This is a genomic window from Streptomyces catenulae (assembly GCF_000718015.1).
Lineage (GTDB): Bacteria > Actinomycetota > Actinomycetes > Streptomycetales > Streptomycetaceae > Streptomyces > Streptomyces catenulae.
This window is the reverse complement of sequence record NZ_JODY01000006.1, coordinates 1-111,281: the sequence shown is the minus strand read 5'-3', so window position 1 is coordinate 111,281 and position 111,281 is coordinate 1. Positions and strand designations below refer to the sequence as shown.

Below are 111,281 nucleotides of genomic sequence, written 5' to 3'. Positions count from 1 at the left end.
TCAGCCGCGCCTGCAGCCCCTCGGCGAGCCGCACCACCGGCACCAGCCCGAGCAGGACGAGCGGCGGCACCGACAGCAGCGCGGCGCGGACCAGCTCCAGTGGCCCGTGCCCGCCCGGCTCCGGCCGGATGAAGAGGGCGACCACGGCGACCATGCCGCCGGTCACCAGGTGCAGCCAGCGGCTGCAGACGTTGGCGGGGGTCGGCGGACGGAACGGCCTGCGCATGGCCGCCATCCTGGCACCGCCGTACGCCGCCGGGCCTCCCCCGCGCGAGGGAGGCGGCGGCCCCGGGCGGGGGAAGCCCGGCCGGTCGGCGGGGCGCCAACATGGGACACGGCGCCGACCGGTCGCGGGCGGGCCGCGGCCCCGGTCCGGAACCACCACGGGGGTGTGGCTCCGGCCGGAGCCGCGTGTCCTCCGGGTCTCACACCGTCAGCTCCGCCCCGTCCTCCGGCACCTCCACCCCCGCGTCCCGTACCTCGGCCGCGGCGGCGGACGACGGGTCCAGCAGCGGATTGGTGTTGTTGAAGTGGGTGTAGAGGCGGCGCAGGTCCGGATGGCGGGCGAGGCGGGCGAGGGTGCCGCCGGGGCCGCTCACCGGCAGATGGCCCATCAGGGACTGCCCCGCGTCCGGCGACCGGACCGCCCGCCCCAACTCCTCGGCGCCGAAGAACGTCCCGTCGACGACGGCGCAGCTCACCGACGCGAGGAGGTCGTCGAACCCGTCAGGCCAGGTGGCCAGGCAGGGCGCGTAGAGCAGCGCCCCGCCGGTCGCCGGATCCTCGATCCGTACCGCGCTCACCCAGGGCACCCCGGCGGCGGGCTCCGTGACGTACTTCGGTGCCTTGGTGCCGACCGGGTGCAGGGTGGCGGTGAGCCCGCCGGTCAGGGCGAACGGGGCGGAGGCGGCCGTACGGTCGGCGGATCCGGACTCCTGCCACCGCCAGGGCGCGTAGCGGTCCAGCAGGCCCCGCAGCGGGAGCGCGGTGGAGAGCGCCTGGTGGACGGGGTGCGCGGCGTACACCGTCAGGTCCGCCCCGCCGCGCAGCACCGCCAGACCGAGGCTGTGGTCGACCTCCGCGTCGGTCAGCAGGACGCCGCGCACCGGGGTGTCGCGCGGCCCCGGGCCCGCTGCCAGGGCGGGTGCCGCCTCCACCTGGACGCGGATGTCCGGCGAGGCGTTCAGCAGCCACCAGTCCCGGCCGTTGCCGCTGACGGCGACGGAGTCCTGGAAGCGGGGCGGCAGCTCCCCGCGGCGGCACCGGGCGCAGAGCGCACACCCGCAGTTCCACTGCGGGAACCCGCCCCCCGCGGCGGTACCGAGCAACGTCACCCTCATCGCAAGCCTCCTCGACGCACGGACCGTGCAGGGTTCCGGGCGACGGTCGCGCGCCCGGAACGCCGGAGACCGCCGCGGGCGCGGCGGGCTCCTGTGATCGTCGGGGAATCTCCCCCGGAACGGCGGGGGCGAACACACCTGCCGAGGCGGGCAGTTGGCGGCACGGGCCGGGTCCCGGCCCGCCCTACCGGGTCGCCCGGCACGTCGCGGGCCACGGCGTGGCGACCGCGACCGTACGGGAGCTGTGCGGTCAGGCGGCGGAGCGGTACGGGCTGCACACCCTGCGGGCGGCCGTCTCCCACGGGAATGTCGCGTCCCGGAAGGTGCTGGTCAAGGCCGGTTTCCTGCCGGTCGACCCGGCGGACCCGGACGACCTCGGCGGCAGGCCGGGGCACCTGGTACCGGCGCGACCTCACCCGCCCGCGGCAGACCGGCCCGCCCGGCCTACCCGCCCACGCCCCGGTGGCGTACCGCCGATCCGGCCCGGTCCTTCACGACCTCCAGCTGGGCCGGGATGCGGCCCTTGAGGTCCGCGACATGGCTGACGATGCCGACGCTGCGGTCGCGTTCCCGCAGTCCGTCCAGGACGTCCAGCACCTCGTCCAGGCTCTGTTCGTCGAGGCTGCCGAAGCCCTCGTCGATGAAGAGGGTGTCGAGCCGGGTGCCGCCCGCCTCGTCGGTGACCACGTCGGCGAGGCCCAGCGCGAGGGCGAGCGAGGCGTAGAACGTCTCGCCGCCCGACAGGCTGGAGGTGTCCCGCTCGCGGCCCGTCCAGGCGTCGATCACCCGCAGCCCCAGTCCGGAGCGGCGCGCCCCGGCGCTGCGCGCGTCCGTGTGCACCAGGGTGTAGCGGCCACCGGACATCCGCTGCAGCCGCTCCCCCGCCACCACCGCGACCTGTTCCAGCCGGGCGGCCAGGACGTACGACTCCAGCCGCATCCGGCGCACGTTCTCGCCGGAGGTACCGGCGACGAGTGAGGCGACGCCGCCGACCACGCCGAACTCCGCGTAGCGCGGGGCGAGTTGGCGGGCCTCGGCGGTCGCCCGCTGCGAGAGGCGGTCCAGTGCGGCGCAGCGGTCCCGGGCCCCCGTGCGGGCCGCGACCGCCGCGCGCAGCCGCCGTCCGGCGTCCTCCAGGGCGCGGCGTGCGGCGGCCGGATCGGTCTCCGCGTCCGTCGCGACGGTGGCGGCCGCCGCCTCGGCGTCGGCCAGTTCGCGGGTGGCCGCGGCGGCTTCCGCCTCCCGGTGGGCGACCCGTTCGGCCAGCTCCCGCCGGGCCGCCTCGGGCAGCTGCGCGGCCACCGCCCCGGCGACGTCGGCGAATCCGGCCGCGGCAACGGCGTCGGCGCGCGCCGCCCCGGCCTCCGCCAGCCGCCGGTCCGCGGTACGGGCGGCGCCCGCCGCCTCCACGGCGGCGGCCAGCATCGCGGCCCGCCGCTCACCGCGCCGGGCCCGCTCCGCGACGCTCGCGCACTCCCCACGGGCCCGCGTCACCTCGTCGTGGAGCGCGGCCCGTTCGGCCTCCAGCGCCTCGCGGCGGGAGAGCCGGGCCGCGATCCGGCGCTCGGCGTCCTGCCGCTGCGTACGGCGCCGCTCGGCCTCCCGCTCCGCGACCGCCAGCGCCTCCCGTGCGGGCCGCACCCCGGCCGCCACCGCGCGCACCTCGGCGTATCCGGCGGCCAACTCCTCGGCGTGGGCGGCGCGTTCGGCGGCCGGGGCGTCCCCGGCCGTGGCGACGGCGGCGGACAGCTCACCGTGGACCTCGCGCACCCGGCCCTCCGCGGTGCGGTACGCCTCCTCGCGCTCGCGGTACGCGGTGAGCGCGGCCTCCTCCTCGGCGCGGCCGACGTGTCCCTCCCCCGGCTGCGCGGGCCCGGGGTGTTCCGTCGCGCCGCAGACCGCGCACGGGGCGCCGTCGCGGAGCGCGGCGGCCAGTTCGGCGGCGACGCCCCGCAGCCGCCGGTCCTTCAGCTCCAGCCACCGCTCGTGCGCCGCGGCGGACCGCTCCCGTGCGGCCAGGGCGGCGCCGCGCAGCCGCTCCAGGCGGTCCGTCAGCTCGTCCCGGCGCCGGGCCGCCGCGGCGTGCTCGCGCGCCGTGGCCACCGCCGCCTCCAGCGCCTGCGCGCGCCCCACGGCCTCCTGGGCGCGCTCCACCCGCTCCTGGAGGGCGCCGCGGCGCGCCTCCCAGCCGTCGAGCCACTCCGCGCACTCCGCCACCGCGTCCTCGTCGGCGGCGCCCTCCCGCTCCGACGCCTCGCGTTCGGCGGTCAGCGCGGCGACGCGCTCCTCGGCGCGGCGGGCCGCGGCCAGGGTGCCGAGTTGTTCCCGCTCCGCGTGCTCCCGCGCCGCGAGCCGGTCCGGCATCTCGTCCGCGAGGGAGGCGGGCAGTTCGGCGCGGCGGGCGCGCTCCGCGGCGCCCGCCGCCTCCGCCTCCCGCCGGGCCGTCGCGCACCACGCCAGCACCGGCGCCACCTCCGCGGCGCGGCCCGCCGCCGCCAGCCGCTCCCGGTCCCGGGCGTCCGCCGCGGCCGTCTCCGTCAGCCGCTCGGCGCGCGCCCGGGCCTCGGCGAGGCGGCGCCGCACCCGGTCGCGCTCCTGCGCCTCCTCCCACGCCCGGGCGGCGGCCCGCTCCGTCTCCTCGGCCGAGCGCTCCGCGCAGGCGGCCACGGTCAGCCGCTCCCGCGCCGCGGCCCGCGCCACCGCCAGCCGGACGAGGACGGACGCGGCGAACCCGGGCTCGCCCACACCCGGGGCGTCCGGGGCCGCCTGCGGTGCCGCCCGGCGGACCGCGCCGCCCGGCTTCCGCGCGGCCGGGACGGTGCCCGTCGCGGCGCCGGTCGGCAGTGCGGGCAGCGCCGCGAGGTCCGGGCAGCCCCCGGCGGCCTCGGCCGCGCGGTGGGCGAGCGCCAGCAGCCGTTCGTCGCCGCCGCGGACCTGCTCGGCGGCGGCCTTCCGCCGGGCGGCCAGCCGCTCCTCGACGGCGGCGAAGCGGCGGGTGTCGAAGAGGCGGCCCAGCAGCCGCGCCCGGGACTCCGCGTCGGCCCGCAGAAAGCGCGCGAAGTCGCCCTGCGGCAACAGCACGACCTGGCAGAACTGTTCCTTGTTCAGACCGAGCAGCCCGGCGATCTCCTCGCCGATCTCCTGGTGCGACCGGCTCAGCGCCTTCCACCGGCCGCCGTCGCCGGGCCCGGGCACGTACTCCCGCAACCGGCTCTGCGCCTTCTCCCGCGTGGTGCCCGTACCGCGCTTCTTCGGGCGGGTCTGCTCGGGCAGCCGGGTGATCTCCAACCGGCGTCCGGCGACGGTCAGTTCGAGGACCACCTCGGTCGGCGTCCACGGGTCGGCGAGATCGCTGCGCAGCGCCTGCCCGGCCTGCCGCACGCCGGGCACCGAGCCGTACAGCGCGAAGCACACCGCGTCCAGGACGGAGGTCTTGCCCGCGCCGGTGGGGCCGTGCAGCAGGAACAGACCGTCGCGGGAGAGCCGGTCGAAGTCGACGGTCTGGGCGCCGCCGAACGGTCCGAACGCCGTGACCGACAACCGGTGCAGCCTCACGGCGCCACCTCTTCCGCCGCCTCGTACACCCGGACCTCCTCGAACGCGGCGCGCAGCACCGCCCGCTCCCCGTCGTCCGCCGCCCGCCCCTCGCGCACATGCTCCACGAAGTCCTCGGCGACCTCCTGGTCCCCGCGCCCGCGCACCCGCTGGGCGTACGAGGCGAAGGTGGCGGCCGGGCCCTCGTCCGGGTCGAAGGCGAGGGCGAGGATGTGCGGGAAGCGCTCCGTCAGCCGCGCCATCGGCTCGGCCGGGCGCTCCGGGTCGGTGAGGGTCGCCTCCACCCAGTGCTCCGCGTGCCGCTCCGCTGCCGGGTCGGTCAGCAGCGTCTCCAGACGGCCGCGGAGCCGGGCCAGCGGGCGCGGGACGGGGGCGTCGACGCGCTCCGCCGTGACGGCGCCGTCCGCGCCGAGGTCGATCAGCCAGGACGATTTGCGGTGCGTCGCCTCGGAGAAGGAGTAGGCGAGCGGGGAGCCGGAGTAGCGGATCCGCTCCGTCAGCGTCTGGCAGCCGTGCAGATGGCCCAGCGCCACGTAGTCGACGCCGTCGAAGACCGCCGCGGGCACCGAGGCGACGCCGCCGACGGTCAGATCCCGCTCGCTGTCGCTCACCTCGCCGCCGGTGACGAAGGCGTGCGCCAGGACGACGGAGCGGGTACCGGCAGGCCGGGCGGCGAGGTCGGCGCGGACCCGGTCCATCGCGGCGCCCAGCACCTCGGTGTGGGCCGCGCGCCCGGCGCCGAGGCTGTCGCGGACCAGGGCCGGTTCGAGGTAGGGCAGGCCGTAGCAGGCGACCGGGCCGTCGGCGTCGTCGAGCAGGACCGGTTCGCCGCAGCGCTCCGGGTCGGTGCGCAGATGGACGCCGCCGCGCTCCATCAGCCCGGCGCCGACGCCGAGGCGGCGGGCCGAGTCGTGGTTGCCGGAGATCATGATGGTGGGGACGCCGAGCGCGGCGAGGCGGTGCAGCGCGGAGTCGAAGAGTTCGACGGCGGCGAGCGGCGGCACCGCCCGGTCGTAGACATCACCGGCGACGAGGACCGCGTCGACCTCCCGGGCGGTGACGGTCTCGACGAGATGGTCCAGGTAGGCGCGCTGCGCGGGGAGCAGGCTCACGCGGTGGAAGGAGCGCCCCAGGTGCCAGTCGGAGGTGTGCAGCAGCCTCACCACGCCGCTCCCGTCCGCATCGTCACTCCCTCACCGGCCGCCCCGAGGCGGCCACGCCGGTCCGCAGTCACCCGGACATCCTCCCAGGCTCCCGGGGTGCGCCCGGCCGCCCGGGTGGGTGCGGCCCCGCTCACGCCTCGCCGTACGCCTCGCCGCCCAGCTCCAGGACGGCGGTCCCGGCGGTGCTGTCCGCCAGCCAGGCGCCGAACGCCTCGACGTCCGCCTCGGGCAGCCCGACCTCGATCCGGACGTCGGCGCCGTAGGTGACCTCCCGTACGGTGCGCCCGGTGGCCCGCAGATCGTTCTCCAGCTTTCCGGCCCGCTGGTGGTCGACGGTGACGGTCACCAGGCGGTAGCGGCGGCGGACGACCGTGCCGAGGGTGTCCAGGGCCTCGCCGACGGCGCCGCCGTAGGCGCGGATCAGGCCCCCGGCGCCGAGCTTGATGCCGCCGAAGTAGCGGGTGACGACGGCGACGACGTAGCGCATCTCGCGGCGCAGCAGCATCTGGAGCATCGGAACACCGGCGGTGCCGCCCGGCTCCCCGTCGTCGCTGGCCTTCTGGACGCCGCCGTCGGCGCCGAGGACGTACGCGTAGCAGTGGTGGCGGGCGGTGGGGTGCTCCTTGCGGACGGCCGCGATGAAGTCCTGTGCCTCGGCCTCGGTCGCGACGGGCGCGAGGGCGCAGAGGAAGCGGGACTTGTTGATCTCGATCTCGTGCACCCCGGCGTGGGCGAGGGTCCGGTACTGCTCCTGCATCGCCCCAGCCTATGCGGCGGCACCGCGGGCCCGGTCACCGGCCGTCGTACGGAGGTGCGGGGCGGTTGTCCGCCGTCCGGGGGCCCACGGCACGTCCAGGCGGCGTATCCGGGCGGGTGTTGCGGTGCGTCGGACGGACGCGGGGGCCGCCCGTGGGCACTGTGGCCGGGGCGACGGCCTCGTGCGCGGGGCCCGCTCGTGCACCCAGAACCGTAGGGTCGGCGGAGGGCTTCATGGACGACAACACACACACGACGCTGGCGGCGGGCGTGCCCGTGACGGGCGAGGCGATGCCCGAACCGCCGCCGGAGGTGGTCGAGGCGGCCCGCGAGGCGCCGGACCACTGGCTGGCCATGGTCGACCTGACATGGACGGGCGAGGGCCCGCCGCCGCTCTGGTCGGTGATCGGGCAGTGGCGGTCGGGGCCGACCGGCGAGATCGAGGACTGGCGGGACAACCCGGAGTACCGGCCGTCCCCGCAGATGCTGGACTGGGCCGAGCCGACCGACCCGGTCGACCAGGCCGTACAGCTGGCGGCGACGGGGTACGGGCCGGTGCCCGAGGTGGCCCGGACGCTGGCGGACGCCGAGGTGTCGTACCTGGTGACCGCGGCGGGCGCACCGCTGCCCGCGGCGTCGCCGGAGGGCACACCGGTGGTGCCCGTCTACACCTCCGAGGACCATCTGGAGGCGGTCGGGCGGCTGCTGGTCGACCGGCGCCCGGTGGCGGAACTGCTGGAGCACCTGCCCGCCGGACACGCGCTGTACGTCAATCCGACGGGCGCGGTGAGCATGCTGGTGGAGCCGGACACGGTACGGGCGGCGGTCGCGGAGCGCGCGCCGGGCCGGATCGCGGTGGAGGCGGCGATCGGCCGTCCCGGTACGGGCGCGGGCGGCGCGGAGCCGGTGCGGGAGGGCGAGGCGGGTGAGCGCGGCGGCCTGCCGAAGCCGGCCCGGACCGCCGCCGTCCGGGCGGGCATGGCGAGCAGCGGGGCCCGCGGCGGCGCCGCCTGACGGCCCGCCCCACGAACCCGCCCCGCCCGTCTTCCCCTTCGGGCGGGGCGTTCGCCGTCCCGGTCCCGCGCGGACGGCGGACGCGGGCGGGAATCCCGGGCGGCCCCCGGCCGTTGTCGGTACGGACCCGGCCGTCCGCCCCGCCCCGGGGCGGCCACGGCACGACGGCACGGAATCGGGGAGGCGCACGTGTACGGCGATCCAGCGGTGATCCGCAGCCTGCTGACGGAGCGGGGCGACACCTGGGCGGTGGTCGGCCTGTCGAACAACACGTCCCGGGCGGCGTACGGCGTCGCCGCGGCGCTCCAGCGGTTCGGCAAGCGGATCGTGCCGGTGCATCCGCGGGCCGAGACGGTCCACGGCGAGCAGGGCTATCCGTCGCTGTCGGCGATCCCGTTCCCGGTCGATGTGGTGGACGTGTTCGTGGCCGCCGACCGGGCGGGCGCGGTGGCGGACGAGGCGGTGGCCATCGGCGCGAAGGGCGTGTGGTTCCAGCTCGGCGTGGTGGACGAGGAGGCGTGGCAGCGGGTGCGCGGCCAGGGGGTGGCGATGGTGATGGACCGCTGCCCGGCGATCGAGATCCCGCGCCTGGGCTGAGCCGCGCGGAGAGGTGGTGACGCCGCCCGGGGCGGGCGGTAGCGTCCGGGCATGATCACGCCACGTGTTGCCGTTCCCGAGGACGCCGCCGAGTTGGTCCGGCTGCGCCGTGCCATGTTCACCGCGATGACCGGCCGGGACGATCCCGGGCCCTGGGAGCACGACGCCGAGGTGGCGTCGCGGCGCCGTCTGGCGGAGCCCTCGGACTCGCTCGTGGCGTATGTGATCGACGGCCCGTCCGGGGCGCGGGCGCCGTATCTGGCGGCGTGCGCGATCGGCACGGTCGAGGAGCGGCTTCCGGCGCCCGGGCACCCCCTGGGCCGGTGCGGCTTCGTCTTCAGCGTCTGCACGGACGAGCGCCACCGGGGCCGCGGGTACGCGCGGGCGGTGATGGAGGCGCTGTTGGACCGGTTCGCGGAGCTGGGGGTGAGCCGGGTCGATCTGCACGCCACCGATGTCGCCGAACCGCTCTACCGCAGCCTGGGGTTCGGGCCGCACTCGACCGCGCTCTCGTTGGATCTGCGGTCGTGGCGGGCGGGCGGCTGAGCCGGGTCAGGCGGTCGCGAGGCCGTCGAGGACGGTGGCGTGCGGGAGTTCGGCCAGCGCCTTGCCGGGGACGATGAGCTTGCCGCGGCGGCTGCCGCTGCCGATCAGCGCGTAGGGCGTGTCGGCGACGGCGGCGTCGACGAGCAGCGGCCAGTGGGCGGGCAGCCCGATGGGGGTGATGCCGCCGTACTCCATCCCGCTGTCGCCGACGGCGGTGTCCATGGGCGCGAACGACGCCTTGCGGGCGCCGAGTTGGCGGCGGACGGCGCCGTTGACGTCGACGCGGGTGTGGGAGAGCACGAGGCAGGCGGCGAGGGTGGTCTCCCCGCCGCGCTTCCCGGCGACGACCACGCAGTTCGCCGACTGCTCCAGCAGCCACGCGCCGTGGTGGGCGACGAGGACGGCGGTGTCGGCGATGTCGGGGTCGGTGTCGACGTAGCGGATCTCCTCCACGGGCACCGAACCGCTCCAGGCGCGCAGGGCGGCGGCGACGGGGGCGGCGAGCAGGTCCAGGCGGTCGACGGCGGGCCGGACATCGGAGAAGGCATCCATGGGCACGGGCATGGCGCCAAGTTAACAGCCGGACACGGAGGTTCGGCCCCGCGTCTCACTGCGTGGGCGGGACGGGAGCCGGGGCGACGGGCGTTCCGCCGGAGACGGGCGCGGTGGGCGGTCCGGGTGCGGGAGCCCGTGCCGCCGGGTCCGCGGCGCGGCCCGCCGGAGAGCGGTTCCGGTCGGGAGCCGGGCGGGCGCGTCAATGCGTCGCGGGCGCCGTTCACCCGGTGGTCGGCGTGCCGCCCTCGGGCTCGGGCGGGGTCTCCAGGGCGGAGAGGGCCACGAGTTGTTCGGGGGTGACGCCCTCGGGCACGGGGACGGGCGCCGGGGTGCGCAGCGGCGGCTGCCAGCCGGAGGCCGCCTCCCAGCGGCGGACGACACGGGCCGGGGCCCCGGCGACGACGGCGTGGTCGGGGACCTCGCCGCGGACCACCGCGCCCGCCGCGACGACCGCGTTCCGGCCGAGCCGGGCGCCGGGCAGGATGACCGCGCCGGTGCCGATCCAGCTGCCCGGGCCGATGCTGACCGGTGCGCTGCGCGGCCACTGCTTGCCGACGGGCACCTCGGGGTCGTCGTAGCTGTGGTTGGTGGTGGTGAGGTAGACGCCCGGGCCGAAGAAGCAGTCGTCGCCGATGGTGAGCGGGACGTCGGCGATGACATGGCTGCCGCGCCCGAGGACGACGCCGTTGCCGAGGGTGAGGATCGGGTCGGGGCCCAGGTCGAGGTCGGGCATCATCCCGGCGGTGAGGGTGACGTCCTGGGCGATGATGCAGTGCTCGCCCATCGCTATCCAGGGATCGCCGAAGACCGTGCCCTGCGGGAAGGCGAGGCGGGTGCCGGGGCCGATGGCGCGGAAGCGGTACGGTCCGGGGCGCTCGGCGGTGACCGCGCCCGCCCGGCTCATCCACCGGGTCCCGCGGTGCACGGCGCGCGAAGCGGCCCGGCGCCGCCAGGCGGCGAGGGAGGAGAACACGTTCTTGTTCGACACCACTCGCACACCGTACTCAGCGCGCCGGGCGCCCGGTCGCGCCCGCCCCTGTGATCTTCACCCCAGACCGGCGGCGGTGCGGTCGGGGCCGTGGGTCAGTCGGTGAACGCGGCGGCGTGGGAATCCGCGAGGTCCTGGTAGACGGCGGCGTTCAGCCTGATGCCGTCGCGCTCCTCGTCGGTCAGCTCCCGCTTGACCTTGGCGGGGACCCCGGCGACCAGCGAACCGGGCGGGACGACCATGCCCTGGGGCACCAGCGCCTGCGCGGCGATCAGCGAACCGGCGCCGATGTGCGCGCCGTTGAGGACGGTGGCGCCCATGCCGATCAGGACGTCGTCCTCGACGGTGCAGCCGTGCAGTACGGCGTTGTGGCCGACGGAGACCCCGGCGCCGACGGTCACCGGGAAGCCGGGGTCGACGTGGACGGTGCAGTTGTCCTGGATGTTGCTGCCGGCGCCGACGGTGATCGGGCCGCAGTCGGCGCGCAGCACCGCCTGGTACCAGATGCTCGCCCGGGCGGCGAGGGCCACCTCCCCCAGCACGACCGAGGTCGGGGCGGTGAACGCCTCCGGGTCGACGACCGGTGCGGTGTTGCCCACGCCCGCGATGAGTGCGCCCTGCGCCATTACCGTTCTCCTTCGTCCGTGCGGATCGCGCCGGGTGCACAGTAGGCGACGGGACGGACGGCGCGTCAGGCGGCCTCGCCCGGCGGCGGACCCGGCGCGGCCACGGCGGGCGGATGTCCCGCGGGGCGGGTGGGCCCGCCGGGCGGCCGCCCCGGGTGCCGCCGCGGGGCTACCGGAAGCCCAGGCCCGGGTCGGTGCCGACCAGTTCGCTGCTGAGCGTCCAGAGGCGGTCGGCGGTGGCCGGGTCGGTCATGTGCGCGGGGACGGGCTCCCGCCGTGGGGCGCCCCGCAGCCCGAAGACCTTCGGGCCCCAGAGGTCCCCGCCCGCCACCTCCGGGTCGAGGACCGCGCGGACCACGGACCACGCCCCGGCCTCCTTGCCCTGCACCAGGAGTCCGGCGGGCAGGGCGCGCAGCCGTTCGCCAGGGGTGGTCACCCGGACCGCCGGGCGGGACGGGGTGAGTCCGTCCAGCGCGCCGCCGGGGTGGGCGACGACGCTGATCACCGTGCTGCCGACCGCGCGCAGCCGCCGGTCGAGGGCGAAGCCGAAGCACATCTGCGCCAGCTTCGACCGGCCGTAGGTGCGCTTGGGCCGGTAGTCCCGGTCCGACTGGAGATCGTCCAGGTCCAGCCGCTCGGACCGGGCGGCGAAGCTTCCGACGGTCACGACGCGGGCGGCCGGTGCCGCGGACAGCAGGGGCGCCAGCCACCGGGTGAGCGCGAAGTGGCCGAGGTGGTTGGTGGCGAACATCAGCTCCCGGCCGTCGGCGGTCTCCCGGCGCGGCGGGTCGTCGAGCGCGATCCCCGCGTTGTGGACCACCGCATCGAGACGGTCCAGCTCCAGCCTGTCCGCGGCGGTCTCCAGGGACTGCGGATCGGCGAGGTCCAGCGGAAGGTGGCGCAGCCGGGCGCCGGGGACCCGGGAGCGGATCGACGCGGTGGCGGCGTCGGCCTTGGCCCGGTCCCGGCTGCCGAGGACGACGACGGCGCCGGTGGCGGCGAGCTGTTCCGCGACGAAGTAGCCGATCCCGGCGTTGCCGCCGGTGACCAGGAAGGTGCTGTCCTCGGCCGACGGGAGCCGGTGCACGTCCCAGGGTCGGCTCCGGGATGCGGTGGACACGATGGCGGGCTCCTCGGCTCGGGACGGTGTGCTCGCGGGGAGCACCGGTCCCCTCAAGATCGCAGTCGGCACCGACACACTGCCGACAGCTCGCCCGCGCCGCCGACAGACGTCCGACCCCCGTCGGTGACGCCCCGGAGGGCGGGCGGGCCGTCCTCACGCACGGTCACCCGGCCCGTACCCCCGGCATGCGATCAAGAGGGGCGGCGGGCAGGCTGGGGCCATGCGACGCGCACCCGTCATCGTGCACCCGCCCTGCTCGGGCGGGCGGCGCGTCACGCTCCACGGGCAGGACGTCGGGCGGGCCCGGCGGCCGGGCGACATCGCCGCCATCCTGCGCCGCGCCGGGTTCCCGGCGGCCGATCTGATCTGGGACGACGCGGGGATCTGCGAGTGGCGCGAGGGCGGGCCGGAGATCTGGTTCACCCGCTGAACGCCACCGGCCCGGCGGCAGCAGCCACCGGGCCGGGAGAGACGAGGACGGGTCAGTCGGTCGAGGCGCCGACCGGCTTCTCCTCGGCCGCCTCGCGGGCGGCGGCGGCCTTCTTGGCGCGCTGCTTCATGAGGAGGAACGAGCCGACGCCGAAGAGCAGGGCGGCGACCAGGCCCAGCCAGGAGAAGCGCTGGAGCCATGCCTCGGCGACCACGCCGACGCTGTAGATGAGGGCGGTGGTGCCACCGGCCCAGACGATGCCGCCGAGGATATTGGCGATCAGAAACTTCCAGTACGGCATCTTCAGGACGCCCGACAGCGGACCGGCGAAGATCCGCAGCAGGGCGATGAAGCGGCCGATGAAGACCGCCCACATGCCCCACTTGTGGAACTTCTCCTCGGCCATCGCGACATGGTCGGGCCCGAAGTGCTTGGGGAACTTGCGGCCCGCCCAGTCCAGCAACGGCTGCCCGCCCTTGCGGCCGATGAGGTAGCCGATCGAGTCGCCGATGATCGCACCGGCCGACGCGCAGGCACCCAGTACGAAGGGGTCGATGTGGTCCTGGGTGGCGGCCAGGATCGCCGCGCTGACGAGGACGATCTCACCCGGCAGCGGAATGCCCAGGCTCTCCACCCCGATGACCACTCCGACCAGGAGGTACACGCTGATGGCCGGTACCGTCGCCAGCCACTCCTGGATGTGCAAAGCCGCTTCCTCCGCATGGTGTCGGGCCCCCGTGGGCCGCTGCCGGTGTCACCGAAGCCGGTGCATCCGATTCCCCCGGCGCGCCCGGATGGGCGCGCCTGGGAAGCGTACTCGACACCCCGGCGCGCGGGCGGGGTCGCGCACGCGCCGGGGAACGTCCGGAAGGAGAGGTGAAGGCGGGATCAGTTGTTCGGGCGGAGAGTCCAGACGATGGACATCTCACCGGTCACCGCGCCGTCCTCGCGGGTGAGTGTGACGTTCACGGGGAATTCGGGGCGCTGCCCGGCGTCGAGGTCGGCGATCACCTCGGCGACGGGGCGGCCCAGCTCCGCGGTGGCGGTGACGGGGCCCATCGCGAGCTTCTTGTAGCCGATCTCGGCGCCGACGGCGAGCGGGACGGCGCGGTGCAGCTCGGAGCCGAAGGCGCTCATCACGATGGCGCCGCTGGCGGACTCGGCGAGGGTGAACATCGCCCCGGCGTGCGGTCCGGCGACGTGGTTGTGGAAGGCGGGCTGATCGGGCAGCCGGACGACGGCGCGCTCGGGCGTGGTCTCGGTGAATTCGAGGTTGAGGGTGCGGACCATCGGCACGGAGGCCGCCATCATCGCGCCGATGGACGGCAGGGGCTCGGAAGACATGCGCGTCATGTTACCTACGAGTAGCTTGTCGGGGAAGGCCCCGCCCGGCGGCATCCGTGCGGCACTTATCGTTGACCCCCATGACGACCGCACCAGCGCCCGGGAGACCCGGCCCGCTCCCCCGCCCCGTACGCCCGGCCCTCGTGTCAGCGGTGCGGCGGTGAGGGCTCGGCCCACCTGGGCGGGGCGGAACTACACGATCCTCACGGCCGCCACGGTCGTCTCCGGGCTCGGCCACTCCGGCGCGCTGATCGCCGCCGCCTTCGCCGTCCTGGGGGCGGGCGGCTCCGCCACCGACGTCGGGCTGGTCGCCGCCGCCCGCACCGTGCCGCTGATCGCGCTGGTGCTGGTCGGCGGGGCGCTCGCCGACCGGCTGCCGCGGCACCGGGTGATGGTCGCGGCCAACGCCCTCAGCTGCGTCTCCCAGGGCGCCTTCGCGCTGCTGGTGCTGGCCGGGGAGCCGCGGCTGTGGCAGATGGCGGTGCTCGCGGCGCTGGGCGGCACCGGGCAGGCGTTCTTCGCGCCCGCCTCGGAGGGCATGGTCCTCGCCAGCGTCTCCGGGGAGCACTCGGCGCGGGCGTTCGCGGTGTTCCGGATGGGCATGAACGGCGCCAACATCGGCGGCGCCGCGCTCGGCGGCGCGCTGATCGCGGCCGTCGGACCGGGCTGGGTGCTCGCCGCCGACGCGGTGGCCTTCGCCTGCGCCGGGGCGCTGCGCGCCTTCCTCGATGTGAGCGGGGTGCCGCCGCGTACCGGCGACGTCGGCATGCTCCGGTCGCTGCGCGACGGCTGGCGCGAGGTGATCTCACGGCCCTGGCTGTGGTCGGTGGTGGTGCAGTTCGCCCTGGTCAACGCGGTGATCGCGGCGGCGGAGGCGGTCTACGGCCCGCTGGTCGCCGAGGCGCACCTGGGCGGCCCGGGGCCCTGGGGCGTGGCGCTCGGCGCGTTCGGCGCGGGCACCCTGGCCGGGGCGCTGCTGATGACCCGCTACCGCCCCCGGCGGCTGCTGCTCACCGGTTCGCTCTGCATCTTCCCGCTCGCCCTGCCCTCGGCGGCGCTGGCGGTGCCGCTCCCCGCCGGGTGGCTGACCGTGGTGATGGCGCTGACCGGCGTCTCCGTGGAGATCTTCTCGGTGACCTGGATGACGGCGCTGCACCAGGAGATCCCGGAGGAGAAGTTCTCCCGGGTCTCCTCCTACGACTGGCTGGGCTCGCTCGCCGGGATCCCGCTGGCCACCGCGCTCGCCGGTCCCGTACAGGAAGCCGTCGGTCTGCACACCGCGCTGTGGGGGTGCGCCGGTGTGGTCGTGCTGCTGACCGCGGCGGTGCTGTGCGTCCCGGACGTACGGCAACTGACCCGGCGGACCACGGTCGCGGCGGCGGGCGTGACGCCACCGGCGACGCCGCCCGCGGCGGAGGATCCGGTGGTCGGCTGAGGCGGCGGGCCGTCCGGCCGGTCAGCCGAGGCTGAACGCGCCCTGCGGCGGCTCGGGCGAGGCGACCGCGTCGGCGTCCGCCACCGGGACGGCGTCGCCGGTCAGCCGCCGCAGCGCGGCGCCGTGCGTCACCCGTGCCGGGAAGGCGTCACCGGCCGCGCGGCGGGTCAGCGCGGCCAGCGGCAGCGGGGCGTCGGAGGCGACGAGGACGGTGTTGCCGAAGCGGCGGCCACGGAGCACGGAGGGTTCGGCGATCAGCGCCACCTCGGGCCAGACCGCGGCGGCGCCCGCGAGCTGACCGCGCAGGAAGGTGAAGGGGGCGCCGTCGGCGAGGTTCGCCGCGTAGATCCCGCCGGGGCGCAGCACACGGGCCACGGCGCGGGCGTAGCTGACGGTGGTCAGATGCGCGGGGACCCGCGAGCCGCCGAAGACATCGCCGATGACGAGGTCGGCGGTGGCCGCGGGCGCCTCCTCCAGCGCCTGCCGGGCGTCGCCCGCGTGGACGGTGACGCCGCTCCCGGCGGGCAGCGGCAGTTCGTCGGCGACGAGGGCGAGCAGCCCCCGGTCGGCCTCGACGACCTGCTGGCGGGAGCCGGGGCGGGTGGCGGCGACGTAGCGGGGCAGGGTCATCGCGCCGCCGCCGAGGTGGAGCACGTCGAGCGGTTCCCCGGGTGGTGCCGCCTCGTCCAGGACGTGGGCGAGGCGGCGGACGTACTCGAACTCCAGGTGGTCGGGGGCGTCGAGGTCCACGTAGGACTGCGGGGCGCCGTCGACGGTCAGCAGCCGGGCCCGGGGCCGGTCGACGTCGGGCAGGAGTCGGGCGGTGCCGCCGTCCACGGCACGGATGACCGGTATCGGCTCGGAGGGTGCGTCCACTCCCCCATTGTGCCGGGCGGGCGCGGACGGGGCGGGGACGGGGCGCGGCGAGGGCGGCCGTGCGCGCCCGCGGCGCCACCCTGAGCGGCGCGCCTCACGGACCCCTGGTGGGCGGGTGCCGGTCGGTTACGCTCCCGACGTGTTCGAACCCGCCGCGCCCTCCGACGGTCCCGCCGCGCGCGCCGCGCGCCTGCTCCTCTCCCCCTGGTGCCGGCTGGCGCTGCTCGCGGTGGTGCTGGCCTGCGCGGCGGCGGCGATGGTGTGGTGGCAGCCGCAGCGGCTGCTGACCGGGGAGCTGCCGGAGCCGATGACGGGGCCCGGTGGGCTGGTCGTCTACGCCGTGGCGTACGGCGTGTGCACCACCGCGTTCGTACCGCGGCCGTTCCTGAACCTCGCGGCGGGCGCGGTGTTCGGCAGCAGTTCGGGGAGCGTCACCGCGCTCGCCGGGACGGTGCTGGGCGCCGGGTTCGCGTTCGGGCTCGGCCGGTGGCTGGGGCAGGACGCGCTGCGGCGGATGCTGCGGGCGCGGTGGCTGACCGCCGCCGACCGGCAGCTGAGCGAGCACGGTTTCCGCTCCATGCTGGTGGTCCGGCTGCTGCCGGGGCTGCCGTTCTGGGGGACCAACTACTGCGCCGCGGTCTCCCGGATGCGCTGGTCGTCGTTTCTGCTGGCCACCGCGGTGGGCAGCGTCCCCAACACCGTGGCGTACACGGTCGCGGGGGCGCGGGCGACCGCCCCCACCTCCCCGGCGTTCCTGCTCGCGATGGCGTTCATCGCGGTGAGCGGGCTGGTGGCGGCGGGGTTCGCCTGGCGTAAGCGGGCGGCGCTGCGCGGCGGCTGACCCGCGGTCACCCGGTGGCCGTCCGGGTGTGGTCCGCCGTACACCTTCCGTCGTTACGGTGCCCGGGCCGCCACATGATCGCCTCGCCGTCCGCCGTGCCGTGCCGCTTCCCCGACGCCCGGCGGCGCGCGGGGGCGGGCGGGGGCGGGTGGCCTCATCCCGGGATTGCCGCCCCATGAGCTGGTTCGCTTCCTTCGTCCTCGGACTCGTCCAAGGGCTGACCGAGTTCCTGCCCGTCTCCTCCAGCGCCCATCTGCGGCTGACCGCCGCGTTCGCGGGCTGGCACGATCCGGGCGCGGCGTTCACCGCCATCACCCAGATCGGTACCGAAGCCGCCGTGCTGCTGTACTTCCGCGCCGACATCGCGCGGATCGTCTCGGCGTGGGCGCGGTCGCTGTTCGACCGCCGGATGCGGAGCGATCAGGACGCGCGGACGGGCTGGCTGGTGATCGTGGGGTCGGTGCCGATCGGGGTGCTGGGGCTGACGCTGAAGGATGCGATCGAGGGGCCCTTCCGCGATCTGCGGCTGATCGCCACCACGTTGATCGTGCTGGGCCTCGTGCTGGGTTTCGCGGACCGGCGGGCGGCGCGGGCGGAGCACGGCGGACGCCACCGCGCGGCCGCCCGCCGCAAGGACCTCGGCGACCTGACCGTCCGCGACGGTCTGCTCTACGGCGTCTGCCAGGCGATGGCGCTGATCCCGGGCGTCTCCCGCTCCGGCGCCACGATCAGCGGCGGTCTGCTGATGGGCTACACCCGTGAGTCCGCCGCCCGTTACTCCTTCCTGCTCGCCGTCCCCGCCGTCCTCGCCTCCGGGCTCTACGAGTTGAAGGACGTGGGCGAGGGCCACGTCGCGTGGGGCCCGACGCTGCTCGCCACCGTCGTCGCGTTCGCCGTGGGGTACGCGGTGATCGCCTGGTTCATGAGGTTCATCAGCTCGAAGAGCTTCCTGCCGTTCGTGATCTACCGCATCGTGCTGGGCGTCGCGCTGTTCGCGCTCATCGGCGCCGGGGTGCTCGCCCCGCACGCGGCGGAGTCGGCGGGATGAGGCTCCCGGGCCCGGGGTGGTCGCTGAGCGTGTGGGAAGGGACACATGCAGCCAGCGAACCCTTGGGGAACGTTCCGCTGTTTGCGCTGGTCAGCCGGGAGTTGGGGGACGGACGAGGCTCATGGGTACGGCGCCGGGGGCCGGGCGGGGCCGTGCACGGGGTGCGGAAATGTCAGTGACTGCCCCTAGCATGTCTGCCATGTCCCCTCCTCCTTCCGCCCTTTCGGGCGTGCCCGCCCCTGCCGCCGAGGCCAACGAAGCGATCCGCCGTTTCGTCTGCGCCCGGCCCAGCTGGACGTGGACGGCGCAGGACATGACGGAGTACGCGACGCTGCTGGAGAACTGGACGCAGGCGGTGCGCGCGGAGGTCGTCGAGGCCGCGTGACCTACCGCGCCTGACGCACCGTCATACGTGCGCCACACCACGGACGTACGGCGGCCCCCGGTGCTCCGGGGGCCGCCGCTCCGCTCCTCCTCCGCGCTCAGCCCTCGTACTGCGCCACGATCTTGGTGTACGCGTAGGGCTCCTGGTCGACGCCGCTGCAGCTGTCGCCGTCGCTGCCGGAGCCGCAGGAGCGGTCGCGGTTGACCGCCCAGTAGGCGAAGCGGGCCAGATGGTGGGCGCGGGCGTAGTCGAGGATCTTCCGGAAGTCGTCGAGGGTGACGTTCTCGTCGTCCTCGTCGGTGTGGCCGTTCATGGAGGAGACGCCGATCCTCCGGTAGGCGTCGTCCTCGCTGTAGCCGTAGGCCGCCTTGACGTCGGCGGCGAGACCGTCGAGGGCGCTGACGGTGGCCTCGCCCATGGTGCCGGTGTGGCTGCCGAAGTCGAACGGCATGACCACCCAGCCGTCGTTGTCCAGCCCCGCCTTGGCGCCGCGGCGGATGAGGTCCTTGCCCTCGTCGGTCGGGCCCTCGGGGGTGGTGCCCATGGTGACGTAGGTGACGAGCCCCTGGTTGGCGTCCTTGACCTTCTTCAGGGCGTCGACGACCCGCTGCCGGACGGTGGCGTTGCTCATCTCGGTGTCCTCGATGTCGATGTCGAGGGCCTTGAGGTGGTACGCGTCGATGACCTTCTGGTACGCACCGGCCAGGGCATCGGCGCTGGTGCACTTCTCGCCGAGCTTGTTGCCGCTCCAGCCACCGGCGGAGATGACGACGTCCCCGCCGCCCGCGCGGATCGCGTCGATCGCCTTGGCGTCGCTGCCGCCGGTCAGCGGCCGTTCGCCGTCCCAGGCGGGGTTGCAGCCGCCGTCGGAGAGGATGAAGGCGAGGGTGAACCACTTGATGCCGGTCGCCTTCATCACGTCGGCGGGCGGCTGCGGGTCGCCCCAGCCGAGGTACTCGTAGGGCGCGGCGGCCATCGGCGGGGTGGCCTTCGGGGTGTGCGCGGGCGGCGCGGCGGCGGAGGGGCCGGCGGCACCGGCCGTGGCGGCGGTGGCCAGGAGCGTCGCGGCCACGGCGCCGACCAGGGCGCGGCGGCGGGTGGGGGAGGTGGCGCGATCCATCAGGGGTTCTCCACTCTGCGGGACGGGGACGGACGGCCGGGTCGCCGGGGGCGGCCCAGCGCGCGGGACGGTGGCGCGGGTGCGTCCACCAGGTCACGGATGACGGTGTGGTGCGGGGAGTGGCGGCACGCCGGGTCGGTGGCGGCGGCGTCCCCGGTGAGGGCGTACGCCTGGCAGCGGCAGCCACCGAAGTCCCGCTCGCGCAGCGCGCAGCTGCGGCAGGGCTCGCGCATCCAGTCGGTGCCGCGGTAGCGGGCGAAGGCCGGGGAGCGCTCCCAGATCCAGCGCAGCGGCCGGTCGCGGACGCCGGGCGGGTCGAGCCCGGGGAGGGCGGCGGCAGCCGGGCAGGGCAGGACGGTGCCGTCGGGGGTGACGGTGAGGGAGACGGCGCCCCAGCCGCCCATGCAGGGTTTGGCGGTGCCGTCGAAGTGGTCGGGGACGACCCAGATCACCTCGACCCGGCCGTCCAACTCCCGCCGCCGACGCCGTACGGTCTCCTCGGCCTCGGCCAACTGTGCCCGGGTGGGCAGCAGTTCGGCCTTGTTGAGCAGCGCCCAGCCGTAGAACTGCGTGTTGGCCAGCTCGATACGTCCGGCGCCCCAGGCAGGGGCGAGGTCGATCAGTGCGTCGAGGGCGGCGAGGTTGTGGCGGTGCAGCACGACGTTGAGGCCGAGCGGGAGTCCGGCGTCGGTGACGAGGGCCGCGGCGCGCTCCTTCTCGGTGTGGGCGCGGCGCCGCCCGGCGATCCGGTCGCCCGCCGCCGCGTCGGCGTGCTGGACGGAGAGCTGGACGCTGCGCAGTCCGGCGCCGGTGAGCGCGGCCAGCCGCTCGCGGGTCAGCCCGACGCCGCTGGTGATCAGCTGGGTGTGGATGCCCGCCCCGTCGGCCGCGGCGACGATCTCGGTGAGGTCGGCGCGGAGCAGCGGTTCGCCGCCGGAGAGATGGGCGCTGACGACGCCGAGGTCGGCGGCCTGACGGAAGGTGTCCTGCCATTCGGGGAGCGTCAGCTCGGTGCTGCGGGCGGCGAGTTCGAGGGGGTTGGAGCAGTAGGTGCAGTGCAGCGGGCAGGCGTGGGTCAGCTCGGCGAGCAGCGCCCAGGGCGGCGGAGGTGCCATGGCGCCGGGCGCGGGCCCGTCGTCGGGGGCGGGGTGCGGGGTCATCGCAGCCAGCCCTCCTTCCGTACGCGGTCGAGGAAGGCGGGGACCTCGTCGGCGATCGGCGCGTCGGGGTGGCGGGCGGTCAGTTCCCGGACGATCTGCGGGACGTCGCGGGTGCCGTCGCAGAGCCGCAGCACCTCGCCCGCCGAGCCCTCCAGCACCACGACGCGTTCGGGCAGGAGCAGCAGGTCGACGCCGCGGACCCGGTCGGCGCGGAGGAGGACGCCGGGGGCGGGGCCCGGGCGCCAGGTGGTCACGGGCGGGCTCCGGCCGGGTCGGCGGCGGGCGGGCGGCCACCGCGTTCGACCGCGTCGAGGAGCGACCAGAGGACGTCGCACTTGAAGGTGAGGGCGGCGACGGCGCGGTCCTGGTCCGCCTCGGTCCGGGCGCCGTCGAGGACGAGGGCGAGGGCTTCCTTGCTGTCCCGGCTGCCCTGCCCCTGCCGGTCGTGGAAGTAGGTCAGGCCGTCCCGCTCGATCCACGGGTAGTGGCGTTCGAAGGCGCCGATGCGGGTGCGCATGATGTCCGGGGCGGACAGTTCGGTGAGGGAGGCGGCGACCGCCTCCAGCGGGGAGCGCAGTCGGCAGAAGTTCACATAGCCCTCGACGGCGAGACGGACGCCGGGCAGCACCCCGGACTCGTCCAGCAGGACGGCGCGGTCGATCCCGGCGGCCTCCCCCAGCCGCAGCCAGCGCTCGATGCCGCCCTCGCCCTCGCGGTCGCCGTCGTGGTCACGGATCCGCCGCAGCCACATCCGGCGCAGTTCGGGCGTGCCGAGTTTCGCGGTGATCAGGGCGTCCTTGACGGGGATGTGGCGCTGGTAGTGGAACCGGTTACGGATCCAGCGGCGCAGCTCGTCCGGGGTCAACTCCCCCTCGTGCATCCGGACGTTGAAGGGATGACGGTCGTGGTAGTGCTCGCGTGCGACGGTGCGCAGGCGCTCCTCGAAGGAGGCCCGGGCCGCCGGAGGGACGCAGTGGTCGGGGGTCGGGTCTCCCTGCAGGCCGTTCATGGCGCGATCTCCATCCCTTCCGCCGCGGCACGCTCCCCCGTGGCGGACGCCCGGGTGGGCGCGCGCTCCGGGGTGCGCGGGCGGCGGTGCGCGGGGTTGGTGGGGGGTGAGAGGTGTGGGGGTGGCCGTTCCGGGGGCGCGTGCCCGGCCGTTGCGGGTGGGCACGCGCCGCGGCGCCGGCGTCCGCGGCCGTCGGCCCGGTCACCGGCGCGCCCGCCGACGGTGCGCGTCCGCGCAGGTCGGCGGCGGGTGCGGTCGGTGGGTCAGCGGTCGGCGAGGCGGTACGCGGTGACTTCGAGCGCGGTGTCGATCACGGTGTAGCCGGGGGTGGCCCAGGTGGTCGCGGGCCGGGCGGCGACGCCGTGCGGACGGGGTGCGGTCGCCGGAGTCCCGGCGGCCGGGGCGTCCGTGGTGTGCGGGGTGCGTACGGTCTGCAGGCTGGTCATGGGGGTTCCGCCCTTCGCTGATTGCAGGTGATGGGAACGGAGAGTTTCGGACACGGCCGTCACATGCCCCGGGCGCCACCCGCGCCGACCACGCCGTCGACGCCTTGGACGCCCTCAACCACCGTACGGAGCAGGTGTGTTGGACAGGCAAGGCATGCGGCACGGCACCGTCCCGGCCGACCGGGCATGCCCGGTGCACCTGCCGCGCCGTGACGCTCCGTACCGCACCGCAGAATCACCGCCGACGCGCGCCGGAGTCAATGGGGCGGCACCGCATTGGTCCGGTCCATTTCCCCACGGGACACCGGACCCGCACTCCGTCTCACGGGTAACGCGCCTGGTGGGACGGCCTGTTCGGGTGCGCTCACGGGACGCGGACGGTTTCCGACACGTCGGCGACATCTGCGGGGGCACATTCCGGATGCTGAACGGATGGACGGATGGGAGGTCCCGGGGTGGTGCCGTGCCGGAATGGAGCAACGCGGCGCGGATCGCGGCGCGTTGGGGCGTTCGGGGTGCGTCGCTTCGCGGGGAAACGGGCGACGGCAGCGGGAGGCTCGGAGGGCGCCGGGCGGGCGGAAGGGGCGCCGGGGGCGGGGAGTTCGCGCGGGGCGCGCTTGCCTCGGCGCCCGTTGCCCGCCGTGCGGCGAGTCGGCCTCGGCGCCGGGCCCTGCACCGGGCCGCCGAGCCGGGTCCCCGGCTGCCAACCCGGCTCACCCGCCCGGCGGTTCCGCAGGTGGTGACCGGTCCGGCGCTGTACTTCGCCACGGGCGGCGGACGTGGCGCGCGCCTCTCGCCGGGCGGCGGGCCGCGCGCCCGGCGGGGTGCCACCGGGTTCCGCGCCCCCGTCTGTGTGCCCTTCGCTCCTCCGTCGGGTCTCTTGACGGTGTGCGGGGCCCGCAGTAGGTTCCCGGCCAGTCAACAAACAGGAAACTTTCCTATCAGCTTTTGGCGGTCCGCCGTCGGCCCCGTGCCCGGACGGGGTGGGGCGTTCCGTGCCCGATCGCCGTGGCCGAGGACCGGTGTCCCGCCACGTACCGCCCGCGCCACCGCTCCCCCGGCTCTGTCCTGCCGCACCTTCCTGACCCGGAGGCCCCCATGCGCAAGCGCAGCCCCTTCGACACCCACCGCCTCTCGCTCCCCAGTCTCGGCGCGTCCGCCGTGGCCGCCGGGCTGCTGCTCGCCGCCGGTACGGCCGGACCGGCCACGGCGGGACCCACGCATCCGGCGGGCGCCCACGGCCCGGCAGCCGTGGCCGATTCCGCGCCCGGCAAACCGGTGACCGTTTCGGAGGGCTGGTCCATCCCCTGGGGCCTGAGCTGGCTCCCCGACGGGTCCGCGCTGCTGACGGAGCGGGACACCTTCAAGGTCTTCACCCTCACCCAGGACGGCAAGAAGAAGCAGGTCGGCAAGGTGCCCGAGGTGGTGACCACCGGCGGCGAGGGCGGGCTGCTGAGCATCGCGGTGTCGCCGAAGTGGAAGACCGACCACCATGTCTTCGTGATGCACACCGCCAAGGAGGGCAACCGCATCGCCCGCCTCACCTACCAGGACGGCAAGCTCAGCGACTACACCGTGCTGGTCAAGGGGATCAAGAAGAACACATACCACAACGGCGGACGCATCAAGTTCGGCCCCGACGGGCTGCTCTACGCCACCACGGGCGAGGCCCAGACCCCCGATCTGGCGCAGGACAAGAAGTCCCTCAACGGCAAGATCCTGCGGATGACACCCGACGGCAAACCGGCGCCGGGCAACCCGTTCGGCAACCTCGTCTACTCCATGGGCCACCGCAATCCGCAGGGCCTGACCTGGGACGCCCAGGGCCGCCTGTGGGAGGCGGAGTTCGGCAACGCCAAGTACGACGAGCTGAATCTCATCGAGGCGGGCAAGAACTACGGCTGGCCCATCTGCGAGGGCAACTGCTCGGAGAGCGGGATGACCAACCCGAAGCGCCAGTGGCCGGTCAAGGACGCCTCACCCAGCGCCGTCGCCTACGCGGACGGCGCGCTCTACATGGCGGCACTCCGCGGCCAGCGGCTCTGGCGCATCCCCGTCGACGGCACCGACGCCGGAACCCCCAAGGCGTACTACACCAAGGACTACGGGCGGCTGCGCACCGTCGAGAGCGTGCCCGGCAAGAAGGCGCTGTGGCTGACGACCACCAACGCCGACAACAACGGTGACGGCGGTGCCGGTTCGGACAAGGTGTTCCGGATCGACCTGAAGTGAGCACGGCGGGGACCCGCCCCGGGGCCGGGCCGTAGGTGCCCGGCCCCGGGTGAGCGACGGTCCCCCGGGCTCAAGCGCCCCCGGTCCGGCCCGACTCGTCGGACGACGGCTGGACCAGGTCCACGTCGAGCGTCCGGTGGCCGCCCGCGGTGAGGGATATCGGGGTGGCGCGGGGCGGATACCCGGACGCGGTGAGCGTCAGGTCGCCGCCGGTCAGCCCGTCGAAGGCGAAGGCGCCGTCCGGGCCGGTGACGGTGTGGCCCGCGACCGTGCCGTCCGTCAGGACCGTCACGGCAGCGTCGGCGAGCGGCGCCCCGCCGGGGCCCCGGACCGTGCCGCGTACCGAGGCCACCGGCAGCAGCCGTATCTCCTCGCAGCCGGTGGCCCCGGAGGTGTCCGCCAGATCGACGGTGCGGGCCTCGGGCCGGTGTCCGGGGGCGCTGAAGGCCACCGTGCAGAGAGTGCAGGGCAGTTCGCGGATCTCCCAGCGGCCGTCGGCGCCGGTGGTCGCCCGGCCCACCACCGCGCCCTCGGCATCGGTGACGACGACCCCGCCCCCGGCGAGCGCGGCGCCCCGCGCCCCGCCGGAGAGCGTGCCGGTGAGCCGCGCGGCGCCGGTCAGCGTGAGCAGGACGTCCACGGGGGCGCCGCCGCAGCTGAGCGCGAGGGCGTGCGGGGTGTGGCCGGGGGCGGCGCCGGTGAGGACATAGCTGCCCGCGCCCGGGTCCGGGAGGGCGAAGCGTCCCGCGGCGTCGGTGGTGGTGACACCGGCCTGGCGGCCCCGCCGGTCGATGAGGGTGACGCTGGCTCCCGCCACGGGCGCCCCCGCCGCGGTCCGGATCCCGCCCCGCACACCGGCCCGGGCGGCCGCGTCGGCCCGCTCCACGGTGAGTCCGGCGGTGCCCGCGCCCGCGGTCTCCGGCTCCCCTTCGGTGTTCCCGGCGACGAGGGTGGGGCGGGCGGCGCGGCGCTGCGCGGGCAGGAACGCGGCGAAGACGACGCCGAGGAGGACCGCGCCGGTGGCGATCACGAAGGAGGTCCGGAACCCGGCCATCGTCGGGTAGGTGACCGGGCCCCGGGTGGTGGACATATGGGCCAGCACCATGCCGATGACGGCGCTCGACACCGACGTCCCGATGGACCGCATCAGGGTGTTCAGACCGTTGGCGGCGCCGGTCTCGGACGGGTCGACGGCGCCGATGATCAGGGCGGGCAGCGAGGAGTACGCCAGACCGATACCGGCGCCCACGACCACCGCGATGATGACGGTCTGCCAGGGGGCGTTCATCAGGCCGATCCCGGCGCCGTAGCCGACGCCGATGATCAGCATGCCCAGGAGGAGGGTCACCTTCGGGCCGCGGCGGGCGGCGAGGCGGGCGTAGACCGGGGCGACCAGCATCATCGTCAGGCCGAGCGGCGCCACGCAGAGCCCGGCGATCACCATCGGCTGGCCGAGACCGTAGCCGGTGGAGGCCGGCAGCTGGAGCACCTGGGGCAGCACCAGGGAGATGGCGTAGAACGCGACGCCGACGGTGATGGACGCCAGGTTGGTGAGGAGGACTTCACGCCGGGCGCTGGTGCGCAGATCGACGAGGGGGTCGGCGAGGCGGAGCTCCATCACGCCCCACAGCACCAGGATGAGCAGGGCGAGGCCGAACAGCCCGAGGGTGGTGGGCGAACCCCAGCCCCAGTCGCTGCCCTTGGTGATCGGCAGGAGCAGCGCGATCAGTCCGGCGGAGAGGCCGAGGGCGCCGAGCAGGTCGAAGCGTCCGGGTGCCCGGACGGCGGTCTCCGGTACGACGAGCAGGGCCAGCAGCATCGACAGGACGCCGAGCCCGGCGGCGAGGAAGAACAGGGCGTGCCAGTCGGCGTGCTGGGCGACGAGGGCGGCGACGGGCAGGGCGAGGCCGCCGCCGACGCCGATGGACGAGCTCATCAGCGCCATCGCCGAACCGAGGCGCTCCTTGGGGAGTTCGTCACGCATGATGCCGATGCCGAGCGGTATCGCGCCCATGGCGAAGCCCTGGAGCGCCCGGCCGACGATCATGACGATCAGGTTGTCGGTGAAGCCGCAGATCAGCGAGCCGACGACCATGACGGCGAGGCTGGCGAGGAGCATCTTCCGCTTCCCCGAGAGGTCGCCGAGGCGCCCCATGATGGGTGTGGCGACGGCGCCGGAGAGCAGGGTGGCGGTCAGTACCCATGTGGCGTTGCTCGGTGCCGTGCCCAGCAGCGTCGGCAGGTCCTTGATGACCGGCACGAGCAGCGTCTGCATCACGGCGACGACGATGCCGCAGAAGGCGAGGACGGGGACGATGCCGCCGGATCTCCGCTCCTTGCCGGGGTCGGGCACCGGGAGCGCGGCGGTGGGCGGCGCGCTCCGGGGTGGCTGTTCCGTCGTCGTCTGGGTCATGCCTGCGGCCTCCGGGCGGAGAGTGGAGCGGATAGGGACACGGATACGGAACCGGTCCGTCCGGCATCGGTGTGCGGCCGGACGGTGCGGTGCGGTCTCGGTGCGGCGGTGGCGCCGCGGGGCAGCGGTCGACTCGTACGCGGCCGTGCCCGGTGGGCGGGGCGGTGTCAGCACGAGGTCCGGCGCACGGCGGGTCCGGGCCGGGCGGCCCGGGAACGGCTGCGCGCACCGGGATCGAGGTGGCGGGAGGTCGCCGCGTGGTGCGGTCAACCTGTGGGCGGAGAAGGGGTGTTGGCGCGGCGGTTTCTTCGGTGGGAAGGGGTCAAGGGGGCGGGGTGCCGCGCGGCGGGCCAGGTACGTGCATACCGAACGTTGTATGCCGTGGCCGTATTCCGGCGCGAACTCGTCCGTCCCGCGAGATGCGGGTGATCTGGGTCACCCCACCGCCCGCCGTCGGACGTCTCTCCGTCATCGCCCCTCCCCCGGTGCCGTTTTCGCTGCTGATCCGGCCGGACGGCCGACGGCGCGGCCGGACGCGCACCCGGCTCACGGGCGGCCGGGCGCCGTCCGGGCCGCGGCCGACCGCGGTCCGTCCGAGCACGCATACCAGTCAACAGCACACCACTGACAACGGGTTGGCGCGCGGGCGAAGCGGAAGCGTTCGGGGCGCGACGGAGAGGGTCGGGCTCCCTCGTCCCGCCGTCCCGGAGCGTTCCGGTCGGCGATGGACGGCCCGGTGTTCCTACGGTCGTTGCCGGGGCAGCGGTCGGAGCGTGGGCCACCGGGTGAGCATGGCGGAGCGGACGGCCGCGGCGAGCTGTCCGAGCCCGTCGAGGGCGCCGCCGCCGTCGGCGTCGGCGGTCATCCGGCTGACGGTGCCGAGGCGGTGGACGAGGCGCTGCCGGGCCGTCGCCGTGCCCCAGGTCCAGTCCCGGTCCGGGAGCGCGGCCAGGTGATCGACGGTGCCGCGTTCGGCGCGCGGGACCAGGGCGTCACCCCGGAGCAGCCAGGCGGCGCAGGCATCGGTGAGATCGGCGGGGACATCGGTGCCCGTGGCGGCGCGCCAGGTCGTGCGGTAGGCGGACTCCGCCGCGCGCAGCACGGCCGGGGGCGGGGCCGTGGCGCACCAGCAGGTCGGGAATCCGATGCGGAGGTAGGCGAGTTCCACCAGCCCGTCGCCCAGCGCGGCCTGTTCGAAGTCGATGAATCTGACCCCGGTGCGGGTGTGCAGATCGTTGCCGGGGCACGGGTCGCCGTGCAGCAGGGCGTGGCCCTCCGTGCCGGAGCGGCGGTCCGCGAGGGCGTCCAGCTCGGCGCGGACACCGGGCGGAGGTGCGACGCCGAGGGCCTGGGCGAGGGTGAGGAAGGAGTCGGCGTCGGCTTCGGTCGGGCCGGACCAGGCGGGGAGCGCGCCGGTGTCGTCCGCGCCGGTGGCCGCGTGGAGGCGGGCGAGTGCCGTGGCGTGGTCGATCACCCAGTCCTCGCGGGGCGGCTGCCCGTCCACGTACTCCAGGACCAGGACACGGGCGTCCGGGTCGGTGCCGAGGAGTCTCGGCACCACGGGCGGGTCGACCCGGGAGGCGAGCCGCAGCGCCGTGACCTCGCGGGCGTACCGCTCGGCCGCCTCCGGGGCGTCGACGAGCTGCTTGACGACCACGGGCGTGCCGGACAGCTCGGCCCGCCACACCCGGGACCGCGGGCTGCTCTCCAGTCGGCGGGCCCGGCGGGGTGTGCCGAGTCGGGACCGTAGCTCGTCCCCGAAGGGCGGTGCGGAGCACATCGGTTCATGCTCGCACGCACCCGGGCGGACACACCGCGGATTTCACGGCCGGACCGCCGTCCGATCCCTCACGCCTCGTGGAACACGATCCCGAGGCAGTGGCGGCGGCCGGAGCGGACCGTGCTGACGCCGTGGCGGATCTGCCCGGCCGACCAGCCGCGGGTGGAGCGCACCGGGCGGTCGCGGGTGGTGAAGACGAGGCCGCGGCCTTGCTCCAGGACGGTCGTCGTGCCGCGGGACTGGGCGCGCGGGCGCTGTTCGACGAGGAGGAATTCGCCGCCGGTGTAGTCGTCACCGGGGACGTCGAGGCCGATGACGACCTGGAGCGGGAAGACCAGATCGCCGAAGAGGTCGCGGTGCAGGGCGTTCCAGTCGCCGGGGCCGTAGCGCAGCAGGATCTGGGAGGACCTGTCCTGACCTGCGGCGTGGCACCGCTCCAGCCATGCGTCGAGGGTGTCGGGCCAGGGCGCGGGGCGGCCGAGCCGCTCGGCCCAGTCGCGGGCGACGGGCAGCAGCAACGGGTAGAGCGCGGCGCGCAGTTCCCGGACCGGGTCCGGCAGCGGGTCGGCGAAGTAGCGGTAGTTTCCGGAGCCGAAGCGGTGGCGGGCCATGTCCACCGTGGAGCGGAAGAGTTCGGGTCGGTCGTACAGGGCGATGAGGTCGCGGCACTGCGCGGGGGTGAGCAGCGGCGGGGTCATCGCGCAGCCCAGGGTGTCGAGTTCCGCGGCGAGGGCCCGCGGGTCCGTGGCGGCGACGCGGGCCGCGAGGCCGGAGCGGGCGGGGTGGCGGGCGGTGGTCGTGGGCATGCGGGGCTCCGGTGCGGGCGGGTCGGGTTCCGTGGCGCGCCCCGGTCGCGGCGGGGCGCGCCGGTGGTCAGGCGGTGCGGGGCAGCGCGTGTTCCAGGCGGAGCAGCTGCTCCTTGCTCTCGGGTCCGGCCGCGTAGCCGGAGAGGGAGCCGTCGGCGCCGATCACGCGGTGGCAGGGCCGGACGATGAGCACCGGGTTGGCGCCGATGGCGGTCCCGACGGCGCGGACGGCTCCGGAGGCGGCGCCGATCTCGGCGGTCAGCTTGGCGTAGCTGGTGGTGGCGCCGTACGGGATGGCTTCGAGGGCCTTCCAGACGCGGGTGCGGAACTCCGTTCCGGGGGTGGCGATTTCGAGGGTGAAGTCGGTGAGTTCGCCGTCGAAGTAGGCGCGGAGCTGGCGGATGACCTCGGTGAAGGCCGCCGGGTCGTGGGTCCAGCCGTCCTGGACGGTGGCGCCGCCCTTCTGACCGGGCAGGGACAGGGCGGTCAGTGCGGTGCCGCCGACGGCCGTCGCCGACACCTCGCCCACGAGGAGGAGTTCGCCCAGCGGGCTGTCGTACGTGGCGTAGTGGGTCATGGGACTGTCCGTTCCTGAGATTCTCGGCCGTACACGCTCCACTGTGCGGTACGGCCGGGGCTCTCGCTGGCGGGAATCGGACATGGTGTTCCGGTGGGGGCGGCGGCCACGGGGCGGGCGCCGGGCGGCTCCGGGGCGGGTGGCCGTCGCCGCCGTCCGGATGCCGGTCAGGCCGGTGGGATCGGCCAGTCGTCCAGGTCGCCGCCGCGCCATTCGACGAGGCGCGGGTCGTCGAGCGTGATGTCCTCGGCCGGTTCGCAGAGTCCGGCCCGGCGCAGGAACTCGGCGACATCGCCGCGGCCGTGGGCCAGACCCACGATCTGGCCGTGCACGGTGACGCGGCGGCCTCCGGTGGACGACGGCGGATGCACGATGACGGGCGGGTGCTCGGTCATGCCTCCAGACTGCGTCGGGGCCCGCGCCCTCGCATGTCGGCCCGGCCCGCGGCGGTCGGCGGCCCCGTGGGGAAAGCCCCGGCCGGACGGGGGGAGAGCCGGCCGGGGCGCCCGGGGTGCGGGCCCGGAGGCGGTCGCCCCTCGGCGAAAGGCACTGCGGGGCTTCAGCCGAACGATCATCCCCACAGGCGGAGGGTCAGGCCCGGGGACACTGTTCCTCCGGCACCCGCACTCAGGAGAACAGCGAACCGGAGAGCGGTGTTCCGGCCGGTACGGGGACGGCCGCGCCGCGCGCCCCGGGACGGCGGCCATCCGAAGGCCCCGGCGGGGACGGCTTTCCGAAACCGGGCTCCGCAACCGTCTCCGCCGGGGCGAACGCGCAGGTCAGACCTTCAGCGGCTTGATCGCCGTGGGGGCGTGGCCGGGCTCGGTGGCCAGCTCCTCCCACTCGTTGACCTTGTCGATCTCGGCACCGGCCATCGAGATGTTGGTGATCCGCTCCAGGATCGCCTCGACGACCACCGGGACGCGGTGCTCGGCGGCGAGCTTCTTCGCCTCCTCGAACGCGGGCAGCAGCTGCTCGGGCTCGGTCACCCGGATCGCCTTGCAGCCCAGCCCCTCGGCGACCTTGACGTGGTCGACACCGTAGACGCCCAGCTCGGGGGTGTTGATGTTCTCGAACTCCAGGTTGACCTGGAAGTCGATGTCGAAGTTGCGCTGCGCCTGACGGATCAGCCCCAGGTAGGCGTTGTTCACCAGGACGTGGACGTACGGGATGCGGTGCTGGGCGCCGACCGCCAGTTCCTCGATCATGAACTGGAAGTCGTAGTCGCCGGAGAGCGCGACCACCGGGGTGTCCGGGTCGGCGGTGGCGACTCCCAGGGCGGCGGGGATGGTCCAGCCGAGCGGTCCGGCCTGGCCGCAGTTGATCCAGTGGCGCGGCTTGTAGACGTGCAGCATCTGCGCACCGGCGATCTGCGAGAGGCCGATGGTGGTGACGTAGCGGGTGTCCGGTCCGAACGCCTTGTTCATCTCCTGGTAGACGCGCTGCGGCTTGATCGGGACGTTGTCGAAGTGGGTGCGCCGCTGGAGCCGGGCGCGGCGCTCCTGGGTGGCGGCGGCCCACTCGCCGCGGTCCGGCAGCGCGCCCGCGGCCCGCTGCTCCCGGGCGACCTCGACGAACAGCTCCAGCGCCGCCTTCGCGTCGGAGGCGATGCCGTAGTCCGGGGCGAAGATCTTGCCGATCTGGGTGGGTTCGATGTCGACGTGCACGAAGGTGCGGCCCTCGGTGTAGACGTCGAGCTTGCCGGTGTGGCGGTTGGCCCAGCGGTTGCCGATGCCGAGGACGAAGTCGGAGGCGAGGAGGGTGGCGTTGCCGTAGCGGTGGGAGGTCTGCAGGCCCACCATGCCCGCGTTCAGCTCGTGGTCGTCGGGGAGGATGCCCCAGCCCATCAGGGTGGGGACGACCGGGACGCCGGTCAGCTCGGCGAACTCGACCAGCAGCTCGCAGGCGTCGGCGTTGATGATGCCGCCACCGGCGACGATCAGCGGGCGCTCGGCCTCGTTGAGCAGCGCCAGCGCCTTCTCGATCTGGGCGCGGGTGGCGGCGGGCTTGAAGGCGGGCAGCGGCTCGTACGTCTCGGGGTCGAAGTCGATCTCGGTGAGCTGGACGTCGATCGGCAGGTCGACGAGGACGGGCCCGGGGCGTCCGGAGCGCATCAGGTGGAACGCCTGCTGGAAGACGCCGGGGACCTGCGCGGCCTCGGTGACGGTGGTCGCGGCTTTGGTGACGGGACCGGCGATGGCGGCGATGTCGACGGCCTGGAAGTCCTCCTTCTGCATCACCGCGACCGGTGCCTGGCCGGTGATGCAGAGGATCGGGATGGAGTCGCCGGTCGCGGAGTAGAGGCCGGTGATCATGTCGGTCCCGGCCGGGCCCGAGGTGCCGATGCAGACGCCGATGTTGCCGGGGTGGGTGCGGGTGTACCCCTCGGCCATGTGGGAGGCGCCCTCGACATGGCGGGCGAGCGTGTGGTCGATCCCACCGGCGGCCTTGAGCGCCGCGTAGAAGGGGTTGATCGCCGCGCCCGGGACTCCGAAGGCGTGGGAGATGCCCTCCCGCTTGAGGATCTCCACCGCGGCGCGGGCGGCTGTCATTCGAGGCATCGCGTACTCCTGCGTCGGCTCGTCAGGGGCGTGGTCCGGCGGCGGCCGGACCCCATTAATTCCGCATCATGGAATTTATGTTTTGCTTTATGGAAGGAAAAGTAGAGCGCGGTACGGGGCCCGTCAAGAGATCCGGTCGCGGCGGACGGACGGCGGCGCCCGGGCGGGCCACCCCGCATCCGCCAACTGACCTGCTCCATAAGGTAGTTCGGGTATCCCGCTCCCCCGCCGCAGGTCCGTCCCCGGTGGCCGGTACCGTCGCGTCCGGCCGCAGGACCGGCCGCCGGGCGCCGCGTCCGGGGCCCGCCGAGATCAGGAGTACCGCCCGTGCGCCATGCCGCCGTGACCCCCGCAGGCGACCGCATCCGCTGGATCGAGCACCCGGGCGACGGAACCGGGCGCCCGGCCCGCCTCCACCTCCACGGACTCGGCGCCTCCTCACCCGTCTACTGGAGCGCCACCGCGGCCCACCCCCTGCTCACCGGCCCCCGGGCGCTCCTGCTGGACCTGCTGGGCTTCGGTATCAGCGACCGGCCGACGGCGTTCCCGTACACGATGGCGGCGCACGCCGACGCGGTGGCGGTGGCGCTGGGGGCGGCGGGGGTGACGGGCGCGGAGGTGGTGGCGCACAGCATGGGCGGCACGGTCGCGGTGCTGCTCGCGGCGCGCCATCCGGAGCTGGTGGCGCGGCTGGTGCTGGTCGACGCCAATCTCGACGCGCTGGAGTCGGAGCGGGGCGCGGGCGGCAGCCGCGGGATCGCGGCGCGGACGGCCGAGGAGTTCCGCACCGGCGACGCGGAGACCGCCGCCGCGGCGGGCGACGCGTGGTGGGCCACGATGCGGCTGGCCGGGCGGGAGGCGGTGCACCGCAGCGCGGTCGACCTGGTGCGCGGGACCACGCCGTCCGTCCGGGAGGTGCTCTGCGGCCTGCCCATCCCCCGGACGTTCCTGTACCCGGCCGACGACGGGCCCTTCCCCGGCGCGGACGGGCTGACCGCGGCGGGCGTCACGGTGGTGGGGCTGCCCGGCTGCGGGCACAACATGATGCTGGACGCCCCGGAGGAGTTCGCCCGGGCGACGGCCGCGGCGCTGGCGTAGACCGCCCGGGCACAAGGAAAACCGCCGGTCCCCCGGACTTTCGGGGGCACCGGCGGTCGGATCCCGTACGGGGCGCGCGGCCACGGCGGCGCGCCCCGTACGGGTTCAGCGGATCGGCAGCCCGGAGAGGGTGCGGGCGATCACCAGGCGCTGGATCTCGCTGGTGCCCTCGAAGATCGTGTAGATCGCGGCGTCGCGGTGCATCCGCTCGACCGGGTACTCACGGGTGAAGCCGTTGCCGCCGAGGATCTGGATGGCCTGGGCGGTGACCTTCTTGGCGGTCTCGCTGGCGAAGAGCTTGGACTGCGAGCCCTCGGCAGCCGTGAACGGCTTGCCGTTGACCGCCATCCAGGAGGCCCGCCACACCAGCAGCCGCGCCGCGTCGATCGAGGTGCGCATATCGGCGAGCTGGAAGGCGACGCCCTGGTTGTCGATGATCGGACGGCCGAACTGCTCGCGGGTCTTCGCGTACTCCAGCGCCTCCTCGTACGCGGCGCGGGCGGTGCCGACGGCCATCGCACCGACGGCCGGACGGGACGCCTCGAAGGTGGCCATCGCGGCGTTCTTCACCCGCTCGCCACCGCTCCTGGCGCGCTCGCGGGCGCGGGCGAGCCGCTCGTCCAGCTTGTCCTTGCCGCCGAGCAGGCAGGAGCCGGGGATACGGACGTCCTCCAGGACGACCTCGGCGGTGTGCGAGGCGCGGATGCCGTGCTTCTGGAACTTCTGCCCCTGGGAGAGGCCGGGGGTGTGCGGCGGCACGATGAAGGAGGCGTGGCCCTTGGAGCCCAGCTCCGCGTCGACGGAGGCGACGACGACGTGGACGTTGGCGATACCGCCGTTGGTCGCCCAGGTCTTGGTGCCGTTGAGGACCCACTCGTCCTTGGCCTCGTCGTAGACGGCGCGGGTACGCAGGGAGGCGACGTCGGACCCGGCGTCCGGCTCGGAGGAGCAGAAGGCGGCGACCTTGACGTCGTCGGGGGTGCCGTACATCTGGGGTATCCAGGTGCCGATCTGCTCCTCGGTGCCGTTGGCGAGGACGCCGACGGCGGCGAGACCGGTGCCGACGATCGACAGGGCGATGCCCGCATCGCCCCAGAACAGCTCCTCCATCGCCATGGGGATGCCGAGGCCGGTGGGGTCGAAGTACTGCTGGGCGTAGAAGTCGAGCGAGTAGATGCCGATCTTGGCGGCCTCCTGGATGACCGGCCAGGGGGTCTCCTCCCGCTCGTCCCACTCGGCGGCCGCGGGACGCATGACATCCGCGGCGAAGCCGTGGATCCAGTCCCGGACCTCCTTCTGCTCGTCGTTCAGCTCCATGATGAACTCGGCCATGTCCCCTCCAGCGGTACGCGCCACATCAGGCGTTACTTACGGTTACAGGAGTCTGTTACTCGCGAGTAAGCGTGTCAACTCCCCCGCTGGCGGCAGGCACCGCGCGGCACGGGTGTTACGTTGCGCGAGCACCACGGATACACAAGGGCGGGGAGCTGGACGATGGAGAGCACCGAGCGGGACGGCAGGCGGCAGACGACCGCGGACCGGCGGCGGGAGCTGCTGGAGGCGGCCGAGCGGATCGTCCTGCGCGACGGCCCCGAGGCGTCGATGAACGCCATCGCCGCCGAGGCCGGGATCACCAAACCGATCCTCTACCGCCACTTCGGCGACAAGGGCGGCCTCTACCGCGCCCTCGCGGTACGCCACACCGACGGACTGCTGGCCGGACTGCGGGCGGCGCTGGCCTCCCCGGTGCCGCGCCGCGAGCGGGTCGAGGCCACCCTCGACACCTATCTCCTCGCCATCGAGACCCGCCCGCAGGTCTACCGCTTCCTGATGCACCCGGCCGACGAGGCGACGCCCGCCGAGTCCGGGTTCGACGTCGGACGGCACTCCGCCCCGCTGCTGCGCCGCCTCGGCGAGGAACTGGCGGAGGTGATCAGCGAACGCCTCGCCCTCGGCCCGGCCGGTGAGGAGAAGGCCCGCGTCTGGGGCCACGGCATCGTCGGCATGATGCACGCCGCCGGTGACTGGTGGCTGCGCGAACGCCCCTGCTCCCGCGAACAGTTGGTGACCCACCTGACGGATCTGCTGTGGGGCCAGCTCGCCGCGATCGAGGACCGGCCGGACGGCCCCGGCTTCTGAACCGCGGACTCCGGGAGACCGCCCCCGGGGTCAGCGGGCGCCCGCCGCCTCCTTCGCCCAGGGGGCGCGGGCCGCGGAGCGCAGCGCGCGGCGGCGGCGTAGACCGGTGAGCCGGTCCACGTAGAGACCGCCCTCCAGGTGATCGCACTCGTGCTGGAGGCAGCGGGCGAAGAACCCGGTGCCCGCGACGCGCACCGGCGCCCCGGTCCGGTCGACGCCCTCCACCGCGGCCTCGTCGTGGCGCGGGGTCCCCGCCTCGATGCCGGGCAGCGAGAGACAGCCCTCGGGGCCCCGGACGACCGGCCCGTCCGTGCCCGCCAGGTGCGGGTTGACGAGGTGGCCCAGGTGGCGGCGGTCCTCGTCGTCGGGGCAGTCGTAGACGAACACCCGCAGCGGGACGCCGATCTGATTGGCGGCGAGACCCACACCCCCGGCCGCGTACATCGTCGCGAACATGTCCTCGATCAGCCGGGACAGCTCGCCGTCGAACGACGTGACCTCCCGGCAGGGGGCCGAAAGGACCGGGTCTCCGAGGAGTCGGAGGGGGCGGGGCTGCCCGGTGCGGCCGGGAATGGTGCGGGACGGCATGGGCCCCAGCGTACGGTCCCGCGGGGCGGTGGATGACGTCGCAGGGGTGGCGGGGTTCGGGCACGGGCCCGGATCTCGATAGGCTGATCCCCGACCGAAGCCTCCGGACGGGCCCTCGGCCGCGGAGGAGGCGTTCCACCGGCAGCCCGGAGGGCAGGCGGGCGCCGGATGCAAGGAGGATCAAGGACGATGGCAGGCAACACGGAGCCGCTGTCGCCGCGGGCCAAGCTGGCCGTGACGGCGGGCAGAGCCGCGGCGGCGGTATCGCGCGCGGCGGGCCGCGGCAGCGGATCGGTGATCGGCGGCCGGGTGGCACTCAAGCTCGACCCCGACCTGCTGGCCCGGCTGGCACGTCATCTGGATGTCGTGCTCGTGTCCGCGACGAACGGCAAGACGACCACGACCCGGCTGATCGCCGAGGCGCTGCGGGCCGGTGGCCCGGTGGTCTCGAACGCGCTGGGCGCCAACATGCCCGCGGGGATCACCTCCGCGCTGGCGGGCGGCTCGGACGCCAAGTTCGGCGTCATCGAGGTCGACGAGAAGTACCTCGCCGGGGTGGCGCGGGACGTCACGCCCAAGGCCATAGCGCTGCTGAACCTCTCGCGTGACCAGCTCGACCGCGCCGCGGAGACCCGCATGCTGGCCGAGCACTGGCGCGAGGGCCTCTCCGGCTCCAAGGCGCTGATCATCGCCAACGCCGACGACCCGCTCATCGTGTGGGCGGCGTCCTCGTCGGCGAACGTGGTGTGGGTCGCCGCCGGTCAGGAGTGGAAGGACGACGCCTGGTCGTGCCCGTCGTGCGGCGGTGTGATGCAGCGCCCCGACGACGACTGGTTCTGCGGTGAGTGCGGCTTCCGCCGCCCCACGCCCAGCTGGGCCCTGTCGGGCGACTACGTCCTCGACCCGCACGGCAGCGCCTGGCCGATCAAGCTGCAGCTGCCCGGCCGCGCCAACAAGGCGAACGCGACGACGTCCGCCGCGGTGGCCGCCGCCTTCGGCGTGCCCCCGCAGGTGGCGCTGGAGCGGATGTACAGCGTGCAGGCGGTCGCGGGCCGGTACGACGTGGTGTCGTACATGGAGCGCGAGCTGCGGCTGCTGCTGGCGAAGAACCCGGCCGGCTGGCTGGAGACGTTCTCGCTGATCGACCCGCCGCCCACGCCGGTGATCATGTCCGTCAACGCCCGCGGCGCGGACGGCACCGACACCTCCTGGCTGTGGGACGTCGACTACACCCGCCTCGCCGGGCACCCGCTGTTCGTGCTGGGCGACCGGAAGCTGGACCTCGCGGTCCGCCTGGAGGTCGCGGGGCTCGACTTCGAGGTCTGCGACAACCTCGACCAGGCGGTTCAGATGGCGCCGCCCGGCCGGATCGAGGTCATCGCCAACTACACGGCCTTCCAGGACCTGCGTCGGCACGTGGGCAACTGACGGCGATGGAAAGACAAGGACGAGCGAGAATGAGCGACAACAGCCTGCGGCTGGTGTGGGTCTACCCGGACCTGCTGAGCACCTACGGCGACCAGGGCAACGCGCTGGTCGTGGAGCGCCGGGCCCGGCAGCGCGGCCTGGACGTGCAGCGCCTCGACGTACGGTCCGACCAGCCGATCCCCACCTCCGGTGACATCTACCTGATCGGTGGCGGTGAGGACCGGCCGCAGCGGCTGGCGGCCGAGCGGCTGCTGCGCGACGGCGGGCTGAACCGCGCCGTCTCCAACGGCGCGATCGTCTTCTCGGTCTGCGCCGGGTACCAGATCCTCGGTCACGAGTTCATCAACGACCAGGACAAGCAGCAGCAGGGTCTGGGCCTCCTCGACGTGGTGAGCACCCGCGGCGAGGCGGAGCGGTGCGTCGGTGACGTCCTCGCCGACATCGACCCGCAGCTCAACCTCCCGCCGCTGACCGGCTTCGAGAACCACCAGGGCGTCACGCACCTGGGTCCGACGGCCCGTCCGTTCGCGAAGGTCCGCTTCGGCAACGGCAACGGCGTCGGCGACGGCTTCGAGGGCGCCTGGCAGGAGACCGTCTTCGGCACCTACATGCACGGCCCGGTGATGGCGCGTAACCCGCACATCGCGGACCTGCTGCTGAAGCTGGCCCTGGACGTCAACGCCCTGCCGCCGGCCGACGACCGGTGGTACGAGGCGCTGCGGCAGGAGCGGATCGCCGCCGCGACCGCGACCAGCTGACGGCGCCCGCGCGGAGCACCTCCCGCGCGGCCCCGCCCCCTCCCGTACGCCCGCAGTCCCGCACTGCGGGCGTACGTGTGCGTGGGGGCGCCGCGCTTGTAGGGTGAGCGCCATCCCACCGGACGACGGGGTCCGGGCCCCCCGGTTGAGTTGCAGAGGGTTTCTGGCATGCGTATTGGTGTACTCACCTCCGGCGGCGACTGCCCCGGTCTGAACGCCGTCATCCGCTCCGTCGTCCATCGCGCCACGGCCGACCACGGCGACGAGGTCATCGGCTTCCACGACGGCTGGAAGGGCCTGCTGGAGTGCGATTACCGCAAGCTCGATCTGGACGCGGTCGGCGGCATCCTGGCGCTGGGCGGCACCATTCTCGGCTCGTCCCGGGTGCAACCGGCGCATCTGCGCGACGGCGTGGAGCGGGCCCGCGGGCACGTCGCCGACCTGGGGCTGGACGCGATCATCCCGATCGGCGGCGAGGGCACGCTGAAGGCGGCGCGGCTGCTGTCGGACGCCGGGCTGCCGATCGTCGGCGTACCGAAGACCATCGACAACGACATCGCGGTCACCGATGTGACGTTCGGCTTCGACACCGCGGTGGGGGTGGCGACGGAGGCGCTGGACCGGCTGAAGACGACCGCCGAGTCGCATCAGCGGGTGCTGATCGTCGAGGTGATGGGGCGGCACACCGGCTGGATCGCGCTGCACTCGGGGATGGCCGCGGGCGCGCACGCGATCGTGGTGCCGGAGCGGCCGTTCGACATCGAGGAGCTGGCCGAGCGGGTCGGCGAGCGGTTCGCGGCGGGCAAGAAGTTCGCGATCGTGGTGGCCGCCGAGGGCGCGAAGCCACGCGAGGGATCGATGCGGTTCGAGGTCGGCGACACCGACATGTACGGGCACGAGCGGTTCGCCGGGGTGGCGCGGCAGCTGGCCCGGGAGCTGGAGCACCGCCTCGGCAAGGAGGCCCGTCCGGTGATCCTCGGCCATGTGCAGCGCGGCGGGACGCCGACCGCGTACGACCGGGTGCTGGCGACCCGCTTCGGCTGGCACGCGGTGGAGGCGGCACACCGCGGGGAGTTCGGGATGATGACGGCACTGCGCGGGACGGACATCACGCTGGTGCCGCTGGCCGAGGCCGTCGAGACGCTGAAGACGGTGCCCGGCGACCGCTACGCCGAGGCCGAGTGCGTGCTGTGACCGTGCGGTGACCGGCGGCGCCCCCGGGCGCGCCGGGTGAACCGCCCCCGGCCGAGGCAGGCGCCGGGGGCGGTTCTAGTCTGGTCGCCGGAGTATCGGTACGAATCAGGAGCGAGCGGATGGATCACAGCGGGCACGGCATGACGATGGATCTGCCGCCGTTCACGCTGGGGCGGGGGATGGAGTTCGGCGGTGATCCGTTCTTTCTCGTGGGTTCCCTGCTGGCGCTGGCGCTGTACGGCTGGGCGGTGGTGCGGCTGCGGCGGCGCGGTGACGCCTGGCCGGTCGGACGGACGATCGCCTGGGTCATCGGTGTCCTGACCGTCGCGCTGGTGATGTGCACCAAGCTCAACGACTACGGCATGGTCATGTTCAGCGTGCACATGGTGCAGCACATGGTGATCTCCATGCTGTCGCCGATCCTGCTGCTGCTCGGAGCGCCGGTGACGCTGGCGCTGCGGGCCCTCCCGGCCGCCGGGCGGGGCCGCAAGGGGCCGCGGGAGCTGCTGGTGGCGTTCCTGCACAGCCGGTACGTACGGATCATCTCGCACCCGGCGTTCACCATCCCGCTGTTCATCGCGAGCCTCTACGCGCTCTACTTCTCGCCGCTCTTCGACTTCCTGATGGGGTCGCGGGTGGGGCACATCGCGATGATGGTGCACTTCCTGGCGGTGGGCCTGGTGTTCTTCTGGCCGATCATGGGCGTGGACCCGGGGCCGCACCGGCCCGGCTACGTGATGCGGATGCTGGAGCTGTTCGCGGGCATGCCGTTCCACGCGTTCTTCGGCATCGCGCTGATGATGGGCACCGAGCCGATGGTGAAGACCTATCTGAACCCGCCGGCCTCGCTGGGCATCGACGCGCTCTCCGACCAGTCGGCGGCCGGTGGTATCGCCTGGGCGTTCAGTGAGATCCCGTCGGTGGTGGTGCTGATCGCGCTGGTCTACCAGTGGTACCGCTCCGAGGCGCGGCAGTCGCAGCGGGCGGACCGGGCGGCGGACCGCAACGGCGATCAGGACCTGGCGGACTACAACGCGTATCTGGCGTCGCTGCACGCGCGCGGGCGCTGACACGGCGGACGGATGGCGGTGCGGGCCGCGGCCGGGGACGATGGGTCCCAGGCCGCGGCCCGCCGCCTTTGTGCCGCGGGCACCGTGAGGAGGTACGCCGATGAACGGATCCACGAGGACGATGACCGGGCTCACCGTCGGCGGGCTGGTGGTGGCGACCGCGTACAGCGTGGCGCTGGGCGGCAGTCCGTGGGTGTGGCTCAGCTGGGTGGTGGTGGCGCTGGTGACGGCGGCGATGGTGGTGACCACCCACGGGTGAGGCGCGGGGCGCCGGACGTTCAGAAGCGGAAGAGCGGCCCGGTGGCGGCGTCCATGGTGCAGGCGTTGGCGAAGGTGCGCTCCCAGTCGAGGTGGGCGCCCCGCCAGACGCCTTCGGCGGTGACCGTCACCGGGTCGTACTCCTTGGTGCAGGCGTGCGGTTCGCCGCGCAGGGCGTCGAGGTCGCCGCGGGCCCAGGTCAGCGCGGCGCAGGCGGCGTCGTGCCGCGGATGGTGGTCGCGGCCGTCGGGGCAGCGCAGCAGGACGCCGCGGATCCAGGTGTGGGCGGTGTCCGAGACGGTGAGGAAGACGCCCCGGTCCTCTTCGGGGGTGGCGGCGTCGGCGGGCGTGGCGGGGGCCACGGCCACCGCGGTGACGAGGGCGGCGGCGGTGACCGCGGCGGCGCGGGCCGCGCGGCGGCGTCGGCTGACGGGCATGGGCGTCTCCTGGGCGCTGGTGGGGGTGGGCGGCACCGGGCGCGCCCGGCCGACCGTGGTGGGCCGGGCGCGCCCGTATCCGCCTCAGCGCACCGTGCGCGGGGCCAGGCGGCAAGCGGGCTCGCCGTGCGGTCGCCCGGACGGCGCCCCGGGCGCGGGCGGCCCGTCAGGCGGTGTCGGCGAGCGGGCCGACGGGGGTGCGGCGGACCACGTCCACCAGTGACCGGTCGGTGATCTTCAGGCTCGGGGAGACGGCGAGCGTGAGGGTGGAGACGCTCATGAAGGGGTTGAGGTGGTCCCAGCCCCAGGCGTCGAGGGCGGCGCGGACCGCCCGGGAGCGGCGGACCGTCTCCTCGGCGGGCGCGGGCGACATCACGCCGCCGACCGGCAGCGGCAGGCTCGCCGCCACCGTGTCGCCGTGCGCGACGGCCACCCCGCCGCCGGAGGCGACGACGTCCTGTGCGGCGGCGGCCATCGCGGCGCGGGAGGTGCCGATGGTGACGAGGTTGTGGCTGTCGTGGGCGTACGTGGTGGCCAGCGCGCCGTCGGTGAGGGTGCGGCCCAGCAGCGGTGCGAAGACGCGTCCGGCGCGCCCGTAGCGGTTGCGGACCCGGACGACGGTGGCGCGGCCCTCCCACTCGACCTCGCCGTCGCGGACCGGCAGGTCGAGCGCGTCCTCCTCGGTGTAGGTGTCGCGGGGGTTGAGGCGCAGGGCGCGGAAGCGGTGGGTGCCGTCGGGGAGGTCGGTGTGCCAGCGGAAGCCGTCGGCGTCCTGCGGTTCGACGTGGACGGTGCCGGTGAGGGCGTCGGGCTCGGCGGCGGAAGCGGCGGGGACGGCCGTCTCCGGTACGGCGACGGCGTCGCGGGCGACGACCCGGCCGCCGGCGAGGACGACCGCCGGGTCGAAGGCGGCCAGTTCGCCGCGGAGGAGGACGAGGTCGGCGCGCTTGCCCGGGGCGACCACTCCCCGGTCGTACAGGCGCAGCCGTTGGGCCGGGTTCCAGGTCAGGGCGCGCAGCACCGCCTCGGCGGGGAGTCCGGCGCGGACGGCGACGCGGGCGATGTGGTCGAGGTGGCCGTGGGTCAGGATGTGGTCGGCCGCGAGGTCGTCGGTGACCAGGCAGAACGGCGGGAGCTGCGGGAGCGCCAGGAGCGCCTGGGCGACCTCGGGGAGCAGGCACTTCTCCTGGAGCATCATCAGCATGCCCAGGCGGGCCTTCTCCAGGATCACCTCGGTGCGGTTCTTGGTGTGGTCGGAGTCGACGCCGGTGGCGAGGTAGGCGCTGAGGTCGGCGCCGCTGAGGTTGGGGCAGTGGCCGTCGAGGATCATGCCGCGGCGGCGGGCGGCGCCGACCACATCGCGCATCCGGGGGTCGTCGCCGACGACGGCGCGGTAGTCCATGACCTCGCCGAGGGCGATGACGCCGGGCCAGCCGAGCATCTCGTCGACGGCGTCGGCGTCCAGGCTCGCCCCGGCGTGCTCCAGGCCCTCCAGGGCGGGGACGCAGGAGGGGACGCCCCACAGCTGGGTCTGGGCGGTGGTGGCGCCCGCGTCGATCATCCAGCGCATCGCGGCGGCACCGGCGACGTTGACGATCTCGTGCGGGTCGGCGAGGACGGTGGTGGTGCCGCGGGCCAGGGTGAGGGCGGCGAAGGTCTGCGGGGTGAGGAACGAGCTCTCGATGTGCATGTGCGCGTCGACGAAGCCGGGCGCGATCAGCAGTCCGGTGGCGTCCAGCCGGTCGCGGGCGTCGGCCGGGGTGCCGGGCGGCAGGACGCCGCTGATCAGCTCGTCGCGGATCAGCACGTCGGCGGCGAACCGCTCACCGGTGAAGCTGGACACCACCTGGCCGCCGCTGATCCTCAGGTCGTGCGGGCGGGGGGAGGTCATGGGCGTTTCTCCTCGTACGGGTGGGTCAGGCGGCGAGCGTGTAGAAGTAGTAGCCGAGCGGGATGAGGACGATCCACAGGCCCCACGGGATCTCGCGGAAGCGTCCGGAGACCGCCTTGACCAGGACGTGGGCGGTCAGGCCGACCGCGATGCCGGTGCCGAAGTTGCCGAAGAAGAGGGTGGTGGCGACGGTCAGGGCGGCCGGGACGGCGTCGGTCGGATCGGTGAAGTCGATCTTGCGCAGGGTGCCGAGCATGGTCAGACCGACGTACATCAGCACCGGTGCGGTGGCCGCCGACGGGATCAGCGTGGCGAACGGCGTGACGAGGAGCAGCGCGGCGAAGCCGAGCGCCGCCCAGACCGAGGCGAGGCCGGTACGGGCACCGCTGTCGGCGCCCGCCGAGGACTCCAGGTAGGCGGTCATGCTGGGCGCGCCGAGGGCCGCGCCGCCGATGACGGCGCCGGAGTCGACGTAGAAGGGCTTGCGCACACCGGGGAGGTTGCCGTCCGCGTCGGTGAGCCCGGCGCGGCCCGCGACGGCGAGCAGGGTGCCGGTCATCGAGAAGAACTCGGAGACGAAGAAGGCGAAGATGTACGGGAAGTACTCAGGCTTGAGGGCGCCGAGGACGTCGATGTGGAAGACCGCGGGTCCCGGGCTGTCCGGCAGGGCCAGCAGATGGTCGGGCAGGTGGGTGACGCCGAGCGGGATTCCGGCGACGGTGATCACGGCGATGGTGATCAGGAACGCGCCGGGGACCTTGCGGGTGGCGAGCGCGGTGAGCAGTACGAGTCCGGCGAGGGCCAGCAGTCCGGTCGGCGAGGCGAGGTCGCCGACGGTGAGGGCGGCGCTGTCCGGCCGCGCCTTGACGAGACCGCTGTCGCGGAAGCCGATCAGGGCGATGTAGAGGCCGAGGCCGCCGCTGATGGCGTACTTGAGGTGGAGCGGCATCATGCGGGTGACGAGGTCACGGATGCCGAGCGCGGTCAGCAGCAGGAAGGCGACGCCGGACCAGAGGACCATGCCGAGCGCGGCGTCCCAGGGGACCTTGTCCTGCCCGACGATGGTGACGGCGAGCAGCGCGACGCCGCCGAGCCCCGGGGCGACGACGAAGGGCAGGTTGGCGACGAGGCCCATGGCCAGCGTCGCCAGGACGATCGCGATGAGGACGGCGGTGGTGGCGGCGCCGTGCGGGACCCCGGCCTTGGCGAGCTGGCTGGGCACGACGACGACGGCGTAGGCGGCCGCCACGAACATCGACAGCCCCGCGAGCGCCTCGGTCCGCGGGGTGCTGCCGCGCTCCCGCACCCGGAAGAGCCGCTCCAGGAGTGCGGCGGGCGCCGGGGATTCCGGCGGTGCCGGGGCCGTCGGGTCGGCGGCGCGGGCGTCGGTACGGGGCATGAACACCTCGGAGGAGGACGGGGCGGACCCGGAAAGTGTGCCCCGGGTCGACCGCTGAGCGTCGTGCAACCGGTTGCAGAGACCGGTTGCAGACAGCATGCCATGCGGGGCGGCGTCAAGGGAAGATCCAGCCGGGAGCGGAGGGGGCGGGCGCCGCGATACGGGCTTCCGCCGCGGTCGGTGGGTACTGCCTTCCGTGGGCGGACAGGGGCACCGCGGGGCGCGCGGAGCCGCGATGTGGTTGCGGGCGGGGGAATGAGATGGAGGGGAGGGAGCCGGTGGATGCGGGTGTGCGCGCGGGAGCGTCGTACCGGCGGGGCGTCACGGTGCTCGTCAGCGCCGATGTCGGGCGGCCGACGGCGGGCGGGGGCGGCGGAGGCCGGGCGGGGACGGAGGCGGAGGGCCGACCGTCACAGGCCGCCGATGGCGCACCGCTGCCCGGGACTGTACCGGTGCGGGTTCGCACCGCCCCGGCGGAGCAAGGCCGCCCGCACGCCCCGCCTTCCGCGCCCCCGCGAGCCGGGCTTCACCGACCCCGTCCCCAGGTGAGCGCGGAAGCACCCCCGCACTTCCCCACCGGAAATCCACCACCGACAGCCCGAACGGGAGCCCCCATGACCGCCTGCCCGAATCCCGCGCCCGGTGCGAAGCGCCCCTGGCCCCGCACCACCCACGACTGGGACGCCACCGTGGACGCCGAGCATCTGGCGCTCATCCGCCGCGACCCCGCCGGGTTCGCCCCGGGCGGGCCGGTCCATCTCGTTCTGGAGGTGCTCGCCCACGCCGCGGACGAGGCGGCGAGCCGGGGTGGCGGGCGGTGTGTGGTCACCCTGTACCCCGACGGTTCCGTCGCGGTGGCGGACGACGGTCGGGGCACGGACACCCGGTTCGACGAGGACGGGCGGGCGGTGCAGAAGCCGGTCATGGCCACGAAGGACCTGCGCTTCTTCGACGCCCCGGGGGCGGAGCTGCTGCCGGACGGGCAGCCGCGCCGGGGCATGTCCACCGTCGCGGCGCTGAGCCGGTGGCTGCGGCACACCAACCGCCGCGCCAACGGCGCCTGGCGGCGGCGGTACGCACACGGCGTACCGGTGACCGGCCTGGAACCGATCCCGGCGGACGGCACCACGGGGACCCTGGTCCACTTCCTGCCGGACGAGACCCTCGGGGCCCCGGTGGACGCCGACCGGCGACGAGACGGCCCGGTGGCGCGCGCACTGGCCGGATCTGACCGTCCACCTCGACGACCGGCGCGCCCCGCGGCCCGGTCGGTGAACGCGGGGTACGGCCGCGGCGCCTCGCGGACGCCGCGGCCGTCCGCGGGGTCAGCTCTTGCTCAGAGCCGCGTCGAGCAGCGGCAGCAGCCGGTCCCAGTGGCGCTGGAAGGCGGCGGCGTCGAAGACGGCGGTGTCGGACATGGTGAAGCCGTGTGCGACGCCCGGGTAGACCTCGGTGGTGTACGGGACCCCCGCGGCGTCCAGCGCCCGGTTGAACTCCTCCCTCGCCTCGGGGGTCATGTCGCCCTCGGCGAGACCGATGTGGACCCGGGCGGTCAGCTCGGGCACCAGACGGTGCGGGCTGTCGGGGGCGTCGGTGACCAGCGCCGCGGGGTGGAACCCGGCGACGGCGGCCACCTGGTCGGGGTGGGCCGTCGCGGTACGCATCGCCAGGACGGCGCCCAGGCAGTAGCCGATCGTGGCGACGGGCCCGGGGGCGACCTCGGGCTGTGCGGTGAGGAACTGCAGATAGGCCGCGGCGTCCCGCAGAACGCGCTCGGTGGTGTGCTCCTGCATCAGCGGCATGATCTGCCCGAAGAGCGCGGGCCGCGACTCCTCGTCGATGTGCTCGGGAAGCTCGAACACCGGCGCCGGGCGGGTGCGGTAGTAGAGGTTGGGGACGAGGACGTAGTAACCGTGATCGGCCAGTTCCTGGGCCATCGTCCGCAGGACGGGCCGTACGCCGAACGCGTCCGGGTACATCAGCACTCCCGGGTGCCGCCCGCCGCCCTCGGGGAAGGCGGCGAAGCCGTCGGCCACGCCGTCCGGGGTGGGGATCCGCAGCGGGGTGAGAGGCATGGTGGCGTTCCTTCCTCGGGCTGGCGTCGGTGCGCAGCCCCGGTCAGGGATGAGGTGTCCAGGAGATCACCTCGGCGCGCGACCGGTCGGCGACCTCACGGGTGGAGCGACGAGAAGAACGGTGGCGGCCGGTCGGGCACGGCCGTGGTCCGTCCCGAGCGTACGGGCCGGAAGCCCGCCGCTCCGGAACGTCAGCCGCCGGACGGGCCCCGTTCACCGGGGTGGTGACGGGCCGTCCGCCGGGCGTTCAGCGGTCTCCCGGCGGCCCCGTGGAGGCGCGGACCTCCAGCCGGGGCGCGAGCCGGGTGGTGGTGCGGGTGCCCGTTCCGGCGCACAGGTCGAGGAGGCGGCGCACAGCCGTGGCGCCCGCCTCCTCGACGGGGAGGGCCAGCGCGGTGACCGGCGGGTCGGTGGCGGCGAAGGCGGTGAGGTCGTCGCCCGCCGCGACGCTCAGGTCGTCGGGGACCCGGCGGCCCGCGGCGCGCAGACCGTGCAGCAGACCGAGGGTGAGATAGCTGTTGTAGCCGAGCACCGCGGTGGCCTCGGCGGGGAGCCGGGAGGCGGCGGCGATGCCCGCGTCGAAGGTGGGCGGCAGCGGGCCCCGTACGTGCAGACGGGCTCCGGCGGCGGCGGTCCGTTCGGCGAGGGCCGCCCGGCGGTGGGTGTCCGACCAGGAGCCGGGCGGGCCGGAGATGTACGCGAGGTCGCGGTGGCCCAGCTCCAGGAGGTGGTCGGCGAGGCGGGTGGCGCCCTCCTCGGCGTCGAGGACGACGGCGGGCAACCGGCCGACGCGGCGGTCGACGAGGATCAGCGGGCGCTGCCGGGCGTGCTCGCGCAGCGCGGCGTCCGTGCCGACGGGCGCCACCATGACGACGCCGTCGGCCTGTTCGCCCAGGCGCGCGGCGAGCGCCGCCTCCCGGTCGGCGTCCGCCTCGGAGACGCTGATGAGCAGATGGGCGTCGGCCTCCTCGGCGGCGCGTTGCGCGCCGAGGACCAGCGGGGAGAAGAAGGGGTTGGCCAGCGTCGGCACGATCAGGCCGATCAGCCCGGTACGGCCGGTGGTCAGCGCGCGGGCGCTGCGGTTGGGCTGGAAGCCGAGGCTCGCCGCGGCGGCCCGTACCTTCGCGCGGGTCGCCTCCGTCACCATCTCCGGGCGGGTCAGCGCGCGCGAGGCGGTGGCCTTGGAGACCCCGGCCGCGCGTGCCACGTCCGCGAGTGTCGCCATCTGCTGCCTCCTTGCGGCCGGGCGTCGGCCGGACGTCGGCGCGGGTGCGCGGTCCGGGCGTCCGATGCTAGTGCAACCGCTCTCTGAAACCGGTTCCCCGGGCGTCCGGGGGCACCCGCCGGGGCCGCAACGCGCGGGCGCGGGCGCCCCGGAGAGGTCCGGGACGCCCGCGCCGTACGGCTGTGCCGGTCAGGGGATGGCGGGCAGGTCGCTCGCGCCCACGGCGGCGGCCTTGACGCTCTTCTTGGCGGGCTCGGGGGTGGCGTGCGGGGCGCACGTCACGTCCTTGGCGTCGGTCCTGCCCTCCAGGAGGTAGGCGTCGACCCGGTCGTTGATGCAGGGGTTGACCAGACCGGTGACGCCGTGCGAACCGGCGTCCTTCTCGGTGATCAGCCGCGAACCGGCGAACCGCTTGTGCAGCTCGACCGCGCCCTCGTACGGGGTGGCGGCGTCGCGGGTGCTCTGGACGAGCAGCACCGGCGGCAGGCCCTTGCCGCTCTTGACGTCGACGGGGCGCTGCTGCTTGGCGGACCAGGTCGCGCAGGGCAGGTTCATCCAGGCGTTCGCCCAGGTCATGAAGGGCGCCTGGGCGTGGACGCGGGTGTTGTCACGGTCCCAGGTGCGCCAGTTCGTGGGCCACTTGGTGTCGGTGCACTCGACGGCGGTGTAGACCGCGTTGCTGTTCTCGGCGGCGATGTTCCCGGCCGTGTCCTTGAGGTTCGGACCGGCGTTCTCGACCAGCGGCTTCTCGTCACCGGCGCGGTAGGCGCTCCACACCTCGGCGGCGGGTGCCCACATCGAGTCGTAGTAGGGCGCCTGCTGGAAGAAGCCGATCAGCTCGGCGGGACCGACGAGGCCGCCGATGGGCTTCTTCTTGGCGCCCGCGCGCAGCTTCTCCCACTCCGCCTGGACCTTCTCGGGGGTGTCACCGATGTGGTAGGTCGCGTCGTTCTTGGCGACCCACTTCTTCCAGTCGCCCCAGCGGGTCTCGAACGCGACGTCCTGGTCGAGGTTGGCCTGGTACCAGACCTTCTCGCGCGCGGGGTTGACGACGCTGTCGACGACCATCCGGCGGACGTGGTCCGGGAAGAGCGTGCCGTAGACGGCGCCGAGGTAGGTGCCGTAGGAGACGCCGAGGTAGTTCAGCTTCTTCTCGCCGAGCGCGGCGCGGATGACGTCCATGTCGCGGGCGGTGTTGGGCGTCGTGAGGTAGGGCAGCAGGTCGCCGCTGCGGGCGGCGCAGCCGTCGGCGTACTCCTTGGCGAGCTTGCGCTGGGCGCGCTTGTCCGCCTCGTTGCCGGGGACCGGGTCGGCCTTGGGGGCGCTGACGAACTCCTGCGGGTCGACGCAGGAGATGGCGGCGGAGTGGCCGACGCCGCGCGGGTCGAAGCCGACGAAGTCGTAGGCGGCGGAGGTCTTCTTCCACAGCGGGTTGTCGCCGGTGACGCGGGTGGGGAAGCGCATTCCGGAGCCGCCGGGGCCGCCGGGGTTGTAGATCAGGGCGCCCTGTCGCGCGTCCTTGCCGCCGGTGTTGCCGACCCGGTCCACGGCGATCTTGATGGTGCGGCCGTCGGGGCGGGCGTAGTCGACGGGGACGGTGACGTAGCCGCACTGGATCGGGGCCTTCAGGCCCCAGTCGGCGGGGCAGTCCTGCCAGTTGACGCCCGCGGCGGCGGCGCGGGCGGCGGCGGTCCGCACTCCGCGGTCCGCGGCGGAGGAGGCGGGGTGGCGCTCACCGGCGGTGGCGGGGGTGGCGGTGACGGCTCCGGCGAGGAGCGTCCCGGCCACCAGGGTTCCGGCGGCGCCGAGTGCTGCTGTTCTTCTCACGTGGTGGTTCCCCCTGCAGGGTGCGCCGCACATGGCGGCTGATCACGGCATGACTAGGGGGATCCTGCCGTCCCGCACCCCACCAGGAGAAGATTCGAACATCATTTCTTTATCAATCTGTAGGAATCGTGAGGGAGATGGGGGATGTGCACCCCCTCCCTTCCGCCCCACCCGCCACCTCCCGGACCTTCCTCCCCTGCCGTTACGGACAGTGGTGGCCGGGATGGTTCCAGCACGGCCGGAATCCGTCGTCGCCCCCGCGTTTCGCGGCGCTCCGGGGGCGTTTCCGGGGCGGCGCATGGGCAACCGGCCAGGGAGAACGGCCTGTTCGGCGTCTGATGCGCGGCGGGCACCGTCACGCTGGGTGCCCGCGGCGCCGCGCGACGGACCAGAACGCGTCAATCGTCCGTCATGTACGTTCCGCCTCTGTGCCGGAACGCGCACGGTGAGTAGCCTTCAAGCGGGCTCTCCTCCGTGCCAGCCGTGCGGGGAGAGCTGTCGGCGTTTCGCCTCCGTCCCGTGACCGAGAAGGAGTTCCGCGTGCCGGGTATCGATCAGGTGTTGTCCGAGGCGATGGGTATCCCCGGCGTTCTCGGCGCCGGGCTGATCGACTGGACCAGCGGGCTGTCCCTCGGCACCGCGGGCCGGGCGCCGGGGAACGACCACGACGCCGCGGCCGCGGACACCGCCGAGGTCGTCCAGGCGGTCCAGCGCAGCGCCACCTTCGACTCCGGCGCCGACGGGGCGCGACCGGGTCTGGAAGACCTGATCCTCACCGCCGCCGGGGGCTACCACCTCATCCGCTTCGTCCACACCGCCTTCGACAGTCAGACCTACCTGTACCTGTATCTGGACCGGGAGCGGGCCAATCTGGCCGTCGCACGCAGGCGGCTGCACGATCTGGCGGCCGGGCTCGTGCCGGGCTGACCGCGCGGGCTCTCCCGCGCCGCCGCGACACGCCTGGCGGCCCCTGGCACCCGACGGTGCGCGGGGCCGCTCCCGGCCCCGGTACCGCTCGACCGGACACGCTAGGGGAACGCCATGGGCCAGTCCGCCTCCACTCCCCCGACCGGACCGGACGGCCCGCTCGCGCGACTCGCCGCCGAACGGGCCACCGGCGCACTCCACTTCCCCGGCGGCCGCATCCGTCTGCGCGACGGTGCGGTCTCCTGGGTGGAGTGCGACGACCTGCCCGGATCCGCCGCACCCGCACCGCCCCGCGAGGGCGGACGACCACGCCGTCCGCGGCAGGGCCGGACGGCCCGCGGCGGGGCGGGCGGGCAGGCGCGGGCCACCGGGCCGGAGAGTCTGGTGCTCCGGCAGATCCGCCATCTGACGGTGCTGCTGGACGCGGCGTTCCTGGTGCTGCCGCTGCCCGCGGAGGGCACCTCATTCACGTCCGGGGCGGAGCACTGCCCGGCGGCCGTACGGCAGGTGGGCGTCGCCGCGCTGCTGCGGGCGGTCGCCGCCCGCCGGGCGCAGCTGGACGCCTGGCGGACCTGGGCGGCGGTGGACGGCGCGCCCGTCGTCCTGGCACCGGACACCCGCCGCGAGGACGGTCCCGGCTGGCGGGCCCGGCTGCTGCTGGGCGGCGCCGACGGGCGGCGCACCCCCGCCGGGCTCGCCCAGACGCTGGGCCACTCGGTGTTCTGGACGCTGGTGGAGGTCCGGCGGCTGGCGGCGGGCGGGCTGATCGTGCTGCCGGAGGGAACAGCCGCCGCCGACACGGCGACCGCGGGCGGCACGGGGACGACCGGCGGTACGGACCCGTCCGGCGGTGCGGAGACGGGCGGCGGGACGTCGGCCGCGGGACGTCCGGCGTCCTCCGCCGGCAAGGCGACCACCGGCGGCAGGAAGACGGGTGGCGGCCCGGCGGCGGGTGGCGGGAAGAGCACCGGCCGCGCGGCGAAGACCGGCGGCGCGGACGCGTCCGGCGCCCCGGAGGCGTCCGGCGGCAGGCCCGCGGGCCGCAGCGGTGGCGGGACCACACGGCCCGGTGGGTCCGGGCGGCCGCGCAGCGGCGGGGAGAAGCGTTCCGGCACGGCCGGGCGGGAGCGGAGCGGTCCGGACAAGCGGTCGGGCACCACACCGCCGCTGCCGACGCGTGGCGGCGCCGGTGGCCGCGATGGCGGGCTGCCGACCCGTACCCCGGCGGGCGGCCGGAGCGGCGGAGCGGCGCCGCGGGCCGCCGGGCGGGAGCGGGACACGGAGCGGCCGACGCACTCCGCCGCGGACGACGGCGGCGAGGCGCCGGGCACGCTGCCGCGGCGGCGGCCGGGGGTGTGCCTGGAGGAGGCGCGGGAGCGGGAGCCGCAGCCGGCCGCCGGGGTGCCGGGGCTGCCGTCCGGACTGCCGGAGACCGCCGACCCCGATGTCACCCTCCTCACCCGCCTGCGTACGGCACTGGAGGAGAACCTGTGAACCGTTGTGACGACCCGTGAGACGCGCCTTCGCACGGCGTGCCGAGAAGAGGAGACTGATGACGATACAGCCCAGGGTGCGGGACGAACTGCACGCGCTGCGCGACCAGGTGCGCCATCTCCGCGGCGGCATGGTGGCCAGTGCGGACGGCATGGTCATCGCCCACGATCTGCGGAACATCGAACCGGACGCCCTCGCCGCGCTCACCGCGGCGGCCATCGGCGTCGCCAAGCGGCTCACCGAGGCGACCGGTCAGGGCGGCTTCGAGGAGACCCTCACCCGCGGCACACACGGCTATGTCGCGGCGTACGCGGCGGGCGCGCGGGCGGTGCTGACGACGGTGGGTGGCCCGGACATCAACGTGGGGCGGCTCCACCTCCAGGCCCGGCAGGCGGCGGAGCGCATCGGCGCGCTGGTGGACGAGGCGCCCGCCCCGGACCCGTCCTGATCCCGCCGCCGCACCCGCCCCGTTCTCCCCGGTCGTCGCTCCCCCGGGGCCCGGTCCGGGCCCTGCTCCTCCCGCCCCGCCGCAACCCGTACCCAGAAAGGTGTGCACCGTTATGGCATCCATGGAAAACGCCCTCGCCGATGCGATGTCGACCATCGAAGGCGTCATCGGCATCGCCCTCGTCGATCACACCAGCGGGATGACGCTGGCGGCGCTCGGCGGCAGCAACTCACTGGATATGGAGGTCGCCGCGGCGGGCAACACCGATCTCGTCCGCGCGAAGCTGCGCACGATGGAGATGCTGGAACTCACCGGCTCCATCGAGGACATGCTGATCACGCTCACCTCCCAGTACCACCTGCTCCGGCCGGTGACCGGGCGCCACGGCGCCGGGCTCTTCCTGTACCTGGTGCTCGACCGCAAGCGCGCCAATCTCGCGCTCGCCCGGCACCGGCTCGCCCGGGTCGAGGAGGTGCTGGAGGTCTGAGCGGCCGGGGAGCACGTCCCGGTCTCCGTGGGCCGTGGCGCACGGAGACCGGAGAGCGGCGGCTCAGCCCGGCAGGTTCCGGGCCGCCTCGTCGAGGACGGTGCGCAGCCGCAGGGCGTCCGGGGCGACGGCGGTGGCGAGGACCGCGGGCCCGGTCAGCGGCGCCAGTACGCCCTGCCCGCCGCCCGTGTCCAGCCGCTCCGGCGCGGCCCCGCCCAGCAACCGCACCCGCTGCTCGGCGTCCTCGTACTCCGGCCCGACGACCAGGAGCTGGCCGATCGCGCGGTGGCCGCCGAGGACGGCGGAGGTGTCCCAGCCGGGTACGCCGGGGCCGTAGGCGGTCTCCTGGTCGAGCAGGGTGCGGCCGTCGCGGATGACCGTCAGTCGGCTGTGCAGCCTGCCGGTGCGTTCGTCGGTACGGCCCAGGACCTGTTCCTCGCGCAGGACGAGGCGGGCGGTGGGGGCCAGTTCGACGGTGGTGGTCATCCACAGGTCGCTGCCCTCGGCGCAGATCAGCGGCTCGGGCAGCCAGTCGAGGCGGGCGCCGTCGCCGATGGTCAGCCGGACGTCGTAGGTGGCGGCGTCGCCGGTGCGGCCGGGCAGGGCGACGGTGGCGGCGGCCGCGGTGAGATGGAGCTGCGCCCCGGCCTCGGCGGTGGCCTCGATCGCCAGCCGGTCACCGCCGAGCGGGGCGCTCATCGCGCCCACCATGCAGACGCGGGCCTGCGGCCCCGGGAAGCCGAGCCGACGCAGCGCGAACGGCCCGGAACCGTCCAGGACGGGCAGCCGGGTGACGCCCTGCGCGTCGGTGCGGGCGAGGATGCGGGCGGTGGCCCGCAGTCCGGCGGCGGAGAGGGTGTCGCCGGACGGCCGGGTGGTGGGCGCGGTGATCATGCGGCGCTCGTGGTCCAGTCGGCGAGGCGGTCGCGGACCCAGGCGGCGACGGGGGTGACGCCGCCCTCGGACTTGACGTTGGTGAACACCACGGGGAGTTCGCCGCGCTGCGCCTTGGCGTCGCGGGCCATGCCCTCCAGGTCGACGCCGACGTAGGGCGCGAGGTCGGTCTTGTTGACGATCAGCAGGTCGGCGGTGGTGACACCGGGGCCGCCCTTGCGGGGGATGTCGTCGCCGCCCGCCACGTCGATCACGAAGATCTGGGCGTCGACGAGTCCCTTGGAGAAGGTCGCGGTGAGGTTGTCGCCGCCGGACTCGACGAGGATCAGATCGAGCGGACCGACCTCGTCCTCCAGATCCTCGACGGCTTCGAGGTTGGCGGAGATGTCGTCGCGGATCGCGGTGTGCGGGCAGGCGCCGGTCTCCACCGCCTTGATCCGCTCACCCGGCAGGACCGCTTCGCGGAGCAGGAACTCGGCGTCCTCACGGGTGTAGATGTCGTTCGTGACGACCGCGAGGGAGAGTTCGTCGCGCAGCGCCCGGCACAGGGCCGCGACGGTGGCGGTCTTGCCGGTGCCGACCGGGCCGCCCAGCCCGATCCGCAGGGCGCGGCGGGTCCCGTCGGGGCGGGTGGGCGCCGCCGCGCTGTACGTGTGGCGGTGCGGGAAGATCTCGTCGAGTTCGTGGTCGAGGTGCATACAAACTCCGTAAGTCGTGCGGGCGCGCGAGGCGCCGGTGGGCCGCCGGGAGCAGGTGGCTCCCGGCGGCGGTGGGTCAGGAGGCGAAGAGGCGGACCGGCCAGGCGGCGTGCTGCTCGGCGGTGATGTCGAGCAGCGGCGCCGACGCGGCGGGCAGTATCCGCGGCCCCTCCGCCGGATAGCGGGCCCCGGCCGCCGCGGCGTCGGCCGCGAGCCGGTCGAGGTCGTCGGCGAGGCGGGCGAGGACGGCGGTGGCGTCGAACGGGTCCAGGCTCAGCAGCCGGACCACGGCCGTCGCCGGACCGCTGACGTTCTCGTACGCCACGGCGTACGCGGCATCCAGCGGCGTCAGCCCGGCGGCGCGGGCCGCGAGGCCCAGCACCACCGGCTGGTGGGCGCCGCGCGGCCGGGCCGCGGCCAGCGCGTCCAGCTCCGCCGACGGCCAGGCCGCCCGGGCCGCCCGCATCATCTGGCGGCCCAGCCGACGGGCGGCGGTGCGCAGCGCCGGGACCGGCGTACGGGCGTCCGCCGCGTCGTCGAGGGCCAGCGGGTCGCCGCCCGCCGCGGTGGCCGCGGCGAGCCCCGCCGCGACCAGCCCGGCGGTGTGCAACCGGCCGCGGCAGAAAGCCTCCAGCGAGGCGGCGTCCGTGATACGGCCGGCCGCCACCGCGGCCTCCGCCCCGCCGGAATGGGCGTGCCCTCCGGCGGGGAAGCGGCCGTCGGCGAGCACCATGAGGGCGGCGCGGTTCATCGCGGGCCTCCGGGGTGCGTGCCGTTCATGGATGAGGTCACCTGCGCCACGTCAGAAGAGGAAGTAGCGCTGGGCCATCGGGAGTTCGGCGGCGGGGGCGGGCTCGACCACCTCGTCGTCGATGGTCACCGTGAAGGTGTCCGGCTCCACGTGGACCCGCGGCAGGGCGTCGTTGTTGCGCATCGACGCCTTGGTGACGGACCGGGTGCTGCGGATCGGCTCGTACGCCTTGGCGAGCGGGAGCCGGTCGGCGATACCGTCCTCGACCGCCTGCGCGGAGACGAAGTTGACGGAGTTGCTGCCCGGGGCCTTGCCGATCGCGCCGAACATGGGGCGCGGCAGGATCGGCTGCGGGGTGGGGATGGAGGCGTTGGCGTCGCCGACCTGCGCGTAGGCGATCTGGCCGCCCTTGATGACGAGCAGCGGCTTGACGCCGAAGAACGCCGGGTCCCACAGCACCAGGTCGGCGAGCTTGCCGTCCTCGACGGAGCCGATGACGTGGTCGATGCCCTGGGCCGCGGCCGGGTTGATGGTGTACTTCGCGACGTAGCGGCGGGCGCGGGTGTTGTCGGCGACGGTGTCGCCGGTCAGCAGGCCGCGGCGCTTCTTCATCACGTGCGCGGTCTGCCAGGTGCGCATCACGACCTCGCCGATACGGCCCATGGCCTGGGCGTCCGAGGACATGATCGAGATGGCGCCGAGGTCGTGCAGGATGTCCTCGGCGGCGATGGTCGAGGGCCGGATGCGGGACTCGGCGAACGCGAGGTCCTCGGGGACCGCCGGGTTGAGGTGGTGGCAGACCATCAGCATGTCGAGGTGTTCCTCGACGGTGTTGACGGTGTGCGGCCGGGTCGGGTTGGTCGACGCGGGCAGCACGTTCGGCTCGGAGACCATGGCGATCATGTCGGGGGCGTGACCGCCGCCCGCGCCCTCGACGTGGAAGGCGTGGATGGAGCGCCCGGCGATGGCCGCGATGGTGTCGCCGAGGAAGCCCGCCTCGTTGAGGGTGTCGGTGTGGATCGCGAGCTGGGCGCCGCTCTCCTCACAGATGTTCAGGCAGGCGTCGAGGACGGCGGGGGTGGCGCCCCAGTCCTCGTGGATCTTGAAGCCGAGGACCCCGGCGCGCAGTTGGTCGCGCATCGAGTCGGCGGACATGGTGTTGCCCTTGCCCAGCAGACCGATGTTGACGGGCAGATTGTCCATCGACTCCAGGAGCCGGGAGATGTGCCAGGCGCCGGGGGTGATGGTGGTGGCCTTGCTGCCCTCGGCGGGGCCGGTGCCGCCGCCGACGAGGGTGGTGACGCCGGAGGCGAGGGCCTCGTCCACCTGCTGGGGGCAGATGAAGTGGACGTGGGTGTCGATGGCACCGGCGGTGAGGATCTTGCCGTTACCGGCGATGATCTCGGTCTCCGGGCCGATGACGAGGTCGGGGTGGACCCCGTCCATCGTCTCGGGGTTGCCCGCCTTGCCCAGCGCGGTGATCCGGCCGTCGCGGATGCCGACGTCCGCCTTGACGATGCCCCAGTGGTCGAGGACGACGACGCCGGTGATGACGGTGTCGGGGGCGCCCTCGGCGCGGGTGACGCGGGATTGGCCCATCGACTCGCGGATGACCTTGCCGCCGCCGAAGACGGCCTCGTCACCGGCGCGACCGGGACCGCCGCTGCGGTCCTCCTCGATCTCGATGACCAGGTCGGTGTCGGCGAGGCGTATCCGGTCGCCGGTCGTGGGGCCGAACAGGTCGGCGTAGTCCTGGCGGGAAAGCTCAGCCATCGAGGGTGCCTCCGGTCTCACCGCGCAGCCCGGCGACGATCCGCTTGCCCGCGAGGGGGACCAGCTCGACCTCGGTGGGAATGCCGGGCTCGAAGCGCACGGCGGAGCCCGCGGCGACGTTGAGCCGCAGGCCGTGCGCGGCCGCACGGTCGAATGCCAGGCCCGGGTTGGCCTCGGCGAAGTGGTAGTGGGAGCCGACCTGCACGGGGCGGTCGGCGGAGTTGAGGACGGTCATGCGCGTGAGGGGGCGGCCTTCGTTGAGGCGGACCGGCTCGTCGGCGTAGAGGATCTGTCCCGGGATCATGTTCTGCTCTCCCGCGGTCAGTTGATGGGTTCGTGAACGGTGACGAGCTTGGTGCCGTCGGGGAAGGTGGCCTCGACCTGCACGTCGTGAATCATTTCGGGGACGCCGTCCATGACGTCGTCGCGGCCGAGTACCTGGCGCCCGGAGGACATCAGCTCGGCGACCGTGCGGCCGTCGCGTGCCCCTTCGAGGATGTGGGCGGTCAGCAGCGCTATGGATTCCGGGTGGTTGAGCTTCAGCCCCCGTGCTCGTCGCTTTTCGGCCACGTCGGCTGCCACATGAATCATCAGGCGTTCCTGCTCATGCGGGGTCAGTTGCATACGTTCCACCTCACAGACTTCCTGCCCGGGTATGCGTTCGCCCAGGTCACAGGCGTGGACACGCCCGTATGGGTAGATGTATCACACAGCGACTAAAGGGAAAGCAAACCACCCCTCAGCAAGAGGTCATCAACACCCCACCGCACAGAGGCTAGTTCGGTCCCATTTCCGTGGCGTTACATGCCCGGCCACCTGCGGAACCCTTCTCAGCGCTGGAGAGTGGGCGCCTCCCTTACCGGGAGTTACCGAGTGGCAACCGAATTTCCCTTCCGGATTTCTCACGCCGGAAATTCCCGACAGCCGGAATACGGTGGCGAATTCCACATCCCGGAACACCCGCCGGACCGATCGGACACCCCATGCCGGGTGCGGCGAATTGGATGCTCCGGGCAATCCGGACCCGCCACCGCTCGACGAACACCACTGTCCGGTATCCGCTCTTGACGGGGCGGAGATCGCTCACGATCCTCATGTGCGCGTCAAACGCTCCGCACCACCCCCCACACCAGTATCGGAGCCACACCGTGACTCGCACCGCCCGTACCCGTCGCCTCACCCTCGCCACCGGCGCCTGCGCCGCCGTCGTCGGACTGCTCGGCGTCGCGGCCAGCGCCCAGGCGACCGCGCCGACCGCCGCACCCGACATCCCGGTGGCCGACGTCAAGGCCGACCTCGCCAAGCTCCAGTCCATAGCCGACGCCAACAACGGCACCCGCGCCCACGGCACCGCCGGGTACCAGCAGTCGCTCGACTACGTGAAGGGCAAGCTGGACGCCGCCGGGTTCACCACGAAGGTCCAGGAGTTCACCAGCGGCGGCGAGAAGGGGGCCAACCTCATCGCCGACTGGCCCGGCGGCGACGAGAGCAAGACCGTGATGTCCGGCGCCCACCTCGACTCCGTCCCCGCGGGCCCCGGCATCAACGACGACGGCTCCGGTTCGGCCGGGATCCTGGAGGTCGCGCTCGCGGTCGCCAAGGCGGACCTCAAGCCCACCAAGCACCTGCGGTTCGGCTGGTGGGGCGACGAGGAGGACGGCATGGTCGGCTCCTCGCACTACGTCGACTCGCTCGGCGCCGACACCGCGAAGTTCGACTCGTACCTGAACTTCGACATGATCGGCTCCCCCAACCCGGGCTACTTCGTCTACGACGACGACACCCGGCTGGAGAAGGTCTTCAAGGACTACTTCGCCTCCAAGAGCATCGCCACCGAGAAGGAGACCGAGGGCGACGGCCGCTCCGACCACGCGCCGTTCAAGGACGCCGGGGTCCCGGTCGGCGGGCTGTTCTCCGGCGCCGACTACATCAAGACCGACGCGCAGGCCAAGGCGTGGGGCGGCGAGGCGGGCAAGGCGTTCGACGCCTGCTACCACGAGGCCTGCGACACCGCGAAGAACATCGACGACAAGGCGCTGGAGAACCACACCAACGCCATCGCCCACGCGATCTGGGAGCTCAGCTCCTGACCTTCCGCGCCCCACGCACCACCGACCGGCCCCACCCGGCCGGCCGCGGCCCGGTCGCCCTCCCGGCGGCCGGGCCGCGGCCTGTCCCGGCGGCGGCCGGACACCGCACGCCACCGCCCCGGGGACGGCCGCGCCCGACGCCCCTCGCCCGACCGGGCTCGCCCGCACGGACCAGCCGGTTCCGGGCCTCCGCGGGGGCGTCGCGTTGCGGAACCCCGGTGCGAAGCGCACCGCGTGCGGACGCTTTCCCGCTGGTCCGGGGCGCGCGGCCGGATCCGGCGGCCACCACCGGACACCCCGAAAGTACCAATTGCCACATTTGTGACCAATGTCACACTCCGTCATTTCGGCGCGGAATCCGGCCGCCCGATGCGTGACGATCCCCTGGACGACAAGCCCCCGCCGCAGCGGCGGGGCGGTCCGGGCGGACGCCGAATCCTGCCGCCGTCCCGGACGTCAGGTCGACGCGGACGCACCGGCAGGAGCGGAGGACCCGAGCACGACGGGACCACGGCGCGGGGCACACGCCCCGCGCCGACGGGTCCCTTGGGGTGAAGCCGTACGCATGGCCGGGCACCTTCGCCTGCCCGAACCCGACAGGTCTTCCTTCGCAGGCGGCTGACGAAGGGTTTGCGCATGACTGTGCGCATGCATGTGCCGGCCGCGGTCGCCCGCGCCGGAACCATCTCCGCTCTCACACTCGCCACCGTCGGCGCGACCGTCGCGCTCCCCCCGGGCGCCGACGCCACCTCCGTCTCCGCCACGGCGGTCCGGATCGCCGCGTCCAAGAAGGGCGCGCCCTACCAGTACGGCGCCCGGGGGCCGCACCGCTTCGACTGCTCGGGGCTGACGCAGTACGCCTTCAAGCGCGCCGGACGGAGCCTGCCCCGCACCGCCGCCGCGCAGTACAACCGCACCCGGCACATCCGCGCCACCGCCCGCAAGGCCGGTGACCTGGTCTTCTTCCATGGCGGCGGGGGCGTCTACCACGTCGGGATCTACGCCGGTCACAGCCGCATCTGGCATGCGCCGCGCACCGGCACCGTCGTCCGGCTGGAGAAGATCTGGACCGGCTCGGTGTCGTACGGCCGGGTCGGCTGAGCGGTGTGGCCGCCCGTCACTCCCCGGCGGGCGGCCACGGCAGCCGCACCCGGACGGTCTTGCCGCCGCCCGGCTCCGCCACCGTCGCCACCTCTCCCCCGGACTCGGCGGCCAGCAGGCCGACGATGAGCAGCCCGCGGCCACCGTCCCGGCACAGATCGGCGGCGAGCCGCCGCGGCGGCCGGGGGTCACGGTCGGTGACCCCCGCGGTCAGCGTCTCGTCGCGGTCGAGCCGCAGGGCGACGGTGAAGTACGGGGAGGTGTCGCCGGTGTGCCGGACGGCGTTGGTGGCGAGTTCGGAGACGATCAGCCGGACCGCGTCGCCGAGCGGCGCGGCCCGGTCCAGACCCCAGGCGCCGAGCACCGCGGAAACGTGCCTGCGCGCGGCGGCGACCGACTCCGGTGTGCCGGGGAGGGTCAGGGTGGATTCCTGGTGATCTGCCATCGCGGTGCCGTCCTTCTTCCCAACGGGGGTCGGATCCGGCGCACGGGCGGGAGGCGGGACGCCGCTCGGTCACCGAGTCGGCCGCGCACGCCGGGGTGCGGACCGGCGGTCCATGCTGCCGGTACGCCCCGCCATCCACCACGAAATGCCCATATCTCTCGCCCGAAGCGGTGAATCCTCCGGTGCGGGCGCGGGTCGCAGGCCCGCGGCGGCCGCCCGGCGGCTAACGGCGGCTCCGGCGCATCCGCCGCCCGGGCGGGTCAGCCGCGCGGCGCGGTCTCCGCCAAGGTGCGTACCGCCGTACGCAGCTGGGCGTCCGTCAGGTCGGCGCGGGCCGTCAGGCGGACCCGGGAGATCCCGTCGGGGACGGACGGCGGGCGGAAGCAGCCGACGAGCAGTCCGGCGGCGCGGCAGTCGGCCGCCCAGCGGACGGCGGCGTCCGGCGAGGGCGCGCGGACCGCGACGACGGCGGCGTCCGGCCGGACCGCCGCCAGCCCGGCGGCGGTCAGCCGGTGGTGCAGCGCGGCGGCGACCTCGCGGGTGCGGGCCGCGCGCTCCGGTTCGCGGCGCAGCAGCCGCAGGGCGGCGAGGGCGGCGCCGACCGCCGCCGGGGCCAGCCCGGTGTCGAAGATGAACGTCCGCGCGGTGTTGACCAGATGCTCGATGACCCGCGCCGGGCCGAGGACCGCGCCGCCCTGGGAGCCGAGGGACTTCGACAGCGTCACGGTGGCGACGGTGTCCGGGGCACCGGCGAGCCCGGCGGCGGCGACGGCGCCGCGTCCGCCGTCGCCGAGCACCCCGAGCCCGTGGGCGTCGTCGACGAGGAGACCCGCGCGGTGGCGGCGGCAGGCGGCGGCGAGGGCGGGCAGCGGCGCGGCGTCGCCGTCGACGGAGAACACCGCGTCGGTGACGGCGAGCGCCCGGCCGCCGTGCGCGGAGAGCGCGGCGTCCACGGCGGCGGGGTCGGTGTGGGCGACGACGGCCGTACGGGCGCGGGAGAGGCGGCAGCCGTCGATGAGGGAGGCGTGGTTCGCGGCGTCGGAGACGACGAGGGTGCCGGTGCCGGTGAGGGCGGTGACGGCGGCGAGGTTGGCGGCGTACCCGGAGGAGAGCACCAGCGCCGCCTCGACGCCGCAGAACGCGGCGAGTTCGGCCTCCAGCGTGGTGTGGAGTTCGGTGGTGCCGGTGACCAGCCGGGAGCCGGTGGCACCGGCGCCCCAGCGGTGCGCGGCCTGCGCGGCGGCGCGGGTGACCAGCGGGTGGCGGGCGAGTCCGAGGTAGTCGTTGCTCGCCAGGTCCAGCAGTTCGCAGTGGGCGGAGCGGGGGCGCAGGGTGCGGCGCAGACCGGCACGGAGCCGTGCCGCGTGGGCCTCGTCGAGCCAGTCGAACGCCGCGCCGGGGTCCGGCGGGGCCGCGTCGGCGCGGGGGGCGTCGCGGGGTGGCGGCAGGGCGGGATCCGCTGGCATCGGCTTCCTTCGCTTCCCTTGCGGCCCCACCCGCGGGGGCCGTCGGCAGGGCGGGCGGGGTCGTTGGCGATTGTGGACTGCCGATAGACGTTAGCGGTCGTTCCACCGCCCCAGGGTGTGGTGATACACACACCCCGATCTGGGCGCGTTGTGGGAATCCTCCTTGGCCAGGGGTACCGGCGTACGCCAGGATCGTCGCCATGGAGCTGCTGAACACGTTGGTGGAGAAGGGGCTGCGGCGCGAGCTGCCGACCCGTGAAGAGGCGCTCGCCGTACTGGCGACGTCCGATGACGACCTGCTCGACGTCGTGGCCGCGGCCGGCCGGGTGCGCCGCAAATGGTTCGGCCGGCGGGTGAAGCTCAACTACCTCGTCAACCTCAAGTCCGGGCTCTGCCCCGAGGACTGCTCGTACTGCTCGCAGCGGCTCGGGTCGAAGGCGGAGATCCTCAAGTACACCTGGCTGAAGCCGGAGGAGGCGTCACGGGCGGCGGCCGCCGGGGTGGCCGGGGGCGCCAAGCGGGTGTGCCTGGTGGCCAGCGGGCGCGGGCCGACCGACCGGGACGTCGACCGGGTGTCGGAGACCATCTCCGCCATCAAGGAGCAGAACGAGGGCGTCGAGGTGTGCGCCTGCCTCGGGCTGCTGACGGACGGCCAGGCCGGACGGCTGCGGGAGGCCGGGGCGGACGCCTACAACCACAACCTCAACACCTCCGAGGCGACCTACGGCGACATCTGCACCACCCATGACTTCGGGGACCGGGTGGAGACCGTCAAGCAGGCGCAGGCGGCCGGGATGTCGGCGTGCTCCGGGCTGATCGCCGGGATGGGCGAGAGCGACGCGGACCTGGTCGACGTGGTGTTCGCGCTGCGGGAGCTGGACCCGGACTCGGTGCCGGTGAACTTCCTGATCCCGTTCGAGGGGACGCCGCTGGCGAAGGAGTGGAACCTCACCCCGCAGCGGGCGCTGCGGATCCTGGCGATGACCCGTTTCGTCTGCCCGGACGTCGAGGTGCGGCTGGCCGGTGGGCGCGAGGTGCATCTGCGGAGCATGCAGCCGCTGGCGCTGCACCTCGTCAACTCCCTCTTCCTGGGCGACTACCTGACCAGTGAGGGCCAGGCGGGCAAGGACGATCTGGCGATGATCGCGGACGCCGGTTTCGAGGTGGAGGGCACCGACACCACCACGCTGCCCGAGCACCGGGTCCCGGGCGGGACCTGCGGTGACGGCGGCTGCGGCGACGGCGGGGCGGGCGGCTGCCACGGCGCCGCCGAGGTCCCCGAGCAGGCCGCCGCCTCCGGTGACGCCCCCTCCGACGAGGTGCGGCGCGGTCTGGTGGCGGTACGCCGCCGGGGCGCGGGCACGGAGCTGCCGCCCAATGCCTGAGCCGCTCTCCCCGGCCGATCTGCTCGCCCTCGACCGGCAGCACGTCTGGCATCCGTACGGTCCGATGCCCGGGCGCGCCGAGCCGCTGGTGGTCGAGGAGGCGGCCGGGGTGCGGCTGCGGCTGGCCGAACCGGCGGGCGGGCACCGCGAGTTGGTCGACGGGATGGCGTCGTGGTGGTCGGCGGTGCACGGCTACCGCCACCCGGTGCTGGACGAGGCGGCGCGCGAGCAACTGGGGCGGATGAGCCATGTGATGTTCGGCGGGCTCACCCATGAGCCCGCCGTGCGGCTGGCCGAGCGGCTGGTCGCGATCACGCCGGAGCCGCTGCGCCATGTCTTCCTCGCCGACTCCGGTTCGGTGGCGGTCGAGGTCGCCGCCAAGATGTGTCTGCAGTACTGGCGGTCGGTGGGCCGCCCGCGCAAGCAGCGGCTGCTGACCTGGCGCGGCGGCTACCACGGCGACACCTGGCACCCGATGTCGGTCTGCGACCCCGAGGGCGGGATGCACGAGCTGTGGCGGGGCGTCCTGCCGCGGCAGATCTTCGCGGACGCGCCGCCGCCGGGCTTCGACGCCCCGGTCGACGCGGCGTACGCCACGCATCTGCGGGAGCTGATCGCCCGGCACGCCGACGAGTTGGCCGCGGTGATCGTGGAGCCGGTGGTGCAGGGCGCGGGCGGGATGGCGTTCCACAACCCGGGCTATCTGCGGGTGCTGCGCGAGGCGTGTGACGCCCACGGGGTGCTGCTGGTCTTCGACGAGATCGCCACCGGCTTCGGCCGCACCGGCTCGCTCTTCGCCGCCGGGCACGCCGGGGTCGCCCCGGATGTGATGTGTCTGGGCAAGGCGCTGACCGGCGGTTATCTGACGCTGGCGGCGACGCTCTGCACCGCGGAGGTGGCGGCGGGCATCTCCCGCGGCGAGGTGCCGGTGCTGGCGCACGGCCCGACGTTCATGGGCAATCCGCTGGCCACCGCGGTCGCGGGCGCCAGCGTCGATCTGCTGCTGTCGCAGGACTGGGCGGGCGAGGTGCGCCGTATCGGGTCCGGGCTGCGGACCGGGCTAGCGGCGGCCCGGGAGCTGCCCGGGGTGCGGGACGTCCGGGTGCTGGGCGCGATCGGAGTCGTCCAGCTCGATCACGAGGTCGACATGGCCGCGGCGACGGCGGCGGCGGTCCGGGAGGGCGTGTGGCTGCGCCCGTTCCGGGACCTCGTCTACACCATGCCGCCGTATGTCACCGGCGACGACGACGTGGCCCGGATCTGCGCCGCGGTGTGCGCGGCCGCCCGGGAGGGCTGACGGCGCGGGCGCCCCGCTCCCCCCGGGGCGCCCTCCCCTGCGGGGTTCCTCTGTACGACAAGCTGAAGGAGACACCATGACGGTGCTGTTCGTGACGGGTACCGGCACCGGGATCGGCAAGACCGTGACGACGGCGGCGCTCGCGGCGGCGGCGCTCGCGGACGGCCGTTCGGTGGCCGTGCTCAAGCCCGCGCAGACCGGCGTCGGGCCGGATGAGCCGGGTGACGCGGCGGAGGTGGCGCGGCTGGCCGGGGCGGTGACGACGGAGGAACTGGCGCGGTTCCCCGAGCCGTTGGCCCCGGCGACGGCGGCGGCGCGGGCGGGCCGGACGCCGGTCGGGCCGCAGCAGGTCGCCGACGCCGCGGAGAAGCTGGCTGCCTCGCACGACCTGGTGCTGGTGGAGGGCGCGGGCGGGCTGTTGGTGCGGTTCGACGCGGACGGCCGCACGCTGGCGGACGCGGCGCGGCTGGCGGGCGCGCCGGTGCTGGTGGTGACGGAGGCGGGGCTGGGCACGCTCAACGCGACCGCGCTGACCGCGCTGGCGCTGCGCACCCACGGTCTGCGCTGTGCGGGCGTGGTGATCGGCAGTTGGCCCGCCGCACCGGATCTGGCCTCCCGCTGCAACCTCGCCGACCTGCCCGAATCGGCCGACGCCCCGCTGCTCGGCCTGGTGCCGGAGGGCGCCGGTGGCCTGCCGCCGGGCGCGTTCCGCTCCGCGGCCCCGGGGTGGCTGGCCCCCGCGCTCGGCGGCTCGGGGACGTTCCGGCTGCCGGGGTGAGCGGGCGGGGCGGGCCCGGCCATCGGAAAGTGACTCGCCCGGCCGTCCCGCCCCCGGCACACTGACGACCATGACCGGCCGCGGCGACGCCGAACTCCTGGCGCACTGGTACGACGCCTGCAACCCCTGGGGCGTCTGTGACGACTTCTTCCTCGATCTGGTGATGCGGGCCGATGCCGTCCTCGATGTCGGCTGCGGCACCGGCACCCTGCTGCGCCGGGCCCGGGAGCGCGGCCACCGCGGGCGGCTGTGCGGGCTCGACCCGGATCCGGCGATGCTGGCCATCGCCCGCGCGGGCGCCCCCGACGGCCCGACCTGGATCGCGGCCGGTCTGGGCGCCACCACCGACCCGGCGGAGCTGGGCGGTGTCGGCGCGGCGCCGGAGTTCGATCTCGCCGTGATGACCGGCCACGCCTTCCAGGTGCTGTGCACGGACGCGGAGCTGCGGGCCGCGCTCACCGTCGTCCGCCGGGCGCTGGCCCCCGGCGGCCGGTTCGCGTTCGAGACGCGGAATCCGGCGGCGCGGGCGTGGCAGCGGTGGACCCCGGAGCATGCGGTGGCGGTGACCGGCCCGGACGGGGCGCGGGCCCGGATCGCGCACCGGGTGCACCGTCCCGTGGACGGCGGGCTGGTGCGGTTCACCACCACCCTCACCGGGCCCGGTCTGCCGCGTCCCGTACGGGGCGACAGCACCCTCCGCTTCCTCTCCGCGGACGCCCTCGACGGCTTTCTGGCCGGTGCGGGGCTCACCGTCGAGGAGCGCTACGGCGACTGGGACCGTTCGCCGTACGGTCCGGCGAGCCCCGAGATCATCACCGTCGCGGGGGTCAGTCCAGGGCCGCGCCCTTGCGTTCGGGGATGAGGAACATCGCGGCCATGTCGAGGACGTAGAGGACCGCGAGCAGGCCGATGGCCTTCTGGAAGCCGAAGCTCCCGGCGATCAGCGCGACGAGGAGCGGGGCGAAGCCGCCGACGCCGCGGCCCAGGTTGAACAGCACGTTCTGCGCGGTGGCGCGGGCGTGCGTCGGGTACAGCTCGGCGATGAGCGCGCCGTAGCCGCCGGTCATGCCGTTGACGAACGCGCCCATCACGGCGCCGCCGACGAGCAGTGCGACGGGTGTGGTGAGGGTGGCGTAGGCGAGGACGGTGACGACCGCGCCCGCCTGGAAGAGCCAGAAGGTGGGGCGGCGGCCGATGCGGTCGGCGAGGTGGCCGAAGGCGAGGATGCCGCAGGCCATGCCGAGGACGGTGACGGCGGTCCAGGCACCGGACTTGGTGAGGCTGTAGCCGAACTGCTGGGAGAGGTAGCTGGGCAGCCAGGTCATCAGGCCGTAGTAGCCGAAGTTCTGGACGGAGGTGAGGACGAGGACGCCGAGGGTGGCGCGGCGGGCGGCGGGGGTGTCGACGAGGCTGCGCAGCGGTGCGGTGGCCGGACGGGCGCGTTCGGCGGAGGCGGTGAAGGCGGTCGGCTCCCGCATGGTGCGGCGGAAGAGGAACGCGGCGAGGGCGGGCACCACGCCGAGCGCGAAGAGGGCGCGCCAGCCCCAGGCGTTGATGACGGGCGCGGAGACGAGGGCGGCGGCGAGGACGCCCGCCTGCCAGCCGAGGCCGACGTAGGAGGTGCCGCGGGCGCGTTTGCGGCGGGGGAACGCCTCGGCGGCGAGCGCCATGCCGATGCCGAACTCGCCGCCGATGCCCATCCCGGCGAGGAAGCGGAAGGTGGCGAGCTGCGGGAAGTCCTGGGCGAGGGCGGTGGCGCCGGTGAAGACGGCGAAGAGCACGATCGACCAGGACAGCACCCGGATCCGGCCGAGGCGGTCGGAGAGCATCCCGAAGAGCAGTCCGCCGACGACGCAGCCGATGAGGGTGAGGGTGGTCAGCGATCCCGCCTGGGTGGACGTCAGCTGGAGTCCGGCGGTGACGGCGGAGAGCGCGAAGCTGAGGATGAGGAGGTCGAAGCCTTCGAGACCGTAGCCGACGGCGGAGGCGACGACGGCCTTGCGGGCGTAGCGGTCCGCCGCGGGGTCGGGCGCCGCGGGATCCGCGGCCGTCGTCTCGGAGGGGGGCGTGGGTGCCGACGGCGCGGGGTACTGGGGCATGCGTCCTTCAGTGCTGCGTACGGAGGGACGGCCTGTTGACCTGCGGGTCAACGGCCGGGCCGAGGGCGGTCGGTGTCTCCCGTACGGGATGCCGCCGGTGCCGCGTGCCCACCGTGTCCGGCCGCGCGCGGGGCCGAAGGGCCATTCTAGGGGGCGTGGCGCGATCCGTTCGCACGGGCGTCCGATCGCGGGGCCGGTGGCGGCGTCAGACCGTCCAGCTGCGCAGTTCGTCGGCGATGGCGGAGAGTTCGGTGGTGTCGTCCTTGACGAGGCGGGCGAGGTCGCGGACGCGCTCGGGCGAGGTCGCGATCTTCAGCCCGCTGGCGACGAGGTAGCCGTAGGCCACGGCCGTCGCGAACATCGCGTTGGACCGCTCCAACGCCGGTACCCGCAGCAGGATCTGGAGGAGGGCCGCGGCGCGGTCCTGGGGGTCGGTGTAGACGGGGACGCCGATGATCTCCGCCTCGTGGCGGCTGACGGCGGCGACGAGGGCGCCCCAGTCGGTGACCGCGGGGTCGCCCGGGGTGTGCTGTTCGGCGACGAGGAGGAGCCAGGCGAGGTCGATGCGGAGCGTCACTTCTTGCCCGGGTGTCCTTCCCTGCCGCCGGCCGCGCCGCGCGCGGACCCCGCCGCGCCGCGGCCGAATTCCTCGGCGAAGACGCGCTCGTACTGCTTCATGAAGTCGGAGGCGGCCTCGACGAAGGTCTGACCGGCCTCCCCGGCGTCCCGGAGGACCAGCTCCTCGATATAGCGATTCACGCTCACTCCCCGCTGCAGGGCCCGCTCCCGGGCCGCCTCGGCGGTGGCTTCGTCCACGCGGACGTTCAACTGTGTTTTCGCCACGCCTTCACGCTAGCGCGCATCCGCTAGCACCGGCAAGCGGTCCACGGGACGGCAAGCGGAGCCGTACGCCCCGCACCGCCCCGCGGCGCACGCCCCGGCGCGGCTCAGCGGCCGCCCCCGGCGCCACCGGCCTCCTGGGCGAGCGGGACCGGCGGGGGGACGTCCGCCGGGACCGCCGCGGATGCGGCGCCCTCCTCGGCGGGCCCGTGGCCGAGGGCGTGCACACACAGTCCGGCGAGGATCAGCGCCAGCCCGATCCAGCCGATCGGTGCGGGCGCCGCGACGCCGAGCAGCAGCGCCTCGCCGAGCAGTGTGAACGGCACCTCGACCGCCTGGGTCGCCTCGACCGCGCCGAGCGCCGCGGGGCGGTCGCGGACGAGGTCGGTCGCGCGGAAGAAGAGGGTGGTGGCGAGGACGCCGGAGAAGAGCGCGACGATCACGCACTGGAGCACCTGCCCGCCGGACGGCGGCCCCGCGGTGGCGCCCGCGACGGCCGCCAGCACCAGCCACAGCGGCAGCGAACCGAGCGTCATCGCCAGGGTCCGCTGGACGCCGTCGAGCCCGTCCGTACCGAGCAGCATGCGGTTGCCGAGCGGATAGGCGACCGCCGCGATCACCACCGGGACCACCACCTTGAGCGCGGTGGCCGCGCCGGTGTCCCCGGTGTTTTCCAGCTGGGTCAGGACGACCCCGATGACGATCAGTAGGGAGACCAGGACGGTACGGAGCGGGACGCGGTTGCCGCCCAGCGCGCCGATGGCGATGCCCGCGACGATGACCAGCTGCCAGGTCGAGGCGACCAGCCACCCGGCGCCCACCTGGGAGGCCCAGGCGAGCGGCGCGTAGAAGAGGCCGAAGCCGATCGTGGACCAGAGGAGCCAGCGGGCGGGGCGGGCGCGCAGGCTGCGCAGCACCGCGGGCAGACCGCCGCGCACCGCGACCAGCGCGGCCATCGGCACCACCATGAAGAGGTAGCGCAGGCTCGCGGACCACAGCCACGAGCCACCGGACAGGCTCATCCCGCGGTTGAGCACGAAGCTCGTGGCGAATCCGGCGGCGGCGAGGACGCCGAGGGTCATGGGTACGGCGAGGGCCGGTATCCGGCGGGGGTGGCCGGGGCGGGTCCGCACAGTCGTCTCTCCGGTGCTTCCGGGCCGTCGCACCGGATGCATCGAGGCGGCGGACTTCCGACAGGTCAGTGGCCCGGTCACGGTACGGCACGGGGCGTACGCCCGTACGGGCGAGGCCACTTCGAGCGATACGGCTCACACAGAGCCGTGCCGCCCGTCGTCACGCGCCGGGGCGCCGGGCCGTCTCCGTCCAGGTGACCGGCAGGGCGTGGACGCCGTAGACGGTCATGTCGGTCCGCAGCGGCACCTCGGCGGCGGGGACGGCGAGGGCGAGGTCCGGGAAGCGGCGCAGCAGTCCGCCGAGTGCGGCACGCATCTCGATCCGGGCCAGTTGCTGCCCGAGGCACTGGTGGACGCCGTGCCCGAAGGCGAGGTGGCCGCGGGCGTTGCGGTGGAGGTCGAGGGTGTCGGGCTCCGCGAAGCGGCGGGGGTCGCGGTCGGCGGCGAGCAGGGAGACGACGACGGTCGAGCCCGCGGGGACGGTGACGCCGCCCAGCTCGATGTCCTCGGTGGCGTAGCGGTAGAAGAGGTCGGCGACGGAGAGGTACCGCAGCAGCTCCTCGACGGCGCCCGGCAGCAGCTCCGGGTCGGCGCGCACCGCGGCGAGCTGCCCGGGGTTCTCCAGGAGGGCGAATGTGCCCAGGCCCAGCATGTTGGCGGTGGTCTCGTGGCCCGCGAGCAGCAGCAGGAAGGCGACGCCGGTCAGCTCCTCGACGGTGAGGTCGCCGTCGCGGGCCAGATCGGAGAGGAGGTCGTCGCCCGGTGCGGCGCGTTTGCGGGTGACCAGTTCGGCGAGGTAGCCGGTGAGCGCGCCGTACGCGGCCATCTTCTCCTCCAGCGAGACCTCCTTGAGCATGAAACGGGCGGAGTTCGCCTGGAAGGTGCCGCGGTCCTCGTAGGGGACGCCGAGCAGTTCGCAGATGACCAGCGAGGGCACCGGCAGCGCGAACTCCGCGACCAGATCGACCGGCGGGGTCAGCCGCGCGAGGGCGTCCAGCTGCCGTTCGACGAGGTCGGCGAGGTGCGCTTCGAGGCTCCGCATCCGCCGTACGGTGAACGCGCCGGTCAGCTTGCGCCGCAGCCGGGTGTGGTCCGGCGGGTCCATGGCGATGAACAGGCCCGGCACCTGCGGCGACGGTGCGGTCGGTACGGGCATGCCCGGCGTCTCGTACGGGACGTGGAGGATGCCGAGGTCCTGGCGGGAGCTGAACCGGTTGTCGGCGAGCAGCCGCCGGGCCTCCTCGTGGCCGGTGACCAGCCAGCCCTCGTGCCCGTCGGGGAAGCGCAGCGGGCTGACCGGGCGCGCCTCGCGCATCCGGGATATCGCGCGCGGCGGGGCGAAGGGACCGGCGTCGCGCTCGGTGGGAAGGCCGGGGGTGGGTGCGGTGGCGGACATGGGGTGCCCTTTCGTGGCGGAACGGCACGGGGTGGCGGGGCGGCGCCGCACGGTGGTGTGGCGCCGCAGGGCGGAGTAGCGCTGGGACATGGGCATGACACGGATGGGCCCGTGCGGCGGAAGGTACATGCGAGAGTGCGGAACCTTTCCCCCGGCGGGGGCGGAAGGGACGGCCGGGCGGCGGCCCTCCGGTGGTCAGCGCCGGGCGCGGAGGATCTCGATGTTGCCGTGGCGGGTGCGGGCGTGGATCTCGACCGTGTCCTCGGCCCCGCCCGGGGTCTCCGCGGAGGTGAGCGCGTTACGCACCTGACCGGAGGCGGAGGAGGCGTCGATCCAGGCGGCGGTGCCCTCGCGGATGCCGACCTCGATGGAGCCGGAGGCGGTCTCCAACTGCACGCTGCCGCGGGCGACATCGGCGAGCCGCAGGGTGCCGTGGGCGGTGGTCGCGGTGACCGGCCCCTCGGCCCGGGCGATGTCGATGTCCCCGTGGGCGCCGCTGACCTTCAGCTCCCCCGTCACGGCGGCGACGGTCGTGGTGCCGTGCGAGTTCTTCAGGGTCGCCGGACCGTCGACGGTCCCCACGCGCAGACTGCCGGAGCTGGTGGCGATCTCCGCCGCGCCCGCGACCCGCCCGACGTTGACCGAGCCGTGCGCGGCGGTGAGCCGGAGCGGCCCGGTCGTATCGAGCCGGACGTCACCGGCGGAGGTCTTGACGCGGACCTCGCCGAGCCGCCCCTCGCCCAGCACCTGCACCCAGGCGCCGGTCATCTCGACGTCCGAGCCCGCGGGCAGTTCGACGGTCACATCGACGGTGCCGGTCCGCCCGAGGCGGTACCGCGGCTTGGGTGTCCTGACCGTCAGCACCCCGCCCGCGAAGGCGACTTCGGCCTGTTCGGCGGCGCGGACGTCCTGATCGCGCTTCGGGTCGCGGGGCCGGACGTCGACGACCGTGTCACGGCGCTCACCCGCCAGGAGCTGGAGGGATCCGGCGTCCAGATGAGCGGTGACCGCGATCGGCCCGGAGGTGTCGAAAGAAGGCATGGCTGAACCGTCCTCGTGAGTCCTGGGAACGTCCCCACCCGTGGGGGACGGTGTGAAGTGGTCCGGGTGCGGCGGTACTTCCGCGGGTGCGGCCGGGCCGCCTAGCGCACCCAGCCGGTGAAGCTCTGGCCGACCGTCCGGGAGCGCTGGGCGGCGGCCGGGCGGGGCCCGCCGTCCACCGCGGACGACACCGCCCGCACCAGCCAGGCGTTGACCGACAGCCCTTCGCGGCCCGCGGCCTCCTCGGCGCGCGCCTTGAGGGCGGCCGGCAGCCGGAGGTTGACGCGGGCGGTGCCGCCGTCGTCGCCCTCGGCGGGCGGCTGCGCCACGGGCGGTTCGACCGGCGCGGCGGTCTCCGTCGCGGGGGCGGCGGGCGGCGGGGTCACCACGAAGTCCGGGTCCAGCCCCCGCAACCGCACATCGACCGAGCCCGGCGCCAGCTCCCGGGTGATCTCGTCCATCGCGGCGGAGAGCACATGCAGCATCGCCAACCGGCTCGCCGACTCCAGCGGGGCGGTCAGCCGCTCCGCCATTTCGCGGGCCTCCTCCCCACCGGCCTCGGCGGCCACCGCAAGCTCACGGCGGAGGGTGTCGACATACGGGGTGAGATCCATGGCGCCATAGTGGCACCAGAATGGCGCCATGCGCAAGCTCCTCCGGTGACGCAAACGGGAGGAGTGTCGGATCACCCGGCTGACCTGCCATAACGTGGAAATTCCGGTAGTCGGCAAGGCGTCGGCGGGCACCCCTTCCCACCCGAAGTGGCACACGAGGGCACCGTATGGCGCCACGTGATGCCACATGGCGCCACCCCATGCCGCGCGACACCGCCGCGCACTCCCCGAAGACCGCCCCGCACCGGCGGCGCCCGTGGTTGCATAAGCGCGTCGGACGTATCCGAACACGCCCACGGGTACCGGGCCTTGGGTACCCGACGCCAAGGGGGTCCCATGTCCCGACCGTTCCGTTTCGGGCTCAACATCCTCACCCTCGACACCGGTGCCACCTGGCGCCGTACCTGCCGACGGGCCGAGGAGCTGGGCTACGACGTACTGCTCGTACCGGATCATCTCGGCCGCCCGGCGCCGTTCCCGGCGTTGATCACCGCCGCGGAGGTGACGTCCCGGCCACGGGTCGGCACCTTCGTCCTCAACGCGGGCTTCACCAACCCCGCGCTGCTCGCCCGCGAGGTGGCGACCACCGACGCCCTCACCGGCGGGCGACTGGAGCTGGGCCTGGGCACCGGCTACGTCCGCGCCGAGCACGAGAAGGCGGGGCTGCCCTGGGGCTCCGCCGGTGAGCGCGTCGACCGTCTGACCCGCACCGTCGAGGAGTTGGGCCGGCTGCTGGCCGATCCGGCCGTCGCCCCGCGACCGGCGCAGCAACCGGGTCCGCCGCTGCTGATCGGCGGCAACGGCCCGCGGATGCTGCGGCTGGCCGCCACCCACGCCGGGATCACCGCGTTCTCCGGCGTCCGGCAGGCCCCGGGGCGCCCCGAGGGCACGCTGGAGCTGCTCTCCGCCGAGGAGGTGGCGGAGTCGGTGGCCCGCTACGCGCGGTACGAGGAGGTCGCCGGGCGCACCGCACCGGCCGAGCGGAACATCCTCGCCCAGCGGGTGGTGGTGACCGATGACCGCCGGGGCGCGGCCCGGGAGCTGGCGGCGCAGGGTCTGGGGCTCGACGCGGAGCAGCTGCTGGAGGTGCCGACACTGCTCATCGGGACGCCCGCCGAGATCGCCGACCAACTCCGCGGGCACCGCGAGCGGTTCGGGTTCTCGTACATCACGGTGCTGGATCCGGTCATGGAGGAGTTCGCGCCGGTGATCGAGGAGGTGCGGCGCGGCTGACCGCCGGGGGCCGGTCGGGCGCCGCGGCGTCCGGCCGCCCGCATCGTGGAAAGGGTTCGACGTGCGGACGTGGCCGTTGATGGGATGGCGCCATGAGTGATCATCTCGGTATCCGCCACGCCCGCCTCTCCGACATCGACGCCGTACTCCACTTCTGGCGTACGGCGGCGGAGGGCACCAGCATCAGCGACGACCACGAGGGTATGACCCGCCTGCTCACCCGCGACCCCGAGTCCCTGCTGCTGGCCGAGCGGGACGGGGAGTTGGTGGGGACGGTCATCGCCGGGTTCGACGGCTGGCGGTGCTCGGCGTACCGGCTGGCGGTCGCCCCCGGACACCGGCGGCAGGGCGTCGCCTCCGCCCTCATGGGCGCGGCGCAGGAGCGGTTCCGGGCGCTGGGCGGGCGCCGGATCGATGCGATGGTCCTGGAGGCCAACGAACCGGCGCACCACACCTGGGCCGCCGCGGGCTACCACCGCGAGGACCACTGGCGCCGCTGGGTGAAGCCGCTCCCCGTGGAGGGCTGAGCGGCACACCGCACCCCGGAGGGCTTCCCGCCGGACCATCCGAGTCCGACGGGAAGCCCTCTTTTTTCTTTCACCGCCCCAACTCGCCTCGCACACAGTGGAGTTGATGGACCGCACTCCCCTATCCCCTCCGTATATACATCATGGGTATACACGCGTTATATAGTCGGCCCTCCCGTCGTCCGGCGGGGTGTTCGACTCGTTCTGGAGGACCACCGTGCTCAGGGGCACTTCGCTACTTCCCGCCCGGAAGGGGCGCCCGTCCGCGCCGGACCGGACGGAGGGGAGTTCCCTGCCCCAGGGCGGCGGGACGCGGCTGGCCGCCATCGACGGGCTGCGGCTGGTGGCCGCCGTCGCGGTCGCCGCGTACCACTTCCTGGGGACGACCACCCCGCACTTCTGGGGGAAGTACGACCTGCGGGAGACCGTTCCGGCGCTGCACGAGGTGAGCCGGTACGGCTGGCTCGGTGTGGAGTTCTTCTTCCTGATCAGCGGCTTCGTGATCTGTATGAGCTGCTGGGGACGGACCCCGGCGCAGTTCGTCGTCTCGCGGGTGTCCCGGCTCTTCCCCACGTACTGGTGCGCGGTGCTGCTGGTCGTCGCCCTGGTGGCGACCGCGCGGGTGGCGCATCTGGAGGCGGCGACGCCGATCGATCCCCGGACGGTGCTGGGCAATCTGACGATGGCGCCGGGCCCGATGGGGCTCACACTGATCGACGGGGTCGCCTGGACGCTGTGGGTGGAGGCGCGTTTCTACCTGCTGATGGCGCTGATGCTCTTCATCGGGCTGACCTACCGCCGCATGATCGCGTTCTGCGGCGCCTGGCTGACGCTGGCGCTGCTCGCCCGTGAGCTGCACTCCAAGGAGCTCGACGCGGTGGTGCTGAGCCAGTACGCGGGCCTGTTCGTCACCGGGATCGCGCTCTACCTGATGCACCGCTTCGGGCAGAACATCGTGCTGTGGCTGCTGGCCGGGTTCGCCTGGTGCTACGAGCTGACCGTGCTGCACGGACGGGTGGCCTCGCACACCGTGAAGCCCGCCGCGGGCGGCGCGCTCTCCTGGTCCGCGTGTGCCGCGCTGCTGACCTTCTTCCTCGTCGTGCTGGCGCTCGCGGCGTTCGGCCCGCTGGCCCGGATACGGTGGCGCGCCCTCGTGACGGCGGGCGCGCTCACCTATCCGTTCTATCTGGTGCACCAGAGCATCGGCGTTCCGGTGGCGAAGGGGCTCCTCCAGGTGGCCCCGGGGCTCGGGCTGCTGCCGTCGGTGGCGGCGGGGCTCGGCTTCGCACTGCTGCTCTCCTACGCCCTGTACCGCCTCGTCGACCGCCCCGCCGGGCGCGCGCTGCGGCGCCAACTCACCCGCGGGATGTACCCGGCGGACCGCGCGGACGGCGACGGCGCACCGCCGCGGCAGCCCTCGACCGGCGGCGCGGAGACGCCGCCGCGACCGGTGCCCAGCGGCGTGTGACGCGCCGGAGCACCCCGCGGGCAGCCGCGGAGCCACCACGAAGGGGCCGCCTCCCGGGAGGCGGCCCCTTCCGCGTGCCCATTAGCCCCACACCGCGCTCACCGCCCGCACTTTTGCCGACCCTTTACCATGGTGGGGTTCCTTCTCCTGTACGCAGGCGCATCCGGCGCCCGTACGACTCCCCCTGCGAAAGGTGTGTGAGCGTCCAGCCATGGGCGAACCTCCCAGTTGCCGAGCCCGCTCGCGACAGAGCGCGAACCTCCGGATCCTGTTCGATCATGGGACGGAGGTGACCCGATGACCGAGCTGCTCCTCCTGGCCGTGGCGCTTCTGCTGACGCTGGCCTGCGGCGTCTTCGTCGCCGCCGAATTCTCGTTGACCACCGTCGAGCGCAGCGATCTCGAACGCGCCGCGGAGCGCGGTGAGCGCGGTGCGGAGAGCGCGCTCAAGGCCGTCCGCCGTCTGACCTTCCAGCTCTCCGGCGCCCAGCTGGGCATCACCGTGACCGGCCTGGTCATCGGCATGCTCTCCAAGCCCGCGCTGGCCACCCTGCTCGCCGGACCGCTCGACGCGATCGGCCTGTCGCACACCGCCGCCCAGTCCGTGGCGCTGATCCTCGGCACCGCGGTCTCCACCGTCGTCCTGATGGTCGTCGGCGAGCTGGTCCCCAAGAACTGGGCGATCTCCAGCCCGCTGCCGGTCGCCAAGCGGGTCGCCGGGGTGCAGCGGACGTTCAGCGCCGCGTTCTCCCCGCTCATCGCCCACCTCAACGCCACCGCCAACCGCACGGTGCGCCGGATGGGGCTGGAGCCCGCCGAGGAGCTGGCGTCCGCCCGCGGGCCGCAGGAGCTGGTGGCGCTGGCCCGGCACTCCGCCAAGGAGGGCGCGCTGGAGCCGGACACCGCCGAGCTGTTCGTCCGCACCCTCAACCTCCCCGGTCTCACCGCCGAGAACGTCATGACCCCCCGCGTCCAGGTCACCGCCCTGGACCTGCAGGCCAACGCCGAGGACGTCGCCAACGCGACCCGGGCGACCGGACTGTCCCGCTTCCCCGTCTACCGCGGCAGCCTCGACGGAGTCGTCGGCGTCGCACACATCAAGGACGTACTGGCCATCCCGGCCCAGCTGCGCGCCCGCCGCCCGGTCTCCGACCTGCTGCGCGAACCGCTGCTGGTCCCGGCGACCCTCCCGGTCGACCAACTCCTCGACCGGCTCTCCGGCAAGCGGACCATGGCCGTGGTCATCGACGAGTACGGCGGCACCGCGGGCGTCGTCACCCTGGAGGACATCGTCGAGGAGGTCGTCGGCGAGGTCCGCGACGAACACGACCCGATGGAGACCCCCGACCTCGCCGCGGCGGGCAGCGACCCCGAGGGCCACGCCCTCTACCACGCGGACGGCGCCGCCCGCACCGACCAGCTCGCCCGCATCGGACTGCGGCTGCCCGAGGGCCCGTACGAAACGCTCGCCGGGGTGATCGCCGCCGGTCTGGGCCGCATCCCGACCGAGGGCGACACCCTGGAGGTGGCGGGCTGGACGATGGATGTGCTCGACGCGTCCGGGCGCCGCGCCGCGCGGGTGCTGCTCCGCGCACCGGCCGCGCAGCCGCCCGGTGAGGCGGGACGGGAGGCCGCCCGATGACCGTGCTGCAGATCTTCGTCGGGCTGCTCACCCTCGTCGTCAACGCGTTCTTCGTCGGCGCCGAGTTCGCGCTGATCTCGGTGCGCCGCAGCCAGATCGAACCGCACGCCGACGAGGGCGACCGCCGCGCACACCGTGTGCTGTGGGGGCTCCAGCACGTCTCGGCGCTGCTGGCCACCGCCCAGCTCGGCATCACGCTGTGCACGCTGGTGCTGGGCGCGGTCGCCGAACCGGCCATCGCCCATCTGCTGGAGCCGGTCTTCGACGCGGTGTCGGTGCCGGACGCGCTGGTCCACCCGGTCTCGTTCGTGATCGCGCTGGCGCTGGCGACCTATCTGCACATGCTCTTCGGCGAGATGGTGCCGAAGAACGTGGCGCTGGCCGAGCCGGTACGCACCGCGCTGCTGCTGGGCCCGCCGCTGGTGGCGCTGACCCGGGCGCTGCGCCCGGTGATCTTCGCGGTCAACAAGCTGGCCAACGGGGCGCTCCGGCTGCTGCGGGTCGAGGTGAAGGACGAGGTCGCGGCGACGTTCTCGGACGATCAGCTGGCCCGGATGGTCGACGACTCGCGCGCCGCGGGCCTGCTGGACGAGCGCGCCAAGGAGCGGCTGCGGGACGCCCTGGAGCTGGGCCGCCGACCGGTGCGCGATGTGGTGCTGCCGGTGGAGAAGGTCGTCTCGGCGGGCCTGGGGATCACTCCGGAGGGCCTGGAGCGGCTGGCCGCCGCGTCCGGCTTCTCGCGCTTCCCGGTCGTCGACGACACCCACCGGATCCTGGGATATCTGCACGTCAAGGACGCGCTGGACGCGATGCCGCGGGAGGTGCCGTTCCCGGTGTCGGCGATGCGGCCGATCGCCCGGGTGCGGGCGGCGACGCCGCTGGACGACGTGCTCACCGCGATGCGCGGCTCCCGGACGCATCTCGCCGCGGTCATCGGCGACGGCGGCACGCTCGACGGGCTGGTAACGATGGAGGACGTACTGCGCGAACTGGTCCTCCAGCAACCGGCGGCCTGACCCCGTCCCGGCCGCACGGCACCCCCGTACGGCCGGGACGCACCCCGCACTTCCCCCTGTCTGACCGATCGGTTAGTTTACTGACCGATCGGTCAGACGTGGTGCGCCGACGGTGCGCCGTACGCCCTGACCGGTCGCTCCGCCGTGGCCCGGGGCCGCGGCCGACACCGAGGGGGCACGGAGATGGCACGCACCACCTGCTGCATCGCGGGCGGCGGACCCGCCGGGATGATGCTCGGACTGCTGCTGGCCAGGGCGGGGCTGAAGGTCACCGTCCTGGAGAAGCACGCCGACTTCCTGCGGGACTTCCGCGGCGACACCGTCCATCCCTCGACGCTGCGCCTCCTGGACGAGTTGGGGCTCGGCGCGGAGTTCGCCGAGATCCCGTTCCCGCGGCTGACGGAGATGCGGGCCCGGATCGGCGACACCACCGTCGTGATGGCCGACATGCGGCACCTGCCCGGACGGCATCCGTACCTCGCGATGGTGCCGCAGTGGGACTTCCTCGATCTGCTCGCCCGCGCCGCGGCCGCCGAACCCTCCTTCGAGCTGCGGATGAGCACCGAGGTGACCGGGCTGCTGACCGAGGGCGGCCGGGTGCGCGGCGTCCGGCTGCGCGGGGCGGACGGCCGCGCCGACACCCTCACCGCCGACCTCACCGTCGCCTGCGACGGCCGCGGCTCGACCGTGGCGGCCGCCGCCGGGCTGCGCCAGGACCTTTTCGACGTACCGATGGACGTCTGGCAGGTCCGCGTCGACGCCCCGGCCGACGCGCACACCGGCGGCCGGGTCCTCGCGCGCTTCGGCGGCGGGCAGGCGGCCGTCACGATGGACCGCGGCGACTACTTCCAGACCTCGTACCTGATCGGCAAGGGGCGCGACGCCGAGCTGCGGCGCCGGGACATCCAGTGGCTGCGCGACCGGCTCGGCGCGCTCTTCGGCTGGGACGCGCAGGTGACCGGCACGATCGGCTCCTGGTACGAGGTCAAGCTGCTGGAGGTGACCTTCGGGCGGCTGCGCCGCTGGTACCGGCCGGGGCTGCTCTGCATCGGGGACGCGGCGCACACCATGTCGCCGGTGGGTGGCGTCGGCGTCAACCTCGCGCTCCAGGACGCCGTCGCCGCCGCCCGGATCCTCGCCGCTCCGCTGCGCGCGGGTACCGTCTCCGTCCGCGATCTGGCGCGCGTCCAACGCCGCCGCCGACTGCCGCTGGCCGTCGCCCAGAGGGCCCAGCACACCGAGCACGGGCTGATCACCGCCGCCCTCGACGGCACCCTCGATGCGAACCGGCTGCCGCCGATGCTCCGGCTGCTGCGCCGGGTGCCGCCGCTGCGGACGGTCACCGGCTATCTGGGCGCCCTCGGGATCCGCCCGGAACACGCCCCGCCGTTCGCCCGGCGGGGGTGAGCCGGTCCGGGGCGCGGGCGGTACGGGGGTCCGGCCGCGCCCCGGACCGGGACGTGCGGGCCGCGCGTCCGCTCAGTCCCGCGGCTCGATCGCGTACCGCGTGAACGCCTCCAGCTCGGCGGTGGCCGCGTCCAGATCGAGGTCGGGGTGGGCCAGCCAGTGCGCGATGACACCGTCGATGGCGCCGCCGATGGCGAGCGCGACGGTGCGGGTGTCGCAGCGCCGCAGCCGCCCGGCGTCCTGCCCCGCGGCGAGCAGCGCGGCCAGGAACTGCCAGCGGCCGTGGGTGTCGTGCGAGCCGGGCGTCTTGAGCCGGGTGCCGCCCCCGTCGTCGAGCAGCATCTCGGTGATCACCCGGACCTGGCTACGGTGCGCCCGCTGGTAGTCGACCATCGCCCGGACGTAGGCGAGCACCGCCTCGCGCGGATCGTCCTCCCGCGCCACCTGCTCGGTGACGTACGCGGCGAACGCCTCCAGGACCTGGGTGAGCGTGGCGCGGGTGAGGTTGTCCTTGGAGGAGAAGTGGTAGAGGACGGCCGCCTTGGACAGGCCCGCGCGCTCCGCGATGGCGGCGAGCGAGGTCGCCGGATAGCCGCGGGTGGCGATCAGCTCGATCGTGCAGTCGATCAGCTGCTGCCGTCGGGCGCTCTCCGTGAAGGTCGGCGTGGCACCGGCCGCGCCACGGCGAGGCGTCATCGCGGCCCCGTCCTCTCATTCGTTGTGCACACCGGTCGGTACGTGACCGTACACCGCGGGATAGGATCGCCGCGCCATGGAGATGAATGCCCGCTACACCAGTTTTGTCGCGGTCGGCGACAGCTTCACCGAGGGGATGTCGGACGGCCTGCCGGACGGCTCCTACCGCGGCTGGGCCGATCTGCTCGCGGCCCGCCTCGCCGCCCGGACACCCGGCTTCCGCTACGCCAACCTCGCCGTCCGCGGCAAGCTCATCGGCCAGATCGCCGACGACCAGGCCGGACCCGCGGCCGCGATGGGCGCCGATCTGGTGACGATGGTCGGCGGGCTCAACGACGTGCTGCGGCCCAAGTGCGAGGTGGCGCAGGTCTGCGAACGGTTCTCGGCCGCCGCGGCGGTCCTGGCCAGGGGCGGCGGACAGCTGGTGCTGATGCGCAGCCCCGGTCGGCAGGGCCCGGTCCTGGAGCGCTTCCGGCCGCGGATGGAGCAGCTGTACGCGCACATCGACGCGGTCGCCGCCCGGCACGGCGCGCTCGTCGTCGACCTCTACGCCTCCCGGGCGCTGGCCGATCCGCGGATGTGGGCCGACGACCGGCTGCACCTCACCGCCGAGGGGCACCGGCGGGTGGCGGAGGCCGTCTGGCAGACGCTGGGGTTCGCCGCGGAGAGCGACTGGGACGCCCCGCTGCCGCCCGCGATGCCGCCGGGCTGGCGGGCCCGGCGCTCGGCGGACGCGCGGTTCGCCCGGGAACATCTGGTGCCGTGGATCGGGCGGCGGCTGACCGGCCGCTCCTCCGGCGACGGCCGTCCCGCCAAGCGGCCCGCGCTGCTGCCGTACGACGGCTGAGCCGCCACCGGCCGCCGGGAGCGGTCCTGGAGGAACGTACAGCCGGGACCGGGGCGCTGGCCTGCGGAAAGCGACAGTAGACTCTGGCCATGTGACTGCTGTGACTGCGAAGCCCCGCATCCCCAATGTCCTGGCCGGCCGCTACGCCTCCACCGAGCTGGCCGTGCTGTGGTCCCCCGAGTACAAGGTCAAGCTGGAGCGGAAGCTGTGGCTCGCCGTCCTGCGCGCGCAGAAGGACCTGGGCGTGGAGGTCCCCGAGTCGGCCCTCGCGGACTACGAGCGGGTCCTCGACACCGTCGACCTCGCCTCCATCGCCGAGCGCGAGAAGGTCACCCGGCACGACGTCAAGGCCCGGATCGAGGAGTTCAACGCCCTCGCCGGTCATGAGCAGGTCCACAAGGGAATGACCTCCCGCGACCTGACCGAGAACGTCGAGCAGCTCCAGGTGCGGCTGTCGCTGGAGCTGATGCGCGACCGTACGGTCGCCGTGCTGGCCCGCCTCGGCTCGCTCGCCGCCCAGCACGCCGAGCTGGTCATGGCCGGGCGTTCGCACAACGTCGCGGCGCAGGCCACCACCCTCGGCAAGCGTTTCGCGACCGCGGCGGACGAGCTGCTGGTGGCGTACGGGCGGCTGGAGGAGCTGCTGGCGCGCTATCCGCTGCGCGGCATCAAGGGCCCGGTCGGCACCGCGCAGGACATGCTCGACCTGCTGGGCGGGGACGCCGCCAAGCTCGCCGAGCTGGAGCAGCGGATCGCCGCCCACCTGGGCTTCGGCCGCGCCTTCACCTCCGTCGGCCAGGTCTACCCGCGCTCCCTCGACTACGACGTCGTCACCTCGCTGGTGCAGCTGGCCGCGGCGCCGTCCTCGCTCGCCAAGACGATCCGGCTGATGGCCGGTCACGAGCTGGTGACCGAGGGCTTCAAGCCCGGCCAGGTCGGCTCGTCGGCGATGCCGCACAAGATGAACACCCGCTCCTGCGAGCGCGTCAACGGCCTGATGGTGATCCTGCGCGGCTACGCCTCGATGACCGGTGAGCTGTCGGGCGACCAGTGGAACGAGGGCGATGTGTCCTGCTCCGTGGTCCGCCGGGTGGCGCTGCCCGACGCGTTCTTCGCGCTGGACGGTCTGCTGGAGACGTTCTTGACGGTGCTCGACGAGTTCGGCGCGTTCCCCGCCGTCGTCGCCCGTGAACTCGACCGCTACCTGCCGTTCCTCGCCACCACGAAGGTGCTGATGGGCGCGGTGCGGGCCGGGGTGGGCCGCGAGGAGGCGCACGAGGCGATCAAGGAGAACGCGGTGGCGTCGGCGCTGGCCATGCGCGAGCAGGGCGTGGAGCGCAACGCACTCCTCGACAAGCTGGCCGCCGACTCCCGGATCCCGCTGGACCGGGCGCAGCTCGACGCACTGATGGCCGACAAGCTGTCGTTCACCGGTGCCGCAGCCGACCAGGTCGCGACCGTGGTGGAGCGGATCGGGAAGATCGCCGGGGAGCACCCGCAGGCCGCGGCGTACACGCCCGGCGCCATCCTCTGACCGTGGGTTTCACCCCCGAGGAGCTTCAGGCCGGGCGCGGCCGTCACGTCCCCGATGTGACGGCGCCCGGCCTGCGGGTCCTGTTCTGCGGCATCAACCCGTCCCTGATGACGGCGGTCACCGGGCACCACTTCGCCCGGCCCGGCAACCGCTTCTGGCCGGTGCTGCACGCCGCGGGCTTCACCCCACGGCTGCTGGCCCCCGCCGAGCAGGGTGAGCTGCCCTCGTTCGGGGTCGGCATCACCAACGTCGTGGCGCGGGCGACCGCCCGGGCCGACGAGCTGACCGCGGAGGAGTTCCGCGAGGGCGGCCGACTGCTGGCGGAGAAGGTGGCGCGGCTGCGCCCGCGCTGGCTGGCCGTCGCGGGCGTCACCGCGTACCGCACCGCCTTCGGCGACCGGCACGCGGCGATCGGCCCGCAGGAGCGCACCCTGGGCACCACCCGCATCTGGGCGCTGCCCAACCCCAGTGGCCTCAACGCCCGGTGGACGGTGGCGGCGATGGCCGAGGAGTACGGGCGGCTGCGCGCGGCGGCGTTCGACGAGGAGGCCGCGCCCACGGGCTGAGACGGCCCTCCGCGGCGGGCCGCCGGGGCTCGCCGGGACCGTGCTGACCGGCTACGATCCGCCACACATCGAGGCGAGGAGACGGACGTTGGGGCGGCTCACCGGCGGGGACCCCTCCCTGTTGCGACGGATCAACTCGGCGGTGGTGCTGCATGCGCTGCGCGCCGCCGACTCCCCCACGCTCACCGATCTCGTCCAGGTGACGGGGTTGTCCCGGCCGACGGTCGAGGGCGTGGTCGAAGGGCTCATCGAGACCGGGCTGGTGGCCGAGGCGGTCGCCGAGGAGGGTGAGGCGCGCCGTCAGGGGCGGCCCGCGCGCCGCTTCCGGTTCCGGGCCGAGGCCGGGCATCTGCTGGGCATCGAGATCGGCCCGCACCGCGTCTCCGTCCTCCTGTCCGACCTCGGCGGCCGTGTCGTGGACTCCACCCAGCGCACCGTCGACGAACGGGCCGGTGCGGACGAGCGGTTGGAGCGGGTGCGCACCGCCGTCGCCGAACTGCTGCGCCGCGCCGGGGTGCCGCGCCGCTCCCTGCGGGCCGTCGGCGTGGGCAGCCCCGGGATCGTCGAGGCGGACGGCACGGTCCGGCTGGGCACCGCGCTGCCCGGCTGGACGGGGCTGCCGCTCGGCGAACGGCTGCGGCGCTCGTTCCGCTGCCCGGTGCTGGTGGAGAACGACGCCAACGCGGCGGTGGTGGCCGAGCACTGGAAGGGCGCGGCGACCGGCAGCGACGACGTCGTCTTCGTCCTCGCGGGGCTCAGCCCGGGCGCCGGTGCGCTGATCGGCGGGCGGCTGCACCGCGGTTTCGGCGGCGCCGCCGGGGAGATCGGCGCGCTCCATCTGCTGGGCCGGGAGGCGACACCGGAGAAGCTGCTGTCGACGACCGGGAAGCCGCTGCATCCGCTCGACGAGGCGCAGGTCGCCGAGGTGTTCGCGCTGGCCCACGAGGGCGACGCCCTGGCCCAGGAGGCGATGGACCGCTTCCTGCAACGGCTGGTGCACCATGTGGCGGCGCTGGTGCTGGCGCTCGATCCGGAGCTGGTGGTGATCGGCGGCTGGGCGACCGGCCTCGCGGGCGTCCTCGGCCCGCTCCGCGACGAACTGGCCCGCTACTGCCTGCGCCCACCGCAGGTGGCCCTCTCCGAACTGGGCGAGACAGCGGTCGCCACCGGCGCGCTACGCCTCGCGCTCGACCATGTCGAGGGCGAACTCTTCGCGGTGGAGGGCACGGTGACGGGGCGTCGGTAGCGGCGCGGACGCGGACACACGGATGCGCCCCTGCCCGGCTCAGGCAGGGGCGCTGTGCCGCCTTGGTTCTCCGGACCTGTGACGCGGGGCCGCCGTATTCGACCACCCGGCCTTTCCCCATCGTTCGACGCCAGGAATACGGCGTCGCACGACGGGGCCGGGTGAATCCGGCGCCGACCGTTCGGCACTTACCGCCAGAACGTCTTTCCGGATTTCCGGGCGACCCGTGCACGTGGATTACCGGAATCCCGGTCACGCCGCGCAGGAATACGAACTTCTCTTCCTACGCCGCGGCGACCGGCATTTCCCTTCCCCCCCCCCGGTCGGTGTCGCACATCCAAGGCAGGTGCGGCTACTCGGTCGACACCGTGATGTTCTTGGAGGTGAGGTTCTTGACCGACAGTGTGACGCCGCCGAAGCCGCGCTTGAACTCGTTGTGCCCCTTCTTGACGTCGCTGGTCTCGGTCGGAGAACCCCCCGCCGTCATCTCGAACCGTCCGTCGGTCTCGCACTCGACCTTCACCGTGGTCTCCCGACCACCCGCCCACGTGGGGATGCCTCCCTTGACCTCGTTCGGTGCGACACCGTAAGGACCAGCCATGATCTTTCCCTCCCGTTTTTTCTGCATTTCCCCTTCGCACGATGGGGTACCCGGGCCCGCCTTTCGCCATTCGCAAAAAACTCCCCGACAAGGGGAATGGCGTGATCTTTGGCTTCGCACCCACTCCGACCAGGGCAGCATTCATTTCCGGCCCCGACCGGACATACGATATTCCTGGCGTCCTTATTTTCATTTCAAGGAAAGAACAATGGGTCCACCTTCCGATTCACCCATTCCGCATCCCCGAATGGCGTCGCTCCGCTACGGGAGCGGTGCGGGCCACCCCCTCGCCCCGTGGCGGCCCGCCCGGAAACGCCTCGGGCCCGTACCGCCGGGTGGCGGTACGGGCCCGAGGTCCGCGGCGGCGGGTCAGCCGGCGAGCAGGGAGACCGATGCGCTCTCGCCGAAGGTGAGGCGGCAGGTGTCGGCGCGGTAGGTGGAGACCGCGACGGCGGCGGGGCGGCCACCGGAGACGTAGCGGGTGGTGACGACGAGGACGGGCGCACCGGGCAGCCGGTCGAGCGCCTTGGCGTCCTCGGCGCTGGCCGAGCCCAGTTCGACGGTGCGGTCCTGGCCCTCCAGCTCACGGGCGGCCAGCGCGTCCAGCACGGCGCGGGCCCGGGCCGGGGCGCTGACCGCGGCGATCTCCGCGCAGCCGGGGACCACCACCGCCGGGATGTACAGCAGCTCGGCGGCGACCGGGCGGCCCGCGGTGACGCGGTTGCGGCGGACGACGTGCACGGGCGCGCCCGCCCCGGCCTCCAGCAGGCGGGCGACGGGTGCCGGGAGGGTGTCGGTGGTACCGGCGTCGACGGGCTCCCAGTCGTCCCCGGCGGCGCCCGGCCAGGTGTGGCGGGCCGGGTCGACGGCGACGCCGACGCGCGGCGGGGCGACGGTGGTGCCCACCCCGCGGCGGCGCTGGAGGCGGCCCTCCAGCTCCAGCTGCTCCAGCGCCTGCCGGAGCGTGGCCCGGGCGACGCCGAACCGGGCCGCCAGATCACGCTCGTTGGGCAGGATCTCGCCGACGGAGAACTCCGAGTCCAGCGCCTCGCTGAGTACGGTCTTGAGGTGCCAGTACTTCGGCTCCGGCACCGTTTCGAGCTGCGTGGTCCCCACCCTGTCCTCCGCCTCGGCCGTGCCCCGCAGGGCCGCGCTCCGCTCCCGCTGTCCATGGGCGGACCGGTTATGAGCGCTTCTTTATTAAAGGTTGTTGCAGTATCGCCGACGATAGGCCCGCCCCCACCCTTGGTCAAGACCAATGGGCCAGGAGTGGGGGAATCGTCGGGAGGGCACGGAGGCGCGGCAGTTCACCCGGCGGGGCCGAGTGCCCCGGTGGACGAGCGGTCGGCGCCGCCCCGAACCGTTGCCGCCGCCCGCCACGGGCGGCGGTCGCCGGGGAACCGCTGCATAGGATCGCGGTCATGGCACTGCGACCTGTTCAGGTGAACATCACGGCCCTCGACGCCCCGGCCGTCGGGGAGTTCTGGGCGGCGGCGCTCGGCTGGACCGCCCGCCCCTCCGGCACCGCGACCTCCGTCGCCCCCGAGGGCGCCGCCGCCCGGCCGGACCCGGCCGCCGTCCACCTCCGCGTCGTTCCCGTACCGGATGCCAGGACCGCGACGAAGAACCGGGTGCACCTCGATCTCGCGACCGCCTCCGCGACCCATCAGACGGAGCTGGTCGCGCGACTGACGGGACTCGGTGCGACCCCCGTCGACGTGGGTCAGGGCGAGGTGCCGTGGGCGATCCTCGCCGACCCCGAGGGCAACGAGCTCTGTGTGCTGGAGCCCCGGGAGGTCTACCGGGGCACCGGGCCGCTCGCCGCGGTGGTGGTCGACTGCGCGGACCCGCGGGCCATGGCCCGGTTCTGGGACGGGGCGCTGGACTGGACGGTGTGCGAAGTGACCGACGGGCGGGCGGCGTTGCGGGACGCCCGGGGCACCGGCCCGTACCTCGAATTCCTCCGGACGCCCGCCGCGGAGACCGTGCCGGACCGCGTCCGTCTCGGCCTGCTGCCGGACCCCGGTGACGACCCGGCGGCGGAGGTGGCCCGGCTGCGGGGGCTCGGTGCGACCGGCCGTGACGGCGGTCGGGGCGAGACGGCGGGGACATGGCTGGCCGACCCGGAGGGCCACGAGTTCTGCGTCTGTGCGCTGCCCTGACGGGGGCCGTGCGCCGGGGCGGGCGGCGCCGGGAGTCCGGACAGCGGTCGCGGCGTGCCGTGTAGCGGAGCCGTCAAGGTCCCTTCCGGTGGGTGGCCCCGACCGCGCGGGCTTGCCACCATGGGCCGGTGCGCGGTGGTGGCGGTCGGCCGGAGTTCACCGGGAGTTGGCCGATCCGGCACCGTGGCGCTGTACGAACGGGACGTCAGCTCATTTGTGCGACTTCACGGAGGTATCTGATGGCACCGGGATCCGGCGGCGGATTCGGACGGCGGACACTGCTGCGCGGCGCCGCGGTGGGCTCCGCCGCCCTGACGCTGCCCACCCTGTCCTGCGCCGCGCCCGCCCAGGCCCGCAGCGGACGTCCCGCGGCCCGGTGGGGCACCCAGGTCGGCGATGTGACGGCGACGTCGGGGCTGGTGTGGGTGCGCTCCGACCGTCCGGCCCGGATGATCGTCGAGACGGCGGCGACCGAGGCGTTCCGTGACGCGCGCACCTGGACCGGCCCGGTGGTCGGCGCCGGTACCGACTTCACCGGCGTCACCGCGGTGCACGGTCTGCCGCCCGGTCGGCAGATCCACTACCGGGTGCGGCTCGCCGACCCGGACGACCCGCGGCGCTCCGGTGAGCCGCTGACCGGCACCTTCCGGACAGCCCCGGCGCACCGCCGCGACGGTGTGCGGTTCCTGTGGTCGGGCGATCTGGCCGGGCAGGGCTGGGGCATCAACCCCGACCGGGGCGGCTACCGCATCTACGAGGACATGCGCCGCCGCGACCCGGACTTCTTCCTGTGCAGCGGCGACAACATCTACGCCGACAGCCCGATCGAGGCGCGGGTGACCCTGCCCGACGGCCGGATCTGGCGGAATGTGACGACCGAGGAGAAGGCGAAGGTCGCCGAGACGACCGACGAGTTCCGCGGGGCGTTCCGCTACAACCTCCAGGACCACCATCTGCGGGCGTTCAACGCCCAGGTCCCCACGATCACGCAGTGGGACGACCACGAGGTGCACAACAACTGGTACCCGGGCCAGCTGCTGGACGACGACCGGTACACCGTCAAGGACGCCGATGTGCTGGCGGCGCGGTCGCTGCGGGCGTTCGGCGAGTACTTCCCGATCCGTACGCTGCGGCCCGGCGGCGAGGGCCGGGTCTACCGCGTGGTGCGCCACGGTCCGCTGCTGGACGTGTTCGTGCTGGACATGCGCCGCTACCGCAACGCCAACTCGCCCGGGCGGCAGACCGACGACCCGCAGGGCATTCTCGGCGCGGAGCAGCTGCGCTGGCTCAAGCGGGAGCTGTCGCGTTCGCGTGCGGTGTGGAAGGTGATCGCGTCGGACATGCCGCTGGGGCTGGTCGTGCCGGACGGCAAGGAGAACTTCGAGGCGGTGGCGCAGGGTGATCCGGGCGCGCCGCTGGGCCGGGAGCTGCAGATCGCCGAGTTGCTGCGGCACATCAAGCACCGGAAGATCACCGGCACGGTGTGGCTGACGACGGATGTGCACTACACCTCGGCGCAGCACTACGCACCCGAGCGGGCGGCGTTCAAGGACTTCGCGCCGTTCTGGGAGTTCGTGTCGGGGCCGCTGCACGCGGGCGGTTTCCCGGCGGTGGCGCTGGACGGCACGTTCGGTCCGCGCCAGGCGTTCGTCCAGGCACCGGACCGCGCCAACACCTCCCCCGCGGAGTCGCCGCAGTACTTCGGTGAGATCGACATCGACGGCGGCAGCGGCGAGCTGACGGTCCGGCTGCGGCGGGACAGCGGTCCGGGTGACGGGCGGGAGGGCGACGAGGTGCTCTTCAGCCAGGTACTGCAGCCGGGACGAGTGGGACAGTAGGCCCCGATGTCACGAACGAACCCTTTGGGCAACTTACCCTTCTTGCGCCTCTTACCGGTTTTTACCCGTCGGACACAGGGCGTTGGCGGCCAGGCAACACCGGTCGGCGAGGCTGGCGCCATGACCGACACCACCTCCGACACCTCCACCCGGCGCGGCCACCGGCGCCGGGACGCCGTCGCCCTGACCGCGGCGGTCTCCGTCGCGGCCACGGCGACCGCCGCCGGGACCCTGCCGTACGGTCCGGCGGCGGCGCTGCTCTGCGCCGCCGGGCTCGCCGCCCGTCCGGCCGTGGCCGCGCTGCGCGCCCGGTGGTCACGCCGCCGGGATCCCGCGCCACCGCCGTCCGATACCGGCGCCGCGGCGCCGACCGACGCCCCGGGGGCTCCGGCGCCCGCGGCGCAGTCGGCGCTGTGGCGGATGCGTACCACCGTCCAGGACGCCCCGGGCAGCCTGGCCGCGCTGTGCACGGCGCTGGCCGCGCACCGGGTGGACATCCTCAGCCTGCAGACCCATCCGCTGTCGGCGGGCACCGCCGACGAGTTCCTGCTGCGCGCCCCGGGGACGCTGAGCCCGCAGGAGCTGACCGGTGCGGTGGCCGGGGCGGGCGGCCGGAGCACCTGGCTGGAGCGGGCCGACACCCACGATCTGGTGGACGCACCGGCCCGGATGCTGGGCCTGGCCACCCGTACGGCACTGGATTCCGCCGAACTGCCGCTGGCGCTGCGGCAGTTGCTGGGCCGGTGCACGATCCGTTCGGTACCGGCGCGTCCGCTGCGCGGACGGCCCGCCGAGCCGCTGCCCGCCGAGGGCGTACTGGAGGAGCACAGCATGAAGTTCCGGGACGCCTCCGGGGGTTCCCTGATCGTGGAGCGGCCGCAGTTGCCGTTCACGCCCACCGAGTTCGCGCGGGTGCACGCGCTGGTCGAGCTGGACCGGCGGTTGGGGCAGCGGGTGCCGCACCGCCGTGAGGTGCTGACGCTGCCCGAGGGCAACGATCTGACGATCCGCCGCGCCGGTCCGGACGATCTGGCGGCGGCGGTGGCGATGCACGGCCGCTGCTCGGCGGCGACGCTGGCCCGCCGCTACCACGGCCCGGTCGGCGACGCCGACGCCTATCTGCGGCATCTGCTCGGCCCGCACCACGGCCGCACCCTCGCGGTGGAGACCGCGTCCGGCCGTCTGGTGGCGCTCGGGCATCTGCTCTGGGACGGCGACGAGACCGAGGTGGCGCTCCTGATCGAGGACGCCTGGCAGCGCCGCGGCATCGGCGCCGATCTGCTGCGCCGCCTGGTGGCGATGGCCGACGAGGTGGGCTGCGGGAGCGTCTACGCGATCACCCAGGCGTCCAACACCGGGATGGTGGCGGCGATGCGGGGGTTGGGCCTGCCGCTCGACTACCAGATCGAGGACGGCACCTTGGTGATCACCACCCGGCCCCAGGGCGAACCGGCCACCCGCGCCACCCGCTCGGCGACCGCCTCCGGCGAGTCCCCCGGCCTCGGCTGACGGGACCGGGGCACGCCACGCCGGTGCGCGGAAAATGCGTCGACAGCGCCCCGCGCCATCCGGCAGGGTGACCGCCCATGACGAGCAGTGAGCTGTGGACCCGTGCCTCCGCCGACCGCTACGACGCCGAGGAACGCGCGATGTCCTCCGCCGCCGTGCTCGGCCCGACCCTCGACTTCCTCGCCGAACTGGCCGGGGACGGCCGGGCGCTGGAGTTCGCCATCGGCACCGGCCGGGTGGGCGTCCCGCTGCGGGAGCGCGGGGTGCCGGTCGTCGGCATCGAGCTGTCCCCGCACATGGCGGCGGTGCTGCGGCGCAAGACCGACGAGGAGACGCTCCCGGTGGTGATCGGGGACATGGCCACCACCACCGTCCCCGGCACCTTCACGCTGGTGTATCTCGTCTACAACACGATCACGAACCTGCTCTCGCAGGACGAGCAGGTGGCGTGCTTCCGTAACGCCGCGCGTCATCTGGCGCCCGGCGGCCGATTCGTCATCGAGCTGGGCGTCCCACCGCTGCGGTTCCTGCCGCCCGGCCAGGCGGCGGTGCCCTTCGACGTCTCCGAACGCCATCTCGGCTTCGACACCTTCGACCTGGCCGAGCAGATCCTCGTCTCGCACCACTTCACCCGCGACGACGACGGACGCTACCGCCGCGGGAACTCCCGGCACCGGTACGCCTGGCCGGCGGAGCTGGATCTGATGGCGCGGCTCGCCGGGCTCGAACGGGAGCGCCGCGTCGCGGACTGGGACGGGTCTCCGTTCACCCAGGACTCCACGGGACACGTCTCCGTGTGGCGCAAGCCGCTCTGAGGTCCGCTCACGCGGCGGGCTCCGGGACCGCGGGCTCCTTCAGGGGGCGCAGCAGGAGTCCGCCGAGGGCCGGGAGGGCGATCAGCGGGAGGAGTGCGGTGCGCAGGGAGGTGGCGTCGGCGAGGGTGCCGATCAGCGGGGTGGCGAGGCCGCCGACGCTGACGGCGAGCCCGAGCGTCACACCGCCCGCGGTGCCCACCCGGCCCGGCAGGTAGTCCTGGCCGAGCGTGACGTGCAGGGAGAACGGCACGTACAGCCCGGCCGAGGTGAGCGCCACACACGCGTACACCGCGGGTCCCGGGACGAGGAGGACGCCCGCGACGGCCGGGACGGTCAGCGCGTAGGACCAGCGGACCACCGGGAGGCGGCCGAAGCGGATGGCGAGGCGGCCGCCCGCGACGGTGCCGACGGCGCCGCCGAGGTAGAGGACGAAGAGCGCGGCGGCACCGGCGGCGGGGCCTCCCCCGGTGCGCTGGCGCACGTAGAGGGAGAGGAAGGCGCCGAGGCCGACGAAGACGATCGAGCGGCAGGCGACGGCGCCGGTCAGGCGGGCGAAGGAGGCCCAGTCGTCGCGGGCCGCGGGGCGGGCCGTCCGGGCGGGGCCGGAGGCGGGTGCCGGTGCGGCGAGGGCGCGCAGGGCGACGGCGCAGAGCACGGCGCCGAGGAGCGCGGGCACCGCCAGCAGCGGGGAGGCGCGCAGTCCGCCGGTGGCGACGACGGCGGCGACCAGGAGCGGGGCGGCGGCGAAGCCGAGGTTGCCGCCCAGCGAGAACCAGCCCATGCCGGTGTGGCTCCCCCGGCTCGCGAGGCGCGCGATGCGGGCGGCCTCGGGGTGGTACGCGGCGACGCCGATGCCGCCGACCGCGACCGCGGTGAGGGTGAGGGCGTATCCGCCGGTGAGTCCGGCGGCGGCCACGCCGACGCCCGCCAGCAGGGCGCTGACCGGCAGCAGCCAGGGCAGCGGCCGCCGGTCGGTGACGGCGCCGAACAGCGGCTGTACGACGGAGGAGAGCAGCGAGGCGGCGAGCACGATCCCGGAGGCGGCGGCGTAGGTGTAGTGCCGTTCGGCGACGAAGAACGGCACCAGGGCGGCGACCGCACCCTGGTACACGTCGACGCAGGCGTGGCCGAGCGAGAGCAGCGGCAGCGGGCCGAGGGCGCGCGGGGTGCGAGGCGCGGTCCGGGGCGGGGCGGCCGGTGCCGGTGGGCTGAGGGGTGACCTGGCGGTCCGTCGTGTCGTCACCCGGCCATCGTCATCGGTGCCCCGTCGGCGCGCTTCCGATAAATTGCCAAGGTATGCCGGAGATCCGCCACACCCCGCAGGCGCCCACCCGGGCCCGGACGCTGGCCCCGGGTGAGCGGATCGCCGCACACCGCCACGACGGCCACCAGATCGTCTACGCGGGCTCCGGTCTGGTGGCCGTCACCACCGACGCCGGGACGTGGTTCGCGCCCGGCAACCGCGCGCTGTGGGTGCCCGCCGGTTGTGTCCACGCCCACCGCGCCCACGGCCGTCTCGCCCTGCATCTGCTCGGACTGCCCGCCGCGGTCAACCCGCTGGGGCTGGATGCGCCGACGGTCCTCGCGGTCGATCCGCTGCTGCGGGAGCTGATCCTCGCCTACACCCGGGAGGACGGCGGGGACGGTCCCGAGCGGCGGCGGCTGCGGGCCGTGCTGCTCGACCGGTTGCGGGCCTCGCCGCAGCAACCGTTCCGGCTCCCGACGCCGACCGATCCCCGGCTCGTCGCGGTCTGCGGGCTGCTGCACCGCGCCCCGGCGGATCCCCGGACGCTGGCGGAGCTGGGCGCCGCGACCGGCAGCGGCGCCCGTACGCTGTCCCGCCTCTTCCGGCGGGAGCTGGGCATGACGTTCCCGCAGTGGCGGACGCAGCTGCGGCTCTACCACGCGCTGCGGCTGCTGGCCGAGGGCACGGCGGTGACCACCGTGGCGCACCGCTGCGGCTGGGCCTCCGCCAGCGCGTTCATCGATGTCTTCCGCCGCGCGTTCGGCCACACCCCGGGCAGCCACCACGGTCTGCCCTGATACGGGTCAGGGTCCGGGCGCGCCGGTGCGCAGGCCGTCCATGACGAGGTCGAGCAGCCGGGCCGCGCGGGTCTGCCAGTCGCCGTGCGGGTCGAGCTGCCAGAGTCCGGCGATGGCGAGGAGGAAGTCGTCGGGGGTGACGCCGGGGCGGATGGTCCCGGCGCGGGTGTTGGCGTCGAGGAGGAGCGCGACGGCGGCGGTGACCGGGGCGCGGCCGACGGCGGCGAGGCTGCCGGGGGCGCTGGCCTTGCGGATCGCCTCGGCCAGCCCCGCCTTCGCCATGGCGTGCCGGGCGAGCCGGTCCATCCATTCGCGGAGCGCCGCGTCGGGGGCGCGGGTGCGCAGCAACTGCTCGGCGACGGCGGCGACCTGGCCGACCTCGTGCCGGTAGACCTCCAGGACCAGGCACTCGCGGCTGGGGAAGTTGCGGTAGAAGGTCGCCTGGCCGACTCCGGCGCGCCGGGCGACGGCGCTGAGCGGGGCGCGGGCGTCGCGGGTGAGTTCGGTGAGTGCGGCGTCGAGGATGCGGGCGCGGTTGCGCCGGGCGTCCGAACGCAGTGCGGGTTCCTGCTCGTTGGGCACCCGTCCTCCTCCAGGAAGGCCCTTGCTGCGCGCACGGCCGTCCGCTAGGTTTCCCCGATGTGGACAACTGTCCGATCTGGTCCACCGTAGCGGCTGACGCGGGCGGTGGGGATGGGCAGATCCGCCGGTGCACCGGGCTTTTACGCCACCCGACGCCCCGTACCCGTCCTTTTCGCCCACGCCGATGCCCGTCCCCGCGGTGCGCGTTCCCCGTGGGCACCCTGCCGACGCGGGGCGGGAGAGCTCGACTTCCGGTCGACCACGCCGTTCCCCGGGCCTCCGGGGCCGGTCGCGGCCGTGCCTCACCCCATGTGAAAGAAGGCTGACTCATGCCCCCATCGACGCCCTCGGAGTCGTCGGCGCCGTCCCCCACGTCCAGCGGCATCTCCCTGCGCGTCAACGGGGAGACGTACGCCCTCCCCGTCGACCACCGCACCACGCTGCTCGACGCGCTGCGCGAGCGGCTCGATCTGACGGGTACCAAGAAGGGCTGCGACCACGGTCAGTGCGGTGCCTGCACGGTGCTGGTGGACGGGCGGCGGTCGCTGGCGTGTCTGCAGCTCGCGGTGGCCACCGAGGGCCGGGAGGTCACCACCATCGAGGGGGTGGCCGACGGTGACCAACTCCACCCGGTGCAGCAGGCGTTCCTCGACCTCGACGGCTACCAGTGCGGCTACTGCACGCCGGGGCAGATCTGTTCGGCGCTCGGCGTGATCGAGGAGCACGCGGCGGGGTGGCCCAGCGCGGTCACCGCCGACATCGCCCCGCAGGCCGCCCCGGCGCCGCTGGACGCGGCCGAGATCCGCGAGCGGATGAGCGGCAACCTCTGCCGCTGCGGTGCGTACGCCTCGATCGTCGAGGCGGTGGCGCGGGCCGCGGACGGTTCGTCGGCGGGCGTCCGCGGTACGGAGGTGACGGCATGAGGGAGTTCGCCTACGAGCGGGCGGCCGATGTGGCCGGTGCGGTCGCGCTGCTGGGCTCCGGCCCCGAGGCCCGGGCGCTGGGCGGCGGCACCAACCTCGTCGACCTGATGAAGGCCGGGGTGGAGCGGCCGCGGCTGCTCGTCGACGTACGGGGGCTGCCGCTCGACCGGATCGAGGAGGACGGGGACGGCGGGCTGCGGATCGGCGCGACCGTCACCAACAGCGAGCTGGCCGCCCACCCCGAGGTGCGGCGCCGGTATCCGGCGCTGGCGCAGGCGGTGCTGGCCGGGGCGTCCGGGCAGCTGCGCAACATGGCGACGGTCGGCGGGAACCTCCTCCAGCGCACCCGCTGCGGCTACTTCACCGACACCACCAAGGCGTGCAACCGCCGCTCCCCCGGCAGCGGTTGCCCGGCCGTCGCGGGCGAGCACCGCAACGGCGCGATCCTGGGCGCCTCGGAGCACTGTGTGGCGGTGCACCCGTCCGACATGGGCGTGGCGCTGGCCGCCTTCGACGCGGTGGTGGAGTACGAGACGGCGGACGGTCCGGGCACGCTGGCGCTGGACGCGCTGTACCCGCCGGTGGGCGAGGCGCCGCACCGGGAGACGGCGCTGCCGGACGGCGCGCTGATCACCGGTCTGACGCTGCCCGCCGCGCCGGTGGCGGCGCACTCGCGCTACCGCAAGGTCCGTGAACGCGCCTCGTACGCCTTCGCCATCGGTTCGCTGGCGGCGGCGCTCGACGTCCGGGACGGGGTGGTGCACGACGTGCGGCTGGCGTTCGGCGCGGTCGCCTCCCGGCCGTGGCGGGCACGGCGCGCCGAGGAGGCGCTGCGCGGCGAGGCGGCCGGTGCGGAGGCGTTCGCCGCCGCGGCGGACGCGGAGCTGGCCGCGGCGCGGGCGCTGCCCGACAACGGATACAAGCTGACGTTGATGCGCAACCTCGTCGTGGCCGTCCTCGGCGAGCTGACCGAGGAGGCGGGCCGATGACGGTCGCGACGGGCACCACGGCGGGCAACCGCGCGGCAGGCGGCGCGGTGGGCACCGCGCACACCCGGCTGGAGGGCCGGGCGAAGGTCACCGGCACGGCGCGGTACGCCGGGGAGGTGCCGTTCGCGGAGCTGGCCCACGGGCAGCTGGTGGTCTCCACCGTCGCGCGCGGGCGGATCACGGCGGTGGAGACGGACGCGGTGCTGGCGATGCCCGGCGTCCTCGATGTGCTGCACCACGGCAACGCGCCGCGGCTCAAGGGTGATTACACCAACCTGCTCGGGAAGGCCGACCCGCTGCTCCAGGTCTTCCAGCAGGACCGGGTGCCGCACGTCGGATGGCCGGTGGCGCTGGTCCTCGCCGAGACGCCGGAGCAGGCGCGGGAGGCGGCGGACGCGCTGGTGGTGCGGTACGCGACCGAGCCGCACGACGTGGCGTTCGCCGAGACGCATCCGGCCGGGTACGGCGCCGGTGCGCAGACCGGCGGCACCGCGGAGACCAAGAAGGCGCTCGACGCGTCCGAGGTCGTCGTGGACGCGCGGTACACCACGCCGGAGGAGCACCACCACCCGATGGAGCCCCATGCGGCGATGGCGCGCTGGGACGGCGGGCGGCTGGAGGTGGTGGACACCAACCAGGGCAGCGCCTTCGTCGCCGACGAGTTGGCGAGGCTGTTCTCGCTCGACGCGGAGTCGGTGCGGGTGCGGTCGGAGCACGTCGGCGGCGCGTTCGGCGCGAAGGCGACCCGGCCGCAGGTGGTGCTCGCCGCGATGGCCGCGACGGTGCTGCACCGGCCGGTACGCGTGGTGCTCACCCGCCGCCAGCTCTTCTCGCTGGTGGGGTACCGCAGCCCGACGGTGCAGCGGGTGCGGCTGGGCGCGGACGCCGACGGGCGGCTACGGGCCCTGGACCACCAGGCGTACAGCGCCACCTCGTCGTTCCGGGAGTTCATCGAGCGCAGCGCGGACTTCGGCCGGGTGATGTACGGGCCGGACGCCTACCGCTCGGAGAACCATGTGGTGCCGCTGGACGTGCCGACGCCGAGCTTCATGCGGGCGCCGGGCGAGGCGCCGGGGTCGTTCGCCCTGGAGTGTGCGATCGACGAGCTGGCCGAGAAGTGCGGCATCGACCCGATCACGCTGCGGGCGCGGAACGAGCCCGAGGTGGGGGTGGTCTCCGGGCTGCCGTTCAGCAGCCGGAACCTGCTCGCCTGCTTCGAGGAGGGCGCCCGGCGGTTCGGCTGGGCGGAGCGCGATCCCCGCCCGGGGGTGCGCCGTGAGGGCCGCTGGCTGCTGGGCACCGGGACGGCCGCGGCGCGGTTCCCGTCGGGGGTCGCGCCGTCGACCGCGGCGGTGACGGCGGAGGCGGACGGGACGTTCACGGTCCGGATCACCGCGGCGGACGTCGGGACGGGGGCGCGCACCGCGCTGGCCCTGGTCGCGGCGGACGCGCTGGAGGTGGCACCGGAGCGGATCCACATCCGGATCGCGGACAGCGACTTCGGTCCGGCGATGGTGGCCGGCGGTTCGATGGGGACGCGCTCCTGGGCGTGGGCGGTCATCGAGGCGGCGCGGGCGCTGCGCGAGAAGCTGGCGCTGGGCGGCACCGTCCCGCCGCAGGGTCTGACCGCCCGGGCGGACACCGGCGCGTCGATCGGCGCGCTGTCGCAGAAGGAACGGCACTCCTTCGGGGCGCAGTTCGCCGAGGTGGCGGTCGATGTGGCCACCGGTGAGGTGCGGGTGCGGCGGATGCTGGGGATGTTCGCCGCCGGGGAGATCGTCAACCCGCTGACGGCGCGCAGTCAGTTCCTCGGCGGGATGATCTGGGGCCTGTCGATGGCGCTCCACGAGGAGGCGGTACGGGACGGGGCGACCGGCGGGCACGTCGGCGCGGACCTCGCCGGATACCACATCGCGGCGCACGCCGACATCCCGCAGCTGGACGCCGGTTGGGTCGACGACGTGGACGAGGACGACCCGGTCGGCATCAAGGGCATCGGGGAGATCGGCATCGTGGGCGCCGCGGCAGCCGTCGCCAACGCGGTCTGGCACGCCACGGGCGTACGCCACCGGGACCTCCCGATCCGCCCGGACCGGGTGCTGACGGCGGGATCGACGGAGCAGGCGGGGGCCGCAGGCGCCTGAACCGGGCGGGCCGCGGGGCGGGCCCGTACAGCACAGGGCCGGGCGTCGGGCCCGTACGGCACGGTCCGGTGCATCGGGCCCGGGTGGTGACACCCGGGCCCGGCACCGGCTGGGCTCACCCCCGCCCGGCGGCCTCCCGGGCCACGCTCTCCAGACGGGCCCGGTACTCCTCCCACCACACCGCCTCGTCCGACGGCAGGTTGGTGTTGCCGACGCGCATCCCGGCGGCGCCGTCGATCAGTTCGCGGACGATGTCCGCATGACCGGCGTGCCGGTGGGCCTCGGCGATCACATGGATCAATATCTGATGCAGCGTCACCTCGCGGCGCTCCTGCGGCCACCACGGCACCTGACCGGTGGCGTCGAGCGGGAGCGCCTCGATGGTCGCGTCGGAGTGGCGCCAGGCCCGCCGGTACAGCTCCACGATCTGCTCGCGCGACTCGTCGGCGGTGGCCCACATGTCGTCGTTCGGGTCGGTGCCCTCCCCGATCCAGGGAAGCGGCTCGCCGGACGGGCGGGCGAACGTCTCGCCGAAATAGCCCAGTTCCACACTGGCGAGGTGCTTGACCAGGCCCAGCAGGTTGGTGCCGGTGGGGGTCAGGGGGCGGCGGAGGTCGTACTCGCCGAGCCCGTCGAGCTTCCAGAGCAGGGTGTCGCGGGCGGCCTGCAGATAGCACAGGAGGTCTGCTTTCGGCTTCGATGCATCCATGCCGGGAAGCATGCCACCCACCACTGACAACGGCCCGGAATTCCCCCGCCCACCGGGGCCGTTCAGGAGGCCCGGCAGATGCAGAACGGCTGGCCGGAGGGGTCGAGGAGGACGGTCCAACGGCCCTTGCCGGGCTGGTGGTCGGGGCGGGTGGCGCCGAGCGCGAGCAGTCGTTCCTCGGCCGCGGCGGGGTCCTCGAAGGCGAGGTCGAGGTGGAAGGGGAGTTCGTCCCGCGGCCAGTCGGGCGCGCGGAAGGCGCGGGCGGTGTAGAAGACGAGGGTCCTGACGCCGTCACCGATGAGGTGGGCGGCCGGGTTGCCGTCCTCGTCGTGGAAGGTGTGGCGGGTCTCCCAGCCGAGCGCCGCGGCGTAGAAGTCGGCGAGGGCGGCGCCGTCGGGGGCCCAGATGCCGGAACCCAGCAGGGTGCCGGTCGGGGTGGCCGGGGTGGTGGTGGCGGAGGTCGTCTGGGGCATGGCGCGGTCCTTCGGGGCGGCACGGTGGCGCGGGGACCTCGTACGGTGGCGGTCCCCGGCGCCCGGACACGTAGAGGATCGCTGCCCTTCAGGACAGTTTCCGTCCTGAAGGGCAGCGCGCGGACCGGCCGTCTGCCGCCCGGCCGCTACCGCACGTCCCCGTCCCGCAGGCGGCGGTTGTCGAGGACCGCGACGGCGCGGCGGATGCGGGTGGTCTCCGCCGCGTCGACGGCGGCGGTGACGGTGTCCGGTGCCGCGCCGAGGCGGGCGCGGACGGTGCCGTCGGGGGCGACGAGCATGCTGTGCCCGACGCCGGTGGGCGCCTTGGTGGGCTGCTCGGGGTCGGCCGCCGGGTCGGGGGCGGACTGGCCGACGGCGGCGAGCCAGACGGTGGCGTCCAGCGCCCGGGCGCGGACGAGGAGTTCCCACTGATCGCGCTTGCCGGGCCCGGCGCCCCAGGAGGCGGGGAGCACGCTGACGGTGGCCCCGGCGTCCGCGTGGGCCCGGAACAGTTCGGGGAACCGCAGGTCGTAGCAGGTGGCGAGGCCGACGCGGAGGTCGTCTACGTCGATGGTGACGACCCGGTCCCCGGCGGCGACGGTGTCGGACTCGCGGAAGCCGAAGGCGTCGTAGAGGTGGATCTTGTCGTAGGAGGTGTCGGTGCCGGGGCCGGTGGCCAGCAGGGTGTTGGCGACCCGGCCGCCGGGCGCGGGGGTGAACATCCCGGCGACGACGGTGATCCCGGCGGCCCGGGCGGCGGCGCGGACGCCGTCCGCCCACGGGCCGTCCAGCGGTTCGGCGACCGGCCCGAGCGGTACGCCGAAGCGGCACATGGCCGCCTCGGGCAGGACGGCCAGCCGGGCGCCGTCGGCGGCGGCGCGACGGACGTGCTCGGTGAGCAGGGCGAGGTTCTGCCGGGGGTCGTCCGTCGACGTCATCTGGCAGAGGGCGATACGCATGGGGCTCCGTTTCCTCGGGTCGGGTGCGGCGCGTCCGGGGCGCGCGGGGCGTGCCCGCAGGAGCATGGTGCCTCGCCGGGGCGGCGGCCCGCAGCGGGGTCCCGGCCCGCAGGGGCGCCGGGTCGGTGCGCGGGCCGTCAGGTCCGGGCGGACCGTCCCGTCACCAGCCCATGTGCGCGGCGATCTCCTCGACGCACTCCCGCAGCCGCGGCAGCTGGCCGTGGAGCTCGTCCGCCGAGGTCAGCGCGGTGACCGCGCCCAGCGAGATCGCCAGCCGCGGTGCGCCCGACCGGGCCGGGACCGCCATGGCGATCGAGCGGACGCCGACCTCGCCCTCCTCGTCGACCTCCGCCCAGCCCCGGGCCCGCACCCGCGCCAGCTCCTCGCGTACCGCCCCGGGGTCGGTCACCGTCCGGTCGGTCACCGCGGGCAGCTCCTTCTCCAGGAGGGCGTCGACGGTGGCCACGGGCTGCCCGCAGACCAGCGCCTTGCCGAGCGAGGTGGCGTGCCAGGCGTTACGGGTGCCCTCGGCGCTGCGCAGTTGGAGGTGCTGGGTGCCCTGGACGGCGAGGACCAGCAGGACGTCGCCGTCGTGGAGGATCCCGGCGATGGCGGGCAGCCCGGTGGCGGCGGCGAGGGTCCGCATGGGGGCGGCGGCCTCGGAGTAGCCCGCCGGGGAGCGGTGGAAGCCGCGCGAGAGTTCCAGGACGCGGACGCCCGGGGCGTAGCGGCGGGCGCGTTCGTCGTAGGAGGCGAACCGTTCGGCCACCAGGCGGCCCAGGATGCGGTGGGCGCTGCTGACGGGGAGTCCCGTCAGCCGGGCCGCCGCGCTGACGCCGAGGCCGCCGGGGTGGTCGGCGAGGACGGACAGCAGGCGCAGGCCCCGGCTGAGCTGGTCGTCGCCGGATGTCGTGGTCATGTGCGTCTCCTGTGTGCCGCGCCGGTGGCCCGGCCGTTCCTGGTGTCAGCGGGCCTCGGCGGGCTCCGGCTGCCCGGTCACCGTACCCAAGGGTTCGGTGGCGGTCCGGGGCTCGCGCACCGTGAGGGTCAGTCCGGCGGAGAGCAGGGCGCCGACGGCCATCATGGCGAAGGCGCCCGCGTCGCCGAGCGAGGTGCCGCGCACCCAGCCGACCAGGTAGGTCCCGGCGAACGAGCCGAGGGCGCCGAAGGAGTTGACCATCGCGACGGCCGCGCCGGAGATCCCGGCCGGGGCGAGCGAGGAGATCAGCGCGAAGAACGGGCCGTAGGGCGCGTAGAGGCAGGCACCGGCGACGACGAGCAGGGCGAAGGCGAGGACGAAGCGGTCGCCCGCCAGGTAGGAGCCGAAGAGGGCGACGCCGCCGGTGGCGAGCCAGGGCCAGACGGCGGCGCGGCGGTGGCCGCTGCGGTCCGAGAGGCGGGAGTTGAGCAGCATCGCGACGACGGCGAAGGCGTACGGGACGGCGGTGAGCAGTCCGGTGGTGCCGATGCCCTCACCGGTGCCGCTCCTGACGATCGAGGGCAGCCAGAAGACGAACCCGTACATCCCGAACGACCAGCAGAAGTACTGGGCGGACATCAGCAGCACGGGGCGGGAGCGGAGCACCGCGCGGTAGGAGCGGGCCAGGTCGCGGGTGGCGGCGGGGGCGGCCGGGGCGGTGGAGGGGTCGGCGCGGAGTGCGGCGAGTTCGGCGGCGGGGAGCCAGCTCGCCTCGTCGGGGCGGTCCTTGATCAGGCGGAGGCAGAGCAGGCCCCAGACGACCGAGGGGATGCCCTCGACGATGAACATCACGCGCCAGTCGGAGACGGAGATCAGCCAGCCGGAGAGGGCGGACAGCCACATCACGGTGACGGGGTTGCCGAGGATCAGCAGCGTGTTGGCGCGGCCGCGTTCGGCGTGGGTGAACCAGCGGCCCAGCAGCATCACCATCGACGGCAGCACGGCGCCCTCGACGACGCCGAGCGCGAAGCGGACCGCGATCAGCTGCGCCGGGTCGCTCAACAGCCCCTGGACGACGGCGAGCAGGCCCCACAGCACCGTCGACCAGGCGATGAGGCGGCGGGCGCTGCGCTGCTCGGCGTAGATGGTGCCGGGGATCTGGAAGATGAAGTAGCCGAGGAAGAAGGAGGCCGCGATCAGCGAGTCGAGGCCCGCCGAGAGGTGGAGTTCGTCGGCCATGCCGCCCGCCGAGGCGAGCGAGTAGTTCGACTTGTCCAGGTAGGCGAGCGAGTACGTGAGGAAGGCGACGGGCATCAGGTGCCGGGCGCGGCTGGAGGCCCACAGCGAGGGCGTGGGCTTCAGGGACGGTGACGGCGTTGTCATCGTTGACCCCCCGTTTTCCGTGAGATGGAAAGTGTTTCACTAGGCGGGAAGAACTTATGAGTAGCTTGCAGTTCCGGTCAATGGCTGGCCGGAATCTGTTCACCTGCTTCCCTGCTTCCCGCCGTCGAGGAGACGCACGATGACCGACGTCCTGATCCCCTGGCCGCAGCTCGACGAGCGGCACGGCCCCTGGCCCGACGGCACCCGCGTCCATGCGTGGGACGGCCGCACCCCGGTCGAGCGACTGTCCGCCGACGCGCTGGACGCGGTGGGCCTGTGGGTCATGCCGTACGCGGTCGCCGACGCGCACCGGCTGCTGGCGCGGCTGCCGCGGCTGCGCGCCGTGCAGTCGCTGAGCGCGGGCGTCGAGAAACTCCAGCCGCTGCTGCCGGACGGCGTGGCGCTGCACAACGGCCGCGGGCTGCACGACGCCTCCACCGCCGAACACGCCCTCGGGCTGATCCTCGCCGCACAGCGCGAACTCCCCCGCTGGGTCGCCGACCAGGGCGCGGGCCGCTGGGCGCCGCACTTCACCCGCTCGCTCGCGGACAGCCGGGTCGCGATCGTCGGGTACGGGTCGATCGGCGAGGCGCTGGAGCGGCGGCTGCTCGCCTGTGAGGCGGAGGTCGTCCGGGTCGCCCGGCGGGCCCGGCCCGAACACCACGTACACGCCGTCGAGGAGCTGCCGCGGCTGCTGCCGGAGGTCGACATCGCGGTGCTCACGCTGCCGGAGACCCCGGCCACCACCGGGCTGTTCGGGGCCCGGGAACTGGCCGCGCTGCCCGACGGCGCGCTCGTCGTCAACGTCGGACGGGGCCGCACCCTGGACACCGCGGCGCTGCTCGCGGAGGCCACCGCCGGACGGCTGCGCGCCGCCCTCGACGTCACCGACCCCGAACCGCTCCCCGCCGACCACCCGCTGCGCCGTGCGCCCGGCGTGCTGCTGACCCCGCACATCGGGGGCGGCGCCGCGTCGTTCCGGCCGCGCGCCGAGCGGCTGGTCGTGGAGCAGGTCCGCCGGTGGGCGGCGGGCGAGGAGTTGCTGAATCCGGTGCCCGCGCAGGGCTGACGGGAGCAGCCGCCCGGCGGCGCCCGGGCCGGGGCGCGGGCGCCGGGACCGTCAGGCGGCCACCGGGTCGCCCGGCGGAACCGCCGTGGCCGCCGCGCTCAACGCGTCGAGGACCGGCCGGAACAGCGGGTGGTCCTCGGCGCCGCGGCGGACGGCGGCGAAGACCCGGCGGGTCGCCGCGACCCCGTCGACCGGCCGCACCGCGACCTGGGTGAGATCGGTGTCGCGCAGCGCCGACCGCGGCACCAGCGCCACCCCGGCCCCCGCACCGGCGAGCGTGACCACGGCCCGGAAGTCGTCGGACGAATGCGCCAGCTCGGGCCGGAACCCGGCGTATTCGCAGGCCAGGACCATCACGTCATGGCAGGGGTTGCCCGGGTAAGGACCGATCCAGGGGTCCTCGGCGAGCGCCGCCACCGGCACCGCCGGGGCGTGGGCGAGCCGGTGGTCGCGCGGCAGCACCGCGTCGAACGGCTCGGCGTACAGCGGGACCCGCACCAACCGCCGGTCCGCGGCGCTCGGCGCGCCGCGGTACTCGACGGCCACGGCCACATCGGCGCGCCCGTCGAGCACCATCGGCAGACTCTCGTCGCCCTCCGCATCCCGCACCCGGACGACGATGCCGGGGGCGACGGCGCGCAGCGTGGTGATGGCCGGGGCCACCACCACGCCGATGCCGGTGGCGAACGCCGCGACGGTGACCTCCCCCGCCGCGCCGCTGGTGTACGCCGCGACCTCCGCCTCGGCGCGCTCCAGCTCCGCGAGGACCGCCCCGGCGTGCCGTAGCAGAATCGCGCCGACCGCGGTGAGGCGCGCGCCGCGGTGGTCACGGGCGAGGACCTTGTGGCCGGTCTCCTGCTCCAGCGCCGCGATCTGCTGGGAGACGGCGGAGGGCGTCAGATGGAGCGCCGCGGCCGCCGCGGTCACCGTACGGTGGTCGGCCACCGCCTGGAGGGTGCGCAGCCGTCGTGCATCGATCACGGCATCGATTCTGCCAGGCGGTTCACCCCGCCGAGGCGGCCAGGGCCGCGCGGGCGTCGACGAACGCGGCCACCGCGCGGTGCACGTCCTCGGTCGAGTGCGCGGCGGAGAGCTGGACGCGGATCCGGGCGGCGCCGTGCGGCACGACCGGGTACGAGAAGCCGATGACGTAGACGCCGCGCTCCAGGAGGAGTTCGGCCATCCGCGCCGCCTCCGCCGCGTCGCCGATCATGACCGGGGCGATCGGGTGGTCGCCCGGCAGCAGGTCGAAGCCCTCCTCGGTCATCCGCGAGCGGAACAGCGCGGTGTTCGCGGCGAGCTTCTCGCGCAGGTCACCGGCGGACTCCAGCAGGTCGAGGACCGTCAGCGAGGAGGCGGCGATGACCGGCGCCAGGCTGTTGGAGAAGAGGTAGGGCCGCGAGCGCTGGCGCAGCAGGGCGACGATCTCGGCGCGGGCGGCGACATAGCCGCCGGAGGCGCCGCCGAGGGCCTTGCCGAGGGTGCCGGTGAGGATGTCGACGCGGTCCATCACCCCGTGCAGCTCCGGGGTGCCCCGGCCGCCCGCGCCGACGAAGCCGACGGCGTGCGAGTCGTCGACCATCACCATCGCGTCGTAGCGCTCGGCGAGGTCGCAGATCTCCCGCAGCGGGGCGACATGGCCGTCCATGGAGAAGACGCCGTCGGTGACGACGAGTCGGCGGCGGGCGCCCGCGGCGTCCTTGAGCTGCGTCTCCAGGTCGGCGAGGTCGCGGTTGGCGTAGCGGAAGCGGCGGGCCTTCGACAGGCGGATGCCGTCGATGATGGAGGCGTGGTTGAGGGCGTCGGAGATGACCGCGTCCTCCGGGCCGAGCAGCGTCTCGAAGACGCCGCCGTTGGCGTCGAAGCAGGACGAGTAGAGGATCGTGTCCTCCTGGCCGAGGAAGGCCGAGAGGCGCGCCTCCAGCTCCTTGTGGACCTCCTGGGTGCCGCAGATGAAGCGGACGGAGGCCATGCCGTAGCCCCAGCGGTCGAGGGCGGCGTGACCGGCGGCGACGACCTCGGGGTGGTCGGCGAGCCCGAGGTAGTTGTTGGCGCAGAAGTTGAGCACGTCGCCGGGGCGCCCGCCCTCGGTGACCTGCACGCTCGCGGACTGCGGGGTGGAGATGACGCGCTCGGGCTTGTGCAGTCCGGCGCTGCGGATCTCGTCGAGGTCGGCGCGCAGGTCGTCGCGTACGGAGTCGAACATGTCCTGTCCTTCGGGTCGGGTGCCGGGGCACGGAGGGGACGGTGGGACGCGCCCGGCGGTCGGCCGGGCGCGCCGCGCAGGAGAACGGGAGGTCAGACGGTCCAGTCGAGGATGACCTTGCCGCCACGGCCGCTCGCCGCGTCGGCGAACGCCGCCTCGTGGTCGCGGTGCCCGTACCGGCCGGTGATCACCGGCGCGAGGTCGAGCCCGCCTTCGAGCAGCACCGACATCGCGTACCAGGTCTCGAACATCTCGCGGCCGTAGATGCCCTTGAGCGTGATCATCGAGGTGACGATGCGGGCCCAGTCGACGGGGAACTCGGCGGCGGGCAGGCCGAGCATGGCGATGCGGCCGCCGTGGGTCATGTTGGCGATCATGTCGCGCAGCGCCTCGGGGCGGCCGGACATCTCCAGACCGATGTCGAAGCCCTCGCGCAGCCCGATCTCCCGCTGGCCGTCGGCGATCGTCGCGCCCGACACATCGAGCGCGAGGCTGACGCCGATCTTCCGGGCCAGTTCCAGACGCTCCTCGCTGACGTCGGTGATCACGACGTTACGGGCCCCGGCGTGCCGGGCGACGGCCGCCGCCATCAGCCCGATCGGCCCGGCGCCGGTGATCAGCACGTCCTCGCCGACCAGCGGGAACGACAGCGCGGTGTGCACGGCGTTGCCGAACGGGTCGAAGATCGCGGCGACATCGAGGTCGACGGGGACCCGGTGCACCCAGACGTTGGAGGCGGGCAGCGCGACGTACTCGGCGAACGCGCCGTCCCGGCCGACGCCCAGCCCGACGGTGGCGCGGCACAGGTGGCGGCGCCCGGCCAGACAGTTGCGGCACTTGCCGCACACCAGGTGGCCCTCGCCGCTGACCCGGTCGCCGACGGCGATGTCGGCGACGTCCCGGCCGGTCTCCACGACCTCGCCGACGAACTCGTGGCCGACGATCAGCGGCGCGGAGACCGCCTGCTGCGCCCAGCCGTCCCAGTCACGGATGTGCAGATCGGTGCCGCAGATACCGGTGCGCAACACCTTGATCAGCACCTCGCCGGGCCCGATGACCGGCTCCGGGACGTCCCGCAGCCACAGCCCGGGCTCAGCCTTCTCCTTGACCAGCGCTTTCACCGAGGCGCCTCCTGTGCCGACGACGGGCCCGGGCGCGGCATGGGGCGGCGGATCCGGGCAGGAAAAATCGGCACACGGCGGCGGACGCGGAGACCGCGGCAGCCGTGGCCGGACGCCTCACAATCTGCCGTCCGGCGGGCGCCGCGTCCATCGATCATTTCTTAAGCCGGGCAACAGAAGCGCTTCATCCGTCCCGTCCGGCACACCGGTCACGTGTCAGCGGGGCCACTCCGGCGCGGGGTCCTCGTCGAGCAGCGGACGCAGCCCGCCCAGGACCGCGCCGATGCACACCTCACGCAGTTCGGTACGGGTGCAGGTCTCCTCGGTGAGCCAGTCGACGCAGAGCACCTGGACGAAGACCAGCCAGCTCTTGAGCACCCCCGAGACGGCCTCCCGCCGCCCCTCGGCGTACGGCAGCACGGCGAGCAACCGCTCGCGCAGCGCGTCGAGTTCATCGGCGATGATCGTCTGGATCAGCCGGTCCCCGGCGAGGACCCGGTTGGCCGCCAGCACGGTGTTGCGGTTCTCCGCGAAGTACGCGATATGGGCGTCCAGCCCCTCGGTCAGCTGCGCCACGAGGGTGTCGGCGGGATCGACCCGCGACCGGGCGAGCAGCTGCCCGGCGGCCTGCCGGTAGAGCGCCGCGAAGAGGTCACGCTTGCTGGGAAAGTGCTGGTAGAGCAGGGTGCGGGAGACACCCGCCCGCTCGGCGACGCCCTCCATCCGCACCTCGTCGTACGGCTGCGCGGCGAACATCCGGGCCGCGACGGCGAGGAGTTGGGCACGGCGTTCGGCGGGGCTGAGGCGTTGACGGGGCGGCATGACTCCAGCTTACTTGACACGCGTCTAGTAAGGCGTGACGCTGAGGGACAGGTATCTGCTCAGCGGCCCCGGTCGACCGGGACGGCGCTCCGCCACCGGGCGCCGGACGTGTGCACCGGTACCGCCTCGACGGAGGAGATGGTGGGACATGACCCGGGCGAAGGCACTCCGCCTGCTGGCCCTCGCGATGGGGTACGGCTGCGCGGCGATCGGCCTCTTCCACGTGCTGGGCGGGAACGCCGCGATCCCCGGCGCCTCCCGCGCGGGCGCGACGGTCGACAGCCTCGGCCGCTTCCTCGGCGCGATCTTCACCGGATACGGACTGGCCTGGATCCGGGCGACCCGGCAGAGCCCGATCCCGGCGTCCGCGGTCCGCCTGCTGACCGGCGTGTTCCTGCTGGGCGCGCTCGGCCGGGTGCTCTCGGTCGCCGTGGCCGGGTGGCCGCACTGGTTCCAGACCGCGCTCGGCTGCCTCGAACTGGCCCTCTCCCCCGTACTGTTCCGGCTCGCGGACGCGGACGAGAAGGCGGCGCGGCCCTCGGGGACGAGGACCGCCGAGGCAGAGGTGTGACGGGAGCGCCGCACGGGCGGTCGGCGGGTCGCGGGGTCCGGAGCGGGCCCGGTTGCCCGCGCCGGAAGAGGCCGGACCGGCGCCCTCCCGGGGAGCCGGTCCGGCGCGCGAGGCGCCTCCCGGGTCAGCCCGCCAGGGCCTCGTCGTCCTCCTCCGACGGCCGGGACGGCTCGCGATCGCTGCCGCGCCCCGGGGTCCGGCGGCCGTCCGTACCGTCCGGGTCGCGCCGGTGCCGTGCGCCGCTCGCGGCCACGTCCCGCAGGTCCGGGGCGGCACGGTCGTCGAGGACGATGGTGAGCGGCGTCCCGTCGGACGCGAGCGCGGTCAGGGCCTGTTCGACGCGGAGGTAGAGCGTCGTGGCGAGCGGCAGATCCCCGTCGCCGTCGTCATCGGCGGCCCGGATCCGGTGCAGGCTGATCAGGATCGCGATCAGCGAACGCCCCGACAGCGCGGCCGAGACCCGCCCCGCGCCCTCGTCGACGACCTCCGGCGGCATCCGGAAGTGACGGTGCCGCCCGGCGGTCGCGGACACGAACTCCCATACGTCGCGGTGGCAGACGAGCACGGTCGACGACACCCGCGCCGCCTGGAGCAGCAGGCGACGGTGGGCCGTCCCGTCGACGGAGGCGAGGGAGACGCCGTCAACGGGGGCGAGGGCGACCGGCTCCCCTTCGGCCGCCGGGGGTTCGCCCCCTTCCACGGCACCCTCGGGCGATGCCCCCTCCGCGCGGGCGGCGATGTCGACCACGACCTGCCGCAGGGATGCCACCTCGCTCGCCAACTCGCCGTACTTGCGGGCGAGTTCCCCGTCTCCCTGACGCTCCTCCCGCTCCTGCCGCGCCAGTTGTTCCTGCCGTTGCTGCCGCTCCTCACGCGCGCAGGCGAGTTCGTCCTGCAAGGGCGCCACCGCCTCCTTCAACGCCTCGGCGAGGGCGGCCCGTGGCGCAGGGATCAGGGAGGCTTCCTGAAGGATCGCCGCGACGGGCGGGGGCGCGGCGGGCGGGAGCGGGGCCGCCCCCGGGGCGGAGGGCTCCGGTGTCGCCGCGACCGTGGTCGCCTTCCCGGGAACGGCCTCGGGAACGGCTGCGGGGACCGCCCCGGGGACGGCCACCCGCTCACCGGGGCGATCGGCGCTCCCGCGACCGGCGTCCGGGTGCCCGGCGTCCGTGCCGGAACCGGCCCCGGCCCCGGCGGGACCAGCGCCTCCGCCATCTCCGCCATCTCCGGCAGCCCCGGCGCCCCCGGCGCACGGTTCGACGGCCTGCCCCACACCGCACTCCGGCGGACCGGCCCCCTCCGACCGTCGCGGCTCGCTCTCCCGCAGCTTCACCAACTCCTCGCGGAGTGCGCCGAGGAGTCCCGTCAGGCTCTGCACGTCCTCCCCCAACGAGCCGAGGGCGGCCGTCACCTCCCCCCGCACATCGGGCTGCGGGGACGGCTCCGCCCCCTCCTCGGCCTTCGTCTTCAGGGCGCCGAGGCTCCGCCCGACGGTGCGCAGTTCCTCGCGCACACCGGACAGCGCCTTCTGCGTGGCCTCCCCCTGTGCCACGCCGTCCAGCTTGGCCAGTACCTCCTGGTGCGCCAGCTCCCGTCCGTTCGCCAGGCGCTCCACCCCCTTGCCCAGGGTGTCCCGTACGTCGTTCCCGGTGTGCACGACCGTGGTGTGCAGCATGGTCAACGCCTGGGTGATGTCTCCGCCCCTCAAGGCCAAGCCCTCCTCGCCTTTTTACGTTGTGTACGCGGTCGATCTCCCTCCGTACTCTCCTGGACGGCCGCCCGGGGCGAGGGCGGATCCGGGTAACCGCGCTGGTCGACGACGTGATCGCGCCCCTCTTGGCGTGATCGGCACCGGCGCGGGGGCGCACACGGAGGGAGCGCGGAGGCGGACGGGCGCCGGAAGCGGACGGGCACGGCGGAGCGGGCGGGGCGGGCGCTGTCTCTTATACACATCTCCGAGCCCACGAGACTCCTGAGCATCTCGTATGCCGTCTT

Annotated in this window: 107 protein-coding genes and 1 pseudogene (1 of these 108 running past the window's edge); 47 read left to right on the top strand and 61 right to left on the bottom strand. The window is 74.4% G+C overall.

Going from position 1 to position 111,281, the window contains the following annotated elements; translation table 11 throughout:
• Both IF23_RS0108410 and pqqB read right to left on the bottom strand, forming a co-directional pair.
• Positions 1-226, bottom strand: partial view of a sensor histidine kinase gene (locus IF23_RS0108410; protein WP_037677712.1) — the 5' end (the start) only. The gene continues 938 nt to the left of window position 1, outside the view; only the first 226 of its 1,164 coding nucleotides appear in the window; it begins with the start codon at positions 224-226; the stop codon falls past the left edge of the window.
• A 199-nt stretch (positions 227-425) separates the two neighbouring features.
• Complete coding sequence (pqqB, locus tag IF23_RS0108405; protein WP_030281461.1) at positions 426-1,340, bottom strand: pyrroloquinoline quinone biosynthesis protein PqqB; 915 nt, start codon at positions 1,338-1,340, stop codon at positions 426-428.
• A gap of 185 nt (positions 1,341-1,525) precedes the next feature.
• Here pqqB and IF23_RS32480 point away from each other — a divergent pair.
• A pseudogene (locus IF23_RS32480) lies at positions 1,526-1,754 on the top strand (GNAT family N-acetyltransferase); the annotation flags it as partial.
• A gap of 30 nt (positions 1,755-1,784) precedes the next feature.
• Here the strand turns inward: IF23_RS32480 and IF23_RS0108400 are convergent.
• From IF23_RS0108400 to IF23_RS0108390, 3 genes are all read right to left on the bottom strand, one after another.
• On the bottom strand, positions 1,785-4,895 hold the full coding sequence (locus tag IF23_RS0108400; RefSeq protein WP_030281459.1) for an AAA family ATPase: 3,111 nt from the start codon (positions 4,893-4,895) through the stop codon (positions 1,785-1,787).
• Positions 4,892-6,058, bottom strand: a complete 1,167-nt coding sequence (locus IF23_RS0108395; RefSeq protein ID WP_030281457.1) for an exonuclease SbcCD subunit D — start codon at positions 6,056-6,058, stop codon at positions 4,892-4,894. Before IF23_RS0108395 ends, IF23_RS0108400 begins: the two co-directional genes overlap by 4 nt.
• Positions 6,059-6,188: 130 nt before the next feature.
• Positions 6,189-6,815, bottom strand: coding sequence for a YigZ family protein (locus IF23_RS0108390; RefSeq protein WP_030281452.1), 627 nt, complete (start codon positions 6,813-6,815; stop codon positions 6,189-6,191).
• Positions 6,816-7,048: 233 nt separating this feature from the next.
• On the opposite strand from IF23_RS0108390, the gene IF23_RS0108385 reads away from it, so the two are divergent.
• The 3 genes from IF23_RS0108385 (at position 7,049) to IF23_RS0108375 (ending at position 8,971) form a co-directional block, all read left to right on the top strand.
• Positions 7,049-7,828: a type VII secretion system-associated protein gene (locus IF23_RS0108385; protein WP_030281450.1), complete on the top strand. Its 780-nt coding sequence runs from the start codon at positions 7,049-7,051 to the stop codon at positions 7,826-7,828.
• Between the two features lie 189 nt (positions 7,829-8,017).
• Entirely contained in the window at positions 8,018-8,425 is a 408-nt protein-coding gene (locus tag IF23_RS0108380; protein ID WP_030281448.1) for a CoA-binding protein, read from the top strand.
• A gap of 51 nt (positions 8,426-8,476) precedes the next feature.
• The gene (locus IF23_RS0108375; RefSeq protein WP_030281446.1) at positions 8,477-8,971 is read left to right on the top strand and encodes a GNAT family N-acetyltransferase; all 495 of its coding nucleotides are present in this window, start codon (positions 8,477-8,479) and stop codon (positions 8,969-8,971) included.
• A gap of 6 nt (positions 8,972-8,977) precedes the next feature.
• Here IF23_RS0108375 and IF23_RS0108370 read toward each other — a convergent pair whose 3' ends face one another.
• The 4 genes from IF23_RS0108370 to IF23_RS0108355 all read right to left on the bottom strand — a co-directional run bounded on the left by IF23_RS0108370 (position 8,978) and on the right by IF23_RS0108355 (position 12,260).
• On the bottom strand, positions 8,978-9,535 hold the full coding sequence (locus IF23_RS0108370) for a YbaK/EbsC family protein (protein ID WP_030281444.1): 558 nt from the start codon (positions 9,533-9,535) through the stop codon (positions 8,978-8,980).
• Between the two features lie 211 nt (positions 9,536-9,746).
• On the bottom strand, positions 9,747-10,517 hold the full coding sequence (locus IF23_RS0108365; RefSeq protein WP_037677710.1) for an acyltransferase: 771 nt from the start codon (positions 10,515-10,517) through the stop codon (positions 9,747-9,749).
• Between the two features lie 92 nt (positions 10,518-10,609).
• Positions 10,610-11,140 (bottom strand): gamma carbonic anhydrase family protein, encoded by a 531-nt coding sequence (locus IF23_RS0108360; RefSeq protein WP_030281439.1) that lies wholly within the window; start codon positions 11,138-11,140, stop codon positions 10,610-10,612.
• A gap of 169 nt (positions 11,141-11,309) precedes the next feature.
• Positions 11,310-12,260 (bottom strand): SDR family NAD(P)-dependent oxidoreductase, encoded by a 951-nt coding sequence (locus IF23_RS0108355; protein ID WP_030281437.1) that lies wholly within the window; start codon positions 12,258-12,260, stop codon positions 11,310-11,312.
• A gap of 223 nt (positions 12,261-12,483) precedes the next feature.
• Between IF23_RS0108355 and IF23_RS0108350 the strand changes: the two genes are divergently transcribed.
• On the top strand, positions 12,484-12,693 hold the full coding sequence (locus tag IF23_RS0108350) for a hypothetical protein (RefSeq protein ID WP_030281435.1): 210 nt from the start codon (positions 12,484-12,486) through the stop codon (positions 12,691-12,693).
• A gap of 52 nt (positions 12,694-12,745) precedes the next feature.
• On the opposite strand, the gene IF23_RS0108345 is transcribed toward IF23_RS0108350, so the two are convergent.
• Both IF23_RS0108345 and IF23_RS0108340 read right to left on the bottom strand, forming a co-directional pair.
• Complete coding sequence (locus IF23_RS0108345; protein WP_030281433.1) at positions 12,746-13,399, bottom strand: DedA family protein; 654 nt, start codon at positions 13,397-13,399, stop codon at positions 12,746-12,748.
• Between the two features lie 182 nt (positions 13,400-13,581).
• On the bottom strand, positions 13,582-14,037 hold the full coding sequence (locus tag IF23_RS0108340; protein WP_030281431.1) for a DUF4442 domain-containing protein: 456 nt from the start codon (positions 14,035-14,037) through the stop codon (positions 13,582-13,584).
• A gap of 160 nt (positions 14,038-14,197) precedes the next feature.
• Here IF23_RS0108340 and IF23_RS0108335 point away from each other — a divergent pair, with 160 nt between their 5' ends.
• Positions 14,198-15,472, top strand: coding sequence for an MFS transporter (locus IF23_RS0108335; RefSeq protein ID WP_030281429.1), 1,275 nt, complete (start codon positions 14,198-14,200; stop codon positions 15,470-15,472).
• Positions 15,473-15,493: 21 nt separating this feature from the next.
• On the opposite strand, the gene IF23_RS0108330 is transcribed toward IF23_RS0108335, so the two are convergent.
• Positions 15,494-16,348, bottom strand: a complete 855-nt coding sequence (locus IF23_RS0108330) for a spermidine synthase (RefSeq protein ID WP_030281427.1) — start codon at positions 16,346-16,348, stop codon at positions 15,494-15,496.
• A gap of 139 nt (positions 16,349-16,487) precedes the next feature.
• On the opposite strand from IF23_RS0108330, the gene IF23_RS0108325 reads away from it, so the two are divergent.
• The 3 genes from IF23_RS0108325 to IF23_RS33435 all read left to right on the top strand — a co-directional run bounded on the left by IF23_RS0108325 (position 16,488) and on the right by IF23_RS33435 (position 18,622).
• Positions 16,488-17,189 carry a TVP38/TMEM64 family protein gene (locus IF23_RS0108325; protein WP_030281425.1) on the top strand — a complete coding sequence of 234 codons (702 nt, stop codon included), beginning with the start codon at positions 16,488-16,490 and terminating at the stop codon, positions 17,187-17,189.
• Between the two features lie 175 nt (positions 17,190-17,364).
• Positions 17,365-18,237: an undecaprenyl-diphosphate phosphatase gene (locus IF23_RS0108320; RefSeq protein ID WP_030281423.1), complete on the top strand. Its 873-nt coding sequence runs from the start codon at positions 17,365-17,367 to the stop codon at positions 18,235-18,237.
• A 199-nt stretch (positions 18,238-18,436) separates the two neighbouring features.
• Positions 18,437-18,622 carry a hypothetical protein gene (locus IF23_RS33435; protein ID WP_107126895.1) on the top strand — a complete coding sequence of 62 codons (186 nt, stop codon included), beginning with the start codon at positions 18,437-18,439 and terminating at the stop codon, positions 18,620-18,622.
• Positions 18,623-18,719: 97 nt separating this feature from the next.
• Here IF23_RS33435 and IF23_RS0108310 read toward each other — a convergent pair whose 3' ends face one another.
• From IF23_RS0108310 to pqqA, 5 genes are all read right to left on the bottom strand, one after another.
• Positions 18,720-19,742, bottom strand: coding sequence for a chitinase (locus IF23_RS0108310; RefSeq protein WP_030281422.1), 1,023 nt, complete (start codon positions 19,740-19,742; stop codon positions 18,720-18,722).
• Entirely contained in the window at positions 19,742-20,902 is a 1,161-nt protein-coding gene (gene pqqE / locus IF23_RS0108305; RefSeq protein WP_051739418.1) for a pyrroloquinoline quinone biosynthesis protein PqqE, read from the bottom strand. Before pqqE ends, IF23_RS0108310 begins: the two co-directional genes overlap by 1 nt.
• Positions 20,899-21,156, bottom strand: coding sequence for a pyrroloquinoline quinone biosynthesis peptide chaperone PqqD (gene pqqD, locus IF23_RS0108300; RefSeq protein WP_030281420.1), 258 nt, complete (start codon positions 21,154-21,156; stop codon positions 20,899-20,901). The genes pqqE and pqqD overlap by 4 nt, the downstream gene beginning before the upstream one ends.
• Positions 21,153-21,911, bottom strand: coding sequence for a pyrroloquinoline-quinone synthase PqqC (pqqC, locus tag IF23_RS0108295; protein ID WP_051739417.1), 759 nt, complete (start codon positions 21,909-21,911; stop codon positions 21,153-21,155). Before pqqC ends, pqqD begins: the two co-directional genes overlap by 4 nt.
• Positions 21,912-22,174: 263 nt before the next feature.
• Complete coding sequence (gene pqqA / locus IF23_RS34830) at positions 22,175-22,357, bottom strand: pyrroloquinoline quinone precursor peptide PqqA (protein WP_030281418.1); 183 nt, start codon at positions 22,355-22,357, stop codon at positions 22,175-22,177.
• 1,098 nt (positions 22,358-23,455) lie between these two features.
• On the opposite strand from pqqA, the gene IF23_RS0108285 reads away from it, so the two are divergent.
• Positions 23,456-24,589 carry a PQQ-dependent sugar dehydrogenase gene (locus IF23_RS0108285; protein WP_030281417.1) on the top strand — a complete coding sequence of 378 codons (1,134 nt, stop codon included), beginning with the start codon at positions 23,456-23,458 and terminating at the stop codon, positions 24,587-24,589.
• Between the two features lie 70 nt (positions 24,590-24,659).
• On the opposite strand, the gene IF23_RS31020 is transcribed toward IF23_RS0108285, so the two are convergent.
• The 6 genes from IF23_RS31020 to gcl all read right to left on the bottom strand — a co-directional run bounded on the left by IF23_RS31020 (position 24,660) and on the right by gcl (position 32,726).
• Positions 24,660-27,002 (bottom strand): MFS transporter, encoded by a 2,343-nt coding sequence (locus tag IF23_RS31020; RefSeq protein WP_051739416.1) that lies wholly within the window; start codon positions 27,000-27,002, stop codon positions 24,660-24,662.
• 742 nt (positions 27,003-27,744) lie between these two features.
• Positions 27,745-28,782 carry a phosphotransferase family protein gene (locus tag IF23_RS0108275; RefSeq protein ID WP_030281413.1) on the bottom strand — a complete coding sequence of 346 codons (1,038 nt, stop codon included), beginning with the start codon at positions 28,780-28,782 and terminating at the stop codon, positions 27,745-27,747.
• A gap of 68 nt (positions 28,783-28,850) precedes the next feature.
• Positions 28,851-29,588: a 2OG-Fe(II) oxygenase gene (locus IF23_RS0108270; protein ID WP_030281411.1), complete on the bottom strand. Its 738-nt coding sequence runs from the start codon at positions 29,586-29,588 to the stop codon at positions 28,851-28,853.
• Positions 29,589-29,655: 67 nt separating this feature from the next.
• The gene (locus IF23_RS0108265; protein WP_030281409.1) at positions 29,656-30,165 is read right to left on the bottom strand and encodes a methylated-DNA--[protein]-cysteine S-methyltransferase; all 510 of its coding nucleotides are present in this window, start codon (positions 30,163-30,165) and stop codon (positions 29,656-29,658) included.
• A gap of 167 nt (positions 30,166-30,332) precedes the next feature.
• Positions 30,333-30,560 (bottom strand): hypothetical protein, encoded by a 228-nt coding sequence (locus IF23_RS0108260; protein ID WP_030281406.1) that lies wholly within the window; start codon positions 30,558-30,560, stop codon positions 30,333-30,335.
• Positions 30,561-30,944: 384 nt separating this feature from the next.
• Positions 30,945-32,726, bottom strand: a complete 1,782-nt coding sequence (gcl, locus tag IF23_RS0108255; protein WP_078653858.1) for a glyoxylate carboligase — start codon at positions 32,724-32,726, stop codon at positions 30,945-30,947.
• Positions 32,727-33,053: 327 nt separating this feature from the next.
• On the opposite strand from gcl, the gene IF23_RS0108250 reads away from it, so the two are divergent.
• Positions 33,054-33,824, top strand: coding sequence for an alpha/beta fold hydrolase (locus IF23_RS0108250; RefSeq protein WP_030281403.1), 771 nt, complete (start codon positions 33,054-33,056; stop codon positions 33,822-33,824).
• Between the two features lie 105 nt (positions 33,825-33,929).
• Here IF23_RS0108250 and IF23_RS0108245 read toward each other — a convergent pair whose 3' ends face one another.
• Positions 33,930-35,156 (bottom strand): acyl-CoA dehydrogenase family protein, encoded by a 1,227-nt coding sequence (locus IF23_RS0108245; protein WP_030281401.1) that lies wholly within the window; start codon positions 35,154-35,156, stop codon positions 33,930-33,932.
• A 162-nt stretch (positions 35,157-35,318) separates the two neighbouring features.
• Here IF23_RS0108245 and IF23_RS0108240 point away from each other — a divergent pair, with 162 nt between their 5' ends.
• Entirely contained in the window at positions 35,319-35,963 is a 645-nt protein-coding gene (locus tag IF23_RS0108240; protein ID WP_030281399.1) for a TetR/AcrR family transcriptional regulator, read from the top strand.
• Positions 35,964-35,993: 30 nt separating this feature from the next.
• Here IF23_RS0108240 and def read toward each other — a convergent pair whose 3' ends face one another.
• Positions 35,994-36,551, bottom strand: coding sequence for a peptide deformylase (gene def, locus IF23_RS0108235; RefSeq protein WP_030281397.1), 558 nt, complete (start codon positions 36,549-36,551; stop codon positions 35,994-35,996).
• A gap of 189 nt (positions 36,552-36,740) precedes the next feature.
• Between def and IF23_RS0108230 the strand changes: the two genes are divergently transcribed.
• From IF23_RS0108230 to IF23_RS34355, 5 genes are all read left to right on the top strand, one after another.
• Complete coding sequence (locus IF23_RS0108230) at positions 36,741-37,979, top strand: MurT ligase domain-containing protein (RefSeq protein ID WP_030281395.1); 1,239 nt, start codon at positions 36,741-36,743, stop codon at positions 37,977-37,979.
• Positions 37,980-38,008: 29 nt separating this feature from the next.
• Positions 38,009-38,737 (top strand): type 1 glutamine amidotransferase, encoded by a 729-nt coding sequence (locus IF23_RS0108225; RefSeq protein WP_030281393.1) that lies wholly within the window; start codon positions 38,009-38,011, stop codon positions 38,735-38,737.
• 168 nt (positions 38,738-38,905) lie between these two features.
• Positions 38,906-39,931: a 6-phosphofructokinase gene (locus tag IF23_RS0108220; protein WP_030281391.1), complete on the top strand. Its 1,026-nt coding sequence runs from the start codon at positions 38,906-38,908 to the stop codon at positions 39,929-39,931.
• Positions 39,932-40,050: 119 nt separating this feature from the next.
• Positions 40,051-41,001, top strand: coding sequence for a cytochrome c oxidase assembly protein (locus tag IF23_RS0108215; RefSeq protein WP_030281389.1), 951 nt, complete (start codon positions 40,051-40,053; stop codon positions 40,999-41,001).
• 100 nt (positions 41,002-41,101) lie between these two features.
• Positions 41,102-41,260, top strand: coding sequence for a hypothetical protein (locus IF23_RS34355; protein ID WP_030281387.1), 159 nt, complete (start codon positions 41,102-41,104; stop codon positions 41,258-41,260).
• 19 nt (positions 41,261-41,279) lie between these two features.
• Here IF23_RS34355 and IF23_RS0108205 read toward each other — a convergent pair whose 3' ends face one another.
• The 6 genes from IF23_RS0108205 to IF23_RS0108180 form a co-directional block, all read right to left on the bottom strand.
• Positions 41,280-41,696 (bottom strand): SSI family serine proteinase inhibitor, encoded by a 417-nt coding sequence (locus IF23_RS0108205; RefSeq protein WP_030281385.1) that lies wholly within the window; start codon positions 41,694-41,696, stop codon positions 41,280-41,282.
• A gap of 166 nt (positions 41,697-41,862) precedes the next feature.
• On the bottom strand, positions 41,863-43,587 hold the full coding sequence (locus tag IF23_RS0108200; RefSeq protein ID WP_030281383.1) for an adenine deaminase C-terminal domain-containing protein: 1,725 nt from the start codon (positions 43,585-43,587) through the stop codon (positions 41,863-41,865).
• A gap of 25 nt (positions 43,588-43,612) precedes the next feature.
• Positions 43,613-44,986 carry an NCS2 family permease gene (locus IF23_RS0108195; RefSeq protein ID WP_030281381.1) on the bottom strand — a complete coding sequence of 458 codons (1,374 nt, stop codon included), beginning with the start codon at positions 44,984-44,986 and terminating at the stop codon, positions 43,613-43,615.
• Positions 44,987-46,311: 1,325 nt separating this feature from the next.
• Positions 46,312-47,061, bottom strand: coding sequence for a dienelactone hydrolase family protein (locus IF23_RS0108190; RefSeq protein ID WP_030281379.1), 750 nt, complete (start codon positions 47,059-47,061; stop codon positions 46,312-46,314).
• A 247-nt stretch (positions 47,062-47,308) separates the two neighbouring features.
• The gene (locus IF23_RS0108185) at positions 47,309-48,286 is read right to left on the bottom strand and encodes a LacI family DNA-binding transcriptional regulator (RefSeq protein ID WP_030281377.1); all 978 of its coding nucleotides are present in this window, start codon (positions 48,284-48,286) and stop codon (positions 47,309-47,311) included.
• Between the two features lie 189 nt (positions 48,287-48,475).
• Positions 48,476-50,113 (bottom strand): alpha/beta hydrolase, encoded by a 1,638-nt coding sequence (locus tag IF23_RS0108180; RefSeq protein ID WP_030281375.1) that lies wholly within the window; start codon positions 50,111-50,113, stop codon positions 48,476-48,478.
• Between the two features lie 540 nt (positions 50,114-50,653).
• Here IF23_RS0108180 and IF23_RS0108175 point away from each other — a divergent pair.
• The 4 genes from IF23_RS0108175 (at position 50,654) to IF23_RS0108160 (ending at position 53,469) form a co-directional block, all read left to right on the top strand.
• Positions 50,654-51,040 (top strand): hypothetical protein, encoded by a 387-nt coding sequence (locus IF23_RS0108175; protein WP_030281373.1) that lies wholly within the window; start codon positions 50,654-50,656, stop codon positions 51,038-51,040.
• Positions 51,041-51,154: 114 nt separating this feature from the next.
• Entirely contained in the window at positions 51,155-52,534 is a 1,380-nt protein-coding gene (locus tag IF23_RS31940) for a hypothetical protein (protein WP_051739414.1), read from the top strand.
• 58 nt (positions 52,535-52,592) lie between these two features.
• On the top strand, positions 52,593-52,982 hold the full coding sequence (locus tag IF23_RS0108165) for a roadblock/LC7 domain-containing protein (protein WP_030281369.1): 390 nt from the start codon (positions 52,593-52,595) through the stop codon (positions 52,980-52,982).
• Between the two features lie 112 nt (positions 52,983-53,094).
• Complete coding sequence (locus IF23_RS0108160) at positions 53,095-53,469, top strand: roadblock/LC7 domain-containing protein (RefSeq protein WP_030281368.1); 375 nt, start codon at positions 53,095-53,097, stop codon at positions 53,467-53,469.
• Between the two features lie 63 nt (positions 53,470-53,532).
• On the opposite strand, the gene IF23_RS0108155 is transcribed toward IF23_RS0108160, so the two are convergent.
• From IF23_RS0108155 to IF23_RS0108130, 6 genes are all read right to left on the bottom strand, one after another.
• A complete protein-coding gene (locus IF23_RS0108155; RefSeq protein ID WP_030281366.1) occupies positions 53,533-54,363 on the bottom strand; it encodes an urease accessory protein UreD in 831 nt (276 codons plus the stop codon).
• A complete protein-coding gene (ureG, locus tag IF23_RS0108150; protein ID WP_030281364.1) occupies positions 54,360-55,061 on the bottom strand; it encodes an urease accessory protein UreG in 702 nt (233 codons plus the stop codon). Before ureG ends, IF23_RS0108155 begins: the two co-directional genes overlap by 4 nt.
• Before the next feature lie 76 nt (positions 55,062-55,137).
• Positions 55,138-55,812, bottom strand: a complete 675-nt coding sequence (locus tag IF23_RS0108145; protein WP_030281362.1) for an urease accessory protein UreF — start codon at positions 55,810-55,812, stop codon at positions 55,138-55,140.
• A 51-nt stretch (positions 55,813-55,863) separates the two neighbouring features.
• The gene (locus IF23_RS0108140) at positions 55,864-57,585 is read right to left on the bottom strand and encodes an urease subunit alpha (RefSeq protein WP_030281361.1); all 1,722 of its coding nucleotides are present in this window, start codon (positions 57,583-57,585) and stop codon (positions 55,864-55,866) included.
• Positions 57,578-57,889 (bottom strand): urease subunit beta, encoded by a 312-nt coding sequence (locus IF23_RS0108135; protein WP_030281360.1) that lies wholly within the window; start codon positions 57,887-57,889, stop codon positions 57,578-57,580. The genes IF23_RS0108140 and IF23_RS0108135 overlap by 8 nt, the downstream gene beginning before the upstream one ends.
• A 17-nt stretch (positions 57,890-57,906) precedes the next feature.
• Positions 57,907-58,209 carry an urease subunit gamma gene (locus tag IF23_RS0108130; RefSeq protein WP_030281359.1) on the bottom strand — a complete coding sequence of 101 codons (303 nt, stop codon included), beginning with the start codon at positions 58,207-58,209 and terminating at the stop codon, positions 57,907-57,909.
• Positions 58,210-58,733: 524 nt separating this feature from the next.
• Between IF23_RS0108130 and IF23_RS0108125 the strand changes: the two genes are divergently transcribed.
• Together IF23_RS0108125 and IF23_RS0108120 are read left to right on the top strand one after the other, a co-directional pair.
• The gene (locus IF23_RS0108125; protein ID WP_030281358.1) at positions 58,734-59,675 is read left to right on the top strand and encodes a M28 family metallopeptidase; all 942 of its coding nucleotides are present in this window, start codon (positions 58,734-58,736) and stop codon (positions 59,673-59,675) included.
• A 636-nt stretch (positions 59,676-60,311) separates the two neighbouring features.
• Positions 60,312-60,776 (top strand): C40 family peptidase, encoded by a 465-nt coding sequence (locus IF23_RS0108120; protein WP_030281357.1) that lies wholly within the window; start codon positions 60,312-60,314, stop codon positions 60,774-60,776.
• A 16-nt stretch (positions 60,777-60,792) separates the two neighbouring features.
• Here the strand turns inward: IF23_RS0108120 and IF23_RS0108115 are convergent, their stop codons facing one another.
• Entirely contained in the window at positions 60,793-61,221 is a 429-nt protein-coding gene (locus IF23_RS0108115) for an ATP-binding protein (protein ID WP_030281356.1), read from the bottom strand.
• 260 nt (positions 61,222-61,481) lie between these two features.
• Positions 61,482-62,687: an 8-amino-7-oxononanoate synthase gene (locus IF23_RS0108110; protein ID WP_078653856.1), complete on the bottom strand. Its 1,206-nt coding sequence runs from the start codon at positions 62,685-62,687 to the stop codon at positions 61,482-61,484.
• 200 nt (positions 62,688-62,887) lie between these two features.
• Between IF23_RS0108110 and bioB the strand changes: the two genes are divergently transcribed.
• The 4 genes from bioB (at position 62,888) to IF23_RS0108090 (ending at position 67,009) form a co-directional block, all read left to right on the top strand.
• The gene (bioB, locus tag IF23_RS0108105) at positions 62,888-64,072 is read left to right on the top strand and encodes a biotin synthase BioB (RefSeq protein ID WP_030281353.1); all 1,185 of its coding nucleotides are present in this window, start codon (positions 62,888-62,890) and stop codon (positions 64,070-64,072) included.
• On the top strand, positions 64,065-65,369 hold the full coding sequence (locus IF23_RS0108100; RefSeq protein ID WP_030281350.1) for an adenosylmethionine--8-amino-7-oxononanoate transaminase: 1,305 nt from the start codon (positions 64,065-64,067) through the stop codon (positions 65,367-65,369). The genes bioB and IF23_RS0108100 overlap by 8 nt, the downstream gene beginning before the upstream one ends.
• A 76-nt stretch (positions 65,370-65,445) precedes the next feature.
• On the top strand, positions 65,446-66,147 hold the full coding sequence (bioD, locus tag IF23_RS0108095) for a dethiobiotin synthase (RefSeq protein ID WP_030281348.1): 702 nt from the start codon (positions 65,446-65,448) through the stop codon (positions 66,145-66,147).
• 70 nt (positions 66,148-66,217) lie between these two features.
• Positions 66,218-67,009, top strand: a complete 792-nt coding sequence (locus IF23_RS0108090) for a class I SAM-dependent DNA methyltransferase (RefSeq protein ID WP_030281346.1) — start codon at positions 66,218-66,220, stop codon at positions 67,007-67,009.
• Here IF23_RS0108090 and IF23_RS0108085 read toward each other — a convergent pair.
• The 7 genes from IF23_RS0108085 to IF23_RS0108055 form a co-directional block, all read right to left on the bottom strand.
• Positions 66,975-68,246, bottom strand: coding sequence for an MFS transporter (locus tag IF23_RS0108085; RefSeq protein WP_051739413.1), 1,272 nt, complete (start codon positions 68,244-68,246; stop codon positions 66,975-66,977). The genes IF23_RS0108090 and IF23_RS0108085 overlap by 35 nt on opposite strands.
• 205 nt (positions 68,247-68,451) lie before the next feature.
• Positions 68,452-68,823 (bottom strand): hypothetical protein, encoded by a 372-nt coding sequence (locus tag IF23_RS0108080; protein ID WP_030281342.1) that lies wholly within the window; start codon positions 68,821-68,823, stop codon positions 68,452-68,454.
• Positions 68,820-69,089 (bottom strand): hypothetical protein, encoded by a 270-nt coding sequence (locus IF23_RS0108075; protein ID WP_030281340.1) that lies wholly within the window; start codon positions 69,087-69,089, stop codon positions 68,820-68,822. Before IF23_RS0108075 ends, IF23_RS0108080 begins: the two co-directional genes overlap by 4 nt.
• Before the next feature lie 104 nt (positions 69,090-69,193).
• Positions 69,194-70,219 carry a DMT family transporter gene (locus tag IF23_RS0108070; RefSeq protein ID WP_211266134.1) on the bottom strand — a complete coding sequence of 342 codons (1,026 nt, stop codon included), beginning with the start codon at positions 70,217-70,219 and terminating at the stop codon, positions 69,194-69,196.
• 160 nt (positions 70,220-70,379) lie between these two features.
• Positions 70,380-71,615, bottom strand: a complete 1,236-nt coding sequence (locus IF23_RS0108065; RefSeq protein ID WP_030281336.1) for a cytochrome P450 — start codon at positions 71,613-71,615, stop codon at positions 70,380-70,382.
• Positions 71,616-71,810: 195 nt separating this feature from the next.
• Positions 71,811-72,656, bottom strand: a complete 846-nt coding sequence (locus tag IF23_RS0108060) for a DUF4097 family beta strand repeat-containing protein (protein WP_030281334.1) — start codon at positions 72,654-72,656, stop codon at positions 71,811-71,813.
• Positions 72,657-72,757: 101 nt separating this feature from the next.
• The gene (locus IF23_RS0108055) at positions 72,758-73,270 is read right to left on the bottom strand and encodes a type II toxin-antitoxin system HicB family antitoxin (RefSeq protein WP_030281332.1); all 513 of its coding nucleotides are present in this window, start codon (positions 73,268-73,270) and stop codon (positions 72,758-72,760) included.
• 336 nt (positions 73,271-73,606) lie between these two features.
• On the opposite strand from IF23_RS0108055, the gene IF23_RS0108050 reads away from it, so the two are divergent.
• From IF23_RS0108050 to IF23_RS0108025, 6 genes are all read left to right on the top strand, one after another.
• Positions 73,607-74,503: a TIGR03621 family F420-dependent LLM class oxidoreductase gene (locus IF23_RS0108050; RefSeq protein WP_030281330.1), complete on the top strand. Its 897-nt coding sequence runs from the start codon at positions 73,607-73,609 to the stop codon at positions 74,501-74,503.
• 92 nt (positions 74,504-74,595) lie between these two features.
• A complete protein-coding gene (locus tag IF23_RS0108045) occupies positions 74,596-75,030 on the top strand; it encodes a GNAT family N-acetyltransferase (protein WP_030281328.1) in 435 nt (144 codons plus the stop codon).
• 217 nt (positions 75,031-75,247) lie between these two features.
• Entirely contained in the window at positions 75,248-76,498 is a 1,251-nt protein-coding gene (locus IF23_RS0108040; RefSeq protein WP_051739412.1) for an acyltransferase family protein, read from the top strand.
• A 297-nt stretch (positions 76,499-76,795) separates the two neighbouring features.
• Positions 76,796-78,139, top strand: coding sequence for a hemolysin family protein (locus IF23_RS0108035; protein ID WP_030281324.1), 1,344 nt, complete (start codon positions 76,796-76,798; stop codon positions 78,137-78,139).
• A complete protein-coding gene (locus IF23_RS0108030; RefSeq protein WP_030281322.1) occupies positions 78,136-79,155 on the top strand; it encodes a hemolysin family protein in 1,020 nt (339 codons plus the stop codon). Before IF23_RS0108035 ends, IF23_RS0108030 begins: the two co-directional genes overlap by 4 nt.
• Before the next feature lie 183 nt (positions 79,156-79,338).
• On the top strand, positions 79,339-80,562 hold the full coding sequence (locus IF23_RS0108025) for an FAD-dependent oxidoreductase (RefSeq protein WP_030281320.1): 1,224 nt from the start codon (positions 79,339-79,341) through the stop codon (positions 80,560-80,562).
• A gap of 72 nt (positions 80,563-80,634) precedes the next feature.
• Here the strand turns inward: IF23_RS0108025 and IF23_RS0108020 are convergent, their stop codons facing one another.
• The gene (locus tag IF23_RS0108020) at positions 80,635-81,258 is read right to left on the bottom strand and encodes a TetR/AcrR family transcriptional regulator (RefSeq protein ID WP_030281318.1); all 624 of its coding nucleotides are present in this window, start codon (positions 81,256-81,258) and stop codon (positions 80,635-80,637) included.
• Between the two features lie 76 nt (positions 81,259-81,334).
• Between IF23_RS0108020 and IF23_RS0108015 the strand changes: the two genes are divergently transcribed.
• The 4 genes from IF23_RS0108015 to IF23_RS0108000 all read left to right on the top strand — a co-directional run bounded on the left by IF23_RS0108015 (position 81,335) and on the right by IF23_RS0108000 (position 85,451).
• Positions 81,335-82,105, top strand: a complete 771-nt coding sequence (locus IF23_RS0108015) for an SGNH/GDSL hydrolase family protein (RefSeq protein ID WP_030281316.1) — start codon at positions 81,335-81,337, stop codon at positions 82,103-82,105.
• A gap of 100 nt (positions 82,106-82,205) precedes the next feature.
• Positions 82,206-83,639, top strand: a complete 1,434-nt coding sequence (purB, locus tag IF23_RS0108010; RefSeq protein ID WP_030281314.1) for an adenylosuccinate lyase — start codon at positions 82,206-82,208, stop codon at positions 83,637-83,639.
• Positions 83,640-83,641: 2 nt separating this feature from the next.
• Complete coding sequence (gene mug, locus IF23_RS0108005) at positions 83,642-84,205, top strand: G/U mismatch-specific DNA glycosylase (protein WP_030281312.1); 564 nt, start codon at positions 83,642-83,644, stop codon at positions 84,203-84,205.
• An 88-nt stretch (positions 84,206-84,293) separates the two neighbouring features.
• Positions 84,294-85,451: an ROK family protein gene (locus tag IF23_RS0108000; protein WP_030281311.1), complete on the top strand. Its 1,158-nt coding sequence runs from the start codon at positions 84,294-84,296 to the stop codon at positions 85,449-85,451.
• A gap of 352 nt (positions 85,452-85,803) precedes the next feature.
• On the opposite strand, the gene IF23_RS33915 is transcribed toward IF23_RS0108000, so the two are convergent.
• Both IF23_RS33915 and IF23_RS0107990 read right to left on the bottom strand, forming a co-directional pair.
• Entirely contained in the window at positions 85,804-86,052 is a 249-nt protein-coding gene (locus IF23_RS33915; RefSeq protein WP_157847982.1) for a hypothetical protein, read from the bottom strand.
• Positions 86,053-86,421: 369 nt separating this feature from the next.
• The gene (locus IF23_RS0107990; protein ID WP_030281309.1) at positions 86,422-87,168 is read right to left on the bottom strand and encodes a GntR family transcriptional regulator; all 747 of its coding nucleotides are present in this window, start codon (positions 87,166-87,168) and stop codon (positions 86,422-86,424) included.
• A gap of 305 nt (positions 87,169-87,473) precedes the next feature.
• Between IF23_RS0107990 and IF23_RS0107985 the strand changes: the two genes are divergently transcribed.
• The 4 genes from IF23_RS0107985 (at position 87,474) to IF23_RS0107970 (ending at position 92,376) form a co-directional block, all read left to right on the top strand.
• Positions 87,474-88,214, top strand: coding sequence for a VOC family protein (locus tag IF23_RS0107985; RefSeq protein WP_030281307.1), 741 nt, complete (start codon positions 87,474-87,476; stop codon positions 88,212-88,214).
• A 239-nt stretch (positions 88,215-88,453) separates the two neighbouring features.
• Complete coding sequence (locus IF23_RS0107980; RefSeq protein ID WP_030281305.1) at positions 88,454-90,052, top strand: alkaline phosphatase D family protein; 1,599 nt, start codon at positions 88,454-88,456, stop codon at positions 90,050-90,052.
• Positions 90,053-90,172: 120 nt separating this feature from the next.
• Entirely contained in the window at positions 90,173-91,561 is a 1,389-nt protein-coding gene (locus IF23_RS0107975) for a GNAT family N-acetyltransferase (RefSeq protein WP_030281303.1), read from the top strand.
• A 77-nt stretch (positions 91,562-91,638) separates the two neighbouring features.
• Positions 91,639-92,376, top strand: coding sequence for a class I SAM-dependent DNA methyltransferase (locus IF23_RS0107970; RefSeq protein WP_030281301.1), 738 nt, complete (start codon positions 91,639-91,641; stop codon positions 92,374-92,376).
• Between the two features lie 7 nt (positions 92,377-92,383).
• Here IF23_RS0107970 and IF23_RS0107965 read toward each other — a convergent pair whose 3' ends face one another.
• The gene (locus IF23_RS0107965; RefSeq protein WP_030281299.1) at positions 92,384-93,523 is read right to left on the bottom strand and encodes an MFS transporter; all 1,140 of its coding nucleotides are present in this window, start codon (positions 93,521-93,523) and stop codon (positions 92,384-92,386) included.
• 149 nt (positions 93,524-93,672) lie between these two features.
• On the opposite strand from IF23_RS0107965, the gene IF23_RS0107960 reads away from it, so the two are divergent.
• Positions 93,673-94,419 (top strand): AraC family transcriptional regulator, encoded by a 747-nt coding sequence (locus tag IF23_RS0107960; RefSeq protein WP_030281298.1) that lies wholly within the window; start codon positions 93,673-93,675, stop codon positions 94,417-94,419.
• Positions 94,420-94,425: 6 nt separating this feature from the next.
• Here IF23_RS0107960 and IF23_RS0107955 read toward each other — a convergent pair whose 3' ends face one another.
• Positions 94,426-95,001, bottom strand: coding sequence for a TetR/AcrR family transcriptional regulator (locus IF23_RS0107955; RefSeq protein ID WP_030281297.1), 576 nt, complete (start codon positions 94,999-95,001; stop codon positions 94,426-94,428).
• A gap of 329 nt (positions 95,002-95,330) precedes the next feature.
• Between IF23_RS0107955 and IF23_RS0107950 the strand changes: the two genes are divergently transcribed.
• From IF23_RS0107950 to IF23_RS0107940, 3 genes are read left to right on the top strand one after another with little or no spacing between them, the layout of a single operon-like run.
• Positions 95,331-95,924 (top strand): 2Fe-2S iron-sulfur cluster-binding protein, encoded by a 594-nt coding sequence (locus IF23_RS0107950; protein ID WP_030281296.1) that lies wholly within the window; start codon positions 95,331-95,333, stop codon positions 95,922-95,924.
• Positions 95,921-96,913, top strand: coding sequence for an FAD binding domain-containing protein (locus IF23_RS0107945; protein WP_030281295.1), 993 nt, complete (start codon positions 95,921-95,923; stop codon positions 96,911-96,913). The genes IF23_RS0107950 and IF23_RS0107945 overlap by 4 nt, the downstream gene beginning before the upstream one ends.
• Complete coding sequence (locus IF23_RS0107940) at positions 96,910-99,057, top strand: xanthine dehydrogenase family protein molybdopterin-binding subunit (protein ID WP_037677703.1); 2,148 nt, start codon at positions 96,910-96,912, stop codon at positions 99,055-99,057. Before IF23_RS0107945 ends, IF23_RS0107940 begins: the two co-directional genes overlap by 4 nt.
• Before the next feature lie 115 nt (positions 99,058-99,172).
• Here the strand turns inward: IF23_RS0107940 and IF23_RS0107935 are convergent, their stop codons facing one another.
• The 5 genes from IF23_RS0107935 to IF23_RS0107915 all read right to left on the bottom strand — a co-directional run bounded on the left by IF23_RS0107935 (position 99,173) and on the right by IF23_RS0107915 (position 103,500).
• A complete protein-coding gene (locus IF23_RS0107935; protein ID WP_030281293.1) occupies positions 99,173-99,766 on the bottom strand; it encodes a DinB family protein in 594 nt (197 codons plus the stop codon).
• Between the two features lie 62 nt (positions 99,767-99,828).
• A complete protein-coding gene (locus IF23_RS0107930) occupies positions 99,829-100,239 on the bottom strand; it encodes a VOC family protein (RefSeq protein ID WP_030281291.1) in 411 nt (136 codons plus the stop codon).
• Positions 100,240-100,385: 146 nt separating this feature from the next.
• Entirely contained in the window at positions 100,386-101,198 is an 813-nt protein-coding gene (locus IF23_RS0107925; protein ID WP_030281289.1) for a carbon-nitrogen hydrolase family protein, read from the bottom strand.
• A 160-nt stretch (positions 101,199-101,358) separates the two neighbouring features.
• Complete coding sequence (locus IF23_RS0107920; RefSeq protein WP_030281286.1) at positions 101,359-102,117, bottom strand: IclR family transcriptional regulator; 759 nt, start codon at positions 102,115-102,117, stop codon at positions 101,359-101,361.
• 45 nt (positions 102,118-102,162) lie between these two features.
• Positions 102,163-103,500, bottom strand: coding sequence for an MFS transporter (locus tag IF23_RS0107915; protein WP_051739411.1), 1,338 nt, complete (start codon positions 103,498-103,500; stop codon positions 102,163-102,165).
• A gap of 139 nt (positions 103,501-103,639) precedes the next feature.
• Between IF23_RS0107915 and IF23_RS0107910 the strand changes: the two genes are divergently transcribed.
• Complete coding sequence (locus IF23_RS0107910) at positions 103,640-104,569, top strand: 2-hydroxyacid dehydrogenase (protein WP_030281282.1); 930 nt, start codon at positions 103,640-103,642, stop codon at positions 104,567-104,569.
• A 51-nt stretch (positions 104,570-104,620) separates the two neighbouring features.
• Here IF23_RS0107910 and IF23_RS0107905 read toward each other — a convergent pair whose 3' ends face one another.
• The 4 genes from IF23_RS0107905 to IF23_RS0107890 all read right to left on the bottom strand — a co-directional run bounded on the left by IF23_RS0107905 (position 104,621) and on the right by IF23_RS0107890 (position 108,718).
• Complete coding sequence (locus IF23_RS0107905) at positions 104,621-105,550, bottom strand: LysR family transcriptional regulator (RefSeq protein ID WP_030281280.1); 930 nt, start codon at positions 105,548-105,550, stop codon at positions 104,621-104,623.
• Between the two features lie 22 nt (positions 105,551-105,572).
• Positions 105,573-106,775 carry a glycine C-acetyltransferase gene (locus tag IF23_RS0107900; protein WP_030281278.1) on the bottom strand — a complete coding sequence of 401 codons (1,203 nt, stop codon included), beginning with the start codon at positions 106,773-106,775 and terminating at the stop codon, positions 105,573-105,575.
• Positions 106,776-106,867: 92 nt separating this feature from the next.
• Positions 106,868-107,896, bottom strand: a complete 1,029-nt coding sequence (gene tdh, locus IF23_RS0107895) for an L-threonine 3-dehydrogenase (RefSeq protein WP_030281276.1) — start codon at positions 107,894-107,896, stop codon at positions 106,868-106,870.
• Between the two features lie 216 nt (positions 107,897-108,112).
• Positions 108,113-108,718, bottom strand: coding sequence for a TetR/AcrR family transcriptional regulator (locus IF23_RS0107890; protein ID WP_030281274.1), 606 nt, complete (start codon positions 108,716-108,718; stop codon positions 108,113-108,115).
• Between the two features lie 148 nt (positions 108,719-108,866).
• On the opposite strand from IF23_RS0107890, the gene IF23_RS0107885 reads away from it, so the two are divergent.
• The gene (locus IF23_RS0107885) at positions 108,867-109,289 is read left to right on the top strand and encodes a DUF4345 domain-containing protein (RefSeq protein ID WP_030281272.1); all 423 of its coding nucleotides are present in this window, start codon (positions 108,867-108,869) and stop codon (positions 109,287-109,289) included.
• Positions 109,290-109,413: 124 nt separating this feature from the next.
• On the opposite strand, the gene IF23_RS31935 is transcribed toward IF23_RS0107885, so the two are convergent.
• Entirely contained in the window at positions 109,414-110,994 is a 1,581-nt protein-coding gene (locus tag IF23_RS31935) for a hypothetical protein (RefSeq protein ID WP_157847981.1), read from the bottom strand.
• Positions 110,995-111,281: the final 287 nt, after the last annotated feature.

What these genes read in the sequence shown, in the direction of transcription:
- IF23_RS0107925 (WP_030281289.1), bottom strand. Translation starts at nt 101,198, where the DNA reads ATGCGTATCGCCCTCTGCCAGATGACGTCGACGGACGACCCCCGGCAG.
- IF23_RS0107890 (WP_030281274.1), bottom strand. Translation starts at nt 108,718, where the DNA reads ATGCCGCCCCGTCAACGCCTCAGCCCCGCCGAACGCCGTGCCCAACTC.
- IF23_RS0108045 (WP_030281328.1), top strand. Translation starts at nt 74,596, where the DNA reads ATGAGTGATCATCTCGGTATCCGCCACGCCCGCCTCTCCGACATCGAC.
- IF23_RS0108145 (WP_030281362.1), bottom strand. Translation starts at nt 55,812, where the DNA reads ATGAACCGCGCCGCCCTCATGGTGCTCGCCGACGGCCGCTTCCCCGCC.
- IF23_RS0108185 (WP_030281377.1), bottom strand. Translation starts at nt 48,286, where the DNA reads ATGGCGACACTCGCGGACGTGGCACGCGCGGCCGGGGTCTCCAAGGCC.
- IF23_RS0108050 (WP_030281330.1), top strand. Translation starts at nt 73,607, where the DNA reads ATGTCCCGACCGTTCCGTTTCGGGCTCAACATCCTCACCCTCGACACC.
- IF23_RS0108065 (WP_030281336.1), bottom strand. Translation starts at nt 71,615, where the DNA reads ATGTCCGCCACCGCACCCACCCCCGGCCTTCCCACCGAGCGCGACGCC.
- IF23_RS0108035 (WP_030281324.1), top strand. Translation starts at nt 76,796, where the DNA reads ATGACCGAGCTGCTCCTCCTGGCCGTGGCGCTTCTGCTGACGCTGGCC.
- IF23_RS0107900 (WP_030281278.1), bottom strand. Translation starts at nt 106,775, where the DNA reads ATGTTCGACTCCGTACGCGACGACCTGCGCGCCGACCTCGACGAGATC.
- IF23_RS0107885 (WP_030281272.1), top strand. Translation starts at nt 108,867, where the DNA reads ATGACCCGGGCGAAGGCACTCCGCCTGCTGGCCCTCGCGATGGGGTAC.
- IF23_RS0107970 (WP_030281301.1), top strand. Translation starts at nt 91,639, where the DNA reads ATGACGAGCAGTGAGCTGTGGACCCGTGCCTCCGCCGACCGCTACGAC.
- IF23_RS0107950 (WP_030281296.1), top strand. Translation starts at nt 95,331, where the DNA reads ATGCCCCCATCGACGCCCTCGGAGTCGTCGGCGCCGTCCCCCACGTCC.
- IF23_RS0108360 (WP_030281439.1), bottom strand. Translation starts at nt 11,140, where the DNA reads ATGGCGCAGGGCGCACTCATCGCGGGCGTGGGCAACACCGCACCGGTC.
- IF23_RS0108245 (WP_030281401.1), bottom strand. Translation starts at nt 35,156, where the DNA reads ATGGCCGAGTTCATCATGGAGCTGAACGACGAGCAGAAGGAGGTCCGG.
- pqqA (WP_030281418.1), bottom strand. Translation starts at nt 22,357, where the DNA reads ATGACCAGCCTGCAGACCGTACGCACCCCGCACACCACGGACGCCCCG.
- IF23_RS0108055 (WP_030281332.1), bottom strand. Translation starts at nt 73,270, where the DNA reads ATGGATCTCACCCCGTATGTCGACACCCTCCGCCGTGAGCTTGCGGTG.
- IF23_RS0108370 (WP_030281444.1), bottom strand. Translation starts at nt 9,535, where the DNA reads ATGCCCGTGCCCATGGATGCCTTCTCCGATGTCCGGCCCGCCGTCGAC.
- IF23_RS0108340 (WP_030281431.1), bottom strand. Translation starts at nt 14,037, where the DNA reads ATGTCTTCCGAGCCCCTGCCGTCCATCGGCGCGATGATGGCGGCCTCC.
- IF23_RS0108230 (WP_030281395.1), top strand. Translation starts at nt 36,741, where the DNA reads ATGGCAGGCAACACGGAGCCGCTGTCGCCGCGGGCCAAGCTGGCCGTG.
- IF23_RS0108060 (WP_030281334.1), bottom strand. Translation starts at nt 72,656, where the DNA reads ATGCCTTCTTTCGACACCTCCGGGCCGATCGCGGTCACCGCTCATCTG.
- IF23_RS0108225 (WP_030281393.1), top strand. Translation starts at nt 38,009, where the DNA reads ATGAGCGACAACAGCCTGCGGCTGGTGTGGGTCTACCCGGACCTGCTG.
- IF23_RS0108350 (WP_030281435.1), top strand. Translation starts at nt 12,484, where the DNA reads ATGCGACGCGCACCCGTCATCGTGCACCCGCCCTGCTCGGGCGGGCGG.
- IF23_RS0107985 (WP_030281307.1), top strand. Translation starts at nt 87,474, where the DNA reads ATGGCACTGCGACCTGTTCAGGTGAACATCACGGCCCTCGACGCCCCG.
- IF23_RS0108270 (WP_030281411.1), bottom strand. Translation starts at nt 29,588, where the DNA reads ATGCCCACGACCACCGCCCGCCACCCCGCCCGCTCCGGCCTCGCGGCC.
- IF23_RS0108320 (WP_030281423.1), top strand. Translation starts at nt 17,365, where the DNA reads ATGAGCTGGTTCGCTTCCTTCGTCCTCGGACTCGTCCAAGGGCTGACC.
- IF23_RS0107940 (WP_037677703.1), top strand. Translation starts at nt 96,910, where the DNA reads ATGACGGTCGCGACGGGCACCACGGCGGGCAACCGCGCGGCAGGCGGC.
- IF23_RS0108135 (WP_030281360.1), bottom strand. Translation starts at nt 57,889, where the DNA reads ATGATCCCGGGACAGATCCTCTACGCCGACGAGCCGGTCCGCCTCAAC.
- def (WP_030281397.1), bottom strand. Translation starts at nt 36,551, where the DNA reads ATGCCGTCCCGCACCATTCCCGGCCGCACCGGGCAGCCCCGCCCCCTC.
- IF23_RS0107960 (WP_030281298.1), top strand. Translation starts at nt 93,673, where the DNA reads ATGCCGGAGATCCGCCACACCCCGCAGGCGCCCACCCGGGCCCGGACG.
- pqqC (WP_051739417.1), bottom strand. Translation starts at nt 21,911, where the DNA reads ATGAACGGCCTGCAGGGAGACCCGACCCCCGACCACTGCGTCCCTCCG.
- IF23_RS0108110 (WP_078653856.1), bottom strand. Translation starts at nt 62,687, where the DNA reads ATGCCAGCGGATCCCGCCCTGCCGCCACCCCGCGACGCCCCCCGCGCC.
- IF23_RS0108195 (WP_030281381.1), bottom strand. Translation starts at nt 44,986, where the DNA reads ATGCCCCGTACCGACGCCCGCGCCGCCGACCCGACGGCCCCGGCACCG.
- ureG (WP_030281364.1), bottom strand. Translation starts at nt 55,061, where the DNA reads ATGCACCTCGACCACGAACTCGACGAGATCTTCCCGCACCGCCACACG.
- IF23_RS0107920 (WP_030281286.1), bottom strand. Translation starts at nt 102,117, where the DNA reads ATGACCACGACATCCGGCGACGACCAGCTCAGCCGGGGCCTGCGCCTG.
- IF23_RS0108215 (WP_030281389.1), top strand. Translation starts at nt 40,051, where the DNA reads ATGGATCACAGCGGGCACGGCATGACGATGGATCTGCCGCCGTTCACG.
- IF23_RS0108015 (WP_030281316.1), top strand. Translation starts at nt 81,335, where the DNA reads ATGGAGATGAATGCCCGCTACACCAGTTTTGTCGCGGTCGGCGACAGC.
- IF23_RS0108120 (WP_030281357.1), top strand. Translation starts at nt 60,312, where the DNA reads ATGACTGTGCGCATGCATGTGCCGGCCGCGGTCGCCCGCGCCGGAACC.
- bioB (WP_030281353.1), top strand. Translation starts at nt 62,888, where the DNA reads ATGGAGCTGCTGAACACGTTGGTGGAGAAGGGGCTGCGGCGCGAGCTG.
- IF23_RS0108390 (WP_030281452.1), bottom strand. Translation starts at nt 6,815, where the DNA reads ATGCAGGAGCAGTACCGGACCCTCGCCCACGCCGGGGTGCACGAGATC.
- IF23_RS0108140 (WP_030281361.1), bottom strand. Translation starts at nt 57,585, where the DNA reads ATGGCTGAGCTTTCCCGCCAGGACTACGCCGACCTGTTCGGCCCCACG.
- IF23_RS0107945 (WP_030281295.1), top strand. Translation starts at nt 95,921, where the DNA reads ATGAGGGAGTTCGCCTACGAGCGGGCGGCCGATGTGGCCGGTGCGGTC.
- IF23_RS0108275 (WP_030281413.1), bottom strand. Translation starts at nt 28,782, where the DNA reads ATGTGCTCCGCACCGCCCTTCGGGGACGAGCTACGGTCCCGACTCGGC.
- IF23_RS0108115 (WP_030281356.1), bottom strand. Translation starts at nt 61,221, where the DNA reads ATGGCAGATCACCAGGAATCCACCCTGACCCTCCCCGGCACACCGGAG.
- pqqB (WP_030281461.1), bottom strand. Translation starts at nt 1,340, where the DNA reads ATGAGGGTGACGTTGCTCGGTACCGCCGCGGGGGGCGGGTTCCCGCAG.
- IF23_RS0108160 (WP_030281368.1), top strand. Translation starts at nt 53,095, where the DNA reads ATGGCATCCATGGAAAACGCCCTCGCCGATGCGATGTCGACCATCGAA.
- IF23_RS0107915 (WP_051739411.1), bottom strand. Translation starts at nt 103,500, where the DNA reads ATGACAACGCCGTCACCGTCCCTGAAGCCCACGCCCTCGCTGTGGGCC.
- IF23_RS31020 (WP_051739416.1), bottom strand. Translation starts at nt 27,002, where the DNA reads ATGACCCAGACGACGACGGAACAGCCACCCCGGAGCGCGCCGCCCACC.
- IF23_RS0108020 (WP_030281318.1), bottom strand. Translation starts at nt 81,258, where the DNA reads ATGACGCCTCGCCGTGGCGCGGCCGGTGCCACGCCGACCTTCACGGAG.
- pqqE (WP_051739418.1), bottom strand. Translation starts at nt 20,902, where the DNA reads ATGACCCCGCACCCCGCCCCCGACGACGGGCCCGCGCCCGGCGCCATG.
- IF23_RS0108260 (WP_030281406.1), bottom strand. Translation starts at nt 30,560, where the DNA reads ATGACCGAGCACCCGCCCGTCATCGTGCATCCGCCGTCGTCCACCGGA.
- IF23_RS0108240 (WP_030281399.1), top strand. Translation starts at nt 35,319, where the DNA reads ATGGAGAGCACCGAGCGGGACGGCAGGCGGCAGACGACCGCGGACCGG.
- IF23_RS0108030 (WP_030281322.1), top strand. Translation starts at nt 78,136, where the DNA reads ATGACCGTGCTGCAGATCTTCGTCGGGCTGCTCACCCTCGTCGTCAAC.
- IF23_RS0107930 (WP_030281291.1), bottom strand. Translation starts at nt 100,239, where the DNA reads ATGCCCCAGACGACCTCCGCCACCACCACCCCGGCCACCCCGACCGGC.
- IF23_RS0108165 (WP_030281369.1), top strand. Translation starts at nt 52,593, where the DNA reads ATGACGATACAGCCCAGGGTGCGGGACGAACTGCACGCGCTGCGCGAC.
- IF23_RS33435 (WP_107126895.1), top strand. Translation starts at nt 18,437, where the DNA reads ATGTCCCCTCCTCCTTCCGCCCTTTCGGGCGTGCCCGCCCCTGCCGCC.
- bioD (WP_030281348.1), top strand. Translation starts at nt 65,446, where the DNA reads ATGACGGTGCTGTTCGTGACGGGTACCGGCACCGGGATCGGCAAGACC.
- IF23_RS0107910 (WP_030281282.1), top strand. Translation starts at nt 103,640, where the DNA reads ATGACCGACGTCCTGATCCCCTGGCCGCAGCTCGACGAGCGGCACGGC.
- IF23_RS0107975 (WP_030281303.1), top strand. Translation starts at nt 90,173, where the DNA reads ATGACCGACACCACCTCCGACACCTCCACCCGGCGCGGCCACCGGCGC.
- IF23_RS0108385 (WP_030281450.1), top strand. Translation starts at nt 7,049, where the DNA reads ATGGACGACAACACACACACGACGCTGGCGGCGGGCGTGCCCGTGACG.
- IF23_RS0108310 (WP_030281422.1), bottom strand. Translation starts at nt 19,742, where the DNA reads ATGGATCGCGCCACCTCCCCCACCCGCCGCCGCGCCCTGGTCGGCGCC.
- IF23_RS0108220 (WP_030281391.1), top strand. Translation starts at nt 38,906, where the DNA reads ATGCGTATTGGTGTACTCACCTCCGGCGGCGACTGCCCCGGTCTGAAC.
- IF23_RS0108100 (WP_030281350.1), top strand. Translation starts at nt 64,065, where the DNA reads ATGCCTGAGCCGCTCTCCCCGGCCGATCTGCTCGCCCTCGACCGGCAG.
- IF23_RS0108285 (WP_030281417.1), top strand. Translation starts at nt 23,456, where the DNA reads ATGCGCAAGCGCAGCCCCTTCGACACCCACCGCCTCTCGCTCCCCAGT.
- IF23_RS34355 (WP_030281387.1), top strand. Translation starts at nt 41,102, where the DNA reads ATGAACGGATCCACGAGGACGATGACCGGGCTCACCGTCGGCGGGCTG.
- IF23_RS0108130 (WP_030281359.1), bottom strand. Translation starts at nt 58,209, where the DNA reads ATGCAACTGACCCCGCATGAGCAGGAACGCCTGATGATTCATGTGGCA.
- IF23_RS0108190 (WP_030281379.1), bottom strand. Translation starts at nt 47,061, where the DNA reads ATGCCTCTCACCCCGCTGCGGATCCCCACCCCGGACGGCGTGGCCGAC.
- IF23_RS0108375 (WP_030281446.1), top strand. Translation starts at nt 8,477, where the DNA reads ATGATCACGCCACGTGTTGCCGTTCCCGAGGACGCCGCCGAGTTGGTC.
- IF23_RS0108265 (WP_030281409.1), bottom strand. Translation starts at nt 30,165, where the DNA reads ATGACCCACTACGCCACGTACGACAGCCCGCTGGGCGAACTCCTCCTC.
- IF23_RS33915 (WP_157847982.1), bottom strand. Translation starts at nt 86,052, where the DNA reads ATGGCTGGTCCTTACGGTGTCGCACCGAACGAGGTCAAGGGAGGCATC.
- IF23_RS0108155 (WP_030281366.1), bottom strand. Translation starts at nt 54,363, where the DNA reads ATGATCACCGCGCCCACCACCCGGCCGTCCGGCGACACCCTCTCCGCC.
- IF23_RS0108200 (WP_030281383.1), bottom strand. Translation starts at nt 43,587, where the DNA reads ATGACCTCCCCCCGCCCGCACGACCTGAGGATCAGCGGCGGCCAGGTG.
- IF23_RS0108025 (WP_030281320.1), top strand. Translation starts at nt 79,339, where the DNA reads ATGGCACGCACCACCTGCTGCATCGCGGGCGGCGGACCCGCCGGGATG.
- IF23_RS0107980 (WP_030281305.1), top strand. Translation starts at nt 88,454, where the DNA reads ATGGCACCGGGATCCGGCGGCGGATTCGGACGGCGGACACTGCTGCGC.
- IF23_RS0108090 (WP_030281346.1), top strand. Translation starts at nt 66,218, where the DNA reads ATGACCGGCCGCGGCGACGCCGAACTCCTGGCGCACTGGTACGACGCC.
- IF23_RS0108085 (WP_051739413.1), bottom strand. Translation starts at nt 68,246, where the DNA reads ATGCCCCAGTACCCCGCGCCGTCGGCACCCACGCCCCCCTCCGAGACG.
- IF23_RS31940 (WP_051739414.1), top strand. Translation starts at nt 51,155, where the DNA reads ATGGGCCAGTCCGCCTCCACTCCCCCGACCGGACCGGACGGCCCGCTC.
- IF23_RS0108205 (WP_030281385.1), bottom strand. Translation starts at nt 41,696, where the DNA reads ATGCCCGTCAGCCGACGCCGCCGCGCGGCCCGCGCCGCCGCGGTCACC.
- IF23_RS0107935 (WP_030281293.1), bottom strand. Translation starts at nt 99,766, where the DNA reads ATGGATGCATCGAAGCCGAAAGCAGACCTCCTGTGCTATCTGCAGGCC.
- gcl (WP_078653858.1), bottom strand. Translation starts at nt 32,726, where the DNA reads ATGCCTCGAATGACAGCCGCCCGCGCCGCGGTGGAGATCCTCAAGCGG.